We start from the raw sequence: 112391 nt of genomic DNA on the forward strand, positions 1-112391 counted from the left end.
CCGCCGGGTCTACACCGACCTCGAAAAGCGCAGGCTCTCCATCGAAGGAGAGCTGAACCCCGCCATCCGCACCGCGTTCGCGTTGCTCGCGAACCACCGGATCACCGTCTCCGTCAACGGTGTCGACGGTCTCGGAGAGGACATCGCGGTCCTCACTGTCACAGACGGCGCGCAGGCACTCGGCATCACGCAGGCCCCCGGGGACGATCTCCTGCAGTTCGCGCTCTTCGCCGACGAAGACCTGGTCCAGGTCATCGCCGGGGTCCTGCCGCGGATGCGGCCCGCGTCGACCGGCCGCCGCACCCTCGTCCAGAAGGAAGAGCGCGTGGTCTCGGCGATGACGGCGCGCCGCCAGGCCGAGGCGGAGTTCGACGAGGAAGAGACCGACGCGTTCGGCAACCTCGAACTCACCGCCGTCGTCCGTGCCCGGCCCGAGACCCCGCAGGCCCCGCGCGGCGAGGAAGCCGACGTCGCGGTGCTGGAGCGGGTGCTGTCCGGAACCCGGCTCGGTGGCGGGCACATCATCGTGAGCGGGATCGGCCGCCGCGGCGAACGGCTCCGGTCGACGCCGCTGAGCTGGCTCGACACCGAAGACGGCCGCTATCTGGTCTGGACCGAGACCGACGAGGCCTCCGGCGCGGTGATCGGGCACTACGACCCGGTGAGCCAGTCGGGCGTGGCGAACGCCGTCCGAGACGCCATCGCAGACATCTACTGAACCTCCTGAATCCGGCGAGAGGACCTCCGTTGACTGAGGAAGCACAACCGGTCCAAGCCAAGATGGCCGACGCCGTACCGTTTAAATCCGCCCGGGTCGGACTGGCGGGCGCGCAGCTGAAGAAGCTGGCCTTGCAGGGCAGCTTCGCCGTCGACGACAGCACCGGTACCGAGATGATCCGTTCGCTCCAAGGCGTGATCGACAGCCTCGAGGAGCGCTGGAGCGCGCTGACCAAGCTGCAGCGGCAGCCGCCGATGAGCGGCACCGCCACCGCGCGCTGGGTCTCCGGGCACATGCTCGGCACCGCGACCGACGGGCAGGGCCTGCTCACCCAGCTGCAGGCGGCCCGCGCCGAGTTCCCGACCTATGTCGAGGCGATCGAGCTCGCCAAGCGCAATTACAAGGAACGCGACGACGACAACCAGCGCACCCTGACGCGGATCGACACCGAGAGCTAGAGGAGAGACCCGTGACCGACCTCGCGGAGCAGACCACGAAGGTCTCCGATCCCGACTCCCCGGACTACGACCCGAACAGCCCGTTCTACGACATCACGGCCGATTCGTCGTCCAAGTACTACTTCGCGCTGGCGGACGAGGCCAAGTCCGGCGACGAGATCCGGGCGGGGGCCTCGGCCGGGACCGACCTCCTGTTCAACATCCTCGGCTGGGGCAACACTCCGCTCAACGGCTTCAAGGACATGTTCACGCAGAAGGCGTACGAAAAGCAGCTGGAGAACGCGCGCGAAGGTCTCGACAAGGACCTTGAGATCCGCAGCCCCGGCCAGCCGCCGGCCACCGTCTGGGGCAACGCCACCCACGAACAGATGCAGGCCGCCATCGTCCAGGACGCGGACCCGGCCGTGGTCGGCGAGTCGTCCGAGGAGTGGGTCCGGGTCGGCAACGACCTGGCCTCCCACCAGCGCGACCTGGCGAAGGCGATCAACGCGAGCACCTCGAACTGGCAGGGCGAGGGCGGCGACGCGGCCCGCGAACACCTCGTCGGGGTCGGCAAGTGGCTCGGCTCGACCGCGAACGGCTCGACGCTGACCGGGCGTCAGCAGCAGATCCACTCGCAGACGCTGAACGAGACGCAGAAGCAGATGGCGGCGAACCCGCCGGTGCCGTTCAACGTGCAGGAGGCCAACGCCAACCTGCAGACGATCACCAACCCGTACCAGTACATGTCGCAGCTCGGGCAGGATCTGGAGACCTTCAAGAAGCAGCAGGACGCGCGCGAGCAGGCGTCGAAGGTGATGACGCAGTTCGACACCACGGTCGGCTCGGCCATCGCCACCCCGGCGTTCCCGGCTCCGCCGAAGCTGCCGTCCGCGCAGGCGAGCCCGCGGCTGATGGGCAGCCCCGCCGGTGGTGGCGCGGGCTCGCCCGCCCATGCGCTTCAGGACCCCAACTCGCCCGTGAACGCCGACGGAACGCAGCGTCCCAGCCCCTTCAACGTGGGCGGTGTGGGAGCGGACGGTGTGGGCGCCGACGGCGTCGCCGCTTCGGCGAACGGGTCGCCCCAGGGCGGGCCCGGTTCTCCCGGCAACCTGTCGCCGTTCAACGCACCGAACGGTCCCTCGGGCGGGATCCCCGGTGGCGGTGGACCCGGTGGCGGGCCTGGTGGTGGCCCCGGCGGCGGAGGCCCCGGCTCGAACCCGAACATGCCCACCCTCCCGGACATGCCCACCGGCGGCGACGGCTACCGTCCCGCGGCGGCGTCGGCACCCAACCTGCCCAAGATCGAGGACGGCACGCATACGTCGGGCTACACCCCGCCGTCGTCGTCCCCGTCGTACCAGCCGCCGAACGTGCAGATGCCGACCATTCCCGACGGCGGCCCTCGCAGCGGCGGGACCCCGTTCACCCCGCCGAACATGCCTTTCCCGAACGGGCCGGACGGGCAGAACCGGCCGTACGGCGGGCCGTCCCCGGTCAGGCCGAACATCCCGACGATCGGCCGCACCGGCGGTATCAACGGCGACATCCTCAACAGGCTCGGCGGACCTCCCACGATCCCCGACGGCAGCACCGTCAAGGGCGGCCCGCTCGGCGGCCCAGGCTCGCCGAAGCTGCCCAACTTCCCCGGCGGCGGTAGCGGTCTCGGCGGCGGTGGTGTTGGAGGCGGCGGCGTCGGCGGTTCCGGAGCGGGCGGCTCGGGTGTCGGCGGTTCTGGCCTGGGCGGCGCTGGCAGGTCGACGGGCTCGCTCGGCATGGGCGGCGGCGTCGGCGCGGGCGCGATGGACGCCGAGGCGGCCGCGGGCCGTGGCTCGGGCTCCGGCAAGGCCGGGACACCCGGCGGGATGGGCCCGATGGGCGGCGGCATGGCGCCCGCCAACAAGGGCCAGGGCGACGAGGACAAAGAGCACAAGATCGCCGACTACGTCGAATCCGACGACCCGTCGTTCTTCTCCGCGGACGAGGTCGTCGCACCGCCGGTGATCGGCGACTGGAAGAACAAGGACTGGAAGTGACCGGCACTTTCGAGGTAGACCCGGACGACCTGACCGCGCACGCGAGCCATCTCGAAGGACTCGTGGATCGGCTGGGCACCGCGCACGCCGCGACCGGTTCGGCGATGTCGGATGACGCATACGGCCTGCTGTGCGCGTTCCTGCCGCCGATCGTCAATCCGACCGGCGAGCGTGCGGCGGAGGCGATCAAGGCCGCCTCGGAGGGCATCCAGGCAACGGCGGACAATGTCCGCACCGCCGCGAAGTCCTATACCGAGGGCGACACGGCCAACGCCGAGCCGTTCAACAAGGACTTCGCGGCACTGAACATCGGAGGGAAGAGTTGACCGGCGCGAACGGGCTCGGGGACCTGATGAGGGACCCCGACGAGGCCCAGCGACGACTGGACCAGTGGGCCGAAGGGCTGGAGAACAAGGCCCAGCGCTACGCGGCCGCGCAGGAGCGGACCGAGCAGCTGCGGCTGACCGCGTCCACCTCGGACGGTGCCGTCAAGGTCACCGTCGGCGCGGACGGCGGCGTGACCGACCTGGAGTTCAGCAACAAGGCCAGGACGTATCCGCTGGAGGAACTGTCCCGGCAGATCCTGACGACCATGCACAAGGCGCAGTCCGGGATCTCCGGCCAGGTCGCCGAGGTGATGCAGGAATCGCTCGGCGACGAGGACCAGGAGACCAGGGCGCTGATGCTCGGCACCCTGCGCAGCCGCTTCCCCGAGATCGAGGACGACGAGTCGCCTCCGCCTCCGCCGCCCGCTCCCCCGGCACCGTCCGCGGACACCCCACCGCCTCCGCCGTCGCAAGCACCTCGCGACAGACGCCACGAAGCCCCTGACGACGAAGGCAACTCGCCCTGGTGAGACCCGCCGTTCCTGATCTACGAAGAAGGTCCTCGTGGCAAACCCCCTGGTCGCCGAAGTAAAGGACTCGACGAAGGCGTACACCGGCTCCTCTCTTCTGGAGTCGGCGTTCGATCTGAAGTCGGCCATCGAAAGCGGCGACTGGGCGGCGGTGGCGCTGGGCGCAGTCGGGACCGCGCTCGACGCCCTGTCGATGGCGATGGACCCGTTCGGCGCGATCCTCGCGAACGGCGTCGGCTGGCTGATGGAGCACGTCGGCCCGCTCAAGGAGGCGCTCGACGCGCTCACCGGCAACGCCGACGAGATCGGGGCCAACGCCGAGACCTGGAAGAACATCGCGACCGAACTCGGCGGGGTCGGGGCGGATCTGGCGGACATGGTCTCCGCCGATCTCCAGAGCTGGACCGGGGTCTCCGCCGACGCCTACCGGGAGCGGGCCAAGGACACGGCCACGCTGCTGGACGCGGCGAAGCAAGGCTGTGAAGGCGCTTCCAGTGGGGTGAAGACCGCGGGCGAGGTCGTCGCGGCCGTGCGCGCGCTGGTGCGCGACATCATCGCCGAGCTGATCGGGCACATGATCAGCTGGGCGCTGCAGGTGCTGTTCACCCTTGGCATCGGGCTGACCTGGGTGGTCCCGCAGGTGGTCAACGCGGTGGCGAAGACCGCGAGCAAGATCGCGAACCTGACGAAGAAGACGGTCAAAGCGCTCCAGTCGCTGATGCCGCTGCTGAAGCGGGCGGACGACCTGTTCGCCGACGCGGCGAAGGCGCTGAAGAAGCTGCAGCCGGGCAAGGGCGGGCCCGCGCCGAAGCCGAACAAGCTGGACGAGGGCACGACACCCAAGGGCAGCCCCGACGGGAACAAGGGCGGCGAGGGTAGTACGACGCCGTCCGGTTCGCCGCCACCGAAATCCGACCCTCCGCCTCCGCCTCCGCCGCCGAAGTCGGATCCCCCGCCTCCGCCCAAGAACGACACTCCCGACGGTTCGACCACGCCGTCCGGTACTCCGCCTCCGCCGCGTGACCGGAGCGGCCCCTCACCCGCGCCGGACAACCGGATCAAGGACAAGAACACCGATCCCGGCAACAGTGTCCCGATCGACAAACGCCTCGACTGCGGCGACCCGATCGACGTCGCCACCGGCGAGATGATGCTGACGCAGGACGACGTCGAGTTCGCCGGCGTCCTGCCGCTGATCGTTTCCCGCACGCATCTTTCGTCGTACCGGCTCGGCCGGTTCTTCGGCGAGTCCTGGGCGTCCACTGTGGACCAGCGGATCGAGGTCGAGGCCGACGGCCTGCACCTCGCGCTCGCGGACGGTTCACTGCTGACGTACCCGGTCCCGATGTCCGACGCTCCGGTACTTCCCGCGCTGGGCCCGCGTCTTCCGCTGTCCCGCGTGGACGACGGCTATGTGGTATCCACTTCGGACAGTGTTCTTTTCTTTTCCGGCAACGGTGACACGCTTCCGCTGCGCGAGATCGCCGACGGCGACGGGAACCGGATCGTCCTGCACCACGACGACAACGGCGTCCCCCGCGAACTGGAGCACTCCTCGGGCTACCGGCTCCTCATCGAGTCGAACGGCGGCCTGATCACCGCGCTTCGCCTGCCCGGCAAGGAAACCGCGCTCCGGACCTACCGCTACGACGAGCGTCGCCGTCTGGTCGAGGTCTCCGATCCCACCGGCACGCCGCTGCGGTTCACCTACGACGCCGACGGCCGGATCGTCCGCTGGGAAGACGTCAACGGCCGGTGGTACCGGTACGGCTTCGACGCGGCCGGCCGCGTCGTGCGCGCGCAGGGCACCGACGGCTTCCTCGACGTCGGCATCGAGTACGACCGGGAGAACCTGGTCACCACGGTCACGGACTCGCTCGGGCACGTCCTTCGCTACCGGCTCGATGAGCAGCATCGGGTCATCGCGGAGACCGATCCGCTCGGCGGCACCACCAGCTTCGAACTCGACCGCTTCGGGAAACTGCTCAGCCGCACCGACCCGCTGGGCCGCACGACGCGCTGGGAACTCGACGAGGCGGGCAACGTCCTCGCCGTGAACCAGCCGGACGGCAGCCGGGCACTCGCGGAGTACGACGCGCGGAACCGGCCGATCGCCTACGTCGGCCCGGACGGCGCGATCTGGCGGCGCGAATACGACGAGCGCGGAAAACTCCTGCGCACCACCGATCCCACCGGCGCCGTCACCTCCTACAGCTACGACGCGGCGGGCAACGTCGCCTCGGTGACCGACGCGCTCGGCGGTGTCACGGTGATCGAGTCCGACCCCGCCGGGCTGCCGCTCTCCATCACCGATCCGCTGGGCGCGATCACGCGGTACACCTACGACGAGCTCGGCCGGACGACCTCGGTCACCGACCCGCTCGGCGGGGTGACCCGGACGGCCTGGGACGGCTTCGGCGAACTCAGCGAGCAGATCGACCCGGACGGCGCGGTATGGCGCTGGAACCGTACGGCGCAAGGGAATTCGGACGAATCCGTGGACGCCCGCGGGCTCACGGTGCGCACCGAGTACTCGCATTTCGACCTGCCCACCGCCGAGATCGGCCCCGACGGCGATCGACTGTCCTCTGTGTACGACACCGAACTGCGGCTCGTCTCGGTCACCAACGAGCAAGGACTTTCCTGGCGCTACACCTACGATCCCGCCGGGAACCTGATCGACGAGACCGACTTCAACGGCCGCACCACCCGCTACGGCTACGATGCCGCAGGGCAGCTGGTGTCGCGCGGCAACAGTCTCGGCCAGACCGTCACGATCGAACGCGACGCGCTCGGCCGGGCCGTCACCCGGCGTTCCGGTGACGACGTCGCCGTGTTCACCTACGACGCGGCCGACCGGATGACCTCCGCGCGCAACGCGCATTCCGAGGTCACCTTCACCTACGACGCCGCGGGCCGGATCGTCGCGGAGTCCCTCAACGGCCGGGTCGTGCGGTCGGAGTACGACGCGAACGGCCGCCGGATCGCCCGCCGCACGCCGTCGGGCGCGGAGTCGTTCTTCACCTACGACGCCGTGGATCACCCCATCGCGCTGCGGACCGCGGGACGGACGCTGCGCTTCGAGTACGACCAGGCGGGACGCGAGGTGCTGCGGCGCCTCGACGGCACGCCGGTGGAACTGCGGCAGGCCTGGGACGCCTCGAACCGGCTGACCGCACAGACCGTCTCGGGCGGCCGGGGCGTGGTGCAGCGCCGCGAGTACGGCTACCTGCGCGACGGGCTCGTCTCGTCGATCACGGATCTGCTTTCCGGGCCGAGGACGCTGAACGTCGACCGCGCGGGCCGCGTCGTCGACGTCCAGGGCCAGGGCTGGCGGGAAAGCTACGGCTACAACCTCGCCGGCGCGATCACGCAGGCGGGCTGGCCGGGCGCGGATCCCGCCATCGGACCGCGGCGTTATCAGGGCACCCTGGTGACCGGCGCCGGTTCGACGTCGTACCTGCACGACAGCGAGGGCCGGACGGCCGCACGGCGGAAACTCGGCGGCGATTGGACCTACCAGTGGAACGCCGACAACCGGCTGACCGGCGTCGTCACCCCCGACGGTGAGCGCTGGGTGTACCGCTACGACGCGCTCGGGCGGCGGATCTCGAAGCAGAAGATCGACGCGCAGGGCCGGGTCGCCGACCAGACCGACTTCACCTGGGACGGCACGGAACTCGCCGAAGAGGTCCGCGGCGGCACCGCCGTCGTCTGGGAGTGGGAACCGGGCGCGGACCGGCCGATCACGCAGACCGAACGGATCCCGGGACAGGACGCCAGGTTCTACGCCATCGTCACCGACCTCGTCGGCTCGCCGAGTGAACTGCTCGACGACGCCGGGAACGTGGCCTGGCATCTGCACACGACGTTGTGGGGCAAGGTGCTTTCCCCGCCGGGGCAGGCGTACACGCCGCTGCGGTTCCCGGGCCAGTACCACGACCTCGAGACCGGGCTGCACTACAACTTCAACCGCTACTACGACCCGGACACCGGGCGGTACCTCTCGCACGACCCGCTCGGCCTCGAACCGGCGTCGGACTCGCTGGCCTACGTCGGCAACCCGACCGAGTTCGTCGACCCGCTCGGCCTCGCGCCGGTGGCGCCCTGCGGCAAGAAGGGCGGGGGCGGCGGCCGCAAGAAGAAATCGCCGAGCAACAACGGGATCACCAAGCCCAAGCCCACACCCGGGCCGAAGAAACCCAAGCAGCCCAAGCAGTCCTACGCCGACGGCACGCACGGCGCGAAGAAGCGCGAGCAGGATCGGCTCACGAAGAAGTTCGACAACGACCTCAAGAACGACGGCAAGGACAAGGTCAGCGGCGACACCCACCAGTCGGAGCACCCCATCGGCTACGAGGTGCTCGGACGCGGCAGTGGCGACGGGCGCGGTACCGGCAACCAGCAGAAGAATCTGGAGAACCACGCCTGGGCCTACCAGGAGGACCTGGCGTCCCACCGCGCGCATATCGGCACCGGCACCAGCAACCGCACAGCCGATTCCGGGTTCACCGCGCAGTCGTACCGGGATTCACAACGCAACGCGATGGAATCGGGCGACCCGAACACGGCGATCCAGCTCAACCAGCTGGATTACGGGCACCAGAAGGAGTTCAAGGACTCCAAGGACACCGTGGGCGGCAACATCGCCGACGACTCGTACCGCAACATGGTCGACAAGGCGAAGGACAACGGGAAGGGCCTGGACTACGCGACCGGCCCGGACCAGAACTCGTCCACACCGTCGCTGAGCAGCCACGACGCGAAGGAACTCAACGCCGCCCGCGACGCCGCGCGGACCGGCGACTGGCCGACGCAGAAGTCGTACGACGACGAGCTCAAGGACATCCACGACTCGTATCCGGCGCCGAGCCAGGCCGACCGGGACAAGTACCAGACCGGCGAAGGCGGCTGGGGAGACCTGGACACCGGCAAGAAGGATCCCGACGCGATGGACACCGACTGACGCCCGACGCCATTAGTCCTCTACTTGCGGTGAACGCCTTCCGGCGCCTGGCCACGTCGAGGCAAGTAGAGGACTAATGGCGTCGGGTTCAGGCGAGGCTGACGACGCGGTTCCGGCCGCTGTTCTTCGCCTGATAGAGCGCGGAGTCGGCGACGTGCAAGAGCCGCTCCAGGACCGCGCCGCCGGACGGGTAGACCGCGACGCCGATCGACACCGAGAGCCCCCGAACCACCTTCGGCCCCGAAGCCGTCGGGACTTCGGCCTCGATCGCCATCACCGCCTGCCGGACCCGCTCGGCCACCGGGATCACCTCGGTCTCCGACGCCCCGGGCAGCAGCACGACGAACTCTTCGCCACCGAAGCGCCCGACGGAGTCGTAGTCGCGTACGTGGTCGGTGATGGTCGTCGCGACGACCTTGAGCACGGCGTCGCCCGCGAGGTGGCCGTACACATCGTTGACCTGCTTGAAGTGGTCGAGATCGAGCATCAGCACCCCGAGCGTCCCCTTCGCCCGCGCGGCCGACGAGAGCTCCCGTTCGCTCAGCAGATGCCACGCGGACGCGTTGAGCAATCCGGTCTTGCCGTCGATGTTCGCCGCGATCTCCAGTTGCCGCACCAGCACGCTGCGGTGCAGCACCAGCACCGGCACCAGGACGAACGGGACCAGCCCGGGCGCGTGCACCAGGCCCAGCGCGGTCGAGGCACCCAGCACCAGAGTGGTCACTTCCAGCAGGTTGTCGTCGCTGCCGCCGAACAGCGACCGCGGCGACCGGCCGCCGGTGTGCAGGTACACCGAGAGCGCCACGATGATCGCGTTGGCCGCGGTGAACACGGCCGCCGCCTCCACGATCCGCAGCGACCCGGCGAAGCCGACGGGCAGCCCGTTCCAGCCGGCGACGACGGTGCCGGACACCAGGCAGGAAAGCACGATCGCCGCCGCGCAGTACACGACGCGGTACGCCGGCCGGTGGCTCATCCCGCGCCACACCCGCAGCCAAAGGTGCAGGTAGACGAGCAGTCCGAGGGTGACGGCGAGTCCCGGCGGCAGGACGAGCACCCCAGCGAAGGTCCAGACCGACGTCATGTTGATATGCGGCGTGTCACAGATACTGCGCCGCAGCCGTTCCACCGAACGGGAAAGCTCCGCTTGCAGGAAAGCAAGCCCGAGCAGTGATCCGAATAGGACGAATTCCGTAGTCTCATAGTTCGATCGGAGCAGTGCCATTACGGCGACTGCTGCCGCAAGTGCTTCCACGACAAGGAAAATCGCGGGCACCCCCCGTGGTCCGGACCATAGCTCCCAGTGTCCGGCCCAGGTTCTCAGACGTGTACCGGCCCCTTCTCCGGCGAGTTCTGCATCCCCCATAATCATCGTCATCGGCCCCCTCCCTACACATTTCAATGTATCCGAGGTGGTACTGAGGGTGGCTCGTGGCAATTCCGGAACACACAGATGGAGCAGTGGGAGGGAGGACCATCATGAACGGTCGCGAGGACTGATCCCACCAATTCAGCCGGTCCGGCTCCCCGTCGGGAGCCATACGTCCGGCCCGGTGGCGATGGCGCGTTTCCACGCTATCGCCATCGGGCCCGCCGACGCGACGGCGACCGCCGCGGCCACCCCGACGGCCACGAACGGCCCGGTCAGCTGGGCGAGCGCACCCGCCAGCATGATCCCGATTCCTTGCACCGTCACCAAACTCGTCGAGGTCAGGCCCATCACCTGCGCCCGGACCCCGTCCGGCACCGCGCGGGCCATCAGCGCGACGGCCTGCAGGTGATAGGGCGCCGCGAAGGCTCCGCTGAGCACGATCAGCACGAGACAGACCGGTAGCGAAGGGCGAAAGAAGACAAAGACCAAGGGCACCACGGATGCCAGGGCGAGAATGCCCACTATTCGCGTTTTCCGTCGCGCCGGGACCCATTTCGTGAAGATCCACGATCCTATTACCGAACCGACCGGATCCGCCGCGAGAATGAGCCCGACCGCGAAACTCCCCGCCCTGAGTTCCCCGGCGAGCGGTGCGGCGAGCCCTTCCGGCGCGATGGCGAAGCCGGCGAGCATCTTCAGCCCGAAGAGCACCCGGATTCCCTTGACCCGCCACAGTTCCCGGGCGCCGTCACCACTGAAAGCCCGTACCAGCCTGCTTTTCACCGAAGATTCCGCGGCGGCGGCGGGTGCGCGACGACGGACCCCTGTGGACACCAGGAGCGCCGAGACCACAAAGGTCACCGCGTCGATCACCAGTCCCCACTGGGGTTTCACGAGCCCGATCACCAGACCGCCACCGCCGAATCCGGCCAGTTGTGCCGTTTGGATGGTGATCGTGCGGACGGCGAGACCGGCGACGTAGCGTTCGCCTTCGAGGACGTCCGGGAGCAACGCGAGTTGCGCCGCCCGGAACGGTCCGCCGGCCATCGTCAGGATCACCAGCAGTACGGCCAGAACGAGCAGTGGCGTACCCGGAACGGCCATCAGCGCGGCGACCACCGCGCGCAACAGGTCGCAGACGATCATCACCGTCCGCCGCGAATAGCGGTCGGCCAGCCCGGCGAACAGCGTTCCCCCGAGCAGTGTCGGCAGATACGTCAGGCCATAGGTGAGCCCGGTCAGCCCCGCCGACGCCGTTCTTTCCCAGACCAGCACCGAAAGCGCGACCCTGGCCAGCTGGTCACCGGCCTGCGAAAGCGCCTCGGCCGCCCACAGCGCACGGAACTCACCGACCGCGAAAGCGGCCTTGAAACCTGTGCCCCGTGTGGAATCCCCCTCTTCCATGAGCCCTCCCCCATGGCTCACGGTAGTCGATCACTTCCGTACTGTCAGCGGCCATCCAGCCCACGACGTACGTCTGTGTCCACTGTGGAGAGACGGCCGCACCTTGGCCGCTCTGGGGCTGATCAGCGGCCGGAGCTGTAGACGACCATCCCTTGCGCCATCTGCATCGCCATGGAGCCGGCCATCGAGGAGTTCATCATGTCCTCGAAGTCCTCGGCGATCGCCTCGGGCGGCCGGGTGGTCAGCCCGAGGTCGCTACGCGGCTGCTCCGGCGGCCGAGTCTGGGCCGGCGGCAAGGCGACGACCCGTTCCTTGGCGGCCTTCTTCTTCGGCGCGGGTGCCGGCTGCTTCACGGTGACCGGGACGAAGACCGTCACCGGGGCGGCCTGCGGCGCGGGCGGCACGGCCGGCGCCTGCGGGGCGGCCTGCTGGGTCGCCACCGCCGGCGATGGCTGCGCGGGCAGGGCGTCGTCGACCGGCGCCGGAAGCGTGAACGTGCCGGCGAGCCAGCCGATCGCGAGCAGCGCGACCCCGGCACCACCGACCAGCCAGGACCTGGCGCGGCGGTGGATGACCACGGCCTTGGGCCGCAGGTCCTGGTCGACGACCGGTTCGCAGACCGGGGTCCGGGCCGGCAGCGGCGGCGGCACGTTCTCCGGGCTCCGCCGCCGTTTCGGCAGGCTGGCCGCGATGATCCCCGTCCGGTCCAGCAACTCCACCGTTTCAACACAGGCCGTTTCGTCACGGAACACGGCATCGGTCGACGGACTGCGCTGGGCGGCGCGCGGCATGGGGACCTCCGGAAGGGGAAACACGAATCCTGAGCATTGTGGTGCATTTCCGACGCTGCCGTAAGTAACGCACCCCGATCGAGTTATGCCCAGACCATCCGGATCACGGAGGGTTACTCCGTTCAGCGGCCTCTCCTCTCATTTCCGGAGACCTCGCATCCCCCACCGCCCCAGAAGCGCGGCCGGCCGCTGGTAATAGGCCCCGAGCAGACGCGGAATCGCGTCGAAGACATAGGCGTCCGGTCCGATCAGGATGCGGGCCGTCCCCCGTTCGATACCCCTCACGATGGTCTGAGCGGCCTTCTCCGGCGTGGTCATCGCGATCTTTTCGAATCCTTCCGCGGCTTTGTCCATGTCCCGCTCCTCGACACCGCGGGCGTCGCGGGCGATATTCGTCTTGATGCCGCCAGGGTGCACGCAACTGACCTTGACCGGATGCCGGGCGATCAGCATTTCCTGGCGCAGCGCCTCGGTGAACCCGCGCACCGCGAACTTCGCCGCGTTATAGGCACTCTGCGTAGGCACGCCGATGAAGCCGAACACACTCGAAACGTTGACGATGTGACCGTCACCCGACGCGATCACCTGCGGCAGAAACGCTTTGGTGCCGTTGACCACGCCGCCGAGGTTGATCCCCATCAGCCAGTCGTAGTCCTCCCACGCCATTTCCTCGACCGTCGCGCCGAGCGCGACCCCCGCGTTGTTCACCACGATGTCGGCGCCCCCGAAATCGGCCGAGACCGCCTCGGCGTGGGCCAGAACGGCGTCCCGGTCGGCGACGTCCAGCTCGTACGGCTTCACGGTCGCTCCGGCTTTCGCGGCCGACACTGATTCACAGAGCGCGGCGGTTTCGGCGGCGCGGATGGCGTCGACGTCGGAAACCGCCAGCCTGGCCCCGCGCCCCGCCAGTTCGATCGCGAGCGCCCGGCCGATTCCCGAGCCCGCACCCGTGATCACCGCGACCTTGTCCGTGAACCGCTTCATTCCCGCTCCTGCCCGACAGACCGTTACCCGAGGTAACACATACTACGGGTATCTCCGGCGGATCGCTGTGAGCTTGCTGTGCATGGATCGATTCCGGCTGTGTTCGCGGAACACTTATGGTGATCTGTGACCAGGCTGTGGACTGCGAAGGGAAGGCGATGCACCGGAGTCGCCGCGCGTGGATGCTCGCACTGTGCGCCCTCCTGGCGGGCTGTTCCGCGCCGCAGGCCACCGAGGCCGGGGCGGCGGGGTCCACTTCGGCCAGGATCAACCCGGCGATCGGCGCCCTGTTCGTCGACGGCTCGCACTTCTGCACCGCCAGCGTCGTCCACAGTGGCCCGGGCGACCTTCTGCTCACCGCCGCCCATTGCCTTCACGACGGCGAAGGCGGCGAATACGCGGCGGGGATCTCGTTCGCCCCCGGCTATCACGACGGCGTCGCCCCTTATGGCTACTGGGATGTCGAGAATCCCGTCGTTCCCGAAGGCTGGGCCGATTCGTCCGATCCCGACTTCGATGTCGGATTCGCGACCGCGCACCAGACGGACAATCCGAACTCCCTGGAAAGCGTCACCGGCGCGAACACCTTGGAAACCGCCGGCGGTTTCGCACACCGGATCACCCTGACCGGTTATCCGGACGAACTGGAGGAGCCCGTCGTCTGCCAGGGCGCCAGCAGTCAGGCCGACGTCCACCAGATGCGCGTCGACTGCCCCGGTTTCTCGACCGGTACCAGCGGCGGCCCGTGGGTGGCCGACCCCGACCCGGCGACCGAACTCGGCACGGTCGTCGGCGTGATCGGCGGCTACCTCTACGGCGGGGACGACCCGGACACGTCCTACAGCAGCTACTTCGACACCGACGTGGCCGCGTTGTACCGGCGGATGGAGGCACGGGGATGATCTCCCCATGAGCATCCACGACGTCCCGATCACCGGCGAACCGATCCGCCTCGGCCAGTTCCTGAAACTGGCGAACCTGGCCGAGGACGGTTCGCACGCCAAGGACCTCCTCGACGCCGAAGAGGTCACGGTCAACGGCGAGGTGGAGGTCCGGCGCGGCCGTCAGCTGACGAACGGCGACGTCGTGGAGGTCGGCGGCGAAGGCGGCCGCGTCGTCCTCGCCTAGCGGCCCTGCAACGGCGGCAGCCGCAAGGCCTTGGCGAGTTCCTCGAGTTCGTGGTGCACCGGCTCGTTCAGCGGCACACCGAGCGCCTGGCACTGTTCGAGGTACTGCGCCTCGCGCCAGCCGGGGTAGCGGACCGGAGTCCCGCCCTCCCAGCCGAGCAGGCTCCCGAACAACGCGCTCGCGGCCCGGTAGAAGCCGTCCGCGCTGCGCAGGGTCGTCGGCGCGATGGCCATCACCATGAGCCCGGTGTCGTGGTCGTGATCGCCGACGCCGGAGAGCACACCGGCGAAGATCTCGACCAGCAGGGCGAAGCCCGCGACGGCCGCGCTGTCGACGTCCGAGAACGCGTCCAGGTCGAGGACGAATTCGGGGTACGCGCCCGCGGGAGCGGCCATCCCGAGCGGGTTCGCGGCCGTCCCGCGTTCCCCGCCCGCCGCCATGACCAGGCCGATCATGGTGTGCGGCAACGCCCTCGCGGCGTGATGCCCGGCCCGGCCGAACGGCCCGACGCCGCGGACCGACATCAGCCCCACGCCGTACCGGCCGGCGCGGGAGACCGCCCTGTCCATCGCGTCGCCGACGGCCCACAGACCGGGCGCGCGGCGGTAGTCGATCAGGGCGGCGGCGCCCCGGTCGGCGATCATCAGCGGTTCCGCGCGCGGCCGCACCATGCCGTTGGCCAGCATCGGCAGGTGGAGGCGGGTGAGTTCGGCGACCCCGGTCTCGGGGGCGCCGGTGAGGTCGCCGTGGCACAGGGCCTCGGCGGCCATCCGCGCCCGCGACCACGGCAGGTCGTGGGCGATGAAGACCTCGGTGACGAGTTCGATCAGCGCGTCGATCGGTACGCGCTGCCAGACCTGTTCCGGAATCGGAGAATGCTCAGCCGGTTCGAGAACCGGCTCGGCGGGGGCACGGCGGAGTGAGCGAGGTCTGAGGGGCACTCCGCCGAGAGTGCCCAAACGCGTTTTTCCGCGTCAACGAAGCAGGCCAGCTTCTAACCGACTGTGTGATCGAAGCGCACGAAAGCGTATGTGGGCAGAAGTACGATCGGGGTATGTGCCGGAACATCACCACACTTCGAGGCCTGGAGCCGGCGGCGACGCCGGACGAGATCGAGGCCGCCGCCCGCCAGTACGTGCGCAAGGTGACCGGGGTGCAGAGCCTCTCGGACACCACGCGCGAGCCCTTCGAGGTCGCCGTCGCCGAGATCACGGCGATCACCCGCCGGGTGCTCACCGAACTGCCCGCCCGCCGCCAGCCGCCGCCCACGGTGCCGCCGCTGCGGCGTCCGGAGGTCCAGGCCCGCATCGCCGCGAAGGCCGCGAAGAGCCAGGCGTCCTGAACCAAGTTCCGGCGGTTACGGTGAGCCGGTGACGAACCCGCAGGACCCCTACGGTCAGCAGCAACCGCCGTACGGACAGCCGCAGCAACCGCCGTATGGATCGCCGTACCCGCAGCCGGGCTACGGGTACGGACCGGCGATGCCGCCGCAGGACCAGGGCCTGGCGATCGCCGCCTTGATCGTGTCGATCGCCAGCCTCGTCGTCTGCAGCGGGCTGCCGTCGGTCATCGGCGTCATCATGGGGCATATCGCGCACTCGAAGGCCAAACGCGGCGAAGCCGGTGGTCAGGGGATGGCGCTCGCGGCGATCATCATCGGCTACATCGGCGTCGCGATCGTCCTCGGTCTCTTGGTGCTGTTCCTCATCGTGGGCATCATCACCGACTGGGACTTCGACTAGATCCGAAGCGTTCCCGGCGTCGGCCGTCAGATATCCTCGATGGCGGTAGCGTGTCCGAGCGGCCGAAGGATCATGTCTTGAAAACATGCGAGGGCTCTGTCCTCCGTGGGTTCGAATCCCACCGCTACCGCCAGTCTTGAGTCGTGAGTGATCCGGGTCGTCAGAACGACCCGGATCACTCACGACCGAGTACGGCTAGGGCGGCGGCAGGCGCGGAAGACCGTCGATCTCCGACAGGTGATCCAGCACCCGCCCGAAAGCCTCGCCCAGCACTTTCTGCTCCTCCGGGCTCATCAGGCCGATCAAGTGCTCGCGCACCCCTTCGACGTGCGTCGGCGCCGCGCCCGTCAACAACGTGGCCCCCGCTTCGGTCAGCTCCGCGACGACTCCGCGCTTGTCCGCCGGGTCCCGCGTGCGGCGGATGACCCCCTCGGCCTCCATGCGGACCATCTGGTGCGAAAGCCTGCTCTTCGTCGAGCCGAGCATGCTCGCCAGGTCGGTCATCCGGATCCGGTCGCCGGGCTGCATCGAAATGCACACCAGCACCTCGTAGTCGGCGAGCGAGACGTCGTGGCGCTCGCTCAGCTCACGGTGCAGACGCTGCCGCAGCCGCATGGTGGCGACGATGTACGAGCGCCAAGCGACCATCTCCGACTCGGTCAGCCAGCGCGTTTCTTCCTGCTCCACCGCCATCCACGCAGCGTAGAGCCTTGATCGCGGATGGCGCATACCCACCGGTCACATTCGGCCCTTGAAAAATACGGTGGAACATTCGCCCGAAGGAGGGTTACGAAAAGGTTGAGACTCGGCGAGAAAAGGCGCATTCTTCTTGTCAGCGGATGGTCGGGCAAGTATCGGGCGGACCGTGGTAGTTCGCCGGGCCTGCTCCCAGCCGGGAAAGGTCAAGGTGGTGGTATGGCGGGTGATTCTCGCGGTTGACCGCCTGCTGTGTCCCCGCGATCGGAACGGAACAGAACCGGGTCGGTCGCGACTGTGAACAGCGACGAAACGCGGGCATCTTCGGTGCGCTCGACAATTCTCGCGCATTCGGCGTCACTCGAGCCTGTTTCGAGATTGCGGCCTCTTGGACCGCCTCGGCAGTGCCGGACGCCGGCCCGATGATCGCGGCCGACCGGTGATCAGAGCAAGACAACCTCGGTAGTCCTGGGTGCGGCCATGGCGAAGTGGCCGCACCCAGGCATATCCGGGGCTATCCGGTTACGCTTCCCCCGTGCGATTCGACGAAGGCGCGGGCCTGGACACCTCCGAGGTCGAGGACCTGCGCGGCGGTGGCGGTGGCGGTATCGGCGGCCGGGTGGCACTCGGCGGCGGCGGGCTCGGTGTGGTGGGCCTCGTCATCTACTTCCTCTTGTCCCAGTTCGGCGGCGTCAGCCTGAACCCGGCTTCGGGTGGGCTCGGCGGGCTCGGCGACGTGGGTTCCGGGCAGCAGGTGGACAACTCGTCGCTGGCGCAGGAATGCAAGACCGGCGCGGACGCGAACCGGAACCACGACTGCGCCATCGTCGCCACCATCAACTCGATCCAGGACTACTGGGGCCAGGAGTTCTCGCGGTCCGGGTCGACCTACCGCAAAGCGGTCACCAACTTCTTCAACGGCGGCGTGAACACCGCCTGCGGCAACGCGACGTCCGACGTCGGGCCGTTCTACTGCCCAGGCGACTCCGAGGTCTACATCGACCTCGCGTTCTTCAACGAGCTCCGGACGCGGTTCGGCGCGCAGGGCGGGCCGTTCGCGGAGGCGTACGTGCTGGCCCACGAGTACGGCCACCACGTCCAGAATCTCACCGGTGTCTCCAAGAAGGGCACCGGAAGCGGGCCGACGTCGGGTTCCGTGCGGCTCGAACTGCAGGCCGACTGCTACGCCGGCGTCTGGGCGAACCACGCCACGACCACGCCGACCGAAACCGGGCGGCCGCTGATCAGCGAGATCAGCCAGGAAGACATCGACTCCGCGCTGGACACCGCCTCACGGATCGGTGACGACTACATCCAGTCCAAGCTCGGCGGCGGCCGGGTCGACGAGTCGAAGTTCAGCCACGGCACCTCCGCCCAGCGGAAGAAGTGGTTCACCACCGGCTTCCAGACCGGTCAGCCCGCGCGGTGCGACACCTTCGCGACCAACAGCCTGGGCTGACCGGTCCCGAACGCCATGAACGGCCCGTTACTTGCAAAATTTGCAAGTAACGGGCCGTTCATGGCACTTGAAGGAACTACTACGCGGCGACGACACCGTGGTGGTCGTCAGCGTGGACGGAAGCCGTCATGCTCCGCTGCTTCGAACGCTCGGCGGCGCGGACGGCCTTGGCCTTCGCGGCCTTGCCACCCGGCACACCGTTGATGTTCTCGGTGCTGGTCGCGTACACGCCCAGCGCCCAGGCGACGGCGTCGGAGTTGCGGTCGAGCGCGACGCGGTCGACGTTGCCCAGGTTGTCGCACTTCTGGTGGTAGCACTTGTCGTAAGGAACGTTGGCGCTACCGCCCCACTTCGCCGCCTGCGCCGCGGTCTTCACGCCTTCGGCGCCGGTGAACAGGCCACCCGCGGGGATGCCGACGGCGATGAACTGGCCGTAGTCCGAACGGCCGGAGAAGTCGGTGCCCTCGACCGGGACGCCCTTGCCCTTCTCGAGGTAGTCCACGAGGGTCTTCTCGAGCTGCGCGGAGCCGTACGGGCCGGGGCCCGCACCGGTGGCGTCGGAGTCGTCACCGTCGTAGGCGAAGTACGCCGCGTTCGGCGAACCGATCATGTCGTAGTTCAGGTACAGCGAGATGTCGAGCTGCTGCTCGAAGCTCAGCGAGTTGACGTAGTGGGTCGAGCCGACCAGGCCGAACTCCTCGGCACTCCACCAGCCGAAGCGGACGGCGTTGTTGGCCTTGGGCTTGCTGCCCAGCTGCAGCGCGGTCTCCAGCAGCGCGGCCGAACCGGTGCCGTTGTCGTTGATGCCGGGGCCCTCGGACACGCTGTCGAGGTGGGCGCCGAGCATCACGACGTTGTCCTTGCGACCGGTCTTGGTCTCGGCGAGGACGTTGTAGCTGGTCCGCGCCTCCTGAAGGGCACGCAGGTCGAGGGTGACCGAAGCTCCGGCCTTGCCCGCGAGCACCTCACCGTCGGCCTGGGTGACGCCACCGGTCGGGATCTTGCCCGCGGCCGGGTCGCCCAGGGTGCCGTTGACCGGGCCCGGGACGTTGTTGTAGATGATCGCGCCGAGGGCGCCTGCCTCGGCCGCGGTCGCCTGCTTCTGCGCGAAGGAGCAGCCACCACGCTGGATCAGCGCGATCTTGCCGGTGACGCCGCCCGCGTAGTCGGCCGCCTCGCAGCCGCTGGTCTCGTCGACCGGGACCACCGCGAGCGGGGCGGTGATTCCACCAGCGGGCGTCGACGGGCTGTAGGACATGATGATGATCGGGACGTCGGCGCCCGCGACCGTCAGCTTCTCGGCGAGGGTTTCCGCGTAGGTGAACGGGAACTCCTGCCGGGTGACCGAGTAACCGGCCTGCTCCAGCTTGGTGGCGATGTACTCCGCGGACCGCTTGTGACCCTCGGAGCTGGCCACGCGGCGGCCACCGGTCGCGTCCGAGATCCGCTGGAGCGCGATCAGGTGCCGGTTGACGTTGCTCACGTCGACCTTGTTGACGAGCTGCTTGGCCAGCGCGGGGCCGTCGAGCTTCGGGGCGGCTGTGGCGGCGGGAGCCATTCCGACCGTGAGCGCGGCGGTGGCCATCACCACGATCGAGGGAACAATGCTTCTTCGCGAATATGACATGAGCGTCACCTTTGTGCGGTTTTCCCCGGAGGTCAACCGACGTTCGGCGGACTTCCGAACACCAAGATAGGGTCGGTTGTATGTACGCGATCACCATCCGTGAGCCCGGCGATCCCGATGTTCTCGAATGGACAGAGGTGGACGATCCGGTAGCCGGCCCGGGCGAGGTCGTCATCGACGTCGCCGCGAGCGCGGTCAACCGCGCTGACCTGCTGCAACGCCAAGGTCACTATCCGCCCCCGGCGGGTGCCAGTGAAATTCTCGGCCTTGAATGTTCCGGCACGATCGCCGAAATCGGCGAAAGTGTCGAAGGATGGCGAATCGGCGACGAAGTTTGTGCTTTGCTCGCCGGTGGTGGCTATGGGGAAAAGGTCGCCGTCCCCGCCGGACAACTGCTTCCGGCGCCCGCCGAAGTCGAATTGCTCTCGGCCGCCGGGCTGCCCGAAGTCGCCTGCACGGTTTGGGCGAATGTGGTCATGCACGCCCGGTTGTCCGAGGGCGAGGTCCTGCTCGTCCACGGTGGCGCCGGCGGGATCGGCACGCACGCGATCCAGGTCGCCAAGGCGCTGGGCGCGACGGTCGCGGTGACCGCCGGTTCGGAGGAGCGGCTCGAAAGCTGCCGCCAGCTCGGCGCCGACATCGCGATCAACTACAAGGAGCAGGACTTCGTCGAGGTCCTGCGCGCCGAGACCGGTGGCGCGAACGTCATCCTCGACAACATGGGCGCGAAGTACCTCGACCGCAACATCGACGCGCTGGCCATGGACGGCAGGCTCGTCGTCATCGGCATGATGGGCGGGGTCAAGGGTGAACTCAACATCGGCAAGCTGATGGGCAAACGCGGCAGCGTCTACGGCGCGGGTCTGCGGGCGCGGCCGCTGGAGCAGAAGGCGGCGATCGTCGCCGACGTCCGGGAGCGGCTGTGGCCGCTGGTGGAACAGAATTCGGTGAAGCCGATCATCGGCCAGGTCGTGCCGATGGCCGAAGCGTCGGCCGCGCACCGGGCGCTGGAAGAAGGCAGCGTTTTCGGCAAGGTTCTGCTCGCCGCGAAGTCCTGACGACCCCGCCCCCTCGCGATTAGTCCTCTAGGTGCGGTAGTTGCACACGCAAGTACCGCGACTAGAGGACGAAACGCGGCGGGGGTCAGCGGATTTCTTCGAGCACCCTGACGAGCTGGTTGACCTCGAAGACGTTCGAGTAGTGCGCGAGGCCGATCCGCACGGCGCCACCGACCTCGGCGGCGCCCAGCGAAGCGAAGACACCGCTGGTGCCGTCGTCGGCGAAGGCGCACAACCCTTGGGACGCCAGGTATTCCGCGACCTCGGGTGACTTCTTGCCCGCGACCGCGAAGGCCAGCGCGGGGATCCGGCGCATGGCGTCGCCGATGACCATGACGTGCCGCAGCGAACGCAGCTCCGTGGACAGTTGCGCGAGAAGTCCCGCGTGGTACGACTTCGCCGAGCCGAGCGACGTCACCAGCCGCTCGCGCCGCGAGCCCATCGCCGCGTCGTCCAATCCGGCCAGATAGTCGATCGACGCGATCAGCCCGGCCAGCAACGGATACGCGTGCGGCCCGAGTTCCATCCGGGCCGGACCGCGGGCGGCCGGATCGAGCGAGACCGACGGGAGCCGTTCGAGCAGTTCGGGATCGCGGAAGACCAGCGCCCCCACCGAAGGGCCGCCCCAGGCCTGCGCCGACACGACGATCACGTCGGCGCCGAGCGCGTTGAGGTCCAGCGGGACGAACGGTGCCGCGTACGTGGCGTCGACGACGACCAGCGCGCCGACGCGCTTGGCGAACTCGATGACCGTCGGGATGTCGGGCCGGGTGCCGACCGAGCCGGACGCCAGCGTCACCGCGACGACCTTCGTGCGCGCGGATACGAGGTTCTCGTACTGCCAGGCGGGCAGCTCGCAGGTCTCGATGTCGATCTCGCCCCAGCGCACGACGGCGCCGACACGTTTGGCGGCGCGGCGCCACGGCGCGAGGTTGGCTTCTTCGTCGAGACGGGAGACGACGACCTCGTCGCCGATCGTCCAGCGATCGGCCATCGCGTCGACGAGGCGGCGGATCAGGTCGGGCGCGTTGGGCCCGAGCACGACTCCGGCCGGATCGGCGCCGACCAGGTCGGCGACCGCCCGGCGAGCGGCCGTGACAATGCTTTCCGCACGCTGTGAGGCCGGAAACGCTCCGCCCGGCCCGGACACCGGAGCGCGCATAGCCGTCGAAACGGCCGAAGCGACCTGTTCGGGTACGAGCATTCCGGCGGCGCCGTCGAAGTGAATCCAGCCGTCACCCAGCGCGGGAAACAACCCACGGATACGAGCGACGTCGAACGCCATGGGGACACCGTACGGACGTGCGGTTTGCCGCTGTACCCGGGGTTGGGTGCGTGACCACAGGGCGCGACGATTCCCGCTACGCTCGGAGACGGTGGCGAAAACCGCACTGCGCTTTCTGTCGCACGTAGGCCAGGATGGAGCACATGACCGAGCCCAATTTCCGCGAATCGAACACCCCCGGTGACGGCAGCGGAGACTCTTCACACCACGTGGTGGTCGTCGGGCCCGACGGCACCCCCGTCGGCACCGCGCGCCTCGGCTCCGCCGGCGAACTGGGCGAGGTCGAGCAGCACGACGAGTCGCTCGGAGACCTCGTCGAAGAGCCGGCCAAGGTGATGCGGATCGGCACGATGATCAAGCAGCTCCTGGAGGAGGTCCGCGCCGCGCCGCTGGACGACGCCAGCCGCAACCGCGTGCGCGAGATCCACCAGACCTCGATCCGCGAGCTGGAAAAGGCGCTGGCGCCCGAACTTCAGGACGAGCTCGAGCGGCTGGTCCGACCGTTCACAGAGGACTCGACGCCGTCCGATGCGGAGCTGCGGATCGCGCAGGCTCAGCTGGTCGGCTGGCTGGAGGGCCTCTTCAGCGGCATCCAGACCGCGTTGTTCGCGCAGCAGATGGCCGCGCGGGTGCAGCTGGAGCAGATGCGACGCGGGCTGCCGGCCGGGCCTTCGGCGGGCGGTGTCACAGGGCTGGGCGGGCCTGGCTCCGGCGAGCCGCACGGCCCCGGTCAGTACCTCTGACGCCTGGTGCACGTGTGTGTCATGAAAGGGTCTTTCAGGACGTATTTTGTCCCGAAAGACCCTTTCATGACATCCAGGGGAGCTAGCGCAGCGGCCGGAAGAACGTCCGCAGATCCTCGATGAGCAGGTCCGGCACCTCCAGCCCGGGGAAGTGCCCGCCTCGGTCCTGTGTGGACCAGTGCACGATGTTGTCGGTGCGCTCGGCGAGGTGCCGCATCGGAAGTCCCGTGTCCTTCGGGAACACGGCGACCCCGGTGGGCACGGTGGACTCAGGGGGCGGCGCGCCCCAGGCCGCCCCCAGCGCGGAGTAGATCCGTGAAGACGAGTTCGCGGTCCCGGTGAGCCAGTAGAGCATCACGTTGGTCAGCAGGTCGTCGCGATCGATCGCGTCCTCGGGCACGTCACGAGAGTCCGAATAGGACTTGAACTTCTCCACCAGCCAGCCGAGCTGCCCGGCGGGCGAGTCGGTCAGGCCGTAGGAAAGCGTTTGCGGCTTGGTCGCCTGGATCATCGCGTAGCCCAATTCGCCGTACTGGAACTCCCGCCCGCGTGCCAGCGCCGCCTCGCCCCGGGCCAGTTCGTCACCGGTGAGCCCGTCGAGATCGGCCTCCGACTCCGGCACCGCGCTCGGCAGCATCGTCAGGTGCGCCCCGATCACCCGCTCCGGGCACCGGACGCCCACCTGCCGCGAAACGATCGCGCCCCAGTCACCGCCGTGTACCCCGAACCGCTCGTACCCGAGCCGCGACATCAGCACCGGCCACGCCTCGGCGATCCGATCGGAGCCCCAGTCCGCCTCCGTCGTCGGGCCGGAGAAACCGAACCCGGGCAGCGACGGCACGACGACGTGGAACGCGTCTTCGGGATCGCCGCCGTACGCCCGCGGATCCGCCAGCGGACCGATGACGTCGAGGAACTCCACCAGGGAACCCGGCCAGCCGTGCGTGAGCACCAGCGGGATCGCGTCCGGCTCCGGCGACCGGACGTGCAGGAAGTGAATGTTCGCGCCGTCGATCTCGGTCATGAAACCCGGAAACCCGTTGAGGCGCTCCTCGTGGGCCCGCCAGTCGTAGCGAAGGCGCCAGTACTCGACGAGGTCCTGGAGATAGCCGAGCGGCGTCCCCAGCCCCCAGCCGACCCCGTCGATTTCGTCCGGCCAGCGAGTGTTCGCCAGGCGCGCTACGAGATCGTCGAGGTCCCGCTGCGGGACGGCGACGGTGAACGGCGTGATGTCCTCGGTCATGGAACGACCATAGGAAGGATCGAGGACACCTTCGGTCCTCGATCAGCCTCGGATGATTCTCGCCCACCGCCGACGGAGCGGAGTGACCTTCGCTTCCGCTGGGTGCTCAGGTTCCGGTTCCGGCCGGACGACGGGAGCGTAGATCGTCTTCGCCAGATCCTTCTTGGCCTTCTTGAAGCCCGCCAGGGCCTCCGGTGAGTACCCGCCGGCTTCCGGCCGGTCCGGGACCTGGCTGAGATCCTCCAGCAGGGTCCAGTTCGAGCCGAGCGCCGCGAGCGAGCGGTGCTTGGTCGCGTAGTAGTCGGGGTGGATCGAGACCGCTACACCCGACGCTCCGGCCGACGCGGCCAGCATGTGCAGGTGGAACCGGGTGGAGATCCAGGTCTGCCCCGGCGAGACCGGCAGCCCGTGCGCCCAGATATGCGAGAACGGATAGAACCGGGCACCAGGCAGTTCGCGCTCGAGCAGGGCGAACACCTCACGGTCGACCCGGGGCACGCCCTCGATGACGCCGATCTTCTCCGGCGGGACCTTCCACGCGCGCAGCATGGACAGCACCGCGCCCGCCAGCTTCCCGACCCCGACCTCGACCAGGTCGGACTGCAGGCACAGCATGACCTCGGGAACGTCCTCGGTCTCCCCGTACAGGTGCGGGCCGATGCCGATGAAGGCGTCGTCCAGCCCGACCGGCACGTCCAGCAATTCCGCCGAAGCGTCATCGCGGACCTCGACGACCTCGAACCGGTCGGCCAGCGCGCGCAGCAGAGGCGCGATGTCGTCGCAAGCGGGCAGCAGTCCCTGGCCCGTCATCGCGGCCCGTCCACCGGAGCGCTCGGCGGCCGCGGCCGCGCCGGCCAGCAGGCCGATCTGCTTGGGCCAGAGCTTGTTGATGTACCCGCCGCCGACGACGTGGACGACGTCCACCGAGGCCAGCAGTTCGATCCCGTGGTGAAGCCGCGGCATCATCCCGGGGTTGTTCACCGCCTCGCGAACCCACGCCGCCGCCTGCCACGGGTCTTCCGGGGCTTCCCAGCAGAGACGCCACAGCGTGTCGGTGAACTTCGCGCGGGGGTGCAGGCCGTCCAGCAGCACCGCGGCGGGACCCGGTGAATGGGTGTCCACCCACACATCCGCGTCGGGAGCCGTTTCGGCGAGATGCCGAAGCCAGCTGGCGGCGATGAGCTCATCACCGTAATTGGGGTGACCGACCGGCGCGACCAGGTAATACAGTGCGCGCCGGGGAGACTTCGCGGGCGAAGTCGTGCTGTCGGGGACCGGCATTCGTGCATCGTAACGCCGCACACACCGTTACCAGAGCGGGACTCGTTACCGGCTCCGGCCGGGGCGGCCCAGGCAACGCGCACCCCATCGGTACCCTCGTTCCCGTGCATGCCACCAGCACGGTTCACGCCCACGACGGTGCTTCGCCGACCTCGGTTCCACCGATTTCGGACAGCAAGACCTTTTCGCGGGCGTTCGCCGATATCAAGACAGGTTTCGCCGCCAAAGAGCTGTGGGGACACCTCGGCTGGCAGGACATCAAGCAGCGCTATCGCCGCTCGGTGATCGGCCCGTTCTGGATCACCATCAGCCAGGGCGTCATCGCGCTCGGCCTCGGACTGCTGTACTCACAGTTGTTCAACCTGCCGACGGCGACGTTCCTGCCCTACATCAGCACCGGCTTCATCATCTGGGGCTTCATCAGCGGCTGCCTGTCCGAGGGCATGGAGACCTTCATCTCCAACGAGGGGCTCATCAAACAGCTCCCGGCACCACTTTCGGTGTACGTCCTCCGCACGGTGTGGCGGCAGACGCTGATGCTGGCGCACAACCTGATCGTCTACGTGATCGTGGTCGCGATCTTCTTCACCAGCCTGGATCAGCCGTACGCGATGAGCGGCGAGTGCGTCGGGGGCGCACTGTGCCACCCCGGCCTCGGCTGGTACTCGCTGAGCGCGATCCCCGGCATCTTGGTGCTCGCGCTGAACGCCGGCTGGGTCACCCTGCTGCTGGGCATCATCTCGACCCGCTACCGCGACATCCCGCAGGTGATCAACTCGCTCATCCAGCTGTTGTTCTACATGACGCCGATCGTCTGGCCGATCGACCAGCTGATGGCGGGCGGCGCCCGCGACGGTGTTTCGTGGGCCTTGCCGTACGTCTACGGCAACCCGCTCTTCCACTTCATCCAGATCGTGCGTGCCCCGATGATCGGGCAGGCCGTCAGCATCAACAGTTGGTACGTGGTGCTCGGCATCACCGTCGTCGGCTGGGGCCTCGCCCTGGTCGCGATGCGCAATTACCGTTCCCGCGTCTCTTATTGGGTGTGACAGATGGTCAGCATTGATGTGCACAACGCCTACGTCGACTTCCCGATCTTCGACGCGAAGACCCGCTCCATGAAGAAGAAGGTGCTCGGCAAGGTCGGCGGCAAGATCGGCACCGCGACCAAGGTGCCGATCATCGAAGCCCTCCACGACGTGACGCTCTCGCTGAAACAAGGCGACCGCGTCGGCCTGGTCGGCCACAACGGCGCCGGGAAGTCGACCCTGCTGCGGCTGCTGTCCGGGATCTACGAGCCCACCCGCGGCTCGGCGAGGATCTCGGGCAAGATCGCGCCGGTCTTCGATCTCGGGATCGGCATGGACCCGGAGATCTCCGGGCTGGAGAACATCATCGTCCGCGGCCTGTTCCTCGGGATGACCGCGAAGCAGATGGAAGCCCGCATTGACGACATCGCGGAGTTCACCGAACTCGGCGACTACCTGCAGATGCCGCTGCGGACGTATTCGACGGGTATGCGCGTGCGGCTGGCCCTGGGCGTGGTCACCTCGATCGACCCGGAGATCCTGATCCTCGACGAGGGCATCGGCGCGGTCGACGCGGCGTTCCTCAACAAGGCCAAGGACCGGCTGAAGGACCTGGTGAAGCGGTCGGGCATCCTGGTGTTCGCCAGCCACTCCGACGAATTCCTCTTCGAGCTCTGCGATACCGCGATCTGGATGGACGAGGGACACGTCAAGCAGCGCGGTTCGCTGCGGGATGTGCTCACCGGTTACAAGGGCCGCGACCCGTTCGAGAACATGAGCCAGGAGACACTGCAGCGGTTCGGCGTCGAACCCGAGCCGGTGGCGACTACGAACGGCGGTCAAGGATGACCAGCGAGACCCGGCAGTTGCCCGAAGGCGCCGTCGTCGGCGTCGTCGTCACGCGCCATCGGCGGGAACTGCTCTCGGAATCGCTCAAGGTCATCGCCGCCCAGACGCGGCCTGTCGACCACCTCGTCGTGGTCGACAACGGCCCGGACCAGTCGGCGCGGGACATCGTCGAGGACTACCCGCTTCCCTTCACGTACCTGCCTTCGCACCGCAACCTCGGTGGCGCGGGCGGGTTCGCGCTCGGGATGCTGCATGCGCTTTCGCTGGGCGCCGACTGGGTCTGGCTGGCCGACGACGACGGCCGCCCGGCCGACGAGAACGTGCTGGCGATCCTGCTGGACGAAGCCGAAAAGCGGAATCTGGCGGAGATTTCCCCGGTGGTGTCCAACATCGACGCGCCGGACAAGCTCGCGTTCCCGTTGCGGCGCGGGCTGACCTGGAAGCGTTCGTCGGCGGAACTGGGCGTCGACTTCCTGCCCGGTATCGCCTCGCTGATGAACGGCGCGCTGTTCCGTGCGTCCACTTTGGACGTCGTGGGCGTGCCGGACCTTCGGCTGTTCTTCCGCGGTGACGAGGTCGAACTGCACCGGCGCCTGGTGCGCTCGGGCCTGCCGTTCGGCACCTCGCTCAAGACCGCGTACCTGCACCCGGACGGCTCGGACGAGTTCAAGCCGATGCTGGGCGGCCGGTTCCACGCGCAGGACCCCGAGAACGAGGTCAAGCGCTACTACACCTATCGCAACCGCGGTTACCTGCTCTCGCAGCCGGGTATGCGCAAGATCGGCGCGCTCGAAGTCGTGCGGTTCGGGCTGTACTTCATCGGCGTGAAGCGGGACCCGAAGGCGTTCGTGCAGTGGCTCAAGCTGGTGCGCCAGGGCCGCAAAGAGAAGTTCTTCCGCTACTGAGTTTCCAGAAGCGCGTGAAGGCCCCCTTCCCTCGGCTGAGCCGAGGGAAGGGGGCCTTCACGCGCTTCTGCTGCTACTCGCCGATGACCGGCGGAGCGGTGCGCATGTCGGTACCGAAGACCTCGTCCGGGTCGCCCTCGACGAGGTAGGTCGGACGCTGGTGCTCGGTGTCCTCGTCCCCTTCGGAGCTCTGGCCGCGGCCGCCCATGCCGCCGCCGCCCATACCGCCGCCACGGCCGCCGCCGGCGCCACCGCCCATGCCCATACCGCGACCGGCCGCCGCTTCGGCCGCGCCGACGCCGCCGGGGCGAGCCGCGCCCGAGCCGGAGCCCGAACCGGGAGTGGAACCCGCGCCGGAGCCGGGACCGAACCCGCCGCCGGCGCCACCACGGCCCGCTCGGGAGTTGTGGTCGGAGTCGCCCATGCCGCCGCCCATCATCGGCGACATCGGCATGGGGCTCATCGGCATCCCGGTCATATTCGTGTTGGGGCCGGGTGTGGAGATCGGCCCCTGGCCGGGCTGGAACCCGGACGGCGTCGTACCCGACGGGATGCTGCCGGCGCCCGTGCTGGACCCGGGGCCGGGCAGGTGGCTCGTGCCCGGCGGGATGCCGGTGCCGCCGCCCCCACCACCGCCGCCTCCGCCGCCACCGTTTCCACTGCCACTGCCGGGCGGGATGTAGGTGTTGCCGGGCGGCGGGTTGGAGCCGGGCGGGTTCGAGCCGGGAGGCACCTCATAGGGCATCGGCTTGTTGATGCCCTCGCCGCCGCCTTCGCCGAACTTCGGCGGCTCGGCGAACGCCGGCTGCTTCGACGCGGCGTCGTACAGGGCCTTGTCGTAGTTGTGCATGGCGGAGGCCGCCTGGGTGTGCGCCTCCTGGCTGTCCTGCTGCTTCTGAATGGACTTGTCGATGTTCTCGCCCAGGTTGAACGGGTTCGACGTCATCCAGCCGCCGACCTCGTCCTTCCAGTTGAAGGCGATCGGCTCGGGCATCGTGTTCTTCACGTTGGAAGCCGCGGTGCCCTGGTCGTAGATCGTCTCGGACGCGAGCTTCGCGTTCTGAGAGTTCGCGTCCGACCATTTGCTGAGGCTCTTGAAGTACCCCTGGGCGTTGCCCGCCGCGTCGCCTTCCCACGTGCCCTGCGACGAGGTGACCGCGTCGCTCATCGTGGTCGCGAAGCTTTCGAAGGCCTTGTGGATGTCGTGATACGCGGTGGAGACCTGGGTGACCTGCTCGACGTTCAAGTCGCTGCTGACGAACTGCTTGAGCCGATCGTGGTCGTAACCCTGGTAATCCGCGTCCGACGGTTCCAGGCCCTCGACGTACTGGACGTCGCCGTTCCGGGTCAGGTTGTCGACGTTCTTGTCGCCGACCTCCTGCGACTGCTGCTGGGCCTGCCCGTTCGCGATGAACTGCTTGACCGCGCCGAACAGCCAGCCGTCACCCGGGTCGACGCCTTCGTTGGCCTTCTGCTGGAAGTAGGCGTCACGACCGGCGGGAGAGAGGTCGGCGACCTGCTGCTCGCTCAGGTTCGGTGTCTTCGTGGTCATCCTGATCCCCCTTACCCCTTCGGAAGTTTCGGTACGACGATGTCCGCGACCTTCTCGGCGATCCCGCAGGCCTTCGCCGGGTCGGTCGACACGATGACGACGTCCACCCGCGAGCCGGCGCCCGCCTCGAGCGCGATCAGGCAGTTCGTCGGCGGCGTCGGGACCTGGACCGCCTTGCGGCCCTGCACCTCGCCGGTGGTCTTGCCGTTGCCGGCGTCGGCGACGCTGTCGAGCCCCTGCGTGTCGCGGATGCCGACGCTGACGGTCAGCGATTCCTCGCTCGCGGTGGCCTTGTCCTTCGGGATCGTGCAGGTGCGGGCGCCGCCGTCGTCACCGGGCACGGGCGCCTTGAACGATCCGTACGACGCCAGGTCGGCCGCGGTGACGAGCGAACACGGGTCGAGCGACGCGGTGTCCCCTCCCCCGGTGGCGGGCGAGGAACTCGGCTGGGAACTCGACGACCCGGACTGAGCCGGTGACGAGGGCGCGGCGCTGGGTGTGCCCGGCTTCTCACTGGAGCAGGCGGCGAGCATCAGGGCGGCCGCGGCGAGCGGGAGCGCGTAAAGCTTCTTCATCGTCCTCAAGCCTGAATCGTCTTCGTGGCGTCGACGGCGCGGTTCTCGACGTCCTTGTAGAGCCCGGCGGCGCGAGCGAGCGCCTCGTCGGCGTCCTTGACCACCGTGGCGAACTGGTCGAGCACCACGGAGGCGGACCCGGCGGCCTCGGAGGCGCCCTTCTGGTCGTGCGCCGCCACGGCCTTGCCGTACGGGTGCCCGCCCAGCTGCGGGGCCTGCGAAAGGTGCACCGTCTTCGCCTTGAGCGTGTCGAGGTGTTCGGACATGTCCGCCAGCGCCTTGCGGAGCGGCTCGACGCCCTTCTCGGTGATCTTGAAGCCACCGTTCTTGGCGGCCGAGACCAGCTTCTGGGTCTCGGCACTGACCTGGGCGATCGCGGCCTGATTCAGGCCGCCCGCCTCCACGTAGTTGGCTGCCGCGCCCACCGCCGCACCGATCGAGAAGTTCGGTGCCGCCTGTCCGCCGTCCGCTTCGAAAGCCATCGCCCGCCCCACTGCATCGTCAACGTCTCGCCCGTGCGTATCCGCCTGGCAGTCTACTAGCCGAGTACTCAGTGCGACGGTGATTCACCGATCACCGAAGACTTCGCCGGAACTGTGACGAAACGGGCGTCATTTCGGTTCCGCTCGGCTCAGAACTGACCTTCGAGCTGGGCGTACAGCTGCTGCGCTATCCGGGCGTTGTCGGCCGGAGCGTAGGTCAGCCAGCTTTGCCCGTCGGCGGCCTGGCGCGAGGTCATCATGTACCGGCCCGCTTCGGTGTCGAACCACGCGAGCGGCGGGAACACCTGGCCGCGGCGGATCAGCACGCTGAACTGGCCCACCCGCGTCTTCGGTTTCTCGAAGATCCGCTCCACCTGCCGGACCTGCGGGGTCGACCCGTGCGAACGCGGCCCGCTGACCCCGGCGAAGGGGTCGTACGCGTCGTCGCTTCGAGGGCGCTTCGGCACGTTGACCGGCTTCGCGATGGTGACCGACGCGCCGGGACCCGCCGGAGTGAGCGGCAGCAGATCGACGATCGCCGCCACGATCGCGGTCGGCCTGGTCTCCTCGAACACGAGCAGGTTCTCGTCCTGGCGCACCACGACGGCGAACTGGCCGTTCGACGCCGACCGCGCGAACAACTGCTTGTCCTTGTCCATCTGCGCGACCGCCCAGACGGCGACCTGCGGATTGACGAACGTCGCGAGCGCGAGTTCGACGTCGGCGTCGAGCCGTCCGCCGCGCATCAGGCCACGGCCTTCGAGATCACGGAAGACGGCCTGGCGCACCATCGCGCGCTGGTCGATCGTGGTGCCGATATGCGGGATGTCGAACGGAACCGGAGCCGGCCCGAACCGTCCGTGTTCGAGCAGGATGTCCACCGCCGCCAACGACAGCGAGAACGAATGCGGCATCGCGATTTCCCCCTGCTGGTGTCATGTCTTCGGGATGAACGTAGTCCACTCACCCGGTACGCCCGCAGCGAACCCGCTTGCCCGGTGACGATCAACGCTGGTGCCATGGGTTCATGGCAGACCAGAAACCCGCGCTCGTACTCCACCTCGCCGCCGGAGGCGAACCTCTGCTCTTCGCGCTTTCGCCGGAGGAATCCGAGCGAGTGAGCAAGGATCTTTCCCACTTCGTCCGCACCGGTTCGGTGCAGACCGTGCAGACCACGGACGACTCCACCGTCGCGATCAACTTCTCGCACGTCGCCGCCGCCTACATCGACGACCTGAACCGCAAGAACAAGGTGTTCGGCCTCCACTAGGCCCGGGAGAAGAGCTCCAGCAGCCCGGACTTGATCTCCGGGCGGCCGGCGGCGACCAGCAGGAAGGTCGCTTCCCGGACGAGCCGCTGGGGGTGTCGTCCGGCCAGCACCGACGTGCTGCCGTTGGCCGCGACCAGGGCGCCCGCGGCGCGGAAGGCGAGTTCGGCACCCGCCGCGCGGGCACCGGGCAGGGACGGCGGATCGGCGAGGCCCGCGTCGAGGCGAGCGTGGACGGCGTCGATCTCCGTCCTCGGTGTCGCCCTCGCGAGCGCAGAGCTGGAGCAGGTCGATGATGCCCCAGCCGCTGACGAACGGGGCTTCGCCGTCGAGCAGGTAACCGCCCTCGACGCGCTCCGCGCGCAGCCTGGGCGGGGTCGGGATCACCGCGGCGAACGCGGCGCCCGCCTTGAGTTCGCCGCGGATCAGCGCCGGAAGGTACCGCTCGCGCAGGTCGGCGCGGTCGCTCATGGAGAGCCCGGCGACCAGGCCGTGATGCTGGACCCAGGTGAACATCGTGCTGAGGCAGCCGCCGGCAGGGCTTCGAGGACGCCGGTGATCGTGGGCAGGTCGATGCCGGGGCCGCCGACCTCCTGGGGAGCGGCGAGGCCGTAGAAGCCTTCGGCGGCGAGAGCGTCGAAGTGGCTCGAAGGGACTTCGCCCTTACTTCGCCTCGCCGTGGGGGACCTCCGGATGCTATGAACGGCCCGTTACTTGCAAATTTTGCAAGTAACGGGCCGTTCATAGCACTGCCTACAGCTCGTACAGGCGCTTCCAGTTGTCGCGCGAGGTGAGCTCGGGCATGGAGCGCTTGTACTGCTCCTGCACCGCGGCACCTTCCTTGCGCAGCCGCTGGATCGTCTTCGCACCCTTGCGGGCGAGCTCGAACATCTTCACGCGGTCGTACGAGCGGACCCGCACGCCTTCCTGCGAAGCGTCGGTGACGACGGCGGTGTCGAAGGTCGCGACGTGCCACCAGTGGGCCTCGTCGATCGGGATCGCGCCGAGCGAGTGACGGCTGCGGCCGAGCACCCGGTCGAGGATCCGCTTGATCAGCACCAGGCGCTGCATGCTGGGCCGCGGCGCGCTGTTGATGATGCCGATGTCGTTCGACGCGATGCCCGGGACGTCGGTGGCCTTGTGCCGCTTGGTCTCGGGGTACTCGTCGCGGATCCGGCGGATCTCCTTCATCGCGGCGACGCCGCCGTCACGCAGGACCTCCGGCCCCTCGAGGAAGTCCTCGACGGCCTTGATCAGCGTGGCGGACAGGCCGTACTGCATGCCGAGCAGGTACCGGACCAGCTGCGCGATGAGCACACGCGAGAGCAGGTTCAGGTTGAACGGCGAGTGCAGCGCGGCGGTGATGATCGAGTTCCGCAGGTTGAAGTAGCGGTGCCACTCGTCCCAGTCCTTCCAGTGGAAGTCGGCGTGCCAGACGCCGGCGCCCGGAAGGGTGACCGTGGGGAAGCCGTGCTCACGGGCGCGGTAGCTGTACTCCGCGTCGTCCCACTGGAAGAAGAACGGCAGCGGGTAGCCCGTGGCCTTGACGACCTCGTAGGGGATCAGGCACGACCACCAGCCGTTGTACCCGGCGTCGAGGCGGCGTTCCTGGCGGTTCGGCTTGAGGGTCTCCTCGTCGACGCCGAGCAGGTCGGCGGTCGAGAGCGAGTGCGTGACCGGCTGGCCGGGCTCCAGGGTGTTCAGCCGGGCGTACTCCGCGCCGACGTGCAGCTGGTTCGGGTGCAGCAGGTTCAGCATCTGCCCGCCGACGATGACCGGGTTGACCGTGCGGTTGGAGAACGCGGTCATCCGGATCACCAGGTCCGGCTCGAGCAGCACGTCGTCGTCCATGAACAGGACGTTCGCGTGCTCGGTCTCGGTGTGCCCGGCGACCTCGTACAGGCCGCGGGTGAAGCCGCCGGCGCCGCCGAGGTTCGGCTGCTTGATGTAGTGCAGCTTGTCGCCGAGGTCCTTCGCGACCTGCTCGAAGCCGTCACGCGACTCGACGAGGTCGTTGCCCTGGTCGGCGACGTAGATCGCGTCGAGGGTCTCCAGCGAGGAGACGTCGGCGGCGAGCGCCTGAAGGTTCGACAGGCAGTCGTCGGCGCGGTTCATCGTGCAGATGGTCACCGCGGTCGGGCGGATCTTCTCCGGCGCTTCGACCGTCCAGCGGACGCCCTCGACCTGCAGGTTCTGGCCGCCCTCGGTCTCGAGGTCGAGCCAGAGCCCACCGCCGTCGTAGAACTTGTCGAGCTTCGCGGTGAGCGTCACCTTCTGCTGCTTCGCACCCGCGACGACCTTGGCGGCGACGATACGGGCGTCGCCCTCGACGTCGGAGGCGCCGACGGACAGCTGGCCGTCACCGGTCACGACGGCCTCGACCGCGACCTCGGTCACGTCGGTCCAGCGCTGCCAGTAGCTGGCGGGGAAGCGCCCGAAGTAGGTGTTGCCGGAAACCTTCGACGCCGGTTCGAGGCTGATGCCCGCGCGGTCGCGCACGGCACTGCCCCATTCGAGCTCGGCGTAGAGGTCCTTGCTGACGATGGGGGCCGGGCCGGCGTAGAGCCCGCGCTGCGCGGTGAGACGGCCTTGCGGGGTGCGTTCCGCGAAGCGGGTGTCGTCGACAGTGCTCACCACGGCGCTCGGGGCCTGTCCGGTGACGGCGGCTTTACCGGGCATGAATCCTCAGTTCTCCTCTGTGCTGGTCACGGTCGGGCCGGTGACGGTGGCGCGGGGCTCACGGAAGACGACCCACTTGAGCATGACGAAATTGATCACGGTCGCGGTTGCCTGCGAAACGACCCAACCGAGTGTGGACTTCCAAGCCGACTCTGGCAGGACATGCAGCATCGTGCGATTGACGCCGACGGCGACGAGGAACGTCACGGCGTACAGGAGGATGAAGCCACCGATCTGGCGCGCGCCCTCCTGGCGTCCACCGGCGAAGGTGAACTTGCGGTTCAGGAAGAAGGCGGTGGTGGTGCCGACGATGAAGCTGAGCGCCCTGGCGATGTCCACCCACGGCGTCGCGTCCATTCCGAGAGCACGCAGCCCCTGGTAGACGCCGAAGTCGACGATGGCGCAGAAGCCACCGATGAGGCCGAAGCGGATGAGCTGTCCGAGCAGCCCAGGAGAGGACGGCGATGCTGCCGTCGCGCCGGCTTGCGGGTCGGTCGCCACCACTGCTCTACCTCATAAACTGCCGGGTCTGGTGTCCAAAGTGTAGAAGCGGCCACTTCAGGGTCACGTTCCGGGCAGTGTTCGGCGTGGTTACCCTGGTCGGCGTGACCCAAGCACCCAAGACACAGCGACAGTCGCTCATGGGCTGGGCAAGGACGTCGCCGAGTATCGCGGACGTCCTGAGCACGCCCGACGTGGAAACCATCGCCCGCGCGGTGACGCAGGCCGGGGAACGCGGGGTCATCGCGCGCGGCCTCGGCCGGTCCTACGGAGACCCCGCGCAGAACGCCGGTGGCCTGGTCGTCGACATGACCGCGCTGGACCGCATCCACTCGATCGACCCGGATTCCGGCATCGTCGACCTGGACGCCGGGGTGAGCCTCGACAAGCTGATGCGCGAGGCGCTGCCCTACGGCCTGTGGGTCCCGGTGCTGCCGGGCACGCGCCAGGTGACCATCGGCGGCGCGATCGCGAACGACATCCACGGCAAGAACCACCACTCCGCGGGCAGCTTCGGCAACCACGTGGTGTCGATGGACCTGGTCACCGCGGACGGCCAGGTGCGCACGATCACGCCGGACGGCCCCGACTCGGAGCTGTTCTGGGCGACCGTGGCGGGGATCGGCCTGACCGGCATCATCGTCCGGGCCCGGGTCCGGATGACGAAGACCGAGACGGCGTACTTCAAGGCCGACCTCGAGCGCACCTCGAACCTCGACGAGACCCTCGAGCTGGTCAGCAACGGCTCCGACGACAAGTACACCTACTCGTCGGCGTGGTTCGACACGATCTCGACCGGCCCGAAGATGGGCCGCGCCGCCTTCGGCCGCGGCTCGCTGGCGAAGCTCGACGAGCTGCCCCCGAAGCTGCGTTCCGACCCGCTGAAGTTCGACGCGCCGCAGCTGGTGACGCTGCCCGACGTGTTCCCGAACGGCCTGGCGAACAAGCTCACGTTCGGCTCGATCGGGGAGCTGTACTACCGCAAGACGCCGAAGAAGGCCCTGGACAAGATCCAGAACCTGACGGCGTTCTACCACCCGCTCGACCTGTTCGGCGAGTGGAACCGGGCCTACGGGTCCAAGGGTTTCCTGCAGTACCAGTTCAGCACGCCGCTGAACGCGCACGAGCCGCTGCGCCGCATCATCCAGAAGGTCGCCGACTCCGGGCACGTGTCGTTCCTCAACGTGTTCAAGCGGATGGGCGAGGGCAACGCGGCGGCGCTGTCGTTCCCGCACCCAGGCTGGATGATCTGCCTCGACTTCCCGATCAAGGACGGGCTGAGCCGGTTCTGCCAGGAACTCGACGAAGACGTGCTCGCGCTCGGCGGGCGCCTGTACACGGCGAAGGACTCGCGGACCTCCGCGGAGAACTTCGCGAAGATGTACCCGCGGCTCGAGGAATGGCGCAAGGTCCGCGCTTCCGTTGACCCCGAAGGCGTTTTCGCCTCTGACATGTCCCGAAGGTTGGAACTGTGATCGACGCTGTGGGCAACCCCCAGTCCCTGCTCCTGCTCGGCGGTACCTCCGACATCGCACTCGCGATCGCGGAGAAGTACCTCGCCGAGCGTCCGCTGCGAGTCGTGCTGGCCGGCCGTCAGTCGCCTCGCCTCGACGCCGCGGCCCAGCGACTGAAGGACAAAGGCGCCGAGGTGTCCACTGTGGACTTCGACGCGAAGGCCACGGACACCCATCCGGCCGTGCTGGACAAGGCCTTCGAGGGCGGCGACATCGACGTCACCGTCGTCGCGTTCGGTCTGCTCGGCGACCAGGAAGAGCTGTGGCAGGACCACGCGAAGGCCGTCGAAGCGGCGACCGTGAACTACACGGCCGCGGTGTCGGTGGGTGTCGCGCTGTCGAACAAGCTCAAGAAGCAGGGCCACGGCAAGGTCATCGCGCTGTCCTCGGTCGCCGGTGAGCGGGTCCGCCGCTCGAACTTCGTCTACGGGTCCTCCAAGGCCGGTTTCGACGGCTTCTACCTCGGCCTCGGCGAGGCCCTGTCCGAGTTCGGCGTGCAGATCACCGTCGTCCGCTCGGGCCAGGTCCGGACCAAGATGACCGAGGGCCTCAAGGACGCCCCCCTGACGGTGGACGCCGCGCAGGTCGCCGAGACCTCGATCAACGCCTCGCGCGCCGGTAAGGAACTGGTGTGGTCGCCCGCGCCGTTCCGTCTGGTGATGTCGGCCCTGCGGCACGTTCCGCGACCGATTTTCCGGAAACTGCCGATCTAGGGAACGGCCTCGCTACTCCCTTCGTCTCACCCGGCGCACGGATAGGGAAGGGTCCCCCTTCCGTCCCCGGGTTGAGAGGAATCGATGGCTGACCAGGAAGCCAGGCTCGACGCGGCCATCCGGTCGTTTCAAGAGCAGGCCGCCAAAGCCGCGGAGCTGAAGGACAAGATCGCCGGGCTGCGCGGATCCGCGCGCAACGCCGACGGCTCGGTGACGGTCAGCGTCGCCCCGTCGGGTGCGCTGCTGGGACTCCAGCTGTCCCCCAAGGCGATGAACCGCACGCATACCGCGCTGCAGCAGGAAATCCTGACCGCGATCAGAGAAGCGACGCAGCAGGCGGCCGCCGCGATGCAGCAGACCGTCGAGCCGATTCTCGGCGACCGCGCGGAACAGTTCAAAGAGGCGTTCAACGCCCACGTCGAACCGCTCGGGCCGAGCGCTCCCCCGCCCGCGGAATCCCTCGCCGCCCCGGTTTCGGCCGTCCAGCAGCCCGTCCGGACTCAGCGTCCGGCACGTCCGGCCGACACCGAAGAAGAGGACTTCGGCGGCCCGATCCTGCGGAGGGACTCGTGACCGGCTTCGGCGTCCAGACGGACGCGCTCACCGCGCACGCGACAGGGTCCAAAGAGGCCTCGGGGAACTTCGGCAGCCTCGCGAGCCTGCTGGAGCAGGCCAGGGTCTCCGACGACTGCTTCGGCCCGCTCGGCGAGCTGATGGCGTTCAAGTACTTCGACGGTCTGCAGGAATGCCAGGACCTCGCCGAGCAGGCGAAGTCCTTCATGGACCAGATCGCCGACAAGACCACCACCGCGGCGAAGACCTACCTCGAGCACAACCAGGGCACCGCCGAGGCCATCACCGGCCTCGGCACCGGGCTGGACGACGGCGGCGGCGGCCCCGGCAGCCTCAATGACCTCAACAGCGCGGGTGACGCGGGCCGCAAGGGGTTCTGGGAGCAGAACGGCGGCTACGGCAGCTCGTGGATCAGCACGTCGTCCGACGTCTCCCGGGCGACCAGCCCGCCGGACGTCGCCATCGCGGCCGTGCACGCGCGGATGGACCAGCTCCAGCTCGTGATGAGCCCCGGACAGTCCTTTTTGGACAACGGACTCGGCTTCCTGATCGGGATCGTGATCAGCCCGCTGGTCGAACTGGTGCTGGAACCGGCGATCGGCGACCCCGAGCAGATGCGCAGCACCGCCAAGGGCTGGGAACAGACGGCGAAGTGGCTCGACGGTGTCGCCGAGCACGAACAGAAGCGGGCCGACGCCACCAAGGAGCCCTGGAAGGGCGACGCCGGCGAGGCGTTCCGCACCCAGATGACCGACTTTTCGGGCGGGGCCAAGGCCTTCGCGAACGACGTGCGCGGGCTGCAGCAGATCCTGGAGATCGCCGCGGACCTGTTCGACGCGTTCGTCGAGATCGTCATCGACATCATTCAGGAACTGGTGATGGGCCTGATCATCGAGTGGCTGGCCGCGCTGGCCGCCTCGTGGATCACGGCGGGCGCCTCGGTCGGCGCGGCGGGCGCGGCGACGGCCGGCCAGGTCGCGGTGACCGGCGGTCGGCTCGGGATGAAGGTCAAGCAGCTGCTGGGCAAGCTCAAGCCGCTGATCGACAAACTCGAAGATATCCTGAAGATGCTCCGCAACGGCCCGCTGAAGAAGGTCGTCGAGCGCGCCGAGGGCCTGCGTGACGGCAACTGGCTGCAGAAGCGGCTCGCCGACCAGATCGACAAGAACCCGCTGGCCAAGATCGTCACGAAGGCCAACCCGGTGACGGGTGCCTCCAAGACCGCCAACAAGTTCGCGGACCGGTACGGCGTCGGCGGCGAAGGCTCGGACGCGCTCACCACGAACCTCACCGAAGCCGGGCTGCGGGCGATGGGCATGAGCGGGACGACCAGCGTCGGCAAGGCCGCCTTCCGCGGCAGTGCCGGTAACCTGGCCGAACTGGGCGTCGAGCAGGGCGTCAAGGCGGGCTACAACGAGTCGCAGGATTCGTCGTCCGAAGAAGAGCGCCGCGCGGCGACCGACAGAGGGTTCACGATCGAAGAATGAATCTCGGCTACCCGCTCGGGGCCGCGTCGCAGGCCCTGCCCTCGCTGCACCCGGGCGAACGGTTGCTGTGGGCCGCGTACGGCCGGACGGTGAACTACGACGTACGCGGCCTCGATCCGTGGGGTGTGCCGAAGAAGAGCGTCCTGGGCAAACTCGGCTCGGGCGCGGCGAACTTCGCCGGCGACGTGGTCGGCGCGGCACTGGGCGGGGGCGACGACAGCGGGTCGTCGAATCCGCTGTCACCGCAGGTCATCGTGCTCGGCGAGCAGGGCGGCCTGGCGCATACGGCGGTGCGCGAACTGCCGGCGAGCGGCTCGCCGTCCCGGCTGTGGGCACTGACCAGCACGCGGCTTCTGGTGCTGGAGAGATTCGTCCCGCCTGAGCCGGAGAACGCCTCGGAGAAGTCGTTCATGGCGAAGGCGATCGGCTTCGGCAAGGGCGTGGTGAAAACCGGCAAGGACATAGCCGCGATCATGACCACGAAGACCTATGGCGAGAACACCGAAGGCGTCCCGATCGCGACGCATCGGATGGTCGTGGCCGTCGAGGTGGCGCGCGAGCGGATCGGCGGGTTCGCGGTGGCGGAACACGGCAAGAAGCGGGTCCCCCGCCTTCGAGCGTCCTTTGTGGACGGATCGGGACTGGACTTTCTGTTCGACTGCGACGATCCCCAGCAGTTCGCTTGGCTGCATTCGAAGACGGTGAGCTGATGGAGAACACGCTGCCGATGGCGAAATCCGTCGACGAGGTCGTCGAACGGGAACTCCACCAGTTCTGGCTCGCGCCCGGCGAACGCCTGATCATCGGCTGCCCGCCCGCGCACGGACACACGGCGCTTTCACTGGACGGCAAGCTCTCGCTGCCCTATGTGGCTTCCCGGGAAACCCCTGTCGTAACAGGGAAACCACGCTGGCCCTTGCCTGCCGACGATGTTCTCGAGGACGACTGGACCGACGACCCGACGATCGCCCACCTGGTCGTCGCGCGGTCTCCGGACCAGATCGCCGTACGGATCGCGGACCACCTCGCCGGCGGTCGCGGCGAGGCCAGGCTGACGCTGTCCGACCGGCGGCTGGCCGTCGTGTACCCGGCTCGCCTGCTGGAAGGCGAGGATCCCGCCCAGCCTTTCCGGACGTTCGACGAGATGCCGTCGGCGGTGGTGCGTTCGGTGTCCGCGCTCTACCTGGGCCGCAGTTTCCCGCCGCGACCGGTCCTTCAGTTCGCCTTCGCCGACGGCTCTTTCGTCTTCCAACGCGACATGCTGGCCGTCACCAAGGCCGCCCGCGCCCACTCGCGACTCTGACCCCCGCGATTAGTCCTCTAGTTGCGGGGGTTCACTAAGCTGAGGGCATGGGGAGGCGGCTCGAAACGCATCAGGGCAGGCATCTCTTCGGCCAGGACCCCGAGTCGTACGACGCCGGAAGACCCGGCTACCCCGAGCGCGTCTACGAGATCCTCACGAAAGACTGCGGCCTCAAGCCCGGCGCGCGAGTCGTCGAGATCGGGCCGGCGACCGGCCTCGTCACGGCACGCCTGGTCGCCGCGAAGGCGGTGGTCACCGCCGTCGAACCCAGCGCACCCCTCGCCGGCTTCCTCCGGGACGCGCACCCGAGCCGGTCCCTCGAAGTCGTCACGGCACCCTTCGAAGAAGCCGAGCTTCCGGACGCCGCCTTCGATCTCGCCGTCGCCGCCACGTCGTTCCACTGGGTCGATCCCGCCATCGGGACCGCGAAGCTGAGGCGAATCGTCGAACCGGGCGGGTCCGTGGCGCTCTGGTGGATGATGTTCGAGGACCCCGCCCGGCCGCACGAGTTCGACACGGCCGCCGAGGAGATCCTCGGGATGTCGCCGGGGACCGTGATGGATCCCGGCGGACCGCCGTTCCAGCTCGACGTCGACGCGCACCGCGAATACCTGACCGCGGCGGGTTTCACCGGGTTCGGCAGTGAGGTGATCCGTTCCGAACTGCGGATGGACGCCGCGCGGCTGCGCACCTTGTACGCCTCGATGGCGCTCGTGCTGAGCCAGCCGCCCGAAGAACGGTCGCGGCTGCTCGACGCGATCGAAAACCTGGTCCACCAACGGTTCGGCGGCGAAGTGGTCCGCCCGTTCGTGACGGGGTTCTATCGCGCCCGAAACCCTTAACGGGCGGGTAGCAGGTAGAGGTTCTGCTTGCCCATGCCCATCCACGGCGTGCTGATCGTCCAGGCGGCGAGCGCGTTCGCCGGCGGCACCTTTCCGCCGGCAGTGAGGATCAAATCCGGTGTCGCGGGCGGGACGCTGTGGTCGAAGAACCGGAAGTTGGCTTCCAGCAAGGCCTTCCCGAGGTCGCTGCTGCGGCTCTTCGTCTCCAGGATCGCCGGGTCGACCGAGCCGCGGTCGGAGAACTGGTCGACGATGTCGCAATCGCAGGCATAGGCGAGCGCGCCGACCTCGCCGGCGCTTTCCACCTTGCGTCCCTGGGTCAGCGCGGCCAGTTGCGCGCCGATCTGGCGGTACTCGTCGGTCGAGGCGTGGTTGCTGGTGATCGGCGCGAACCGGCGCGGGAGCTCGGGGGCCGCGTAGGCGACGATGCCCACGACGAGGAAGACACCGGCGAGCGCGCCGGCACCGAGGCGGGCGCGGCCGGGAATGGCGCAGACTCCGGCGGCCAGGAAGACCGTCGCGCCGATGATGCTCGGGGCGTAATACCAGTGATACGGCGGGACGTTGAGCCAGCAGTACGCCAGATAGTGCGCCGCACCGGCGATCGCCAGCGTCGCGAACGGCAGCAAACGCTTCGCCAGATCCGAATCGCGGCGGTAATGAAATGTCCACAGTAGACCGGCCAGCCCGCCGATCACCAGTGGCAGAAAGGAAAGCGTTGCCGCGACGGGGAAGTTCTGCAGGTACAGCAGCGGCCCGTTGGTGAAACTGAACGTCCCCCACGAGCGCTGCATGATCTTGACGACCAGTGTGTCCGGCACCGCCGACCCGAGCACCAGCCAGCTGAACACGAACCACGGCAGCATCACCGCGAGCGCGGCGAACGTCATGCGCCAGATGCCGGCCCAGAACTCGCGGCGGGCGAGGAACAGGACGAACGCGATGAGCAGCAGGTCGATCCGGATCAGCGCGATCAGGCCGATCACCGCACCCGCCGCGGCGGGACGTCGCTCGCGCAGGAAGACCATCAGCCAGATGACGGCCGCTCCGCCGAGCGCGACTTCGAGCCCGACCGACGAGAGCAGCAGCGGGTTCACCAGCAGCAGGCCGACGGCGAGCGGGGCGAATCCGGCGGAGAGACCGGTCGCGGCGCCGAGTCTGCGGAGACCGAGCGCGAAGGCCACCTGACTCGCGACGAAGACGATTCCGGCGGCGAAGATGGCGTCGCGGACGATGAAGGTGACGAACCCCAGCAGGAGGACGTTCAGCGGTGACGTCGCGGTGTTGGCGGTGCCGTCCTCGATGAGGCCCCAATGGCCGTGGAAGGCGAGGTTCTTCGCATACGACAGCGTGATGTAGGTGTCGTCGATCAAATGCCCACTGACCAGCGTGAACACCAGTGCCGAAGCCACCGCCGCCCCGGCGGGCACCAGCCAGGGGCGGGCCAGGAAGGCGGTCACCGGCAGCGCACCGGGGGCCTTGGGCAGTTCAGCGGAGGCGCTTCGCATCACGAACACCGTACACGGTGCCGTGATGATTCCGTTATCTACCGTCCGTGGGACTGATCACGGAAGTCGCGATGCGGGCCACGCGCGTCCGGGCCGCCTCGGTGTTCACGGGAGATCCCGGGCCGGTCGCCGTGCCTGTCGCCGTCCCGCGAGGCCAGGCCGACGGCGGTGCCGATGACCCCGCCGCCGAGGATGAACCCGATCAGGCCGACCCCGACCAGGTGCGTCGCGCGGTGCCCGGCGAAGCGGCGGAATCCGCCCTTCCTGGGCGGCGCCTGCTGCACGGGTGCGGCCGCCGCCGGAGGAGGCGCGGCTTCGTTCTGCACGGTCTCGTTCTGCACGGTCTCGTTCTTCGCGGTCTCGTCGGCGGCCACCGCGGGCTGCTCGACCGTTTTGTCCTCATCGCCGGACGGCCGCTGCGGGTCAGTCATCTGTCGCTCCTAGGTAGAGGGAAGCGGGTGCATTACCCGCTCCCCTCACCGAGGATGCGTGTCCAACCTGTGGATCCGCTGTGCCGGACCTGTCGAAATCAGAGATAGAACGACAGGAACAGCGTGATGACCCAGCTCGCGCCGAGCACCTGGAGCACGCGGTCCTTGAGCGCGATCTCCTCCGGCTCGCCCGCGTTGCCGCCGTCGACGTCGACGGCGTAGCGCAGCACGGCGACCACGAACGGGACCATCGAGACGACCGCCCAGACCGAGTTGTGCTCGATCTGACGGATCTCGAACGCCCACAGGCAGTACGACATGATCAGGATCGCCGCGGACGTCGCCCAGACGAAGCGCAGGTAGCTCGCCGAGTACTTCTTCAGCGAAGACCGGATCTTCGCCCCTGTCCGCTCGAAGAGCATGATCTCGGCGTAGCGCTTGCCCGCCACCATGAACAGCGAGCCGAACGCGGTGACCAGCAGGAACCACTGCGACATCGCGATACCGGCGGCCACACCACCGGCGATCGACCGCATCAGGAAGCCCGAGCCGACGATGGCCAGGTCGACCACCGGCTGGTGCTTGAGCCCGAAGCAGTAGCCGAGCTGGACTGCCTCGTACACCGCCAGCACGACAGCGAGCTGCCAGCTGGCGAAGAACGAGATGCCGAGGCCGACGGCGAAGAACACCACCGCCGAGACGTAGGCCACCGGGACCGGCACGATCCCGGCCGCGATCGGCCGGTTCCGCTTGGTCGGGTGCGCCTTGTCCGCCTCGACGTCGACAGCGTCGTTGATGAGATAGACCGAGGAGGCCACCAGTGAGAACGCCGCGAAGGCGATCAGTGCGGCGATCAGCAGGCCGGACCGGTCCGTCGACTTGGAGAAAGCGAAGAACGGTGCGGCGAACACCAGCACGTTCTTCACCCACTGGCGTGGGCGTGCCGTCTTGATGATGCCGCCGACGAGACCGCCGGCGATCTTCTTCGGTGCGGCGGCCCCGGCCGAGGGATCTGCGTCGTCAGGCTTGGAATCGGCCTTCTCGGTCGTTTCACTCATCGTCGCTTCAGCTTCCTACGTATCAGACCGCCGACGAGGCCCCCCAGGGCTGCTCCGGCCAGAACGTCAGTCGGGTAATGGACGCCGAGCACGAGCCTCGAAGCCAGCATCGGCGGTACCAGTGCCGGGACCAGGTTACGCCCGGTCAATCCGGAGTAGAGCACCGCCGCCGCCGTCGTGGAGGTCGCGTGCGAGGACGGGAAGCTGAGCTTGCTCGGTGTCCCGACCAGGACCTCGACGCTCGGGTGGTCCGGTCGCGGCCGCCTGACCACGCGTTTCACCGCGATCGACGCGGCGTGCGCGCCGACCACCCCGACCGCCGCGATCAGCCAGTCCTTGCGGCGCTTCTTGTCCACCGCGGCCCCGACGAGACCCAGCGCGAACCATCCCGCGCTGTGCTCGCCGAAATGCGAAAGACCCCGTGCCGCCTTGACCGTGACGTCGCTCTTCAGGACGCCCTGTGCCTTCGCGAGTACAGCCACCTCACCGGTGGGAGCGCCCTTCTCAAGCATCGATGGACCCGTCGAGAGGCGCGCCATCGGTCAGGTGCGGCGCGATCTTGTTGTCGAACGCCGTAAGCGCCGCGCCGATCGCCATGTGCATGTCGAGGTACTTGTAGGTACCGAGACGGCCGCCGAACAGGACGTTCTTTTCCTTCGCCTCGGCCTTCGCCAGCTCGCGGTAGCGCTCGAGCTTCTCGCGGTTCTCCGGGGTGTTGATCGGGTAGTACGGCTCGTCGTCTTCCTTCGCGAACCGCGAGAACTCGCGGACGATGACCGTCTTGTCCTTCGGGTAGTCCCGCTCCGGGTGGAAGTGGCGGAACTCGAGGATGCGGGTGTACGGGACCTCTTCGTCGTTGTAGTTCACGACGGGGGCACCCTGGTAGTCGCTGGTGGCGACGACTTCCTGCTCGAAGTCCAGCGTGCGCCAGCCCAGACGGCCTTCGGAGTAGTCGAAGTAGTGGTCGAGCGGTCCGGTGTAGACCGTCGGCGTGCCGGCGGGGATGTGCTCGCGGACGTCGAAGTAGTCGACGTTCAGGCGGACATCGATGTTCTCGTGGTCGGCCATCTTCTTCAGCCACGCGGTGTAGCCGTCGACCGGCAGGCCCTCGAAGCTGTCGTTGAAGTACCGGTTGTCGAAGGTGTAGCGCACCGGCAGGCGGCTGATGATCGACTCGTCCAATTCCTTGGGGTCGGTCTGCCACTGCTTGGCGGTGTAGCCCTTGACGAACGCCTCGTACAGCGGGCGCCCGATCAGGGAGATGCCCTTGTCCTCGAGGTTCTGCACGTCCGCGCTGTCGACCTCGGCCGACTGCTCGGCGATGAGCGCACGCGCCTCGTCGGGGGTGTGGGACTTGCCGAAGAACTGGTTGATCAGCGCCAGGTTCATCGGGAACGAGTAGACCTGGTCCTTGACCCGCGCGAACACGCGGTGCTGGTAGCCGGTGAACTCGGTGAAGCGGTTGACGTACTCCCACACCCGCTTGTTCGAGGTGTGGAACAGGTGCGCACCGTAACGGTGCACCTCGATCCCGGTCTCGGGCTCGGCCTCGGAGTAGGCGTTGCCACCGATGTGGTGCCGCCGTTCCAGCACGAGGACCTTCTTGTTGAGCTGCTCAGCGGCCCTTTCGGCCACGGTCAGCCCGTAGAACCCGGACCCGACCACGATGAGGTCGTAGCCCGCGAAATCGGCATCAGTAATCTTGTCGGGGTTCGTGTGCGCGCTCACGGGCGTCGAGGGTACGCACGTCACCTCCGTGCCCTGCATCGAGCACCGGTTTTCACCTTCGACACACTTAGGAACGAGTGCCTACTCCGGACACCTTCTGGTCGTACCTCGGTGCGACCGTCACCTACCTGGCCGTGCTGGCGATCCCCGGCGGCGTCGTCGGCCGGGCCGCCGGCCTGCGCGGCTGGGCCTTGGCGGGGCTGGCCCCGCTGTTGTCCTACACGGTAACCGGACTGGCCGGTCCGTGGCTGGCGCTCGCGGGCGTGTCGTACAACCCCCTGACCGTGGCGGCCGTCACGGCCGTGCTCGCCGGAGTGGGCTTCGGCCTCAGAAGGCTCGGCAAGAGCCGCGGCTGGATCAAATCGGGCGCCGAGGAGCCGCCGACGAAGTGGCACCCGCGCGCGCACTACGCCGTCGCGGGCTGTGTGGCGCTGGCCGTCGGGATCTCGATCCTCGTGGTGCTCTCGGCCCGAGGCGGGACGACGGCGGTGTTCCAGCGCTGGGACACCGTGTTCCACGCGAACGGCATCCGCTACATCGCCGAGTCCGGCGACGGCTCGCTGACCGGCATGGGCACCATCAACTGGTACCCGGACGGCTCGTTCTACCCGAACGCGTACCACCTGGTCGGCTCGCTCGTGTACTCGATCTCGGGCACGACCATCCCGGTCACGCTGAACGCGATCACGATGCCGGTCGCCGGGATCTTCGCGCTGTCGATGGTCGCCATGATCCGCCAGCTCGGCGGGCGGGCGGTGTTCGCCGGCTGCACCGCCTTGGTGGCCGCCGCGGCCACCACCGGCGCGTACGAGTCGGTGTCCAGCGGGCTGCTGCCGTTCGCGCTGGGGATCGTGCTGACGCCGCTGGCCGTGGTCGCGCTGGCCAGGTTCCTCGCGCGGCCGGGCCTCGACACCGGGTTCGTGCTCGCGCTGAGCGCGGTCGGGCTGCTCGCGGCGCATTCGTCCGCGTTGTTCGGCGCGCTGCTGTTCGCCTTCCCGCTGGTGATCCAGCGCTGGTACCGCGCGCTGCGGCGCAAACCGCTCGACGGCGTCCCGGAGGGCCGCGGCGCGCTGTGGATCATCGGCGGCGACGTGGTCAAGATGGTGCCGGTGATGGTCGCCAGCGCGGTGCTCGCGGCACCGCACATCCTGGGCGCGCTGAAGTTCACGTCCGGCTCGTACCCGTACTACGCCTGGGGCTCACAGCTGCCGATAGAGAAGTCGCTGGCGCTGCTGGTGACCTTCCGGCAGGTGCTGAGCGCGCCGCAGGTGTGGCTGACGGTGCTGCTGGCCATCGGCGTGCTGAGCCTGTTCAAACTCGGCCGGATGCGCTGGATCGGGCTCGCGGCGCTGGGCTTCTCCGCGCTGTTCGTGATGGTCGCCTCGTTCGGCGCCGAGCCGTGGGTGATCGCGCTGTCGCGGCCGTGGTGGAACGACCGGTACCGGCTGATGGCGCTCGCCGCGATCCCGCTGTGCCTGCTGGCCGGGCACGGGATGGCGGAACTGCAGCGCTGGTTCGCGAAGTGGGCGAGCGGGCGGTCCTGGGTGAAGAGCCGCCCCGCGCTGCCCGCCCGGCTGGGCCTCGCGACGGCGGTGTTCGTCGTGGCCGCGTCGGCCATCCTGACCAAGGGCTTCTACACCGAGTCGAACGCGCACGCGGTGTCGTTCCTGTACTACAACGGCCCCGAGGGCGAAGTCGTCCCGCCGGTCAGCGCCGACGAGCTCACCGCGATGAACGAACTGGCCAAGATGAACGTCGGACCGGACGAGAAGGTGCTCAACGAGCGGTTCGACGGGACCGCCTGGCTGTACGCGCTCACCGGCATCCACCCGGTCGCCGGGCACTACGACCCGGGCGTGCCGCCCCCGGACGCGAAGTACCTGGCGCTGCACTTCCGGGACTACGACACCGACCCCGAGGTCCAGGCGGCGGTTCAGCGGCTGAACATCAAGCACGTGCTGATCGGGAGCACGCCGATCAAGATCGGCGAGCAGCCGGCGCCGGGACTGCGGAACCTGGACGGGCTGAACTTCCTGCGCAAGGACTACAGCAATCCGGGCGCGACGATCTACACCCTGACGCGCTGAACTTCGAGAGTGTCATGAAAGGGTCTTTCAGGACGTTTTTCGTCCTGAAAGACCCTTTCATGACATCCGGAACACTCAACGAGCCGCAACCAGCGCGCGACAAAAATAAAGGCTCGCGTGGTCGCGGACTGCCCCTGCCGCGACCACGCGAGCCTTAGTCCCCCATTCACCCCCGGGGTGACCCATGAGGGGCAGCCGTCGAACGGCCACACCCACTCGCTGTACTCATCCCTCAGACGAAGATTAGGCGGATCCGGTTTACCGGACCGCCCAACGTCACCCGTTCGGACTAAGAGTTTCTTCCCTGAAGTACCGGGAGTACGTCCGTGGCGACCTCTTCGAGCGTCGACTCGCGGCCGACGTACCAGTCGCTGGAGCGCGGCCAGTGCGTGACGATGTCGGTGAAGCCGAGTTCCCCGGCCCGTCCGGCGGCGTCGGTGAAGGCGCCGACGCTGGACAGGGAGAAGACCGGCGCCGCGTCGAGGCTCAGGTAGCGCTGCACGCTCGTCTTGTCCCGGCCGACGGCTTCCATCCGCTCTTCGAAGGTCTTCACGAGTTCCGCGACGCCCTTCCACCACTCGTCCTGGGTGTCGGCCTTCTTGCCGGTGGTGGCCCAGCCCGCGCCGAACCGCGCGGCGAGCGTCATCGTGCGCGGGCCGTTCGCGGCGACCACGAACGGCAGCCGCGGCCGCTGGACGCAGCCGGGCAGGTTCCGGGCGCCCTTGGCCCGGTAGTGCTCGCCCTCGAAGTCGAAGCCGTCGGTCATCAGCAGGCCGTCCAGCGCTTCGACGAACTCGGCGAACCGGTCCGTGCGCTGCTTGAGCGACAGTTCGGGGCCGTCGAGGACGGCGGCGTCGTAGTTGGTCTGCGGCACACCGGCGCCGACGCCGAGGATGAACCGGCCGTCGGAGACGTCGTCGAGGGTGATCAGCTCACGGGTGAACGGCACGGGGTGCCGGGCGACCGGCGACGCGACGAAGGTGCCGAGCCTGATCCGCGACGTGACCATGGCGGCCGCCGTCAACGTGGGCATCGCGCTGAACCACGGGCCGTCGACCAGCGTCCGCCAGCCGAGATGGTCGTACGTCCAAGCGTGGTCGAAGCCGTATTCCTCGGCGGCCCGCCATTTCGGCTCGGCCGCCCACCAACGATCTTCCGGAAGGATCACGATGCCTACGCGCACCCCCGGAAGGTATCGGTGCTCGACGACACTTCGCCCGATGGGCGGATGTTCGGGGACAATGTCACGGTGGAGAAACCCCTACTGATCGCCTCCGACGTCGACGGCACTCTGCTCGGCCCGATGGAGGCCCTGTCCGAACGCACGATCGGCGTAGTCCGGCGTGTCAGGGAGGACGGGGTGCCCTTCGTGCTGGTCAGCGGCCGTCCGCCGCGCTGGATCGCCCCGATCGCGGAGCCGCTCGACCTGACCGGCTACGCGGTCTGCGCGAACGGCGCGGTGCTTTACGAGATCGGCACCGACCGGATCGTGGCCGTTCACGGGCTGCTGGAACCCATGCTGCTGCACGACACGGTGAGTGCTCTTGATCACGCCCTTCCCGGTTGCCGGTACGCCGCGGAGCGGATCGGCGAGTCCGCGCGCGACCCGGAAATGCGCAACTTCGTGATCGAGCCGGACTACCACAACCCCTGGGGCAACCACGAGGGCACGGAAGCGCCGAGGGCCGAGGTGCTCGGGCATCCGGCGATCAAGCTGATGATCAGCAGGCGCGGGATGAACTCCGACGAGATGGCGCGGGCGGCGCGCGAGGTGCTCGACGGTTCGGTCGACATCACCTACTCGACGAACTCCGGCCTGATCGAGGTCGCCGCGCACGGCATCACGAAGGCCTCGGGGCTGGCCGAGGTCGCCGAGCGGCTGGGCGTGCCCGCCGAGCGGGTGATCGCGTTCGGCGACATGCCCAACGACCTCGAGATGCTCAGCTGGGTCGGGCACGGTGTGGCCATGGCCAACGGGCACCGCCAGGTGCTGGACATCGCCGACGAGGTGACCGCGCCCAACTCCGAAGACGGCGTCGCGCAGGTGCTGGAACGCTGGTTCTAGCGGTCTGGACTCAGCGGCGCTCGCGGTCCAGGGCCGCGGCCTCTTCGGGGGTCGGCGCGGTGCCGCCGAGGTGCGCGGGCAGCCACCAGCGCTCGTCGTCGGACGGCTTGTCGGGGTACTCCGCCTGGACCCGGTCGACCAGCGCGGTCATCCGCACGCGAAGGTCCTTCGAGAGCACTTCGGCGTCCTCTTCGACCTTCGGGTGCAGCGGCTCGCCCACGAGGATCGAGATCGGGACGTGGCGCTTGGTGAGGTCCTTCGGGTGGCCCTTGGTCCACAGCCGCTGCGTGCCCCAGAGCGCCATCGGCACGATCGGGACGCCGGCTTCGGCGGCCATCCGGACGGCGCCGGACTTGATGTTCTTCACGGTGAAGGAACGGCTGATCGTGGCCTCGGGGAACACTCCGACGACCTCGCCGGCCTTGAGCCGCTCGACCGCTTCCTTGTACGAGGCGAGGCCCGCGCCGCGGTCGACGGAGATGTGGTGCATCCCGCGCATGAGCGGACCGGCGATGCGGTTGTCGAAGATCTCTTTCTTCGCCATGAACCTGACCAGGCGTTTCGCCGGCTGCGCGCCGAGCCCGCAGAAGATGAAGTCGAGGTAGCTCACGTGGTTGCAGGCGATGACCGCGCCACCGGTGGCCGGGATGTGCTCGGTCCCCTCCACGCGGATGCGGTTGTCCAGCACCCGGAACATGGTCTTCGCCGCGAGGATGACGGGCGGGTAAACGAGATCGGCCATTCGTTCAGGTTACGCTACCGTAGGGTAACCAACCTACGGTAGCGTAGGTCACATCACTCAGAGCGCTCTCGCCTGGCGAAAGTCACCAGTGCGAGCACGACGCCGAGCAGCGTGCAGTAGAGCGCGATCACCTGGTGCTTGACGTTCTCCAGGCCGTCGCCCAGCGCCGCCAGCGCGAACTGGCCGGCGGCCACGACGAACAGGAAGCCGAGTACGACGCCCAGTGCGTCGCGCCGGGTCTTCCAGCCACGCCAGGCGAGCAGGAACCAGATCGGTAGCAACGCGAAGAAACCCAGTGGCGCCAACAGCTTGGTGATCGTCGACGCCACGGGAACGCGGAATTCCTGTGCCTCCGGGGCGAAACCGGCCGCTTGGTCGAAGCTCCCGAGATAGGGCGGCCGCGCGGTGAGCAGGTCGCCCGCCGCGCGGTGCAGGATCCCGGTCGTGCGCCAGGGATGCGTCGCGAGGTACTCGATGACGTTGCGCCTGCTGATCTGCTCGCGGTATTTCGGGTACTCGGGATCCCTCGTGGCCGGCCGCGGATGCCACCAGCCGTTGCCCGCGTACTGGCCGAACGAGGCGGGCAGACCCAGATCGGCGAGGTCGGCGGCGGTGTCGTGCCGACCGTCCACAATGGTCAGGAAGATCGTGTTGAACATGTTGATCTCACGCGAATCGTCGCCAGGACGTTCGGCGAGCGAGCCGTCGGGCAGCTTCGCCGGTTCAACGGTCTGCTGCGCGTACGCCGTTCCTCCGGCCAGCGCGGCGACGGCGAGCACCGCGGGAAGCCACCGCTTCAGGCCGCGGACCCCGGCCGGGCGGACGAGCAGCACGGCGAGTGCGAGCAGCGGCAGGATCATCAGGGTCTGGACCTTGGCGTTGACCGCGATGACGCCGCCGAAGAGCACCGCGGCGAGGCCCGCGTAGCGCCACCAGCCCGGACGCGCGGCCACCAGCAGGCCGCCGACGGCGATCAGGAGACCGAGGAACGCGGCACCTTCGCCGAGCACGGAGGCGAAGTAGCCGAAGAACGCGGAGTCCGCGACGACCAGCAGGAGACCGACGGCAGCGAAGACACGTACGCGCCTCGAGTACGGCAGGCCGACGACGATCAGCGCGATCGCGGCGGCGGCGAGGACGCTGGTGAGCACACCGAGCACGACCAGGCTGAGCGTCGACTCCAGGCCGAGCAGCCCGCCCACGGAGCGCGCGATCCGGGCGAACCAGCTCTGGGTCAGCAGGTACGTCGCGTCGCATTCGCCCGCCGGGCTTTCGTACGCGAGGCGGACGAATCCCTCCGGCTTGCCCTTCCAGGGGATCCCGGCGCCGCAGAGCACGCGGAAGCCGTCGCCGTTGTCGGAGATCGCGACCGGGCGCGGCACGAGGAAGCGGACGAGCAGCACGGTGAGCGCGGCGGCGAACACGCCGAGGCCGAACAGACGCGCGCGAGGCGAGGCTTCGAGCGCCGGGCCGAAGGGAACGCGTTCGTCAACACTCACGAAGGGCACGGTACGTGGCGGAATTCGGGTGAGAAGTCGAGGGCCGGTACGACCGACCGTTCGACATCCGCGCGCAGGAACACGGTGAGCCACGACGTCGTGCCTTCGCGCATGAAGGTCGCGACGCGGTATTTCTCGGCGTACGCCGGGTCGATCACGCAGGACTGTGACGCCGAATATCCGGTGTAGGTGACCACGGCGAGCGTCGGGCGCCGCTGGGAGATGACGGCCTCGACGACTTCTTCGGTCTGCCCGCGGACGCCGACGATCTGCAGTTGCGTCCCGGCGTGATAGGACAGCGCGCCGGGCGCGGACGTGCTCACGATCGAACCGGGCGGCAGGTAGGCGCCGAGCCAGCGGCCGATCTCCTCCATCTGCGCGCCGTGCTCGTGCCAGGCACGTACGCGGGCCAGCATGTCCGGGCTGAACACCGAGACCAGCACCGCGAGCCCGGACAGCGCCACCGCCGCGGCCGGCATCAGCCGCTGGACGGACGGCCGTGGCCTAGGGCTCGGCTTCGTGACCGCGGTGAGCACGCCGTAGACCGACACCGCGGCCACCGCCAGCAACGGCGGGATCGGGACGAGCAGACGCCACGCTGGCCCCGCGTCGCCGCCGAAGAAGACCACGAACCCGGTCAGCGCGACAGCGGTGACGAACATCAGCCAGATCAAGGACCTGGCCTCGGCCTCCTGCGGCGTCCGTCCGTTGCGGCGCAGCGCCAAGGCCACCATCGCGACCAGGCCGAGCAGCAGGAATCCCTGGTGCGTCACCGAGAAGCCCGACAGGTACTGCCAGCCCCGAGAGATCCTTGCGCCGACATCGATGTCGAAAGGGATGAGGGCCGAGGTCGGCAAGACGTGGTCGTAGTAGGTCACCCGCCACGCCGTCCACGGCACGGCGAAGACGAGCCCGCCGAGCAGCCAGCCCGCGGGCGACCACCAGGTGTACCGGCCGCGCACCGCGGAGACGACCAGCCAGAGCCCGACCAGCACCGCGAGCAGCATCCCCGCCGGTCGCGTCATCATCGTGAAGGCCACGAGTACCCCGGCGACGACCGGGCGCCGGGCCGCGAGCGAGGCGAAGACGCCGAACATGAGCAGGACGAACAACGGCGTCTCGGTGCCGGAGCCGCCGTACGCGGCAAGACCGCCGACGCCCGCGACGAGCACCGCGGCGGCCACGCCGTACGCCGGGCGCGGATCGCCCGCCGCGCGCGCGATCACGCGGTTCACCGTGACGTACGCGAGCAGGACGCCGCCGAGCGTGGCGAGGATGCCGAGCACGATCGCGGACGTCTCGATATCCGCCCCGAAAGCGGCCTTGGGTAAGGCGATGGCGATCATCCAGAGGAAATTCGCGTAACCCTCGACCCGTTCGCCGGTATTGAACACCGGACCGATGCCGTCGGCGATGTTCAGCGCGTAGCGGAAAGTGATGTAGGCGTCTTCGGCAATGGTCGAAAACAACAGCTGGTGCACCAGGGAGAAACCGAGAGTCAGCACGAGCGCGGCCGCGCGCCACTTCTTGTCGGCACCGATCTTGGACCAGGCACCGAGGACGAAGACCGCCACCATGAACCAGGCGACGGCGACCGCGAACACCACCTGATCCCCACCCTTCCGGGCCGAGCCTCTCCCCTGATGAAAGACTACGGTCAAGTATCGATTTCCGGGCCAAGGTGTTTCTTTTGGCGCAGTGACTTGACACGAATGGGTGAATGGGATGCGGTCGGAGTAGGCGTAGTTCCGCCATTTTCCCCATCGGGATGCGCCCCGATCGGGTAACCGGACCGGCCCGTTAATCTGGCGTTCCCTTCCGTTCCGCGCCTCGGGGGCTTCGTGCGGATTCCCATCACGAGGATGTCCCGTGCCCACCGAGACCTCTGCGCTGACCGACGTCTTCACGGTCTGCGTCGCACTGCTCGTCATCGGCCTCCCAGGCTTGCTCACCGGCCTCGCCGCGGGGCTGCGCGGCTGGGTGCTCGCGGGGATGACGCCGTTGCTGAGCTACGCCATCGGCGGCCTCGCCGGGCCGTGGTCGGCCGCGCTCGGACTCCCGTTCAACCCCGTGACGTACGGGGTGGCGACGGCCCTGTTCGCCGGGGCCGCGTACGGCTTGCGACGGCTGAGCGCGCGCCGGTGGCCGCCCGTCCCCGAGGAACCACTGTGGGGCCGCGCCGGGCACCTCGCCGTCGGCGCGTGCCTGCTGATCGCGGCCGCCGTCGGGATGTACACGGTCGTGCGAGGCATGGGCAGCCTGAACGCCATCCCGCAGGGCTTCGACGCGGTTTATCACGCGAACGGCGTCCGGCAGATCGCGGAAACCGGCGACGGCAGCCTGTTCGGCACCGGCAAGGTCAACTGGTACGGCGACGCGGCGCCGGTGTTCTATCCCAACGCCTACCACCTGCTCGCGTCGGTGCTGTACCTGCTCAGCCCGGCGAGTATCCCGATGACCCTCGACGTGAACACGGCACTGCTGCCGGGTCTTCTCGCCCTGTCCCTGATCACCCTGGTGCGCGCGTTCCGCGGGCGGGCGGTGTTCGCGGGCTCGGCCGCGCTCGTCGGCATCGCGCCGGTGATCGGCCTGTACGAGTCGATGAACCGCGGCCCGCTGCTGCCGTTCCTGCTCGGCCTCGCGCTGACACCGCTGGCGGCGGTCGCGGTGAAGCGCTACCTCGACCGGCCCGCGCCGGACACCGGGTTCGTCCTGCTGCTCGGCTCGGTGGGTTTGCTGTGCGTGCACTCGTCGACGCTGTTCGGTGCGATCCTGTTCGCCGGTCCGCTGCTGCTGCAGCGCTGGGTCGCGCCCGGTGGCCGGTGGCGGCGGATCGGGCGGGATCTGCGGGGACTGGCGATCATCGGCGTCGTCGCGATCCCGGTGGTCTGGCTGCAGCTGTTCGGCGCGATCGGGCTGGCGAACAGCGACGTGCCCTATTCGAGCTGGCCGGTCGAATGGCGGGCCACGACGGCGCTCGGCGCGCTGCTGGGCTTCCAGCACTACTCGCCGTACCCGCAGGTCTGGCTTTCCGCGGCGCTCCTGCTGGGGTTCATCTTCTTCGCGAGAGCGGGCGGGCTGCGGTGGATCGGCGTGACGGCGTTGCTCACCGGCCTGGCCTACATCGCCGTGACGTCGTCGGAGCGGCCGCTCGTCCTGGCGCTGTCGCGGCCGTGGTGGAACGACCCGTACCGGTTCATGTCGATGGCGGCCGTCCCGCTGAGCATCGTCGCGGCGCACGGTCTCGCCGAGCTGCAGGCCTGGCTGCGGGACACCGTGCTGAACCGGAAGGTCCCGGCGTTCCTCGTGGCCGTGGTCGTGTTCGGCGGGTTCATCGTGCTGAGCAACGGGCTCTACTCGCCGTCCAACTCCGCCAAGATCGCCGGCGGCTACGGAAACGCCCCCGGTACCAACCCGCACCGGCTCACGGTCTCTCCCGACGAAGCGGTGGCGATGCTGAAGCTCACCGAGTTCGTGAAGCCCGGGGAGAGGGTGCTGAACGACCGGCTGGACGGGACGGCCTGGACGTTCGCGCTTTCGGGTGTCCGTACGACTTCAGGGCATTTCGACCAGACGCTTCCGCCGCCGGACGCCTGGCTGCTCGAATGGCGCTTTCGTGAGTACCCGTCGAATCCGGAGGTCCAGGCGGCGGTGCGACGGCTGAACGTGCGGTGGGTGATCCTCGGCCAGTACGGGCCGCTGGACCTCACGCGCGAGGCAGGGCTGGTCGACCTCGAAGGCCTCTCGTTCGTGACCGAGGTCTACCGCAACGCCGACGCCGTGATCTACCGCGTCAATCCCTAGCGCAAGGACCGCGACCAGAGGACTGGTTGCATGCTGTACCGGTGACAAAATGGATCCGCTACGACTGGGCCGACGACGACACCGTGAACTACCTGGAGATCGGCGACGACGGCCGGCCAAGTCGCCAAGTAACCCTCGAAGGTCCCCTTCGCCTGCCTGTGTCGGCGGCCTCCCTGGAGGAGGTCCTGCATATCCGCGACCAGGGCACCCCTGCGGAGATGGCCACCTACGAACGTCGCTACGGAGTCATGGTCGAAGGCGACGTCCACGACCGGCAGGACACCGAGATCACGCAAGCGGAGTTCGACCGGAGGTGGGCGGCGGCTCGCCAAGCTCTCTTCGGCCGCGGCTGATCAGCGGGAAACGAGGCGGGCGGAGAGGGCTGCGCCGCCGGCGGTGATCAGGTCGGCGAGGGTGAACATGACGCGCGAAGCGATGGCGAAGGCCGTCGCCTGGCCGACGGTGAGCCCCGACGCGGTGAGCACGGCGACCTGAGCGACCTCGCGGACACCGACCCCGCTGGGCAGGATGAACGCGAACGTCCCGACGGTCATCGCGACGGCCATCGCCCCGACGCACAGCACGAAACCGCTGAAGCCGGGCGTGCCGACCGAGTTCGCCAGCAGCCACAGGTGCACGCCCTGCAGCGCCCACGCCGCCGTCGACGAACCGAACACCTTCCCGATGACCGACCAGCTCAGCCGGTGGTCCAGCGGCGGGCGGCGCAGGATCCGCAGCACCAGCGAGGTACCCCAGGTCAGCACCTTCGGGTGCAGCATCGCGAGGCCGACCGGGATGAGCACGAACAGCCACATCGCGCGCGGGCTGTTGCTGAACACCGCGGGAGCCGCGAGCAGCGAGACGACCAGCGCGGAGACCACGCCGACGCCGAGCTGGATCAGGGAACCGGTGAAGATCCGTGCCCGAGCGAGCCCGGCTTTGCGGCCGAGTTCCATCTGCAGCAGGTACGCCCACACCGAACCCGGCACGTACTTGCCGAGCGAACCGACGAGGCAGATCTGCGCGCCCCGCGCGTAGCCGATCGGCTTGCCGAGGTCGTCGACCATGACCTGCCAGCCATAGGTCGACACCATGATCGCGGCGATCAGCGCCACCAGGCTCAGCGTGGAGGATTCCCAGGCGACGTCGGACAACGTCCGCCAGAATTCACCCCAATTGTCGACCAGGGTTTTCGCGGCGAAACCGACCACCGCGAGGATCGCGATCCAGCGGACGACGTCGAGGATCTTCGCCTTGGTGGATTTCGGCTGCTTTACCGCAACCGGAGACTCACCTTCCGGCATTTCGACCGTCGTCACTGAACCTCCTCGCTGAGACGTCTGTCGCCGCTGGTCAGGCTTGTACGGTGACCAAGCGGCTGAACTCGGTCAGCAGATCGTAGCCGTCCCAAATCGCGGAGAACGTCAGGGCCGATCCGAAGGGAACAACGCGGTCGACACCGCGGCCCGCCAATTCCGTCACGAATTCGGTCAATTCGTCCTTGGTGAAGCCGAATTGCCCGACGGTTTGATCTTTGCGGAGCACGATCGGCACCAGGTCGGAAAGCGTGTCGACCCGCGCGTTGGCGAACGTGCCGGCGCCGAGCCATTCGCGCGGCAGAACGGCCGGGTCGGCCAATTCGAGCGTCGCCAGTCCGTTGCCCTGGAATTCGATGCCGGTGACGAGACCGTCGGCGGCGGCACCGTACGCGGAAACCCGCTTCTGGACGGCCATCGCGGGCTCGGTGACGTGCTGTTTCGTCGCCAGCACCTCGGCGAGCAGCTTCCGGAACTCCTGCCCGGCTTCCCGGGCACCGGCCTCTTCGCCGACCCAGAACACCGCGCGCGGCGACGAGCAGGCGGCCTGGTCGAACCAGTACGAGTCGTTGTAGAAGCCTTCGGCCGCACCGCGCCGCTCGGCCTCGGACGCGTTCTGCCAGCCGCGAACCGACGCGACCGCGAACGACGACCGGTCCGGGAAGGTCAGGTCGCGGGCGTGCGGCGCCAGCGGGTACTTGCGCAGGGCAGCGACGGAGGTGTCGCCGCCCCAGATGACCCGCAGGTCCGCGGCGACCGACAGCGCGCCACTGATCGCGTCGCTGCGGTCGTAGGTGACCATGCGCTGCGTCGAGGTGATCGCGGCGGCGGTGTCGGGGTCCACTTCGGACAGTGCGGCGTTCAGCGCCTCCAGCACCGTCTCGGCGGCACCGGCCGAACGCGACGACACGCGGACGACGTTGTGGTTGCCCGCCAGCGCCGAAAGCGCCCACGAGTACACGAAGATCGTGTCGACGTTGGCCGGCGGCACGTGGAAGACCAGCCCGCGCGGGAAGCGAAGCGCGTCGCCGGAAGTCTCCAAAGTGGACAGTGTCTTCAGCGCCTTGGCGATCTCTCCCTTGCGCAGGAAGAAACCGAGGGACGCCAGTTCCGGGAACCGGCGCGCGGTCGCGGGCGCGAGGAGCTTGCGCGCGAACTTCGTCAGGAACTCGACGACACGCGGGTCGCCGACGCGAAGCCGTCCGCCGACGGGCTCGGCACGCAGCTCTTCGACCAACGAGGAGACCTCGATGCCGTCCGCGAGCGGGAAACGCTGGTTGAGGGTGGTCATGCCGCCGCTCCCTGGAAGGTGTCGGAGCAACCGCGGGCTTCGGCCTTGGGCAGCCTGCCCAGGACGGAGAAGTGCTTGCCCGGCCAGTCGCCGTCGTCGATTCCGTTGTAGACGCCCAGGTCTTCGGTGAGCAGGACGTGGCCCGGGTACGAATGCGGCAGCGTGCTGACGACCTCGATGACACCGGGCTCGCCGACGGGCTGCTCTTCCCAGGTTTCCGGGTTCCGGATCACGACGTCCGCGAAATCGGGGCAGTACAACGAGTTCCCGGACGGTCCTTCGAGGAACACCGTGCCGATCTGCTCGATCATCCCGTAGTAGTTGTGGATCTGGGTGAGGCCGGTGTCCTCTTTGAAGCGGCGGCGGAACTCGCTGTTGTCGACCGCGCGGTCGATCAGCTTCTTCCAGCCGCCGGAGTGGATCAGGACCCCGTTGGACAGATCCAGCTTGTGCTCGCGGGCCACTTCGTAGAGGTACTGCCACACCATGAAGGTGAAGCCGAAGATCAGGAACGGCTTGTCGCCGTAGGTCGCGAGGAACTGCTTGACGGCCTCGACGTCCGGCTCGTCGTTCTCGTCGAGCACGTAGGTGTGCTTGCGGCCGAAGTTGGCCATGCCCAGCACGCCCGCGCCGCGCGCGGAGAACGAGCGGCGGTTCTTGATGATGCCGATGGTGTCGACCATCAGCATCGGCAGCCGCTCACCGCCGAGGACCTCCTGCAGGGTCGCGCCGAGCTGCTTGGTCTGCGCGCCGGCGGCGGCCTTGTCCAGGTAGATCCGCGACGCGCCCGCGCCGGTGGTGCCCGACGACGTCAGCGTCTTGAAGACCTCGGACTCCGGGATGCTCCGGAGGTCGTGCGTCTTGAACATCCGCACCGGCAGCCAGGGCAGGTCCGCGATGGAGTCGAACTTCGCGTCCCGCTCGATGCCCAGCGACGCGAGGATGCGGTCGTAACCCTCGGAGTTCTCGCGGTGGTGCGCGGTCAGCTCGGCCAGCTGCGGAAGCAGGTGCTTCTCGCGCTCGGCTTGAGACAACGTAAAGACGCTCATACCTGGGCCTCCAGCGACCGGTAGTCGATCTTGCCGCTGGCGAGCAGCGGCACGGTGTCGATGGGGCGGACGTCGAACCCGCTGGTGTGCAGGTGCAGCCGCTCGGACAGCGCCTTCGACGCGTCCTTGCAGATATCTTTGTCGGCCCCTTCGGCGAACAGGACGACCTTGTCCCCGGCCGGGACGGCGGCCACGACGTCGATCCCCACCGAGGCAGAACGCACGGCGTGCTCGAGATCATCCAGGCTGACCCGGTTGCCGAAGATCTTGCCGATCCGCTTGAGGCGTCCGGTGATGTAGAGGAACCCGTCTTCGTCGAGGTAACCGAGGTCGCCGGTGGCCAGCACGCCACCCCATTCGTCGCCCGCGGCCAGCCCGGCCTCGTCGTCGGCGTAGCCCATCATCACGTTGGGCCCGCGGTAGACGACCTCGCCGACGATCTTCGGATGCTTGGTCTCGGAACCGTCCTCGCGCCGAATCGAGAACGAGCCGCCGGGCAGCGCGGGCCCGGCCGAACCGAGCTTCTCGGCGAGCCGTTCCGACGGCACGGTGGTCATCCGCGGCGCGGCCTCGGTCTGCCCGTACATGACGAACATCCGGCCGCCGACCTCGCGGATCTTGTCGTTGAACTGGGCGACGAGGTCGTCGCGGAGCTTGCCGCCCGCTTGGGTCAGCGTGCGCAGCGTCGGGTACTTCGCCGGGTCGAACTTGAGGCGCCGCAGCATTTCGTAGTGGTAGGGCACGCCGGCGAGCGACGTCACCTTGTGCTCGTTGACCGCGTCCCAGAACCCGCGCCCGAGCACCCCCGACGGCTCGATGACCACGGTCGCGCCGCGGACGAGGTGGGAGTTCAGCACGGACAGGCCGTAGCTGTAGTGCAGCGGCAGGCTGGTCGGCGCGACCTCGTGGCGGTCGATTCCGAGCACCTCGGCGATCGCGTCGGCGTTGGCGAAGACCGCGCCGCGAGAGAGCCGGACCAGCTTGGGATTGCCGGTGGACCCGCTGGTCGGCAGCAGCACGGCCAGGTGAGGATGCGGCTCGACACCCTCGGCGGACTTCCGGACCCAGTGCCTGTCGGAGACGCCGTAACCCTCGGGTGCGGGCGCGTCCGGCGCGGACAGCACGGCCGCCGGGCGGAAACGCTCGATGAGCCCCGCCAGGACGTCGGCGTCCAGCGCCGGGTCGATCAGCGCGATCGCCCGGCCCGCCTCGAACGCGCCGAGATAGTTCAGCACGCTGTCGAGGTCCACGGACATCCGCGCGAACAGCGCACCCGGCGGCAGCAGCGACAACGCGGCCCCCACGCGGGTGACCTCGGTGTCGAGTTCCTCGCCCGCGAGCGTCTTGCCGCTCGTGACGTCGATGAGTCGTGCACCCACACCCAAAAGGGTCATCAGAGAACTAATCCTCCATCGATACCCAGCACCTGCCCGGTGATGAACGAAGCGTCATCACTGACCAGGAACCGGATCGCGTTCGCCACGTCTTCGGGCGTTCCGAGCCGCCCGAGCGGGGTCTTGCCGATGTTCTCGGCCTTGGCGTCTTCGGTCAGCCCCGAGGTCAGGTCGGTTTCGATGACGCCGGGCGCCACCGCGTTGACCCGGATCCCGGACCGGCCGAGTTCCTTCGCGGCCGAACGCGCGATGTTCGCCACCGCCGCCTTCGAGGCCGCGTACACGGTCTGACCAGCGCTTCCGTGCTCGCCGACGATCGAAGCCAGCACCACGATGGCGCCGGTCTTCTTGCGCATCATCGCCCGGGCCGCGGCCTGGACGGTGTGCAGCGTGCCGGCGACGTTCGTGCTCAGCGTGGTGTCGACGAGCTCTTCGCGGATCATGCCGAGAAGAGCGTCTTCCATGATCCCGGCGTTGGCGACCACGATGTCGAGCTTGCCGTGCTCCTTGGCCACGCCGCGGACCAGCGTCGACACGGCCTTGGCGTCGGTGACGTCCAGGGCGAGCCCGCTCGCGGCACCCGCCGCGGCCGCCGCTTCCTTGGCCTTGGCCTCGTCGCGGCCGGTCAGCACCACGGTGGCGCCCGCGTCCGCGAGCGCCCGCGCGGTGGCCAGCCCGATACCCCGGGTACCGCCGGTGACCAGGGCGACTCGGCCTTCCAAGCTGCCTTCGAGCATCACTTGGACTGGAGGTCGGTCACCATGTCGACGGCGACCTTGAAGCTGGACATGTCGATCACCTGGTCGGTGTCGAATTCCACGTCGAACTCGTCCTCGATGGCCGCGACCAGCGCCATGTGACCCACCGAGTCCCAGGCCTCGATGTCGCGGTACTTCAGGTTTTCGACGTCGACCTCGCCATCGAGGTCCAGCGCCTCGACGAAGACCTCGCGCAGCTTGCCGGCGATTTCCGCCATTTGTGACTCCTAGTGCTCCTCGCGCGGACGGGCGTCCCACGCCTTCACCAAGGTAGAGAGGTCGCCGGGCAGCCGGTCGGCCAGCCCGTCCTCAGGGAGACCGCCCTTACCCTTCAGCCACGGTCCCAGTGCCTCGATGGTGGCGTCGTCCAGCCCTCGACGGGACAGCCCCACCGTATTGACGCCTGTCACCCGTGCGGGGTTGCCGACGGCGATGGTGAACGCGCCCACCTCCTTGCGGACCGCGGAGCTCATCCCGACCATCGCCCCGGGGCCGATGACGACCCGCTGGTGCAGGATCGCGCCCATGCCCAGGTTCGCCCCGGTCCAGATGTGGCAATGGCCACCGGTGATGACGTTCGAAGCGACCGTGACGGCGTCCTCGACGAGGCAGTCGTGCGCGATGTGGCTGCCGCGGAGGAAGTAGCCGCCGTCGCCAATGGTGGTCGTGCGCCAGGTGCCCTGGTGGACGCTGACGTACTCGCGGATGCGGTTTCCGCTGCCGATGACGACGCCGTGGCCGTCGTGATCCGGATCACCGTTCGGCGCGGATTCCCAGGCAGCGGGGTGCTCGCGGCCGCGATCCTCACCCGGGGTGCCGATGGTCACGTGCGGGCCGATCCAGTTGCCGTCACCGACGCGCGTGGGGCCCACGATGACCGTGAACGGTCCGATGACGTTGTCTTCACCGAGCTCGACACCCTCGCCGATGACTGCTGTCGGGTGGATGCGGTTCACCACGTGAGATCCGTTCGTTGCGGCTGGGAGACAGCCTGGGGTAATGGGCGCCTTGGCGCTCCCGGTAACGTGTGGCCCGCGCCAGAGAGGGCGGCCGGACGCAGAACCGGCGGCTCACTGTACCGGACGCACCACAACGCCAGACGCAAGCAATGCCCAGTCGAGAGAGACTTGCAGATGATCCCCATTACCGTGGTCGACGTCCGTGACGCGGAGGACCTCGTCGTCGAGGTGCTGCGATCCGGCGCCATCGCACAGGGACCGATGGTCAAGCGCTTCGAGGACGCGTTCGCGAGCGTATCCGGCACGAAGCACGCGATCGCCGTCAACAACGGCACCACCGCGCTGGTCGCCGCCCTCCAGGCGCTCGACCTGAAGCCGGGCGACGAGGTCATCACCTCGCCGTTCACCTTCGTGGCGACGCTGAACGCGATCCTGGAAGCCGGCGCGACCGTCCGGTTCGCCGACATCCGGCGCGACGACTTCGCGATCGACACCGACGCGGTCGCCGGCGCGATCACCGACCGCACCAAGGTCCTGATGCCGGTGCACCTCTACGGACAGACCGCGGACATGGGCAAGCTCGCGCCGCTGGCCGCCGAGCACGGCCTCAAGGTGATCGAGGACTCGGCGCAGGCCGTCGGGGCTTCGTTCGAGGGCAAGCCGGCCGGGTCCTTCGGGATCGGCTGCTTCTCCTTGTACGCCACCAAGAACATCACCACCGCCGAGGGCGGCGTCATCACCACGGATGACGACAAGCTGGCCGACGCGCTGCGCGTTCTGCGTAACCAGGGCATGCGCGCCCGCTACCAGTACGAGGTCGCCGGGCACAACTACCGGATGACCGACCTGCACGCCGCCGTCGGCATCCCGCAGCTGGAGAAGCTCGACCAGCTCACCGCTGCCCGCCAGGCCAACGCGAAGCGCCTTTCCGAGGGCCTCGCCGGCACGCCGGGTCTCGACCTCCCGCAGGTCCTGCCGGGCCGCGAGCACGTGTGGCACCAGTACACCGTGCTGGTCGGCCCGCACGCTTTCCTCTCGCGGGACGAGCTCGCCGCCGCGCTCACCGAGCGGGGCATCGGCAACGGGATCTACTACCCGAAGATCGTCTTCGACTACGACTGCTACCGGAACGACCCGCTGATCCCCGAGGCGAAGGTCTCGGACTTCCCCGTGGCCGCTTCCGTTGCCGCGCAGGCACTTTCGCTGCCGGTGCACCCGCACCTGACCGAGTCCGATCTGGACACCATCATCGAAACGGTTCGCGAGGTACTCGGCGTATGACCACGCACAAGATCGCCCTCATCGGCACCGGCAACATGGGCTCGCTGCACGCCCGTGTCCTCGCCGCGAACGAGCACGTCGACCTCGTCCGGGTGATCGACCCACGCGAAGAGGCCGGCCGCAAGGTCGCCGATAAGTACGAAACCCAGTGGACGCCCGAAATCGGCTCACTGTCCGATGTGGACGCCGTCGTGCTCGCTTCGGCCACCGAGGCGCATTACGAGCTGGCACAGGAGGTTCTGGGCCAGGGCAAGCCGATGCTGGTCGAGAAGCCGGTCTGCAACAGCCTCGAATTCTCCCAGGAGATCGTCGGGCTGTCGGCGAAGAAGGACGTCCCGCTGATGTGCGGGCTCCTGGAGCGCTACAACCCGGCCGTGATGACCGCGCGGGCGCTGGTCAACGAGCCCATCCACCTGATGGCCCGTCGCCACGGCCCGTACGCGCCGCGGATCAAGACCGGTGTGGCGTGGGACCTTCTGGTGCACGACGTCGACCTGGCGATCCAGTTCTTCGGCGGCGCGACCCCGGCGCGGGTCGCCTCCGGTGCCGGCTACTTCCACCCGAATTCGGTCGAGGGCGCCGAAGACACCATCGAGACGGTGCTGTCGTTCGAGTCCGGGCTCGCCACGGTTTCCGCGTCCCGCTTGGGGCAGCGCAAGGTCCGTTCGCTCTGGGTGTCCGAATTGGACCGCATGATCGAGATCGACCTGCTCCGCCGCGACGTCACCATCTACCGGCACATCTCGCACGACTCGGTCACCGAGGACGGCCTCGGCTACCGGCAGCAGACCGTCATCGAGATCCCGGAACTGGTCACCGCGCGCGAGCCCCTCGCGACCCAGCTGGACCGTTTCCTGGAGCTGCTCGAAGGCAAGATCGACGCCGACGCCGAGCGCGACCTGATCCTGCCGTCGCACGCCGTCGTCGACCAGGTGCTCACGCAGGCCGCTGCCTGACCCCTCCCCCTTCCGCGTTTAGTCCTCTGGTTGCGGTCCTTGCACACGCAAGTACCGCGACCAGAGGACTAATTGCGTTATTTGGTGAGGCGCTGGCCTTTGGCGTCGTAGGCGACGAGCGGGGTCAGGACGTCCGAGGACTCCACTTGGGCGTGGTCGAACCAGAAGATCACGACCGACGGGTCCTCACTCCAGGGGACGACGTTCGCCTCGACCGGCTTGCCGCGGACGGTGCTGGTGATCCGCACCGCCGGACCGGCGAAGTAGCCGAACACCGGGATGAAGTCGTTCCCGATGAGCTCGCCGCCGTCGGTGGCGTGGAAACCGAACGAACGATCCGAGACCCCGACCTCGTTGGTGGCCAGCAGCCCGTCGTAGGTGCCGTCGGCGTTGCGGTAGCCGACCTTCAGGCCGAACCGGATGCCCGGCAACGTCGGCTCGTCGATCGCGAACGCGTAGAGCACCATCTCCCGGTTGCCTTCACCCTTGACGCCGAGAGTGAGCACGTCGCCCAGCGGCGCCAACTGCGAGGGCGGTGGCGCGGTGGCGACCGTCGGGGCGGGCGACGACGGAGGCAACGAAGGCGACGAAGCGCTCGCCGCGGGCGGGAGCGGTGACTGCTGCTGCGAAGGTTCCCGCAGGGCGACCGCGCCGGCGATGACCAGCACCGTCACCGCGGCGGCCGCCACCCCGCCCACGCCGGTCGCGAGCCGGCGGCGACGGCGGATGCGCTTGCCCTTGGTCATGATCGCGCCGATGTCGGGCGCGGCGAACTCCTCGGCAGGCGTCTCCCGCAGTGCCGAGCGCAGCGTCTCGATGTCGGTCATCGTCCCAGTCCGCCGATCAGTTCCGTTCCGTCCTCCGCGGTGATCCGCAGCTTGGTCAGGGCGCGGGAGTTGGTGCTCTTCACGGTGCCCACCGAGACACCCAGCTCACCCGCCACATCGGCCTCCTTCAGGTCGAAGAAGTGCCGGAGCACGATGACGGCCCGCTCCCGGTCTGTGAGCGTACGCAACGCGTCAAGCAGCCATTTCCGCTGGACAACGGCACCGGCGAGGTCCGTGCCGCTCGGCCGCTCGGGGATCTCCTCGGTCGCGTTCTCGCGGATCGGGCGCCGCCAGCCGTCGATGATGTGGTTGACCAGGACCTGCCGCGCGTAGGCGTAGGCGTCCTTGCGGCGGACCCGCGACCAGGCCGCATACGTCTTGGCGAGCGCCGTCTGGGCGGCGTCCTCGGCCTGGTGCCTGTCGCTGGTCAGCAGGAAGGCGGCGTGCTGCAGACGGCTCGACGAGTTCCGGACGAACTCGACGAACTCGTCATCCCCGCGAGCCACCTGGAATCCCACATCCGTTTCGACGGTTGGTCGCCGGAAAGGTTGCCTCAACCTTTCCGGTCGCTCCCTCGTAGAAGTCTAGGAACGATCTTCGACTCCTGGGAGGAACACCAAATGGAATCACCCGTTCCCGCTACCGGCAAGGTCAAGGCCAGGACCCTGCTGGTGAGCGGCGGGATCCTGGTCGCCGGTGCCGCGCTCGTGCTCGCCGGCACGCTGACCGCGAACGCGACCCCCGCCCCGGCCGCACCGGTGGCGCCCGCCCCGGCCGCACCGGTCGAGGCCCCGGCCGCCGCTCCGGCCCGCTCGGTCGAGGAACCCGACAACACCCCGTGGGGCGACGTCATCGGCACCGGTGTCCGGGGGGACGCCGGTGAGCTGGTGTTCTACGGCGTCAAGGTCGACGTCGAGCAGCTTCCGGAGACCACGTTCGGCATCATGGCCGGGCACCGGTCTGCCGACGGCAAGGTGACCGCGGGAACCGTCGCCAACGAATTCAAGGGCTCCGACAAGGCGCCCGGATTCCACGCGGTGTCCGGCGGGTTGAACGGCATCCCGTCGTTCGGTTACTACGCCGGCCCGGCCGCGAAGATCACCGCGAAGATCAACGGCAAGACCGTCACCGCGCACCAGGCGGCGTGGAGCGTGGACCCGAAGATCGTCGTGTTCTGGTTCGACTCGGCCAACGATCCGGCCGGCCTGGCCGCTTTCGACGCCTCGGGCAAGAAGCTGCCCGCGGGCAACACCGGCGTCGGCCACGGCTGACGTTCCGTGAAGGCCTCCTTCCCTACCTTGAATCCAGCCTGCGCGCGTAGCGCGTCCGTTGAGGGCGGCGGCGGGGGCATGGATGGAGTAGGGAAGGAGGCCTTCACGTCAGTTCTTGCGCCGGATCAGGCGGAGCGCGGCGACCAGACCGGCGAGGACCACGGCGACCACGAGCAGGATCCAGACCCATCCCGGCAGCAGCTCGTCGACAGCGGGCTCTTGAGCCTGCGGAGCCGGCGTGGCACTGCTCACCGGAGCCGCCTGGGACGTCGGGGCCGCACTGCTGGAGGACAGCGGCGCGGGCGGGGCGACCGGCGCGCTCAGGTTGAACTTCACCGAGCCGCTCGCGGCGTGAGTGTCCTCGAACGTCACCTTGTAGCGCAGCGTGTACTCGCCCGCGGGCCCGACAGCCTGGACCGGCGCGGTGACGACGCTCCCCGCGACCTCCGCCCGCCCGATCGTCCACGAGGCGTTTTCGGGCCCGGTGATCTGGATCGGGTCGGCGGCGAGAGTGACCGGACCGGAGAAGATCAGCTTGATCTGCGTCGGCGGCGTCGCCAGCGAAGCACCCCTCGCCGGGTCACTGCTCTTCAGCTCCGAATGGGCCATTGCCGGGGCCGCGGCAATGGCCAGCGCCAACCCCACGACCAGCAACGACGCACCGAACCGCTTGAACCTCATCTGACACCCTCCACCCGGGAACTCCCCCGTCGAGCCTAGTAGTCGGAGGTGACGAACCGGTGATTCCGCGCCGTGGCCGGAATCGGCGAAAAGGCCGATTCAAAGTGAAGCGCTGTGATCAGGGGCGCCGCGTGGTCAGCGCGTCGAGATCGAACGACAGCGGGGCGCCGTCGAAGTCGAGGCTCACCTTGCCGGTGTGCTCGCCGAAATTCTCGTAATCACCGTCGACCAGACGATAGGTGATCATGCTCGCCGGATCGTCGAGGTCGACGATCCAGTAATGCTCGATCCCGACTTCGGCGTACTCGGAGAACTTGGTGACCCGGTCGGTGCGCACGGTGCCCTCGGAGAGGACCTCGATCACGAGCCGCACGTCCTCGGCAGATGCCCTGGCAGGGTTTTCATCGGCCACCACGGCGGAGATCACCAGCACATCGGGCACGCGGATCGTCAGTGGCGCGACGGTGATGACCATTTCGGCCTCTCCCATCGCGCTCATCTCCGGAGACGTCTGCTCGTCGAGCCAGTACGTCAGGCGATTGACCGCACGCTGGTGAAAGTACAACGGACGCGGCGACACGACGAGGACCCCTTCAACGACTTCGACCCGGTGCTCCGGGGTTTCCGGCATACCAGCCCAGTCGTCGAGGGTCAGGAGGCGGTGAGGCCACTGCACGACACTCATCGAACTCCTCCTTCACCGGTGATCGCCAGACCATCTTCCCATGGTTTCTTCGAAACGGTATCACTACACACCGTAGTGAACGGCCGCTCAGCGGAGTTGCCGCTACGCAAGTTTTCGCAGGTCGGATACATTGCGGAGATGAGAAGAACCTGGGGGTTCCTAGCCGTCGGCCTGCTCTTTTCGGTGACGGCCTGTTCGATCACGGTCACCGTTCCCGTCCGTTCGAGGGCGCCGGAGCCCTACCCGTACGAGACCACGGTCCCGTCGACCCCGCTGCCCGCCTCGCCGCCTTTGATCCTCGACGCGTGCCCGTTCCTCGCGGTCTCCGAGCTTGCCTGGTTCACCGGTCTCTCCGCCGAAAGCAAGCCCTTGGAGCAGGAGGCGCATGTGGGCGGGCCTACGGAAAAGCGGTACGGCTGCCTCTACGAAAGTGCCCAGCAGACGGCCGCCGCCGCGCCGCATCTGCAGATCGTCGTTCCGAAGGGCAGTACGACCAGCGTCGCGTTCGTGGACGCCACGGCGAAGGCGAACTGCCGCGAACCGATCACCGCCCTCGACGGTGTCGGCGACAAGACGGTCTACTGCGAGTCGGGCAAAGACCCGGCCAAGACGGTCCTGGTGGTCGGCAAGCTCAGTCGAGGAGAAGTCCGGCTCGCCGTTCTCGACATCGCCAAGACCCGGACCGAGTCCTACCAGGCGATCGCGAAGCTGCTCGCCGAACGCCTCTAGCTACTCCGTGAAGTCGCCTGCCGGGGCGCCCCAGGACGACGACGTCTCCCCGCGTTCCTCCGCCAGCGCCCGGCGGCGCGCGTTCTCGCCGCGCACTCGCTCCACTTCGGACTGGATGTACTCGTCGTCGTAGCGCTGGAACACCCGCGCCGGGTTGCCGGCGACCAGGGTGCGCGGCGGGACGTCCTTGGCCACCACGGAGTTCGGCTGCACGGTGGCGAAATCGCCGATCGTCACGCCGGCCATGATCACCACGAGGCCGCCGATGAAGCAGCCTTTGCCGATCTTCACCGGTTTGCGTTCGATGAGGTCGCTGCCGGAGTGGTTCTGCAGCGTCATGTTCGCGAGCCAGCTGGAATGCGTGAAGATCAGCGTGTTGAGGCCGATGCTGGTGTGCTCACCGATCTCCAGCCCGCCGCTCGCGTCGAGTGCGGCGCCTTCGCCGATCCAGCAGTGTTCGCCGATCTTCAGGTTCTCCGGGCTGATGATCTTGACCCGCTCGCGGACCCGCGTCGACTCGGGCAGTCCGTAGAACTTCGCGCGCTCGGCGTCGTTCATGTACTGCGAGACGAGTTCGGTCAGGATCTGCGGGCGCAGCCGGTTGCTGCGCTCGTCATCGAAGAACATCGGCCTCGGTCACCAGTTTGTCGAAGGTACGCAGGTGCTCGTCCGCGACGACGTCGAGGCCGAAGTTGGCCCGCACCATCGCGCTTTCGCGCTGTGCCACCAAAGCGCGCATCTGAGGGTCGTCGAGCAGTTCGATGACGGTGTTCGCCACCGCCTCGCTGTCGTCCGGCCGCACCAGCAGGATGTTCTCGCCGTTGCGCAGTTCGATGCCGGGGTAGTTGTCCTCGGTGACCGAAGCGATGGTCGCGGTGCCCGAGAGCATCGCCTCCAGCGATGCCGTGCCGCAGCCGCCGTTGAGGTCGTGCGTGACGATGTCGGCCGCGGCGAAGTACGCCGGCACGTCCGCCTTCGGCACCGCACCGGTGACGATGATGGCCTCGGCGACGCCCAGTTCTTGGGCCCGCTTCAGGAAGACGTCGTGGTAGACGCGGCCGACGACGAGCACCTTCAAGCCGGGGTGCTTGTCCAAAATGGACGGAAGCGCCTCGACGAGCGGGAGCCGGTTCCGCAGCGGGATCACGTGCCCGAGCGAGACGATCACCGGACCGTCCCCGAGACCGTGTTCCTCACGGACGTCCTTGGACAGAGGCTTTTCGAAGTTCCCGGTGTCGACGGCGATCGGGAAGTAGTCCGAGTTGTCGTCGCTGGTGCCGTAGCGCTCGACGCAGTAGTCCACCCCGAGCTTGTCGAGGATGACGTACCGCGGCTTGAGATAGCGCAGGATCGGGTTCACCAGAACCGTGTCCAGGAACCGGAAAACGCCGCCGTACAGCTTGTTGTCGCTGATCAGCAACGTGTGGATGGTCAGCAGCATCGGCAGTTTCCGCCGCCGCGCGTACAACCCGGCCAGCCACGACAGGTCGAAGAACTGCCCGTGCAGGTGGAGGGCGTCCGGTTTGAACTCGTCCAGCAGCTTCCACAGCCGCCGCCAGTTCCCCGGCCGCAGCGAGGCGAAGGTCATGTCGAAGTCGATCGACAGGCCCAGCTGCGGCATCTTCACCGCGGGCAGGCGGACGACGCGGTAGCCGTCCTTCGTCTCGTCGGCCGGGGCATCGCCGTAGGCCGCGGTGATCGCGAGCACCTCGTGCCCGCGCGCCGCGTACTGCTCGGCCAGGGACGCCGCCATGTGCGCGCTTCCGCCCACCCTCGGCGGGAAGAAGTTGTTGACGACGGCGATGCGCATGGCGCGGCTCTCCCCTGGCGCCATCACCACGCCGCCTCCGCGGAGACGAGTACGTCGGCGGGGCTCACTCCGAGGCCTTCACCAGTTCGTGCATGCCCTCTTCCACCGAGATTTTCGGCTCCCAGCCGAGGACCTCGTGGGCGCGGGTGATGTCCGCCGCGCGGCGGGAAACCAGCACGTCGCGCTCGTTGAACTGCGGCTCGACGTTGACGCCGACGGCGTCGATGAGGATCTTCGCCAGTGTCGCGATCGAGGTGTCGATCCCGGTGCCGATGTTGATCGGCACGTTGGCCTTCTCCGACGTCAGCGCCGAGACGACGGCGCGGGCGAGGTCGGTGACGTGCACGAAGTCCATCGACTGGTCGCCGCGGCCGTCGATGACCGGCGGCTGTCCGGCGCGCAGGCGCTGGATGAAGTGGTTGATCACCGACGTGTAGTAGGCCTCGATCTTCTGGCCGGGGCCGTACACGTTGAAGAACCGCAGGGCGTTCCAGGACAGGCCCTTGGTGCGCTCGTAGAAGCCGAGCATGTCCTCGCCGGCGCGCTTTGAGATGCAGTACGGCGTGAGCGGCTTGAGCTCGTCGTCCTCGTGCATCGGCAGCCGCTTCGGGTCGCCGTAGACGGACGCGGTCGAGGCGAACACGAGCCGCTCGACACCCTCGGCCGCAGCGGCGGCGAAGACGTTGTGGTTGCCGACCATGTTGATGTCGATGGACTCGTGCGGGTCCGCGACCGACTTGTTGATCGACACGGTGGCGAAGTGGATCACGTGGGTGCAGCCGCGCATGGCCTCACGCACGGCGCCGCCGTAGCGCACGTCCTGCTCGACGAGCTCGACCTTGCCGGTGGCGATGAACTCGTTCACCCGGGCACGGTCACCGCGCGTCATGTTGTCGAAGATGCGGACGGTGTAGCCGTCTTCGATCAGCATCGGGATGACGTGCGCGGCGATGAAACCGCCGCCCCCGGTGAAGAGGACCTTCTTGTCGGGCATTTCTCTCCTAGCTCGGCAGTGCGGCGCTGACGGTCCCGATGACCCGGTCGACCTGGGCCTCGGTGAGGTTGGCGTGCATCGGGATGGCGAGATGACGGGCGAAGAGGTCCGCCGAAACCGGCAAGGTCTGCTTCTTGCCGTAAATGGGCTGGAGGTGCGAGGCGTAGGTGCCGAAGTTGCACTGCACGCCCTGCTCGCGGATCCGGAGGGCGAGCGCGTCCCGGTCGATTTCCGGGGCGACGGTGAGGATGTAGGCCTGCCACGGGTGCTCGCGGTCCGGGAGCTCCACCGGGACGTCCAGGCCGGGCAGGTTCTCGAAGACCTCGTGGTAGCGCTTGGCCACCGAACGGCGGGCCGAGAGCAGGTCCGGGAGCCGGTCCAGCTGGACGTTCATGATCGCGGCCTGCACGTCCGAGAGCCGGAAGTTGTAGCCCAGCTCGTGGAACTCCGGGATCGGCAGCGCGCCGGAACCCTCACGGGTGATGGCGGGCTCGATGCCGTAGGTGTGCAGCTTGCGTGCGTGCGCGATGAGGTCTTCGCGGTCCGAGACCAGCGCGCCGCCTTCGCCCGCGGTGATGCCCTTGCGGCCGTGGAAGGAGAACGCGGCCAGATCGGCGAGGCTGCCGGCGGGCCGGGTCTTGTAGGTCGCGCCCGCGGCGCAGGCGGCGTCCTCGAAGAGCCACAGCCCGTGCTTGTCGGCGATGGCGCGGTATTCGTCGAAGTCGCCCGGCTGGCCGGCGACGTCGACGGCGAGGATGCCGACGGTGCGCGGGGTGATCAGGGCTTCGATCGAGGCCGGGTCGGCGCTCCAGATGTCCGGGCGGATGTCCGCGAACACCGGGGTCGCGCCGGCCTGGAGCACGGCGTGGCCGGTGGCGGGGAAGGTGTAGTCGCCGACGATGATCTCGTCGCCCGGCTTCACGCCGAGAACACGCAGCCCGAGGAAGAGTGCGGATCCACAGTTGCTGGTGGTCAGGGCATGCGCGGTACCGACGGTCTTCGCGAAGCGCTCTTCGAAACGGCGGCAAGCGGGGCCGGCACCGGCCAGCCAGCCGGACCGGAAGACTTCCGCCACCGCGGCGAGCTCCTCGTCGCCGACGGTCGGCTGACCGAGGACGACAGGTTCCTGGCTCTCAGACATCTCTCTCCCGTTGCGTGGGGACGCGCCGAAGTGTATAGACGCCCGTCCGCCGCGCTCGGGCGGGCTGGATCCGCCCAGGTCAACCACCACCCACGCGCGGACGCCCTAGTCTTGCCCCATGCGATTCGGCGTTCTGGGGGCGACGGCGGTGCGTCGCGAAGACGGCACCACCGTCCCGGTCGGCGGGCCCAGGGTCCGGACGTTGCTCGCGTTGCTGGCGCTGGAGGCCGGCCGGGTCGTCCCGGCCGAGCGGCTCATCGACGGTCTTTACGGCGAGCGGCCCCCGGAAGGTGTGGCGAACGCGCTGCAGTCGCAGGTCTCGCGGCTGCGGGCCGCGCTGAAGGATCTCGCGCCCGTCGAGTTCAGCCCGGCGGGGTACCGGCTGGCCGTGGAGCCCGACGACGTCGACGTGCACCGGTTCGAGCGGCTCGCGGCCGAGGGGCGCCGCACCCTCGCGGCCGGGGACGCCACCCACGCGGCCGGTCTGCTCAGCGAAGCACTCGGGCTCTGGCGGGGTCCGGCGTTCGCGGACATCACCGACGCGCCGTTCCGGGACCCGCAGGTCACCCGGCTGAACGAACTCAGGACGTCGGCGCTCGAAGACCACGCCGAGGCGGAACTCGAGCTCGGACGGCACGAGGACGTGCTCACCGCCCTGCGCGAGATCGTGGCCGGGCAGCCGCTGCGGGAACGGCCGCGGGCGTTGCTGATCCGCGCGCTGCACCAGGGCGGCCGCCACGCCGACGCGCTCACCGCGTTCGAGGACGCCCGCCGCGTCCTCGCCGAGGAACTCGGCACGGATCCGGGTCCGGAACTCGCCGCCGCGCACCTGGCCGTGCTGCGTGGCGAGACGCCGCCTCCGCCCAAGACCGCGGCGGTGTCGTTGCCCGCGCAGCTGACCAGTTTCATCGGGCGCGAAGGCGACCTCCGGCACGTACTCGACCAGCTCGACCGCTCCCGGCTGGTGACGCTGACCGGCCCCGGCGGGACGGGCAAGACCCGGCTGGCCGTCGAGGCGGCGGCCGGGTCGGACCTTCCCGCGGTGTTCGTCGAACTCGCGCCCTACACCGGGGATCCCGACGTCGCCCAGGCCGTGCTGACCGCGCTCGGCCTGCGCACGACGCCGCTCGGCGCGGCGACCGCCCGCGTCGAGAACGAGCCCGTGGAGCGGCTGATCGACGCCTTGGCCGACCGGGCGGTGCTGCTGGTGCTCGACAACTGCGAGCACCTCGTCGACGCCGCCGCGAAACTCGCCGCCCGGCTGCTCGGCTCGTCCGCGGCGCTGCGTGTGCTCGCCACCAGCCGCGAACCGCTCGGCATCACCGGCGAGATCGTCTCCCCCGTGTCGCGGCTCGCCGTGCCGCCGCCGGGGACCTCACCGGACCGGTCGCTGGAGTTCGCCGCCGTGCGGCTGTTCGCCGATCGCGCGCGGGCCAACGACCCGGGGTTCGCCGTCGACGACGCCACCGCCGGCGACGTCCAGCGGATCTGCGCCGCGCTCGACGGGCTGCCGCTGGCGATCGAACTCGCCGCCGCCCGGGTCCGGACGCTGCCGGTCGGCGAGATCGCGACCAGGCTGGACGACCGCTTCCGGCTGCTTTCCCGCGGCAGCCGGAGCGCGGAGACCCGGCACCGCACGCTGCGGGGCGTCGTCGAGTGGAGCTGGGACCTGCTCGACGAGGACGAGCGGCGGCTCGGCAGGCGGCTGACCGTGTTCGCGGGCGGCACCACCCTGGCCGACGCCGAAGTGCTCTGCGACGTACCGGACACCGCCGACCTGCTTCCGTCCCTTGTGGACAGATCGCTGGTGGAACGCTCCGGCGACCGGTACCGGATGCTCGAAACCATCCGGGCCTTCTTCGCCGAAAAGCTCGCCGAAGCCGGCGAGACCGACCGGTTGAGGAGGAGGCACGCCGAGCACTTCGTCAAGCTCACCGAAAAGGCCGACCCGCTGCTGCGCACCGGCGTCCAGCTGATCTGGCTCGACCGCCTGGACGCCGTCTACGACGACCTTCTGGCCGCGTTGCGCTGGGCGGCCGAGGCCGACGTGCGGATCGCGCTGCGGCTGGTGTCCTCACTGGTGACGTACTGGTGGATGCGCGGGCGCCGGTTCGAAGGCGCGACGCTGAGTCTCGAAGTGATCAAACGGCTCGATCCGCGACCGCCGGACGGGCTCGAAGAGGAGTACCAGCTCTGCGTGCTCAGTGCCGCCTCCGGAGTGCACGGCCATGAAGCCCTCGACCGGCACTTCCCGGCCGTGGACAACCTCACGCTGAACATGGTGCGAGCGCCGCGGAACCCGGCGCTGCTGCTGCTGTTGGGCGTCGTGACCGGCCCGCCCGGTGACGACGCCGACCTGATCAAGCGCAGCGAGGCGTTGCTGGCCCACAGCGACGCGTGGAGCCTGGCGCTCGCACCGACCGGCTACGGGCTCCGCGCGCTGATGCGAGGCGATCTCGAAGAGGCGGAAAGCTATCTGCGCACGGGGGTGGCGGCGTTTCGGAAGCTCGGGGAACGCTGGGGCCTCTCGATGGCGCTGGACCATCTTTCGCAGATCCTGATCTGGACGAACCGGCATGCCGAAGCGCTCGGAACGATGGACGAGGCGCTCGTGCTGATGCGGGAGCTCGGCGCGGCCGACGACAACTCGGATCTGCTCTGCCGACGCGGGGGCGGCAAGCTGCTCCAGGGCGACGCCGCCGGGGCGAGGGCGGATTTCGAACTCGCCATCGAGATCGCGCGCCGCGCCGGGATGCCGGAAAGCCGGGCGGCCGGGTACATCGGGCTCGCGTTCCTCGCCCGGCACGAAGGCGACCTCGCGGCCGCCCGCGCGCTGAGCGAACTCGCGCTTTCGGAATGCCCCGGCGGTTCGTTCGCCTCGGAGGGAGTCCGTGCGGGCGCCCAGATCTCGCTCGGCTGGGTCTCGGCCGCCGAGGGCGACGCCGACGAAGCCGAAGAACTGCACCGGCAGGCGCTCACGTCGGCGGGCCGGTGGAACGACAGCACCACCGTGGCCTGCGCCGTCGAGGGCCTCGCCGGTGTCGCGCTGCTGCGGAACGACCCCGAGCAGGCGGCCGTCCTGATCGGCGCGGCGGTGACCGTGCGGGGCACCCCGTTCGCCGCCGACCTGGACTCCGCCCTGCTCCGCGCGAACGTGCGGGAGCTGCTCGGTGACGACTTCGACCTGGCCTACCGCCAAGGGCTCGCCCTGCGCGGCGCCGCTCAACTGGCCCGGTTCTGAACGGAGCTCAGCTGGATCCCCCTCGGCGCGAACCGGCCGACCGCGTCCCCGAGGAGCCGTGAGTCCAGTTCGCTGTCCTGCACGGCGACGAACAGCGGCGCCGCGCCGGCCGGGATCACGCCCAGCCGGGTCATCCCGGGGCCGACCGGGTCGATGGTGAGCCGGGTGGCGTCGCGCCACGGCACGACCGTCCGCTCGACCCGGACGCCCACCGCGTCGAGTTCGAAGAGCACCCACTGCTGGTCGTGCAGCGACTTCACGTAGGCGATGGCGCCGCAGCCGCAGGCGATCAGGACGATGCGTAGCGCACCGGGCGCCTCGATCGTGCCGAGCAAGGCGGCGACCGCGAAGAAGGCTACGAGGAGCCCTGTCAGCTTCGCGGCGCCGACCAGTCCGGCGTTCGGCTTGTGCACCCGGAACCGCACGTTGCGCATCAGCTGTTTGGTGAGGACGCCGCCACCGACGGCGACGGCCAAGGCGATCATCGTCACTACCAGCGAGACCGGGGAGAAGTCCACGAGGACGTTGTAGCCCGCGATCAGCGCGACGAACCCGCCGACGACGGTCAGGGCCAGCGCGAGTTTGCCCTTGCGCACATCCCGTTCGCGGCGTTCGAGCGCGGCCTGGTCAGGGGCGGCGATAAAACCGTCGTAGCCGCTGTCGATGTTCCTCATCGGGCGTCACGCTGCGTTTCGGCGGCGGCGCGGCGCTCACGCTGACGGCGGTCGAGGACGTAGAGCACGGTTCCGGCGACGGCGCTCAACGCGGCGTAGAACAGGTCCTGCAGGCCGTCCTCCGGGTAGCCGGTGGAGAACTCGGTCATCGCGAGCGCGATGAAGAGAACGGTGAAGACGCCCCCCGCGATGATGTACACCTTGTTGCTCAGCATGGAATCCCTCGCTTCGTCGTTCCTGTGATGAGAGAACTTTCGCGCGGGGCACATGACATTCCGATGACACGGAAATCCTGTCAGCGGACCGTGCGCGGGCGGTCAGCGACGGCGGCCACGCTCCCGGCCATGACCTACATCGCGGGCTCTCCCGAAGACTTCCTCGCCGTGCGGCACCTGACCCTGCGCGGCTCCCAGACCGAGATCGGCCAGGCTCTCGGCGCCGAGATGAAGGCGCGCACGTCCTGGTCGCCGCCGCCGATCGACCCGCTCGTGGCCAGGGCGCGCCGGATCTGGTTCGACCGGAACTGGCCGCAGTACGCCGCGCGCACGGCCGGGTTCGCCGAGGCGTACGGGCTGCCCGCCGACGCGGCGGTCGCGTTCGACAACGCCACCGCGCTGCCCCCCGGGTCGGGCTGCTCGGCGCTGTGGACGGGCAGCACGCTCGGCCGGAACTACGACTTCTTCACCTTGAGCGACACCCAGCTCGGCGCGGTGCTGGCCGGTGTGGAACCGGTCGCCGACGGGACGGCGCCGATGGCGTCGCGGCCCTACGTCCTGAGCACGATCCCCGACGACGGCATCGCCTCGACGTCGCTCACCATGTCCACAGTGGACGGTGCGATGGAGGGCGTCAACGAGGCCGGGCTGGTCTTCGCGCTGCTGATGGCCGACATCGAAGCCGCCACGATGCTGGACCACGACCCCGGTCCGCAGGCAGGACTTTCGGTACCTCAGGTCGGCCGCTACCTGCTCGACACGTGCGAAACCGTCGAGGAGGCCAAGGAAGCACTGATGCTCGCCAAGCAGTACACGCACGGCGCGCCCTGCCACTACATCGTCGCCGACGCCTCCGGCAAGGGCTTCGTCTACGAGCGCGGCGCGCACGACATCGAGTACTTCGTCGAGGTCGCGGACGGGCCGCTGTGCGTCACGAACCACCTGCTGCACCGGCATCCGGACCTCGACGCGCTGCCGGAGGACACCCCGGACACCATGCTGACCTACCAGCGGCTGCGCACCATCACCAAGGAAGCGGACGCCGGCCCGCGCGAGGCGCTCGACGCGGTGTCCGTCGCGATCGAGCCGGGCGCGCCGTGGCGGACGTTGTGGCGCAGCGTCTTCGACCCGGCGGCCCGCACCATGAGCACCCGGTTCTACCTCGGCGACGGCGACAACGGCACCGCCCGTCACTCGCCGGAACTCACCTTCGGCGTGTCGAGGTGAACATCAGCAAGAGCCGCAAGATCGGCACGCTCGCGGTCTGCGTGCTGGCTCAGCTGCTGATCGCGATCGACCTGACCGTGCTGCACCTGGTGCTGCCGTCGCTGTCGGAAGAGATGCGCCCGTCGACCACGGAAATGCTGTGGATCGCCGACGCGTACGGCTTCGCGCTCGCCGGGCTGCTCATCACGATGGGCAATATCGGCGACCGCGTCGGGCGGAAGAAACTGCTGCTGATCGGGGCGTCGCTGTTCGGCGTCGCGTCGGTGATCACGGCGTACGCGCCGACGGCGGAACTCCTGATCGTCGCCCGCGTGCTGCTCGGGATCGCCGCCGCGACGCTGATGCCCTCGACGCTTTCGATCGTGCGGAACGTGTTCACCGGCAAGGAACGCGCGGCGGCGATCGGCATTTCGAGCGGGCTGACGATCCTCGGTTTCGGGATGGGACCGCTCGTCGGCGGCGTGCTGCTCGACCACTTCTGGTGGGGTTCGGTGTTCCTGGTCAACGTGCCGGTGGTGGTGATCATGGTGATCGCCGGCGCACTGATCCTCCCCGAGTCGAAGAACCCTTCGCCCGGCCGGATCGACGTGCTCAGCGTGCTGCTGTCGATCATCGGCATGGTCGGGATCGTCTACACGATCAAGGAAATCGCCTACAAGGGCTGGGGCCACTGGGACATCGCCGTCGCCGGGGTACTCGGGCTCGGCTGCCTGCTGACGTTCCTGCTGCGGCAGCCGCGACTGGCCGAACCGCTGATGGATCTGAAGCTGTTCGCGCAACGGGCGTTCTCGGCGACCATCGGCACCACCATCCTGGCGATGTTCGCGCAGCTCGCGGTCTCCGTGATGTTCGCGCAGTACCTGCAACTGGTCATCGGCTGGTCGCCACTGAAGGCCGGGCTCGCCGGGCTGCCGGGGATGGGCGCCGCGATCATCGGCGGCGTGTGCACGCCGTTGCTGATCAAGGCCTTCGGCCGGGCGGTCACCATCGCGACGGGATGTGGCCTGTCGGCGGTCGGCTTCGCGCTGTACTCCGGCATCGGGGTCACGATCGTCTACACGGATCTGCTGGCCGCGATGATCGTCTTCGGCTTCGGCCTGGCGCTGATCCTCGCTGTCGCGACGGACACCGTGCTCGGCGTGGTGCCGAAGGCCCGGGCCGGTGCGGCGTCGGCGATCTCCGAGACCGCGACCGAACTCGGCGGGGCACTGGGGATCGCGATCCTCGGCAGCGTGCTCGGCGCGCTCTACCGGAACGACCTCGTCGTCCCGGCCGGGGTGCCGCCCGAAGCGGCCGGGGCGATCGCGGACACGCTCGGCGGCGCGGTCCAGGTCGCGGCGCAGCTACCGCCGGAGCAGGGCGCGGTGATCCTGACCAACGCGAAACTGGCGTTCGTCGACGGGCTGCAGCTGACGATGCTGTGCTCGTCGGGCCTGATGGCGCTCCTGGCCATCAGCGCGCTCTTCACCTTGCGCGGGGTCCCGAAGATCCTCGAAGACACACCCACCCCCACCCCCGTCCACGCGGGGTGAGCATTGTCCGTGAAGGCCACCTTGAGGGACTCAGAGTCCCTCAAGGTGGCCTTCACGGACTTCAGGCGGGTTTGGGGCCGGCTAGGGGGACGGCGTGTTTGTCGCCGGACCGGACCATGGCCAGCAGGGGTTTCGCGGCCACGGAGAGCAAGCGGGCCGCGAAGGTGCGGCCGTTGCGGCGGGCGATGTCCGGGCCGAAGGCGTCCATCAGCGCGACGAGCCCGGGCAGCGGCCGCACGAACAACGTCGCTTCGGCGATGAGCCCGTCCTCGTTGAGCTTCAGCACCGTCGCCTCTTCGATCTTCTCGTCGCCGATCCGCGCGGTGTAGACGATGACCCGCGTCGTCTCGTCGCCGGTGTCGGTGTGGAACCGGACGTCGCGCAGGTGCGAGTACGCGACTTCCAGCAACGGTCCCAGTTCCGCGTGCCCGGTGAACCGGACGCGGTCGGTCAGCGGCGAACGCACCACGGCGTCCGGCGCGAAAGCGCTCAGCGCCAAGGCGACATCGCTCGTCTCGGCGGCACGGCGGTACCGCTCGGTGGTTTCCACGTTCATTCGTTCTCCTCCTGAAACAGGGCTCCCAGACCGCGCCACAACAGGTCCGCGGTGAGCGCGACGACCTGCTCCCGGGGAATGTCGCGGTTGCTCCACCACCAGGTGGCGATGGCGTTCAGCGCACTTTTCGCCGCTTCGGCGAGCGCCTCGTTCGCGCGTTCGCGCGGCAGGTCGGCGGTCAGCGCCAGCCCCGGGACCCGCGCGAACACCTCGGTCAGCTGACCGGTGGCCCTGGCCTGCCCGCGCCGGTGCGTTTCGGCGACGGCGGGATCCGACGGCGTTTCGGCGAAGATCATCCGCCAGCCGCGTTCGTTCGTCTCCATCCAGGCGAAGATCGCCGCCACGCGGCTGCGCAGCAGTTCCTCGACGCTGCCCGACGTCGGCAGCCCTTCCCAGCCCGCCAGCAGACTGTCCACTTCGGACTCCAGCAGCCCGGCGTACAGCCGCGCCTTGGACGGGAAGTGGTCGTAGAGCACGGGAGTGCTGATCCCGGCCGCCGTCGCGACCTCGCGCATTCCCGCCGCGTCGTACCCGGAGGCGGCGAACACCCGCGCCGCCGCGGACAGGATCCGCTCCCGCCGCTCATCCCTGCTTAACCGAGGACCTGGGCTCAACCTCTTACCTGACATTGGTTAGGTACGCTACCACCGAACCTGACAGCTGTCAGGTAGCGCTCCGGGTAACCTGGTCGATCGTGCGTACAGTCGTAGTCATCGGGGGCGGAATCGTCGGTCTCGCCGTGGCCTGGGAGCTGACCAGGCGAGGCCTGGACGTCACGGTGCTCGAAAAGGAGGACCGCTGGGCGGCCCACCAGACCGGGCACAACTCGAACGTCGTGCACGCGGGGCTCTACTACAAGCCGGGTTCCTTCAAGGCCAGGATGTCCACCGCGGGCAACCGGTCCATTGTGGACTTCGCGCGGCAGTACGGGGTGCCGGTGCAGGTCTGCGGCAAACTCGTCGTCGCCACCTCCGAAGCCGAACTCCCCGCGCTGAAGGTGCTCGCCGAACGGGCCGAAGCCAACGGCGTCCCGGCGAAGCTGATCACCCCGGCCGAGGCCCGCGAGTACGAACCCGAGGTCTCGTGCGTGGCCGCGCTGCGCGTCGAGTCCACCGGCATCATCGATTTCCCCGCCGTCTGCACCGCGCTCGTCCGCCTGCTCGACGAATCCGACGCCGACCTGCGCCTGGGCACCCCGGCGCTCGGTATCCGCGCGGGCCGCAACGGCGGCGTCGAGGTGGCGACCGGCGACGACGTGATCCACGCGGACGCGCTCGTCAACTGCGCGGGCCTGCACGCGGACCGCGTCGCGCGCCTCGCCGGGCTCACCCCCGGCGCGCGGATCGTGCCGTTCCGCGGCGAGTACTACGAACTGAAGCCCGAACGCCGCCATCTGGTGCGCGGCCTGATCTACCCGGTCCCCGACGCGTCGCTGCCGTTCCTCGGCGTGCACCTGACCCGGATGCTCGACGGCAGCGTGCACGCCGGCCCCAACGCGGTGCTCGCGCTGCGCCGCGAGGGCTACACCTGGCGCGACGTCTCCGCGAAGGACCTCGCCGAAGTGGCCCGGTTCCCCGGCGTCTGGCGGCTGGCGCGCAAATACGCCTACCCGACCGGGCTCGACGAAGTCCGCCGCTCGTTCTCGCGCCGCCGCTTCGCCGAAAGCCTCGCCCGCCTCGTCCCCGCCGTCACCGAGGACGACATCGTGCGCCACGGCTCCGGTGTCCGGGCGCAGGCGCTGCGCCCGGACGGCGCACTCGTCGACGACTTCCTCATCGAGACCGCGCGCGACCAGGTGCACGTCCTCAACGCGCCCTCGCCGGCGGCGACCAGCGCGCTGGAGATCGCCAAGTACATCGCCGACGAGGTCGCCGCCTAGCGCTTAGGCCGTCGGCAGGTTCGCGTTCATCAGCGGGACGGCCGCCTTGATCACGTCACACGCCTTCGCGGGATCGTCGAGGTTGCCCGCGATGATCGCCACGGTCGAGGTCTCGGTCATCGCGAGTCCCGCCGCGCACACCTTTTCGCCCGGCCTCGTGTAGAGCTTCCACTTACGGTCGCCCGAATCGAAGTCCGCCGGTTCGCCCTGCGAGGTCAGAATGGGGACGTCGGCGATGGCCTTCGCCGGGTAGAACCACAGGTCGAACGCCTTTTCGCCCTTCTCCCCGTCGGTGTCGCCCCATTCGCAGCCGACCACGTTCGGGTCGGACGACGACTTCATGGGCTCGCCGGTGGGACCCAGCCGCAACGTGGCCGTCTGGTCGGCCTTGAGCATCGTGCACGGGTCGGTGTTCACCAGCGGCCCGCCCGCCTCCGGCGGCTTCTGCCCCGGCGGCGGGGTGAGCTTCGGGTCCTTTTCCCCGCCGGGCAGCTTCGCCGCCACGGCCGGGGCCGCCGCCTTGGCCAGGTCGCACGCGTTGGCCTCGGTGTGGTCCGGGCTGTCGCTGGTGACCTCGACGAACGAATCCGGGCTGATCTCCGTGGTCAGCGAGCAGTAGTTCGGGCCGAGGATGGTGGCGTACCGCGTCCAGGTGAAGCCGCCGATACCGAACTTCTCACCCGGGTTGGCGCCGTTCATGTAGTCGTTCAAGGACAGGTCCTTGCTCAACGACACCTCGAGGCTCGACGCCTTGGGCGCGTCGTCCAGTTCCGTGAACCGGCAGACCGCGGGAACCTTCTGTTCCTTCCGCGCCGGCCGCTCCTTGCCCGGGTACTGGACGCCCAAGGCCCCCGCGTCCTCCTGGGTGATCAGCGCGCACGGGTCGGCCTTCGTGATCACCGGTCCCTGCCCCGGCACCGGCGAGGCCGAACCACCGACCGTCGACGTGCAGCCGCCGAGCGCCAGCACCGTCAGTCCGGCCGCGACCGAAATCCGAAACCCCATGCGTCCCCTCCTCATCGGCTCGAACCTCACTTCGATGTGGGCTCGAGCACCTCGGTTCCGCCGAGGAAGGGACGAAGCGCTTCGGGGACCCGGACCGAGCCGTCTTCGAGCTGGTGGTTCTCCAGGATCGCGACGATCCACCGGGTGGTGGCGAGCGTTCCGTTCAGCGTGGCGACGGTCTGCGGGCGGCCGTCGTCGTCGCGGTAGCGGATGCCGAGGCGGCGGGCCTGGAACGTCGTGCAGTTCGATGTCGAGGTCAGCTCGCGGTAGGCCTCCTGCGACGGCACCCACGCCTCGCAGTCGAACTTCCGGTACGCGGAGGTGCCGAGGTCGCCGGTGGCGGTGTCGATCACCCGGTACGGGACCTCGATCTTGGCGAGCATCTGCTCTTCCCAGTCCAGCAGGCGCGCGTGCTCGGCCTCGGCGTCCTCGGGACGCGTGTAGACGAACATCTCGACCTTGTCGAACTGGTGGACGCGGATGATGCCGCGGGTGTCCTTGCCGTACGAACCGGCCTCGCGGCGGTAGCAGGACGACCAGCCCGCGTAGCGCTTCGGGCCCTTGCCCAGGTCCAGGATCTCGTCGGCGTGGTAGCCGGCGAGCGGGACCTCGGACGTGCCGACGAGGTACAGGTCGTCGTCGCGCAGGCGGTAGACCTCCGACGAGTGCGCGCCGAGGAAACCGGTGCCCGCCATGATCTCCGGCCGCACCAGGGTCGGCGTGATCATCGGGGTGAAGCCGTTCGCGGTCGCCTGCGCGATGGCCATGTTCAGCAGGCCGAGCTGCAGCTGAGCGCCGATTCCGGTGAGGAAGTAGAACCGCGAGCCCGAGACCTTCGCGCCACGCTCCATGTCGAGCGCGCCGAGGCCCTCGCACAGTTCGAGGTGGTCCTTCGGCTTGAAGTCGAACTTCACCGGCTCACCGACGTGCTTGAGCACGACATAGTCGTCCTCGCCGCCTTCGGGCGCGTCGGGGTGGACCAGGTTCGGCACCAGACGGTGCAGCTGCTCGAACTCCTCCGACGCCTCGGTCTGCTCGACCTCGGCGGCCTTCACCTGGGCGGCGAGGTCCTTCCCCTTGGCGAGCAGCGCGGCCCGTTCGTCGCCCTGCGCCTTCGGGACGAGCTTGCCCAGCGACTTCTGCTCGGCGCGCAGCGTGTTGGCGGCGGCGATCGAAGACCGGCGGCGGGAGTCGAGAGAGAGCAGCTTGTCGACCGCTCCTTCGTCCTCGCCACGGGCGCGCTGCGAAGCGCGCACAACGTCCGGGTCATCGCGCAGAGTCCTGGGGTCAATCACGGAGAGAAGGGTAGTCCCCGGACTTCGCGCACTTCGAGGCAGTTTCCCCGTAACTCCCGCGTACACACTGTGCGGGCCCGCGCGGAGAACCCGACAGTCTGATCGTTGTCGCCCGTTTCGGGCCGTCCCCATACTGAGATCTCCCTGCTGCGGACGGAGAAACCCGATGACCGATGCGGAGCTGCTGGCGCGGCACAAGGCGGTACTCCCGTCGTGGCTGGCGCTGTACTACGACGAGCCGATCGAGATCGTGCACGCGCAGGACCGCCGGGTCATCGACTCGACCGGGCGCAGCTACCTCGACTTCTTCGCGGGCATCCTGACGAACTCGATGGGCTACGACGTCTCGGCGATCAGCGACGCCGTGCGCAAGCAACTCGACACGGGAATCCTGCACACCTCGACGCTGTACCTGATCCGCTCGCAGGTCGAACTGGCCGAGCGCATCGCGAAGCTCTCCGGCATCCCGGACGCGAAGGTGTTCTTCACCAACTCCGGGACCGAGGCCAACGACACCGCGCTGATGCTGGCCACCCAGTACCGGCGCAGCAACCAGGTGCTGGCGATGCGGAACTCGTATCACGGGCGGTCGTTCGCGACGGTCGGCATCACCGGCAACCGCGGCTGGTCGGCGTCGTCGCTCAGCCCGGTGAAGGTGAGCTACGTCCACGGCGGCTACCGCTACCGGAGCCCGTTCCGGGAGCTTTCGGATTCGGCGTACATCGACGCGTGCGTCGCGGACCTGGTCGACGTCCTCGAGACGGGCACTTCGGGCGACGTCGCCTGCATGATCGCCGAGCCGATCCAGGGCGTCGGTGGGTTCAGCTCACCGCCGGACGGCCTGTTCAAGGCGATGAAGGAGGTCCTCGACCAGTACGGGATCTTGTTCATCTCCGACGAGGTCCAGACCGGCTGGGGCCGGACCGGGGAACACTATTGGGGCATCCAGGCGCACGACGTCGTCCCCGACGCGATGACCTTCGCGAAGGGCCTCGGCAACGGTCTCGCCATCGGCGGTCTCGTGGCCCGCGGCGACCTCGTCGACTGCCTCACCGCGAACTCGATCTCGACCTTCGGCGGCAACCCGGTCGCGATGGCGGGCGCGACCGCGGTACTCGACCACATCGCCGACCAAGACCTGCAGGCCAACGCGCTCGCGCGGGGCAACGAACTGCTCGCCGGCCTGCGCGCTTCGGGGCATCCGCTGATCGGCGACGTCCGCGGCAAGGGCCTGATGATCGGCGTCGAACTGGTGAAACCGGGCGGCATGGAGCCCGACCCGCAGGCCGCCACGCGGATGATGGAGGAGACCAAGGCGCGCGGGCTGCTGATCGGCAAGGGCGGGCTGCACGGCAACGTCCTGCGGATCGCGCCGCCGATGACGCTCACCGCCGACGAGGCCGCCGAAGGCCTCGGGATCATCACCGACGCCCTGGGTGCCCTCTCCTGACGAACGCTATGAACGAGTCTTTCCTTGCGAATTTTGCAAGGAAAGACTCGTTCATAGCACTCAGGACTTGACGAAACGGGCGATGACGTCGCCCAGCCGGCCGCCGGCGTCCTCCTGGAGGAAGTGACCGGCGCCGGTGATCGTCGGATGCTCCAGCTCACGGGCACCGCGCATCGAGCCCCGCAGTTCGAGGCCCCACGGCGCGGTGATCGGGTCGCCGTCGGAGAACGAGACGAGGAAGGGCTTGTCCAGTTCGGCCAGCACCTTCAGCGCGGCCCGGTTGGCGGGCGTGGCCGGGTCCTCCGGGGTGACGGGCACCAGCGACGGCATCGCCCGTGGCCCGGCCTTGTACATCTCGTTCGGGAAAGGCGCGTCGTAGGCGGCGCGGACCGCCTCGGACAGCTTGGTCTGGCACCCCGACTGCACGAACCGGCCGACGTCGAGGACCTGGGCGTTCTCGACGGTCTCGCGGAACTTGTGCCACACCTCGGGCATGTCCGTGTCGCCGGTCGGGAGGCCGGTGTTGGCCGCGACGACGCGGGCGAAGCGGTCCGGGTTCTCGGCGACCAGCCGCAGGCCGATCAGGCCGCCCCAGTCCTGGCCGACCAGGGTGACGTCCCGCAGGTCCAGCACGTCGAAGGCGAAGGCTCGCATCCACTCGACGTGACGCTGGAAGGTGTGGTCGACCATGTCGCCCGGCTTGTCGGACCGGCCGAAGCCGACCAGGTCGGGCGCGATCGCGCGCAACCCGGCATCGGCGAGCGCCGGGATGACCTTGCGATAGAGGTAGGACCAGGTCGGCTCGCCGTGGAGCAGCAGGACAGGCGGGCCGTCGGCAGGCCCCGCTTCCACGTAACCCACTCTGATCACGCCGCCGTGGAGGTCCACGAGTTCCGCGTACCGCGGTTCGAAGTCGAAATCGGGCAGGTCCGAGAACCGATCGTCTGGAGTCCTCAAAAGGCGCACGGCACCCACGTTAGTGGGAACCGTGCGCCTGTGCCGCGCTCAGGAAGTCACTAATTCACGAGATGCCGACGGCCACGACAAGGCCCAACGCCAGGTGCGCGGCCGCGACGACGACGCTGACCGGGGCGAACTTCTCGCTTTCGATGGTCGAGCGGACGTCGATCCGGGTCGCCCATTCCAGCAGGCGGACCGCGAGCACCTGCACCACGATGCCGAGCAGGCCGTAGACCAGCGAGGTGATCAGGCCCTCGGTCAGGTCACTGGCGGAGTTCGCGATCGCCACGACGACGATGAACGCCATCGAGAGCAGACCGGACGCGGTCACGATGACCGCGTTGGGCAGGCCACGCGAGACAAGCTGGGACAGCTTGCCGGGCGTGGTCCAGTCGATCGCCCAGAACCCGGCGAACATCAGCAGCAGGCCGACGACGCCGTACAGCAGGATCGCGCCGATGCCCCGCACGAGGTCGGAGCCGAACGTGTCGGACAGCGCAAGGGTGGTCGTCACAGGGTTCTCCCAGAGGTACGGGCCGGTCGTAGCCGATCAAAAATGTCAGGAATGTGCGGTTCTTGTATCACGACTCGAGGATGCGGTGCGGGACGAACGCCGCACCGTCGTCCGTGACGAGTCCGGCGGTCTCGCGGATCCCGAGGCCGGCGGCCTGGTCGCCGACGATCCACGCACCGAGCGCGGGGCGGTAGCCCTGGAACTCGGGGAGCGGGTCGAACGCCTGGTAGATGTAGCCTTCGGCGCCGTAGACGCCGTCGGTCTGCGTCTCGTAGCCGGTGGCGACGATCTGCACGTTCGCGCCCTCACGACCCAGTTTCGGCTTGCGGACGTACTCGGTCAGCAGACCGGGGTCGTCGGCGAACGCCGGAAGCAGGTTCGGGTGGCCCGGGTAGTTCTCCCACAGGACCGCGAGCAGCGTCTTGTTGGAGAGCAGCATCTTCCACAGCGGCTCGACCCACAGCGTGCGAGGCATGGTTTCGATGGCGAAGCGGCCGAACTCCTCGTCGACCACCCACTCCCACGGGTAGAGCTTCACGACCGTCGCCATCTGCGCCTCTTCGAGGTCGACGAACCGCTTGAGCACCGGGTCCCAGCCGATCTCCTCGATCGACAGGCCGACGGTGTCGAGCCCGGCCTCGGCCGCGGTCTCCTGCAGGTACGCCGTCGTGACGTGGTCCTCACCGGACGGATCGGCCGAAGACCAGGTGAAGTGCAGCTCGTTCGAGGGCAGCTTGTCGGCAAGTTCACCCCAGCGCTCGACCAGCTTCTCGTGGATCGAGTTCCACTGGTCGGCCTCGGGGAAGACCGAGGTCTTCCAGTGCCACTGCAGCACCGCGGCCTCGAGCAGCGAGGTCGGCGTGTCCGCGTTGTATTCGAGCAGCTTCGCCGGGCTCTTGCCGTCGTAGCGCAGGTCGAACCGGCCGTAGACGTGCGGATCCTGCCGCTTCCACGACTCGGCGATATGCGGCCAGACCCACTCGGGGATGCCGAAGCGCTGGTACTGCTCGGTGGTCACGACGTTGTCGACGGCTTCGAGGCACATCGAGTGCAGCAGTTCCACGTCCGCCTCGACGGACAGGATCTCGTCCATCTCGAAGACGTAGTGGACCGACTCGTCCCAGTACGGCCGGGACTTTCCGGAGCCGTCGCGGGCGGGGGTGCCGAAGACCAGGCCCTGCTCTTCGACGATGTTCTGCCAGTCCCGCCGGGGCGGCTTGGAATCCCGGTACACCTACGAGCCTCCGCTCTTGCCGCTGCCGCCGCTGCCGCCGGTGCTGCCGCTCTTGCCACTGATGCCGAACCCGCCACGCTGGACGGACTTGCCCGATTTGGTGTTGACGTTCGCCCCCGACGGCGCGGTGTACGAGCCGCCGGACACGCGCTGCCCGACGGTGCCGGTGCCGCCGTAGTTGTACCGGTAGCTGTTGTAGCCGCCGCCGAAACCACCGATCGGGAGGAAGAAGAACCCGCCCTGCGAATACCCGCCGTGCGTCCTGACGTAGTTCTCGTCGCAGTTCTGGTCGTTCTCGACGATCTCCGTGTCCTTGGCGGCACAGACCGCCGTGACCTCCTCCGGCTTCGCGACCGTGTAGAACGTCGCGACCAGACCGACCAGACCGACCGTGACGCCGGTACCGATCAGCAGCTTCCGCTTGGTCGACGACTTCTTGTCGGCGGCGCGGGACGCCTCGGCGTCCAGCACCTCCTGGCGTTCCTGCTGCGCCAGCGCCTGCTGTCGTGCCCGCTGCTCGGCCAGCGATGGCTGCCGAGCCTGCGTGCTGTCGTCCTGGAATCGCATCGAACCGCGCTTCGGCGGTTCCTGGGGCGGCTGCGCCCCCTGGTTGTCATCCTGCGTCATCGAAGCTCCGTAATCGCCCACGCCACGAACCCGTGTCCAACACTAACCACCCGGTACGCGCACCTTACGTGCGGCGCGGGCATCATGGAGTGGATGTCTCAACAGGCCGAGCGGTTCCGTGATCCGCGAAACGCGCTGAGCACCCTGCGCACCCGGCTCGTCATGGCCGGTGTGTTCGTGGGCGCGATCGTCGCGCTTTCGCTGAGTGTCGCCTTTTCCTGGAACGTGGGCCCGGAGGGTGGTTCGGGCGGCGGCGCCCCCAAACTGTCCCCCGCGGCGGTCGAAGCATTCCAATCTCCCCCGGGCACCTGCCTGACCTGGAACGCCCCGGACGCCACCGACGCGCGGCGCGTGCCGTGCGCCGAGTCCCACTTGTTCGAGGTCACCAGCATCGTCGACATCGGCGCGCAGTACCCCGCCGGTGTGCCGAGCCCGAACCTCGAGGGGTGGCAGGAGATCTCGCGGTCGCGCTGCACCGTCGACGTCAAGCCGTACCTCGGCCGCGCGCTGGATCCGTACGGCAAGCTGAGCATGAACCTGCTCCGGCCGACTCCCGGGCAGTGGGCGAACGGCGACCGCCAGCTGCGCTGCGGCCTCCAGTGGGCGGGCGTCAGCGGCAAGCTGCAGGCGACCACCGGGCCGGCGAAGGAGCAGAACCAGTCGGCCGTGTGGGAGCCGGGCACCTGCCTCGCGCTGCTCAACAACAGCTACGGCGACCCGATCGACTGCGCCCAGCCGCACTCGTACGAGATCATCGCGACCCTGGACCTCAAGAAGAAGTTCGCCGAGAGCTACCCCTCGCAGGAGCAGCAGAACACCTGGCTGGACACCGAGTGCTCGACGGCGGCGCAGGACTACACCGGCAACGCCGATCTCGCCGCGAAGAAGGTCATCCTCGGCTGGGACGTGCGCGAGCAGGAGAGCTGGGACGCCGGGTCGACGCTGGTGAACTGCAAGGTGGCGGCGACCCTGGCCGACGGCAAGGGGCTCGCGCCGATCACCGGGAGCGTCAAGGTCGGCAACGGCGAGGCCCCGCCCTCGGAAGGCGGCACCCCGAGCGCGCCCCCGTCTTCGACCAAGACCGGCGGGTGAGTCCGTGCCCGTCGAGATGACCCAGCAGCGCTTCGAAGAGCTGGTGTCGGAGGCGTTGGACGAGCTGCCCGGCGAATTCGCGGACGCGATGGACAACGTCGTGGTGCTCGTCGAGGAGTTCAACGAGGAGTCGCCCACGATTCTCGGGCTCTACCACGGCGTCGCGCTGACCGAACGAACCCACGAATACGGCGGGGTACTGCCGGACCGGATCTCGATCTACCGACAGCCGTTGCTGGAGATGTGCGACACCGAGGAAGACGTCGTCGAGGAAGTGCTGATCACGGTGGTCCACGAGGTCGGCCACCACTTCGGCATCGACGACGCGCGCCTGCACGAGCTCGGCTGGGGCTGACGCGGCACCGCCTAGCCCAGCAAGACCCAGGCGAGAGCAAAGGTCCCCTGCTCCCCTCCGGCGGATTCCGCGCCGAAGGAGGCATGGTCGGTGATTTTTGTGCGTCGGGCACCAAAGGTCTTCCGGATTCTTAACTCGGTGTAACAACCCCACCACTTTGGGCGACAACCCCCGCTAAACTTTTTGGCACGTTGTCGTCGGCCGGCGCCGGCGAATGCCTGGGGAGGCGCGCATGGCCGAGGTGATGGTGCACAGAAGGGGTGACCGGCGGTTGCGCTGGCTGCTCACGTCCAGCGCGGCCTCGAATCTCGGCGACGGCATCGGCAAGGTCGCGTTCCCGCTGCTCGCGGTCACCCTGACCCGTGATCCGCTGCTCATCGCCGGTCTCTCGGCGACCCAGTTCCTGCCGTGGCTGCTGTTCGCGCTCCCGGCGGGCGCGCTGCTGGACCGGATCGACCGGCGCCGCGCGATGATCATCGCGAACAGCGCCCGCGCGGTCGTCGTCGGCGCGATGGCCGCCCTGGTCGCGGCCGACGGCGTGACGATCTGGGTGGTCTACGTCGCCGCACTGCTCCTCGGCACGGCCGAGACGGTCGCGGACAGCGCGGCCAACGTGCTCATCCCGGCGCTCGTCGACAGGGATTCGCTCGACAGCGCGAACAGCAAGCTCCAGGCCTGCGAGATCGTCGGGCAGACCTTCCTCGGCGGACCGATCGGCAGTGCCGCCTTCGCGCTCTTCGCGACTTTCCCCTTCCTGCTCAACTCGGCGGGGTTCGCGATCGCGGCCGCCGTACTGCTCGGGCTCGCGGGGAGCTACCGGGGCCGCCCGGACGACGGTGTGTCCGAGAGCGCGCCCGCCGGCTTCCGCGCCGAACTGGCCGAAGGTTTCCGCTGGTTGAAGCGCAATCCGCTGATGCTCCGGCTGGTCGTCGTGGCCGGGCTGACCAGCCTGGTCAGCGAACTCGCTCAGGCACAGTTGGTGCTGTACGCGATCGAGTACCTCGGACTCAGCGAAGCGGCCTTCGGGCTCTTCGCGTTCATCGGCGGCATCGGCGGATTGCTGGGCGCGGGCTTCGCCCCGCGGCTGGTGAAAGCGGCCGGACGTCGCACGGTGCTCATCGGCGGGTTCGCCTGCTGCGGCGCCGCGTTCACCGGGATGGGGCTGACCAGCTCGCCGGTGGCGGGCGCCGCGCTGTTCGGCCTGTTCGCGGCCGCCGTCGTCGCGGTGAACATCGTGCTGGGGACCGCGCGGCACACACTCGTGCCCGGCGCGCTGCTCGGCCGGATCCTCGGGGTGTGGCGCACCGTGGTCTGGGGCGCGATCCCGGCCGGGGCCCTGCTCGGCGGGGTCCTCACCCACGTACTCGGTTCCCCGGCCCGGACGTTTTTGACGTCCGGGCTCTTGCTGTTCGGCGTCGCCGCCTTCGCGTTCTTCTCGCTGCGAGCCGGGTCACTCGATGACAAATCGGCCACGGCGGCACAGGTACTCCACCAAGACCAGTGAAAATCGGGACCTTTGGTGCTGAAATAGCACATCACCGGAGCTGGTGAGGAGGTCCGCGATGCAGCAGACACTGGTGCCGGAGGCAGGCGTGGGGACGAAGGAACCTTCCAGACGCCCGCAAGTGGTCACCGCGGTCGCCGGATTCGTCATCGGGGCCGGCGTGATCGGCATGCTCTGGGCGCTCTCGGGCGTCAACGCGGGCGCCCTCGAAGACGCCCAGGACGCCTGCCAGGCCCTGACCAGGGTCGGCACGATCCCGGACACCACCGACTCGGCGCCCTCGGAGCGGACCGTGCCGGTGCTGGCCCCCGAGATCCTGCACAGGATGACGGCCGCACGCGAACTTTCGGCCGCGGCGGCCGCCGCCAGCGACACCTACAAACCGCTGGCCGAGCACATCGACGGCGTCAGCCGCATGGTGTTCAGCCTGCACTTCAACCAGATCTCCGGCCAGCGGCACCTGGCACAGGCCGAACAGCTCTGCACCCAGCTCTAGCGCCCTAGCCCTTGTGGACCGTCTTCACGGTCAGCTGGTTGCCGGGGATCTTGCCCGCGCAGCCGAGCCCCTGCACCGACACGAAGTTCGAGGCGGTCTCCTGCGGCAGGTACACCCGCAGCCCTCGGGTCTCGGTGGGCTTGCAGGCCTGCTCGTCGTAGTTGCGGACGTTCACGAACCCGATGTCGGTGGACGCGCTCTCGCCGTTGTTCAGCTGGATCGGCTGGCCCTTGGCTCCGTCACGGAACGCGGCTTCACCGACCTGGTGGCCGTCCGCGCCGGTCACGTAGGACACGCCCGGGAAGCCCTGGACGGTGCACGGATGCCCGCTCGCGTTGGTGATGACCAGCTTGCGGTACACCGTCCCGGCCGCCGCGTCGCCGTTCGCGATGGACAGCTTGACGTCGCCCGCCTTGCAGAGCCCGTCGGCCTTCGGCTGCGGATTCGGCGCAGGCTGCTCCGCCGGTGCCGGAGTGGACGAGCTCGCGCTCGGGGCGGCCGAGGTCTCGGCCGATGAACTGGACGGTGTCGCGGAGGAACTCTGCGCGACGGGGGTGGTCTCGGAACCGCACGCGCTGAGCAGCAGGAGCCCGACACTGCCCGCGACGAGCCCGCCGATGGAGATCATCTTCGAACGAACCATGGTCATTCGCCTCCCTGTAGCCGGGTGACCCACCGATCAGTAGACGTGTTGTCCGCGGCGGAGGTTGCGCTCCTCCGGTTAATTCCCCACAAGGTGTTAATCGATCTCGTGGGGTGTATTCCCCGGAAGGCGCGGAGGCAAACGTCCGGCTCAGCGCTCCACAGGGGCTCCCGCCCAGGTGAGACAGGTCCAGCCGACGTCGGTCGAGACGAGTTCGACGATGCCGGTGTTCGGAACTAGGCCTTGGTTGGCGACTTCGGCCGTGACGTTCCCGGCGAGCCATTCGCCGCCGAGGCGGATCGCGCCGCCATGGCTCACCAGGACCACCGTGCCGTCGGGCTCGGCCTGTTCGTGCTTGGCCCGCAGCCGGGCGACCGCGTCGAGCATCCGCGCGCGGACCTGCTCGCCGTTCTCACCGCCGGGGATCGGCGGGTCGAGCTCGCCGATCGTCCACCGGTGCACGACGCCCATGTAGGTCGCGATCGAGTCCTGGTCGGTGTTGCCTTCGAGGTCACCGGCGGCGACCTCGTGCACCCCGTCGATGACCTGGACGTCGACGCCGAGCTTGGCGGCGAGCGGCGCGGCGGTCTGCTGGGCGCGGATGGCCTGGGAGGCGTAGACCGCGACGATCGGCTCGCCGTCGAGCCGGGTCGCGAGGTCGCGGGCCTGTTCCCGGCCCAGTTCGGTCAGCGGCGGGCCGGGGAGCGCGGTGTCGAGCGCGCCCCGCACGTTGCCGGGGGTCTGGCCGTGGCGGACGAGGAGGAGTTTCACGCCTGGTCTCCCTTCCGGATCGCGTCGACCCAGGCGATCGCGTCGGTGAAGTCGTCGTTGGCGGCGCCGGGCTCGATCTCGGTCGTGCCCCCGTCCGCCCGGGGGTGGGAACCGAGGAAGCGCACGTTGCGGCACCGGCGGCGCAACGCGGCCAGCGCGTCGCCGATCCGGGGCTCGGCGACGTGCCCCTCGAAGTCGATGAAGAAGCGGTACTCGCCGAAGTTGTTCCTGGTCGGGCGGGCGTCCAGCTTGGTCAGGTTGATCCCGCGGACGGCCAGTTCGGTGAGCAGTTCGGCCAGCGTGCCGGTGCGGTTCGTCGCGGCGGCGACGATCGACGTGCGGTCCGCCCCGGTCGGCGCCGGGAGGTCGCCCGGGGCCTGGACCAGCAGGAACCGGGTCTGCGCGTCGCGGACATCGGCGACCTCGGTGGCCAGTACGTCCAGCGGGTAGTGCTCGACGGCGACCGGCGCGGTGATGGCGGCGTCGAACTCGCCCGCGGCGACCGCGACCGCGGCCGCGGCGGTGGACGACGTCGCGACCGGATGAGCGCCGGGGAAGTTCGCCTCCACCCAGTGGCGGACCTGCGCGAGCGCGTGCGGGTGGCTCGCCACGGAGCGGATCTCGCTGGTGCCCGGCCGGGTCAGCACGCTGAAGTGGACCGGCAGCAGCACCTCCGCCACCGCCACGAGCGGCGCGGCGTCGCTCAGGCTGTCGAGGGTCGCGGTGACCGCGCCCTCGACGGAGTTCTCGATCGGGACGCAGGCCGCGTCGGCTCGGCCCTCGCGGACCGCCGCCAGCGCCGCCGGGATGGTCTCCGCGGGGATCAGTTCCTCCCCGGGGGCGAGCCGGCGCGCGGCCTGTTCGGTGAACGTTCCCTGGGGGCCGAAGTAGGCGATCCGTGACACCCCGCCAGGTTACGCACGTCGACGGTCGCGACTTTCACTCGGACAGCCGGTACGCGAACCGGTTACGCCCAGTGGCTTTTTTTGCCATGCTAAGGGTGTGACCGCCGAATCGGGCACGCACACCGGGGATGTCGGCTCCTCTCCCGTACCCATATCGGGCAGCCCGACGCCGGAGCTGGTGTTGTGCGCCGTCGATGACCTGCTCGCCCAAGCCTGGACCACCGTCGCGGACACTGTGGACGGTCGGATCTTCGTGCACCGCGGGTCGGTGCTCGACGTCGTCGCCCAGGCCGTCGTGAGCCCCGCGAACTCCTACGGCTGGATGCGCGGCGGTATCGACGCGGTCTACGCCCGCGCCTATCCCGGCGTCGAGCAGAACGTGCGCAGCGCCGTCCTCGCCTACCACGGCGGGGAACTCCCGATCGGCGAATCGGTGATCGTGCCCACCGGTGAGGCCGAGCCTGCCTGGCTGATCAGCGCGCCGACGATGCGGGAACCCGGCGAACGCCTCCCCCGTGACACCGTCCACCCGTATCTGGCCGCTCGCGCGGTGTTCCGGCAGTGGCGGGACGGGTGGCTCGACCAAGGCCGGATCCGTGACCTCGTGCACACGATCGCGATGCCCGGTCTCGGCACCGGCGTCGGCGGGCTCGCGCCCGCCACCTGCGCCCGGCAGGTCGCCGCCGCGTGGGAAGAGGTCTTCTCCTCCCGATCTACCCGTAACGGACGGTAACCCCCCGAAGCGGGCTACATCACATCGCAGCGCGTTCACGAGCCGTAAGCCCTACCGTTAAAGCGGCTTCATCCGGTTCGAGGCACGCTTCCCCGCCGAGAACTCGTCAACACGGCTTTTGTACGGCGCCAGCGCAGGCGACGGGCGAGGAGTGTGCGATGCCGCGGGTCCGTGAGCTCAGCCCCTACGTGGAGCTGCACCGTGAGCAATGGCGTGAACTACGCAGGTCGACCCCTCTCCCTCTGACCGCCGCGGAACTGCTCCGCCTGCGCGGTCTCGGTGAGCAGGTCGACCTGGCCGAGGTCGCCGAGGTCTACCTGCCGCTTTCCCGGCTGATCAATCTCCAGGTCGCCGCGAGGCAACGGTTGTACGAAGCCACCACCACCTTCCTCGGTGAGGACAGTCGGGGCACCAAGGTGCCCTACGTCATCGGTATCGCCGGAAGCGTCGCGGTCGGCAAGTCGACCACCGCGCGCATCCTGCGCACCCTGCTCGCCCGCTGGCCGGATCACCCCAGGGTCGACCTGGTGACCACCGACGGGTTCCTCTACCCGCGTGCCGAACTGGTCCGGCGCGGGATCATGCACCGCAAGGGCTTCCCGGAGAGCTACGACCGGCGGGCCCTGCTGCGGTTCGTCACCGACGTGAAGTCCGGGGCGGAGCGGGTCAGCGCGCCGGTGTACTCGCACCTCGCCTACGACATCCTTCCCGGCGAGGAACAGATCGTTCAGCGGCCCGACATCCTGATCATCGAAGGGTTGAACGTCCTTCAGCCCGGCCCCCGGCTCACCGTCTCGGATCTGTTCGACTTCTCGATCTACGTGGACGCGCCGACCACCGACATCGAGCGCTGGTACGTCGAGCGCTTCCTCAAGCTGCGTCACACCGCGTTCGCGGACCCTGCGTCACACTTCCACCACTTCGCCGGCCTCCCGGACGACGAGGCGCGGGCCGAGGCGCGCCATCTGTGGCGCACGATCAACGAGCCGAACCTGATGGAGAACATCAAGCCGACGCGGCCCAGGGCGACCCTCGTCCTCCGCAAGGACGCCGACCACGCCATCAACCGGGTCCGGTTGCGCAAGCTTTGATCATGCACTCTGCGTGATCGGACGCGCACGGATCTTCTACTCACGGCGAGCATTCACGACGGCTTCCAAGATCACTTCGCCGGAAGGCGATCACTGCGGCCTTTTCCGGCCGTTCCCTCACAAGCAGCAGCCTTCGCACCCCTGGCGAGGTGTTCGTGCCATCCGGTCGCGTTGTGCGACGGAAGACGCCGTTTCCTCGGCCGATCGGCCGATCCACGCTCAGTACGTGTAACCGGTTGGCCGATACCGGCTACAGGCCCCCGAGGCGACCCTTGTGACAGGGCCCAAGAGGCTTCGAAGAAGACCTTGAGCAGGGAGGAGGCCCACGATGTTCTCGATCATTCTGACCTGGGTCGGCTCGATTCTCGGACTCGCGCTCCTCGTGGCCATGGCCGCTGGAGCGTTCGTCGTCGACTTCGATGACGCCCGTGGGGACCGGCGCCGCAAGAAGCCGGAAGTCACGGAGAGCAAGGGCACTCCGGCGGCACCCCTGAGCTGAGCCGACCGGCTCGGTACCGGCTTATTCGAACGGGTTGTGGACCTGCGCTCCCAGCCCGGCCATGTCGGCGAGGTTGCGGGTGACCAGGGTCAGCCCGTGGACGCGGGCGGTCGCGGCGATCAGTCCGTCGATCGACGGGACCTTTCGCGGGGCGCACTGCCTTCCCCATTCGGCCGCGACATCGGCGGTCACCGGAAGGATCCGATCCGAGAACTGCGCGCTGAGCCCGGTCAGCCAGTCGGCCAGCACATCCGCTCGTTCCCGGTCTTGATCTCCTCGGTGCCTGAGTTTGTGTATCCCCCTCTCGATCTCTCCGACGGTCAGCGCGCTCAAGTAGAGCCTGCTCGACGACACATCGCCCCACCATCGGGCGAAGCCCGCGTTCTGGGTGCGCCGACGGGCCTCGGACACGATGTTCGTGTCCAGCAGAAAGCTCACCCGCTCACCTCCGAGACGTCCCTCGGCAGGTCTTCCGCACGTTCGGCGGCGACCTCCTCCAGCACGTCGGCCAGTGCCTCCGCGTGCTCGGGATGGTGCTGCTCACCGGACAGCACGAGTTTGAAATCGGCGGGCCAGCCGCTGCCGGTCAGCCTGCGGTAGTCCGCGATGTCGAGCACCACGGCCACCTCCTCCCCATGTTTGGTGACGAACTGCGGCCCCTCGGCCGCGGCCCGGCGCAACAGCTCGCTCAGCCGCTGCTTGGCGTCCTGCACTTGCCAGGTCACTGCTTCCATCTAGACAGACTAGACAGATTCGGCGGGATTGACAAGGGGGATGTCACCGAAAAGGACCGCCGGGGTCACCCGTGGTGATTCTTCCCGTTCACGACCAGTGATAAGCCAGGTTCGCGGCCAGCGCGGCCAGCGCGGTGGCGAAGAATCCGCCCCAGGCCACGAGCTTGCGGGAGCCCACCCGCAGATGTGCGAGGAGGGCGCCGACGAAGTACAGCGAGAGGCCGGCGGCGGCGAGTGTCCCCAGCATCGGCACCGCGAGGCCGCCCAGCAACCCCAGGGAGCCCACCGCCAGCATCGTGCCCAGCACCGGTACCCACGACCGTGGCAGGCCCTTCATATCCGCCTGGGCCTTGGGGAATTCGTGACCGATCAGGTAGACGACAGCGGCGCTGCCGTGCAGTACCGAGGCGAAGATGGTGACCGTCAGATAAGCGACGAACACGAGACCTCACTTTGCGATTGCCGAGCCCGGGACCCGGTGTCCCGACAGTCCGACGAAACGACCGCCGGGAATGTCAGGCGACGCGCCGGCCTCACAATCCGGTGCGCCGTCTCGTCGTACAAGGTGAAGACAGCCTCGACTCAGGAAGCCTGGCGATACCATGACCAACCGACCCGAGCCGGACCTCGGCGCGATCATGAGCGAGCGACGTCAGGTGATCAACGTCGCCTACCGGCTGCTCGGCTCCCTGGCCGATGCCGAGGACGTCGTCCAAGAGACCTACGCGCGCTGGTACGCCATGTCGCCGCAGCAGCGGGAAGCCATCGCTTCACCCGGCGCCTGGCTGACCAAGGTCGCCGGCCGGATCTGCCTCGACCTGCTCGGCTCGGCACGAGCCCGGCGGGAGCGCTACGTGGGCGAGTGGATCCCCGAACCGCTGCCCGAACCGGCGGAGTGGATCAACGGGCGCAGCGCCGACCCGGCCGACCGAGTCACCCTCGACGAGTCGATCGGCATGGCCTTCCTCGTCGTACTGGACTCGATGACCCCGGCCGAGCGCGTCGCGTTCGTCCTGCACGACGTCTTTCGGTATCCGTTCGCCGAAGTCGCCGAGATCGTCGGCCGCACCCCCGCGGCCTGCCGCCAGCTCTCCTCCTCCGCCCGCCGCCGCATTCGCGCGTCGCGGTCTCCCGAGGCCCCCGCGGCTCAGCGCGCCGTCGTCAGAGCCTTCAAAGAAGCCTGGGAGGCCAAGGACATCGACGCCCTCGTCGGCCTTCTCGACCCCGCCGCCATCGTGATCGCCGATGGCGGCGGCCTGGTCAACGCCGTGCTCCGCCCGATCGAAGGCGGCGGCCAGGTCGCCCGCTACCTCGTCGGCATCGGCGACCGGGCACCCGGCCTGACGATCTTGGAACGGACGGTCAACGGTCAGCCCGGACTGGTGGCCCAGCACGACGGCGTCACCGTGACGGTGGCGGCGTTCGCCGTGGCAGGCGACCGGATCGAGCGGATCTGGGCGGTGCGCAACCCCGAGAAGCTCCGGCCGTGGACGGCGGGCACCCCGTGAGTACCGGTCAGGCGAGGCCGCCGAGAGCCGCCCGGTAGTCGTCGAGGTCGTAGTCCATCTCGTTCTCGCCGGCTTCGCTCAGCTGCCCGGCCAGCGCGTCGATCAGCCTGTCGAAGATCTCGTCGCGCTCCCGCCCCGTCTCGCTCAGCCGCCGCACCGCCTGCCAGACCTCGGCGGGCTCGTCGACCCAGAGCTGGTCGACGATGGTGGTCTTCAGCGCGAGACGCATCCGCGGCTCGCCGTCGAAGGTGTCCTCGGCCAGCGCCTCGTGGTACTCGGGGTGCTCGCCGATCACCAGCAGGCGGCGCTGTTCAGGGTCGGCGGGCTCGAGCTCCAGCTCCTCGTCGCCGATCTCCGTGTAGACCGAAGGCACGGCGAACATCCGGCGCTCCAGGGCCTCCGCGAGTTCGGCCGGGTCTTCGATCCCCTCGGAACCGTCGAAGTAGACGTCGAGCGTGGAGTCCTCTTCCTGCGAGAACTCCTCCAGGAACTCCGCCGTGCTCTCCAGCAGCGCCGTGCGGGCGGCCTCGGGCAGCCCGGCGCGTCCGGCGGCCCAGGTGACCCAGCCGAGCAGGGCGGGCTCGAGTGCGCCTTCGTGCGCCTCGTCCACCTCGAACTCGCCGTCGAGCAGGGCTTCGAGGAACCGTGCGAGCTTCTCGGGGCCGACCCGCAACGGGCTGCCGGGCTCGGTCTCGCAGCCGTAGTCGACGAGCAGCCGCGCGTAGAACCGCGTCGACTCGTTGTCCTCCACGAGCCCGGAGCCGAGGAAGTCGGCGACGACCTCCTGGCGGACCTGCTCGGGCCATTCCGTGTACTCGGGCGACGGCTCGGCGGCCGGCAGCGCCCGGATCCAAGCCATCGCGAGCGCGTGGAACCGCGCGTAGTCCTCACTGACGTCCGGCTCCTCGACGACGTCCGTCGCGGCCAGCCCGTCCGCGAGAAGCTGGTGGGCGCGCTCGGGCAGGACCCGCTCCAGCGTGACCAGCTCCGGGTCTTCGGAGGCCTGCTGCCGCATCTCGGCCAGCACGTCGTGCGGCTTGTCCACCACGACGACGTCGCGGATCCGGCCGCTCTCGGCGAAATCGACGAGGGCCAGCAGGCCGTGCTCGACCCCGCCGCGGGAGAAGAGACAGAGAAGGGAGGACTCGTCACCGAAGACGTCGCCGGTCCGCCAGCAGTCCCCGACGGTCACCGCGGCCAGGTCGGCCATCCATTCCGGCTCCGGGATACCCCGGCTGAGGACGGTGTTCAACGCCGAGGCGGCCGCTTCGCGCTCTTCTTCGGTCTCGGCGAACACGCGCAAGCCGGCGAGCAGCGCGGCCGCGGCGGGCGTGATCTTCCGCTCGGCGAACGCGATGAGCTCCAGGCCCAGCGGCTGCTCGCCCTCTTCGACCTCGATCTCCCACCACTGGCCGAGGACTTCGGAGGTCAGCAGCTCGACGTCGAGCACCTCCGGCTCGGCACCGAGGGTCGAGAAGTCCCGGAGGACGTCCTTGAAGAGGCCCGTCACACTCGGCGTGGCGGGCTGGGCTGCCTTCTTGCGGGCACGACTGACCGGACTCATGAAGACATGTTTTCACGGAACGCCGAACCGGCTCGTCGCGGTGGTCCTGGGCGCGTAACACGGGTCCCGTCGCGGGGAGGTCGCGGGCGGACACCGGTTCAGGACCACCGCGACTTCGACGGCCACGATGACGATCGTCATCGAGTACGACCCTCTTCGCCGGGTTTCCTCGGTTCGCTACGAATAACGACCGAAGCCCCGGGCGGTTACGCCCGGACCGGTTTCGGAATCGCGATTCTCGCCGCCTTGACCTCGGCGATCAACCGCGTCTTCCGTTTGTGTATTTCCACCAATGTACCCAGGTACGAGCTGAATTCCTCAGCCGTACCAGCCTTTTTGTGCACTGTGCGCAGTTTGCGCAGTTGCCGGGCCGCCGCGCGGTAGGAATTCGGATCTTTATGCGTGATCAATTCTTCGACGTGGTCCCGGTATATGGGAATGGTCTCGGCCGGATGGGCTATGGAACGCGAATCCGCGAGTTCCACCCGTACCGCCAAAGACGCCTCAAAACGGACGGCCGCCCGCCACGCCTCGTCCGCGCGATCTTCGCCGAGCAGCGCGCGGACGAGTTCGTCGGCGGCGTCGGTGCCTTCGGCGGCGAGTTCACGAAGCCGGGCCAGCGCGGTCTTGCGCTGGGCGAGCCAGCGGCCGGCTTCCAGCGACTCCTCGCGCAGCACGAGATAGGTCGCGCAGCCCGGATTCTCGTCGAATTCCTTGCGCGACAAGGGAACCGGCGGCTCTTCGACCGGCGGCACTGAAATCGGTGGCACTGGGACCGGCCGAGTTTCTTCCCGCTCGTTCTTCTTGTCGTGCGTGAGCGCCCGCGCGGCATGCGCGATGGCCTCGCTGTGCCGCCCCGCCGCCCGCAGCACGCGCACGATCTTGAGGCTGACGTCGACCCGCGGCGGCTTGGCGGCGAGGATCGCGACGAGCGCGTCGACGTCGCCGGACACCTCCGCCAGTTCCTCGCGCAGCCGCTCGGCGGTCTCGCGTTTCACCCCGGACGGGTTCTCCGCGAGCACGTCGTCCACAGTGGACTTGATCCGGGCGAGTCCCTTGTCCCCCAGCGCGGAGGCGAAGTCGGCGAGTTCGATGACCGGCCAGCCCGGCCCGTCGAACTCGACTTCGAGGATCCAGCCGGCGAGGCCGTCCGGGTCCGGCGGCCGCGCGACGCAGGCCCGCGCGTACAGCTCGACGGCCCGGTCCAGCCGGTCGGCGACCTCTCCCGAAGCGTCGTCGATCTGCTCCAGCATCTCGCTGATGTCGTCCACCGTCCGGCGGGCCAGCGGGGCGAGATCGGCCCGGCTTCCGGCGTCGAGGAGCCGCTGGAGCGTGTCGAGGACAGACCCGACCTTCGCGGCGTATTCGACGTTGCCGGCCATGACGGCGGTGTCGAGCAGACGGTGCGCCTCGGCGAGGTCACTCCCCTGGGTGACGAACCGGCTCTCCAGGATCTGGCGTAACGCAGGGTCACGCTCGGCCTGGGCGTGCAGCAGGTCCGCCAGCGTCTCCGCGTCCAAGGTGCGCAGGTAGGGGCGCAGATCCGTCGTGGAACTCACCCGGACAAGTGTGCCTGACCGGTTCGCCCGCGCGTGTGGGCCAACCGCGTGCTCTTTCCGGCGTAACCGTGTACGCCCTGTGACCAGCTCAGAGCCGCCGGATGCCTTCGAGCACGGCCTGCATCCGGCGTACGTCGGCGGGCTCGATCGGTCGGCGAAGGTGGATTCTCGGCGACACGGTTTCGAGCCGGGATGGGCAGCGGATGATCGGCACCGGGAGGCGACGGGCGATCAGCATCACGACCGCCATCACCAGCCCCGCGAGCAGGCAGATCGCCGTCGCGGCGGCGAGTGCGCCGCTCAGCACCCGGCGGCCGGCGTCGACGGCGAGCTGCGCGGAGTACTCGATCTGACGAGTGGCGAGCACGCCGAGGGACCGGCCGACGGCGGCGGCCGCCGCCCGCCAGGCGTCCTGGGTGACCGGCGGCGGCGTGGCCGCGCTCAACGCGGTTTCGACCGCGCCGAACCGGCTCCAGTCCTCGCTGCCGATGAGATCGCGATAGACCTGGCGACTACTTTCCGTCAGTTTCCCGGCGACGGCGTCGAGCCTGGACCGGTAGGCGCCGACGGTCGCCGCGTAGTCACGCCGCCCTTCGTCGTCGATCCCGGCCGCCGCGAGGGAATCGCTGCGGTCCATGCCCTCCACCACGGCGAGCAGTTCGACGGCGAGCGTCTGCTGGTAGCCGACTTCGGCGTCGGGCGCGGCGCGCGCGATGTCGCGCAGGGACGAAAGAGAGGTGTCGATGCTGTCCGCGTACGCGGTGTAAGTGGCGGAGCGGCTGCCTGGTTCCTTCAACGCGGCGGACCGGTCGCGCTGCAGCACCGAGATGCCCCGGCTCGCCTCGGTCATGGTGACGGCTCCGCTTTCGGCGACGTTGCGGGTCTGGACGGCCTGGTGGATGAGGAATCCGCCGATGAACAACGCGACGAGCACCAAGGTCGCGCTCGGAACGAACGCGATGGAGAGCATGCGAGAGCGAACGCTTCGCTGGTACGTCAAGGCTTTCCTTCCGGATCGGTTCCCCGACGTCGGCCGGCGCTATGCAATTTGCAAATTGCACGTCAACGCTCGTCCGCCATACGGCCGTTAGCGCACCGTGACGATCTGGTAGGCACGGCACGTGACATTCGACGACCTCCACCAGCGCCTCCGCGACTTCGCCGCGGCACGGGACTGGGAACCGTTCCACACCCCGAAGAACCTGGTCATGGCGCTGTCCGGCGAGGTCGGTGAGCTGACCTCGCTGTTCCAGTGGCTCACCCCGGAGGAGTCCGCCGCGTGGCGATCAGACCCGGATCTCGAGGCCAACGTGGTCGACGAAATCGCCGACGTGACGCTGTACCTGTTGCAGCTGGCGAACAGCCTCGGCGTCGACCTGATCGAGGCCGCCAACGCCAAGATCGACCGGAACGAGCACCGCTTCCCCGCGCCCGAGCGCTAGGCCCGCTCGGCGACCTGCCAGCCGCCGAGCAGTCCCCCGACACCCAAGACGCCGACGAAGAGACCGGCGGCGAACCCCGCGCCGCCGAACAGGGCGAGCACCGTGACGAACATGAGCAGCAGGCCGAGCCCCATCAGCACCCTGCCGACCCAGAGCTTCACGGGCGGCGGGGACGCTGCGGCCGCCCTCATCGGAGGCGGAGGCGGATACGCGTGCGGCACCGGCCGCTGCGGCACGGGGACGGGCACCGAAGCAGGCCTGGTCTGCGGAGTGAGGCCGAGCGCTTCGCGCGCTTCGGCGACACCGAGCACCATGGCGCCGAGTTCCCCGGCCCGGGCGATCCTCGGCTCGGTCGACGGCACTTCCTCGCCCACGACCAGATGGGTCACCGACGCGGTGAGCTTCTTCGCGAGCGGGAGGCCCGCGTCGAGGACCGCGGCGCGCAAGCCGTCCACCGCCAGTCCGTCGCCGAGGACGAGGACCCGGCGGCGCACGCCGGACGACGTCGAAGTGGCCCGAAGCCCATGCAGCACCTCAGGCACCCGCAGTGCGGCCGCGGCGGTTCGCAGATCCCGTTCTTCCTCGGTGGTGATGACGCCGTCGCTTTCGGCGAGCTTGCGCATCGCCGAGACGAAGCCGGTGTGCACGCGGTGCAGGTCCGCCTCCGCCATCCCCGCCGCCGAGGCCGCCGCGCCGAGAGCCCTCGCTTCGGTATCCGAGATATGGCGGTCGGCGAGGGCGTTCCCGAGCAGTTCGACGTAGGCGTCCTGCAGGGAACCCCGCATCCCGAAGGCGGATTCGGGGACGCGGTCGACGACGTCCGCCATCCACGTGCCGCCGCTCGGCACCACCGCGCGACGGGGCGACAGTCGCGTAGCAGGCGCGAAGCGCGGTAGCTCCGGAAAGACCGGACGGGTAGTGAAGCGGAGCCCGTGCCTGTTCACCAGGGTCGTCACGAGGTGGGCACAGACGTAGGCGTCGGCAAGGGCCGTGTGCGCCGCGAACTCGCCGGCACCCACCGCCTCGGCGACGGTGGCCAGGCGGTAGTTCGGCAGCCGGAGCGCCCCTCTCGCCGCGGCCAGCGTGCACACTCCCGGCATGCTCGGGACGCGTGCGCCGAGCCTGCCGAATTCCGCGGCGAGGAACTCCGCTTCGAACGGGAGGTTGTGCGCGACCAGGACGCTGCCCTGGCAGAGATCGAGGAAATCGCCCAGCACCTCACCGAAGAACGGCGCGTTGTCGAGGTCGCGGCGGGTGATCCGGTGGACGTGAGCGGGCCCGGGATCCACCCCGCTCCCGGGATTGACCAGCGTCGAGAACTCGCGCAGGACCGTGCCGTCGGCCCGGACGCGCACGGCCGCCACCTCGACCACGTGTCCTGGGCGCAGACCGGTGGTCACGAAATCGATGGCGGTGAATTCGGTGGCCCCCACGGCGAATCGGCCGTCTCCGGTCAATTCGAGGGCTTCGACTGTCTCCGCCATTTTGATTTCCTTTTCTCGGGTCGTCACCCGGATCATCGCGACCACGCCGGTCGCGTAACACCCCGGTGCGGACGGAGACCCGTTCGTAGCCGCTTTGTGACGGAAAAGACGGTTCTTGTAACAACATTCGGCAAGGGAACGACAAAAACTGTCGAGGTCACCTGAGACCCAGAATTCCGAGGACGCCCATGTACACCGATCCCACGGTCCAGCCTGCCAGGAAGAAACGAATGCCGCGCTGGATGATGATCGTTCTCGCCGCGTTTTCGGTGCTCTTCGTCCTCGGCGCCGTCTTCGGAAAATCCCCGCAGGAGTACGAGGATCAGCAGCTCGCGGCCACGGGTACGACGTCCACTCAGCCGACATCGACCTCGCAATCCCCTACTTCCGCCGCCACTCCGGACAGATATCGGGTCGTCGACGTGATGGATGCCGGAACGGTCAAAGTGACCGGCCCCGGTGGGGAGAAAATCATCCACGTTCTCGGCCTTGTCCCTCCGCTGAACGGAACCGGATGTTTCGTCTCGGAATCGCTCGCGTGGGCAAAGAACGCACTGTCCGGACAAGAGGTCGTCATTCAAGCGGTATCCGGTGACGCCGGTATCGTGCTGGCTTCGGTCGGCATGGTGAACGGCGGCGACTACTCGACCACCGCACTCACCGCGGGATACGCGAAATATGCGAGCCAGGCGGTCGGCTCGGCCGTCGGCACCGCGTTGCAGGCCGCCGAAGAAGTCGCGAAATCGGCCAAGAACGGGCTCTGGGGGCCGCCCTGTCTCGGCAAGATCGACGCGCCGCCCACCACCGTCGCGGCGCCACAGCCCGCCGCGGAACCGCCGGCCGCCCCGGCGCCGCAGCCCAAACCGACGCCGAAGAAGCCCACCCCGCCGCCCGCGCCCGAACCGGATCCTCCGGCGGCCGCGTACTACCCGAACTGCACCGCCGCGCGAGCGGCGGGCGTGACTCCGCTGTACGCCGGCCAACCCGGGTACAGCCGGAAACTCGACCGGGACGGCGATGGGGTCGCCTGCGAGTAGCCGCCTTTCGGGTCTTGTGACGGCTTCGGCGAGCGGAAAAACTATGCCGACGTCTCTGGAGGTGGCCCTTGTCGCGTTCGGCTCGCACCGTGGTCCTGACCCTGATGCTCTCCCTGAGCGCGGTCGCCGCGCCCGCGTACGCCGCGCCGCCACCGACGGCACAGCACCGGGATCCCGGCAACGGGCCGGAGCGCAACGAGGTCGCCGCGACCGATCCGCCGGTGAGTGCCGCGCGTGCCGCGGCGGGCGAGAACGTCGCGGGCGACCACTCCGGGTATCCGCGCAAGACGAAGCTGCGGGTCTACCCGGAGAACGCGGCCGACAAGTCGATCAAACTCGCGCTCGCGCCGTACCACTCGATCGCGCCGAAGCTGAACGCGTTGCAGGCGCGCGGCAACCGCGTCTCCGTCGAGGTCGCCGGGCAGTCCGGTCTCGGCCGGGACCTCTACCTGGTCACGCTGACCGCGCCGGAAAGCCCGGGCGAGACGCGGCGGCAGGACGCGTGGCGGTCGCTGATCGAGAACGACCCCGCCCGCGCCGCGCGTGACCCGTTCCTGCGCCACGCGTACAAGGCGCCGGTGTGGATCAACAGCAACATCCACGGCAACGAATGGGAAGGCACCGACGGCGCCCTTCGCGTGATCGAGCGGCTGGCGACGTCGAACGATCCCAAGACCCTCGATCTGCTGAAGCGGAACCGCTTCTACTTCACCGTGACGGCCAATCCGGACGGTCGCGTCGCGGGCACGCGGCAGACGTCGCAGGGCTTCGACCCCAACCGCGACTTCGTCACCGCGTCGCAGCCGGAAGTGAAGGCCATGCGCGGGATCTCCATCGGCAAGCAGCCGCTGATGATGCTGGACGAACACGGGTACGTCGAGAACACGCTCATCGAGCCGACCACCCCGCCGCACGGCCAGAACTACGACTTCGACCTCTACCTCAAGCACGGGTACGCCAACGGCCTCGGCATGGAGCAGGCGGTCAAGGCGATCGGCCGCCCGGAGACGGCGAAGCCAGAGATCCCGTTCCGCGACTACGAGCCCGGCAGCTGGGACGGCTGGGCGCCGATCTACACAGCCCAGTACTCGATGTACCACGGCGCGGTGTCGTTCACGATCGAGATCCCGATGCGGGTCAACAACGCGGACTACGACGCGCTGCCGGTGCCGGAGCTCCAGCGTCGTTCGGTGATCAACACCGAGGTCGTCGAAGCCACCATCGGCAGCACGCTGACCTACGTCGACCGCAATCGCGACGAGCTGATCGCGAACCAGATCGAGATGTTCCGCCGCGGCACCGCGGGCGAGGCGCAGCGCGAGATCCCCGACGGGTTCGTGCCCGGCTTCGGCCCGGAAGACCGCTACCGCACGGAATTCCCGCGCGCCTACGTCATCCCCGCCGGCTCGGACCAGCGTTCGGCCGTCGCCGCTTCCCGGCTCGTCGACCATCTGGTGGCGAACGACGTCCGGGTGCGTCAGGCCGATCGTCTGTTCTCCCTGGCCGGACGGCGGTATGCGGCGGGCTCCTACGTCGTCGACATGCACCAGCCGAAACGCGGCCTGGCGAACGTGATGCTGGAGCAGGGCAGCGACATCTCGGCGAAGGTACCGGTGATGTACGACATCTCCGGCTGGAGCCACCGCCTGCTGTGGGGCGCGTCGGTCGACATCGTCAAGCAGGGACGGCTCGACGTCCGGACGCACGACGTCACCGCGGCTTCGCCCACCGGCGGTATCGACGCCGCTCCCGGCCGCGACCTCGCGCTGAAGCTCGTCGATGGCAAGGACGTCAGTGCCGCCAACGCTCTGCTGAACCGGGGCTTCGCGCTGAGCCGCACGGCCGACGGCTCGGTCGTCGTCCCCGCGTCGGCTCGTCCGGCCGCCGCCGAAATGGCGGACCGCTACGGCGTCCGCTTCACCGAAGCGCGCGGCACTTCGACCCCGTTGAGCCGCAAGGTGATCGCGGGAGCCGTCGGAGCCGACGAGCTGAAGGCGTTGCGGGACATGGGTTTCGACGTCCGTCCGGTGTCGGCGGCGGTGCTCAACGCGGGCTTCGACTGGTCTCGGGTGGACCTGCTGTTCGTGTCTTCGGGGCTGCGGTACGCCGATCTGAACCCTGCCGCGAAGGACGCTTTACGCGCCTTCCTCGCCCGCGGAGGCGTGGTCACCCGCGGCGCCACGGGCGCACGTTTCAACACTGACGTGGGACTTCTCGAAGCGCGTCCGGTGGCCGGCTGGGAGGACGGGAACGGCGTCGTTTCGGTCGTCAACGGAAGCGGTCCGGTGGGCGCCGGCGCCCTGTCGGACTCGTTCGTCTACGGGCCGTTCTGGTTCGCCGATCTCGGTGCTTCGGTGAGCGTGGAGCAGCGCTACGCGAGCGGGAATCCGCTGGTGGCGGGGCATTGGCGGACCCGCGACGACGGCACCGGCGGACCGCTGCAGGCGGCGGGTCAGGCCGCTGTCGTGTCGGGTACTTCGGGGCTCGGCGGACGGGCGGTGCTGTTCGGCACCGAACCCCTGTTCCGCGATCACCCGAAGGGCTTGTACTCGCAGGTGGCCAAGGCGATTTACTGGGCAGCCTCGAAGTAACGTGGGGGTATGCCGATCCAGGTGCTGCTCATCGACGACCACGAGGTGGTGCGACGAGGTCTGCGCGACCTCCTCACCGACGAGCCCGATATCGAGGTCGTCGCCGAAGCGAGCGGCGTCGACGAGGCCCTCGCCGTGGCGATGCACGTCGAACCGGACGTCGCGGTGGTCGACGTCCGGCTCGGCGACGGTGACGGCATCGCGCTCTGCCGTGAGCTGCGCTCGAAACCGAACCCGCCGCAGTGCCTGATGCTGACCGCGTTCGACGACGACGAGGCCATGGTCGGCGCGATCATGGCCGGCGCGGCGGGCTACCTGCTGAAACAGGTGCGCGGGCAGGACGTCGTCAACGCCGTGCGCGAGGTCGCGGCCGGGCGCTCGCTGCTGGATCCGCTGTCGACGGCGCGGGTGCTGGACAAGCTGCGGCACCCGCCCGAGGACGAACTCGGCGCGCTCACCGAGCGCGAACGCGAGGTGCTGGACCTGATCGGGCAGGGCATGTCCAACCGCGAGATCGCGGAACGCCTGTTCCTCGCGGAGAAGACGGTGAAGAACTACGTGACGTCCGTCCTCGCGAAACTGGGCATGCAGCGCCGCACGCAGGCCGCGGCGTGGATCGCACGCCGCGACCGCTAGCGACCCCTCAAGGATGCACCGTGTCGCGCTGGTCGGGGATGACCGTCCCGTCGTCGCGCAGCACCGGGCCGTGCGTGCCGTCGGCGTTCTCGTACGCCGTCGCCGAGCACGGGTAGGTGCGGTTCAGGGCCGGGAAGGGCTCGAGGAACATCGGGTTCACCGCCCACTTGCCGTCGGCGTTGTCGTAGGCGCGGCACATCAACTCGTCCTTGTTGCGGTTGAGCGTGACCCGTACTCCGGTGGCGTCTCGGAGCATGGTGACGTCGGTGGTCGCGTCGCCGCCGGCGAGTGCCTGCCGCTTACCCTCCGGTGCCGCTTCCATCGCCTTCGCGCCGCGAATCCCGAGGATCCGCTCGTTGATGTAGCACCGCTTTCCGTCGATGTAGGTCATGATCTCGTCGGCGCCGTCGGCATGCCCGCCGCAGCCTTCGAGGTGCCCGTTGATCCGGCCGTTCGTGGTGAGCGAGTAGATCCCGAGGGTGCGGCTGGGCGGGATGCCGATCGCGGAGCCCCAGACGTCCGCGAACTCCTTGGGTGAGGCGGAGACCACCCAGGTCGAGAAGCCCGCCTTGGTCAGCGTCGCGACCAGGTCCTTGATCTCCGGGTAGTAGCGGATCCACGCGACCTGGGTGCTCGACCCGACCTTCTGCGTCGCCCCGATCGGCGCCGACAGCGCGGCTGCCCTGGCCTGCCGGGCGATCGCGCGGACCTCGTCGGGGCGGTACCCCGCGTTGATCTGCGCGACCCAGGCGTAGGCCGCCTCCATGTAGCGCCGGTTGTTCCCGGCGAAGACCTCTTCGCCGGTGCTCGTCTTCGCGGTCTTCCGCACCGAGAGGAGTTCGTCGGCGCAGGTGATGTTCTTGGTCGTCGGCAGCGGTTTCCCGGCCGGGGTGGCGGTGCCGCAAGCCTTGCTGAGCGCGTTCGCCCCGGCGTCGGTCATGAACCGGCTGGTCGTGCGCCAGTCCTTGTTCCGCGGCTGCAGGACCTTGTCGTGCCCGATCATCCAGAACACGGTCTGGTCCGAAATGTCGTTCTTGATGACCGTGTTGTCCCAGTCGAACACCGCCACCGGCCGCTCGCCGTGCTTCCCGCCGCAGCGGCCGCGCTCGTCGATGACCTTCTGGATCTTCGCGGCGTTGTCGCCGTACCAGTTGTCGGCCGGCCGCAGCTGCGGGCAG

112 protein-coding genes and 1 tRNA gene (2 of these 113 only partly in view) are annotated in these 112391 nt (G+C 68.7%); 50 read left to right on the forward strand and 63 right to left on the reverse strand.

From position 1 onward, the window contains the following. The 6 genes in view from ACLJRL_RS23840 to ACLJRL_RS23865 are tightly spaced (at most 34 nt apart) and all read left to right on the forward strand, a layout consistent with a single transcriptional unit that may run on beyond the window. Window positions 1–718, forward strand: the 3' portion of a protein-coding gene (locus tag ACLJRL_RS23840; RefSeq protein ID WP_410658468.1) for an ESX secretion-associated protein EspG. The gene continues 137 nt to the left of window position 1, outside the view; only the last 718 of its 855 coding nucleotides appear in the window; its start codon lies beyond the left edge, outside the window; it ends in the stop codon at window positions 716–718. A gap of 29 nt (window positions 719–747) precedes the next feature. Continuing rightward, window positions 748–1176: a hypothetical protein gene (locus tag ACLJRL_RS23845; RefSeq protein ID WP_410658469.1), complete on the forward strand. Its 429-nt coding sequence runs from the start codon at window positions 748–750 to the stop codon at window positions 1174–1176. An 11-nt stretch (window positions 1177–1187) separates the two neighbouring features. Further along, a complete protein-coding gene (locus tag ACLJRL_RS23850; protein WP_410658470.1) occupies window positions 1188–3191 on the forward strand; it encodes a hypothetical protein in 2004 nt (667 codons plus the stop codon). Further along, the gene (locus tag ACLJRL_RS23855; RefSeq protein ID WP_410658471.1) at window positions 3188–3517 is read left to right on the forward strand and encodes a type VII secretion target; all 330 of its coding nucleotides are present in this window, start codon (window positions 3188–3190) and stop codon (window positions 3515–3517) included. Before ACLJRL_RS23850 ends, ACLJRL_RS23855 begins: the two co-directional genes overlap by 4 nt. Next, window positions 3514–4047 carry a YbaB/EbfC family nucleoid-associated protein gene (locus tag ACLJRL_RS23860; protein ID WP_410658472.1) on the forward strand — a complete coding sequence of 178 codons (534 nt, stop codon included), beginning with the start codon at window positions 3514–3516 and terminating at the stop codon, window positions 4045–4047. The genes ACLJRL_RS23855 and ACLJRL_RS23860 overlap by 4 nt, the downstream gene beginning before the upstream one ends. Window positions 4048–4081: 34 nt before the next feature. Next, a complete protein-coding gene (locus tag ACLJRL_RS23865; protein ID WP_410658473.1) occupies window positions 4082–9013 on the forward strand; it encodes an RHS repeat-associated core domain-containing protein in 4932 nt (1643 codons plus the stop codon). An 88-nt stretch (window positions 9014–9101) separates the two neighbouring features. On the opposite strand, the gene ACLJRL_RS23870 is transcribed toward ACLJRL_RS23865, so the two are convergent. The 4 genes from ACLJRL_RS23870 to ACLJRL_RS23885 all read right to left on the reverse strand — a co-directional run bounded on the left by ACLJRL_RS23870 (window position 9102) and on the right by ACLJRL_RS23885 (window position 13564). Beyond that, window positions 9102–10142 (reverse strand): GGDEF domain-containing protein, encoded by a 1041-nt coding sequence (locus ACLJRL_RS23870; RefSeq protein ID WP_410658474.1) that lies wholly within the window; start codon window positions 10140–10142, stop codon window positions 9102–9104. 381 nt (window positions 10143–10523) lie between these two features. Then, on the reverse strand, window positions 10524–11789 hold the full coding sequence (locus ACLJRL_RS23875) for an MFS transporter (protein ID WP_410658475.1): 1266 nt from the start codon (window positions 11787–11789) through the stop codon (window positions 10524–10526). 122 nt (window positions 11790–11911) lie between these two features. Then, window positions 11912–12580 (reverse strand): hypothetical protein, encoded by a 669-nt coding sequence (locus ACLJRL_RS23880; RefSeq protein ID WP_410658476.1) that lies wholly within the window; start codon window positions 12578–12580, stop codon window positions 11912–11914. A 138-nt stretch (window positions 12581–12718) separates the two neighbouring features. Beyond that, the gene (locus ACLJRL_RS23885) at window positions 12719–13564 is read right to left on the reverse strand and encodes an SDR family NAD(P)-dependent oxidoreductase (protein ID WP_410658477.1); all 846 of its coding nucleotides are present in this window, start codon (window positions 13562–13564) and stop codon (window positions 12719–12721) included. A gap of 158 nt (window positions 13565–13722) precedes the next feature. Here ACLJRL_RS23885 and ACLJRL_RS23890 point away from each other — a divergent pair, with 158 nt between their 5' ends. Beyond that, window positions 13723–14466, forward strand: a complete 744-nt coding sequence (locus ACLJRL_RS23890) for a trypsin-like serine peptidase (protein WP_410658478.1) — start codon at window positions 13723–13725, stop codon at window positions 14464–14466. A 7-nt stretch (window positions 14467–14473) separates the two neighbouring features. Further along, window positions 14474–14692: an RNA-binding S4 domain-containing protein gene (locus ACLJRL_RS23895; protein WP_005149665.1), complete on the forward strand. Its 219-nt coding sequence runs from the start codon at window positions 14474–14476 to the stop codon at window positions 14690–14692. Here the strand turns inward: ACLJRL_RS23895 and ACLJRL_RS23900 are convergent. Next, window positions 14689–15633, reverse strand: a complete 945-nt coding sequence (locus ACLJRL_RS23900) for an Ldh family oxidoreductase (RefSeq protein ID WP_410658479.1) — start codon at window positions 15631–15633, stop codon at window positions 14689–14691. The genes ACLJRL_RS23895 and ACLJRL_RS23900 overlap by 4 nt on opposite strands. 113 nt (window positions 15634–15746) lie before the next feature. Here ACLJRL_RS23900 and ACLJRL_RS23905 point away from each other — a divergent pair, with 113 nt between their 5' ends. The 3 genes from ACLJRL_RS23905 to ACLJRL_RS23915 all read left to right on the forward strand — a co-directional run bounded on the left by ACLJRL_RS23905 (window position 15747) and on the right by ACLJRL_RS23915 (window position 16567). Further along, window positions 15747–16034, forward strand: a complete 288-nt coding sequence (locus ACLJRL_RS23905) for a DUF2277 domain-containing protein (RefSeq protein ID WP_410658480.1) — start codon at window positions 15747–15749, stop codon at window positions 16032–16034. A gap of 28 nt (window positions 16035–16062) precedes the next feature. Further along, the gene (locus tag ACLJRL_RS23910) at window positions 16063–16434 is read left to right on the forward strand and encodes a DUF4190 domain-containing protein (RefSeq protein WP_410658481.1); all 372 of its coding nucleotides are present in this window, start codon (window positions 16063–16065) and stop codon (window positions 16432–16434) included. 44 nt (window positions 16435–16478) lie between these two features. Beyond that, a tRNA-Ser gene (locus tag ACLJRL_RS23915) sits at window positions 16479–16567 on the forward strand. Window positions 16568–16629: 62 nt separating this feature from the next. Here ACLJRL_RS23915 and ACLJRL_RS23920 read toward each other — a convergent pair. Then, the gene (locus ACLJRL_RS23920) at window positions 16630–17127 is read right to left on the reverse strand and encodes a MarR family winged helix-turn-helix transcriptional regulator (protein WP_410658482.1); all 498 of its coding nucleotides are present in this window, start codon (window positions 17125–17127) and stop codon (window positions 16630–16632) included. Between the two features lie 538 nt (window positions 17128–17665). Between ACLJRL_RS23920 and ACLJRL_RS23925 the strand changes: the two genes are divergently transcribed. Further along, complete coding sequence (locus ACLJRL_RS23925) at window positions 17666–18589, forward strand: neutral zinc metallopeptidase (protein ID WP_410658483.1); 924 nt, start codon at window positions 17666–17668, stop codon at window positions 18587–18589. Between the two features lie 79 nt (window positions 18590–18668). On the opposite strand, the gene ACLJRL_RS23930 is transcribed toward ACLJRL_RS23925, so the two are convergent. Further along, window positions 18669–20216, reverse strand: coding sequence for a M28 family metallopeptidase (locus ACLJRL_RS23930; RefSeq protein WP_410658484.1), 1548 nt, complete (start codon window positions 20214–20216; stop codon window positions 18669–18671). An 80-nt stretch (window positions 20217–20296) separates the two neighbouring features. On the opposite strand from ACLJRL_RS23930, the gene ACLJRL_RS23935 reads away from it, so the two are divergent. After that, complete coding sequence (locus ACLJRL_RS23935; protein ID WP_410658485.1) at window positions 20297–21274, forward strand: NAD(P)H-quinone oxidoreductase; 978 nt, start codon at window positions 20297–20299, stop codon at window positions 21272–21274. 85 nt (window positions 21275–21359) lie between these two features. Here ACLJRL_RS23935 and ACLJRL_RS23940 read toward each other — a convergent pair whose 3' ends face one another. Further along, on the reverse strand, window positions 21360–22559 hold the full coding sequence (locus ACLJRL_RS23940) for a cysteine desulfurase-like protein (protein ID WP_410658486.1): 1200 nt from the start codon (window positions 22557–22559) through the stop codon (window positions 21360–21362). A gap of 134 nt (window positions 22560–22693) precedes the next feature. On the opposite strand from ACLJRL_RS23940, the gene ACLJRL_RS23945 reads away from it, so the two are divergent. Further along, window positions 22694–23302, forward strand: coding sequence for a bacterial proteasome activator family protein (locus ACLJRL_RS23945; RefSeq protein WP_410658487.1), 609 nt, complete (start codon window positions 22694–22696; stop codon window positions 23300–23302). Window positions 23303–23384: 82 nt separating this feature from the next. On the opposite strand, the gene ACLJRL_RS23950 is transcribed toward ACLJRL_RS23945, so the two are convergent. Both ACLJRL_RS23950 and ACLJRL_RS23955 read right to left on the reverse strand, forming a co-directional pair. Further along, window positions 23385–24545: an epoxide hydrolase family protein gene (locus ACLJRL_RS23950; protein ID WP_410658488.1), complete on the reverse strand. Its 1161-nt coding sequence runs from the start codon at window positions 24543–24545 to the stop codon at window positions 23385–23387. Between the two features lie 42 nt (window positions 24546–24587). Then, entirely contained in the window at window positions 24588–25826 is a 1239-nt protein-coding gene (locus ACLJRL_RS23955) for a polysaccharide pyruvyl transferase family protein (RefSeq protein ID WP_410658489.1), read from the reverse strand. A 104-nt stretch (window positions 25827–25930) separates the two neighbouring features. Here ACLJRL_RS23955 and ACLJRL_RS23960 point away from each other — a divergent pair, with 104 nt between their 5' ends. From ACLJRL_RS23960 to ACLJRL_RS23970, 3 genes are read left to right on the forward strand one after another with little or no spacing between them, the layout of a single operon-like run. Continuing rightward, on the forward strand, window positions 25931–26875 hold the full coding sequence (locus ACLJRL_RS23960; RefSeq protein WP_410658490.1) for an ABC transporter permease: 945 nt from the start codon (window positions 25931–25933) through the stop codon (window positions 26873–26875). A gap of 3 nt (window positions 26876–26878) precedes the next feature. Continuing rightward, a complete protein-coding gene (locus ACLJRL_RS23965) occupies window positions 26879–27703 on the forward strand; it encodes an ABC transporter ATP-binding protein (RefSeq protein WP_410658491.1) in 825 nt (274 codons plus the stop codon). Next, window positions 27700–28608, forward strand: a complete 909-nt coding sequence (locus tag ACLJRL_RS23970; protein WP_410658492.1) for a glycosyltransferase — start codon at window positions 27700–27702, stop codon at window positions 28606–28608. The genes ACLJRL_RS23965 and ACLJRL_RS23970 overlap by 4 nt, the downstream gene beginning before the upstream one ends. A 73-nt stretch (window positions 28609–28681) precedes the next feature. Here the strand turns inward: ACLJRL_RS23970 and ACLJRL_RS23975 are convergent, their stop codons facing one another. The 4 genes from ACLJRL_RS23975 to ACLJRL_RS23990 all read right to left on the reverse strand — a co-directional run bounded on the left by ACLJRL_RS23975 (window position 28682) and on the right by ACLJRL_RS23990 (window position 32131). Next, window positions 28682–30160 carry a hypothetical protein gene (locus tag ACLJRL_RS23975; RefSeq protein WP_410658493.1) on the reverse strand — a complete coding sequence of 493 codons (1479 nt, stop codon included), beginning with the start codon at window positions 30158–30160 and terminating at the stop codon, window positions 28682–28684. An 11-nt stretch (window positions 30161–30171) separates the two neighbouring features. Then, on the reverse strand, window positions 30172–30735 hold the full coding sequence (locus ACLJRL_RS23980) for a DUF3558 family protein (protein WP_410658494.1): 564 nt from the start codon (window positions 30733–30735) through the stop codon (window positions 30172–30174). A 5-nt stretch (window positions 30736–30740) separates the two neighbouring features. Continuing rightward, window positions 30741–31217 (reverse strand): hypothetical protein, encoded by a 477-nt coding sequence (locus ACLJRL_RS23985; RefSeq protein WP_410658495.1) that lies wholly within the window; start codon window positions 31215–31217, stop codon window positions 30741–30743. A gap of 149 nt (window positions 31218–31366) precedes the next feature. Then, window positions 31367–32131 carry an ESX secretion-associated protein EspG gene (locus ACLJRL_RS23990; protein WP_410658496.1) on the reverse strand — a complete coding sequence of 255 codons (765 nt, stop codon included), beginning with the start codon at window positions 32129–32131 and terminating at the stop codon, window positions 31367–31369. Window positions 32132–32244: 113 nt separating this feature from the next. Here ACLJRL_RS23990 and ACLJRL_RS23995 point away from each other — a divergent pair, with 113 nt between their 5' ends. Then, window positions 32245–32487 (forward strand): hypothetical protein, encoded by a 243-nt coding sequence (locus ACLJRL_RS23995; protein ID WP_410658497.1) that lies wholly within the window; start codon window positions 32245–32247, stop codon window positions 32485–32487. A gap of 464 nt (window positions 32488–32951) precedes the next feature. On the opposite strand, the gene ACLJRL_RS24000 is transcribed toward ACLJRL_RS23995, so the two are convergent. The 3 genes from ACLJRL_RS24000 to ACLJRL_RS24010 are packed head-to-tail and all read right to left on the reverse strand — an operon-like array spanning window position 32952 to window position 35667. Continuing rightward, complete coding sequence (locus ACLJRL_RS24000; protein ID WP_410658700.1) at window positions 32952–33179, reverse strand: acyl-CoA dehydrogenase family protein; 228 nt, start codon at window positions 33177–33179, stop codon at window positions 32952–32954. 58 nt (window positions 33180–33237) lie between these two features. Continuing rightward, entirely contained in the window at window positions 33238–35163 is a 1926-nt protein-coding gene (locus tag ACLJRL_RS24005; RefSeq protein ID WP_410658498.1) for a glycosyltransferase, read from the reverse strand. 6 nt (window positions 35164–35169) lie between these two features. Continuing rightward, window positions 35170–35667, reverse strand: a complete 498-nt coding sequence (locus ACLJRL_RS24010) for a GtrA family protein (protein ID WP_410658499.1) — start codon at window positions 35665–35667, stop codon at window positions 35170–35172. Window positions 35668–35768: 101 nt separating this feature from the next. Here ACLJRL_RS24010 and ACLJRL_RS24015 point away from each other — a divergent pair, with 101 nt between their 5' ends. From ACLJRL_RS24015 to ACLJRL_RS24045, 7 genes are all read left to right on the forward strand, one after another. Next, window positions 35769–37139 carry an FAD-binding protein gene (locus ACLJRL_RS24015; RefSeq protein WP_410658500.1) on the forward strand — a complete coding sequence of 457 codons (1371 nt, stop codon included), beginning with the start codon at window positions 35769–35771 and terminating at the stop codon, window positions 37137–37139. Beyond that, window positions 37136–37891 (forward strand): decaprenylphospho-beta-D-erythro-pentofuranosid-2-ulose 2-reductase, encoded by a 756-nt coding sequence (locus ACLJRL_RS24020; RefSeq protein ID WP_410658501.1) that lies wholly within the window; start codon window positions 37136–37138, stop codon window positions 37889–37891. Before ACLJRL_RS24015 ends, ACLJRL_RS24020 begins: the two co-directional genes overlap by 4 nt. 84 nt (window positions 37892–37975) lie before the next feature. After that, complete coding sequence (locus ACLJRL_RS24025; RefSeq protein WP_410658502.1) at window positions 37976–38464, forward strand: YbaB/EbfC family nucleoid-associated protein; 489 nt, start codon at window positions 37976–37978, stop codon at window positions 38462–38464. Beyond that, a complete protein-coding gene (locus ACLJRL_RS24030) occupies window positions 38461–39951 on the forward strand; it encodes a WXG100 family type VII secretion target (RefSeq protein ID WP_410658503.1) in 1491 nt (496 codons plus the stop codon). The genes ACLJRL_RS24025 and ACLJRL_RS24030 overlap by 4 nt, the downstream gene beginning before the upstream one ends. Further along, the gene (locus tag ACLJRL_RS24035; protein WP_410658504.1) at window positions 39948–40661 is read left to right on the forward strand and encodes a hypothetical protein; all 714 of its coding nucleotides are present in this window, start codon (window positions 39948–39950) and stop codon (window positions 40659–40661) included. The genes ACLJRL_RS24030 and ACLJRL_RS24035 overlap by 4 nt, the downstream gene beginning before the upstream one ends. Beyond that, window positions 40634–41254 (forward strand): hypothetical protein, encoded by a 621-nt coding sequence (locus ACLJRL_RS24040; protein WP_410658505.1) that lies wholly within the window; start codon window positions 40634–40636, stop codon window positions 41252–41254. The genes ACLJRL_RS24035 and ACLJRL_RS24040 overlap by 28 nt, the downstream gene beginning before the upstream one ends. 47 nt (window positions 41255–41301) lie before the next feature. Continuing rightward, window positions 41302–42096: a class I SAM-dependent methyltransferase gene (locus ACLJRL_RS24045; protein ID WP_410658506.1), complete on the forward strand. Its 795-nt coding sequence runs from the start codon at window positions 41302–41304 to the stop codon at window positions 42094–42096. Here the strand turns inward: ACLJRL_RS24045 and ACLJRL_RS24050 are convergent. From ACLJRL_RS24050 to glf, 5 genes are all read right to left on the reverse strand, one after another. Next, window positions 42093–43604, reverse strand: coding sequence for a hypothetical protein (locus tag ACLJRL_RS24050; protein WP_410658507.1), 1512 nt, complete (start codon window positions 43602–43604; stop codon window positions 42093–42095). The two genes, ACLJRL_RS24045 and ACLJRL_RS24050, sit on opposite strands and share 4 nt — an antisense overlap. 38 nt (window positions 43605–43642) lie before the next feature. Beyond that, entirely contained in the window at window positions 43643–44035 is a 393-nt protein-coding gene (locus tag ACLJRL_RS24055) for a hypothetical protein (protein ID WP_410658508.1), read from the reverse strand. Window positions 44036–44133: 98 nt separating this feature from the next. Beyond that, window positions 44134–45093 (reverse strand): decaprenyl-phosphate phosphoribosyltransferase, encoded by a 960-nt coding sequence (locus tag ACLJRL_RS24060; protein ID WP_410658509.1) that lies wholly within the window; start codon window positions 45091–45093, stop codon window positions 44134–44136. After that, complete coding sequence (locus ACLJRL_RS24065) at window positions 45090–45605, reverse strand: phosphatase PAP2 family protein (RefSeq protein ID WP_410658510.1); 516 nt, start codon at window positions 45603–45605, stop codon at window positions 45090–45092. The genes ACLJRL_RS24060 and ACLJRL_RS24065 overlap by 4 nt, the downstream gene beginning before the upstream one ends. Next, window positions 45598–46821, reverse strand: a complete 1224-nt coding sequence (glf, locus tag ACLJRL_RS24070; protein ID WP_410658511.1) for a UDP-galactopyranose mutase — start codon at window positions 46819–46821, stop codon at window positions 45598–45600. Before glf ends, ACLJRL_RS24065 begins: the two co-directional genes overlap by 8 nt. 77 nt (window positions 46822–46898) lie before the next feature. Here glf and ACLJRL_RS24075 point away from each other — a divergent pair, with 77 nt between their 5' ends. After that, on the forward strand, window positions 46899–48908 hold the full coding sequence (locus ACLJRL_RS24075) for a DUF6541 family protein (RefSeq protein WP_410658512.1): 2010 nt from the start codon (window positions 46899–46901) through the stop codon (window positions 48906–48908). A gap of 289 nt (window positions 48909–49197) precedes the next feature. Here ACLJRL_RS24075 and ACLJRL_RS24080 read toward each other — a convergent pair whose 3' ends face one another. Beyond that, entirely contained in the window at window positions 49198–50091 is an 894-nt protein-coding gene (locus tag ACLJRL_RS24080) for an LLM class flavin-dependent oxidoreductase (RefSeq protein ID WP_410658513.1), read from the reverse strand. An 81-nt stretch (window positions 50092–50172) separates the two neighbouring features. Here ACLJRL_RS24080 and ACLJRL_RS24085 point away from each other — a divergent pair, with 81 nt between their 5' ends. Continuing rightward, window positions 50173–50973 (forward strand): HAD family hydrolase, encoded by an 801-nt coding sequence (locus ACLJRL_RS24085; RefSeq protein WP_410658701.1) that lies wholly within the window; start codon window positions 50173–50175, stop codon window positions 50971–50973. A gap of 10 nt (window positions 50974–50983) precedes the next feature. Here ACLJRL_RS24085 and ACLJRL_RS24090 read toward each other — a convergent pair whose 3' ends face one another. Genes ACLJRL_RS24090 through ACLJRL_RS24100 form a run of 3 tightly spaced genes read right to left on the reverse strand, consistent with a single transcriptional unit; the run spans window position 50984 to window position 54821 of the window. Further along, window positions 50984–51715, reverse strand: coding sequence for a lysophospholipid acyltransferase family protein (locus ACLJRL_RS24090; RefSeq protein ID WP_410658514.1), 732 nt, complete (start codon window positions 51713–51715; stop codon window positions 50984–50986). A 53-nt stretch (window positions 51716–51768) separates the two neighbouring features. Further along, window positions 51769–53214, reverse strand: coding sequence for a hypothetical protein (locus tag ACLJRL_RS24095; RefSeq protein ID WP_410658515.1), 1446 nt, complete (start codon window positions 53212–53214; stop codon window positions 51769–51771). Further along, entirely contained in the window at window positions 53211–54821 is a 1611-nt protein-coding gene (locus ACLJRL_RS24100) for a hypothetical protein (protein WP_410658516.1), read from the reverse strand. Before ACLJRL_RS24100 ends, ACLJRL_RS24095 begins: the two co-directional genes overlap by 4 nt. Window positions 54822–55083: 262 nt before the next feature. Here ACLJRL_RS24100 and ACLJRL_RS24105 point away from each other — a divergent pair, with 262 nt between their 5' ends. Together ACLJRL_RS24105 and ACLJRL_RS24110 are read left to right on the forward strand one after the other, a co-directional pair. Next, window positions 55084–57018 carry a DUF6541 family protein gene (locus ACLJRL_RS24105; RefSeq protein ID WP_410658517.1) on the forward strand — a complete coding sequence of 645 codons (1935 nt, stop codon included), beginning with the start codon at window positions 55084–55086 and terminating at the stop codon, window positions 57016–57018. A gap of 41 nt (window positions 57019–57059) precedes the next feature. Continuing rightward, window positions 57060–57371, forward strand: coding sequence for a hypothetical protein (locus ACLJRL_RS24110; RefSeq protein ID WP_410658518.1), 312 nt, complete (start codon window positions 57060–57062; stop codon window positions 57369–57371). Here the strand turns inward: ACLJRL_RS24110 and ACLJRL_RS24115 are convergent, their stop codons facing one another. The 7 genes from ACLJRL_RS24115 to ACLJRL_RS24145 are packed head-to-tail and all read right to left on the reverse strand — an operon-like array spanning window position 57372 to window position 63785. Then, on the reverse strand, window positions 57372–58337 hold the full coding sequence (locus tag ACLJRL_RS24115; protein WP_410658519.1) for a lysylphosphatidylglycerol synthase transmembrane domain-containing protein: 966 nt from the start codon (window positions 58335–58337) through the stop codon (window positions 57372–57374). A 34-nt stretch (window positions 58338–58371) separates the two neighbouring features. Then, a complete protein-coding gene (locus ACLJRL_RS24120; RefSeq protein ID WP_410658520.1) occupies window positions 58372–59625 on the reverse strand; it encodes an acyl-CoA reductase in 1254 nt (417 codons plus the stop codon). Then, complete coding sequence (locus tag ACLJRL_RS24125) at window positions 59622–60674, reverse strand: acyl-protein synthetase (protein WP_410658521.1); 1053 nt, start codon at window positions 60672–60674, stop codon at window positions 59622–59624. The genes ACLJRL_RS24120 and ACLJRL_RS24125 overlap by 4 nt, the downstream gene beginning before the upstream one ends. After that, window positions 60671–62068, reverse strand: a complete 1398-nt coding sequence (locus ACLJRL_RS24130; protein WP_410658522.1) for an AMP-binding protein — start codon at window positions 62066–62068, stop codon at window positions 60671–60673. Before ACLJRL_RS24130 ends, ACLJRL_RS24125 begins: the two co-directional genes overlap by 4 nt. Further along, entirely contained in the window at window positions 62068–62805 is a 738-nt protein-coding gene (locus ACLJRL_RS24135) for an SDR family NAD(P)-dependent oxidoreductase (protein ID WP_410658523.1), read from the reverse strand. Before ACLJRL_RS24135 ends, ACLJRL_RS24130 begins: the two co-directional genes overlap by 1 nt. Next, on the reverse strand, window positions 62805–63044 hold the full coding sequence (locus ACLJRL_RS24140; protein ID WP_410658524.1) for an acyl carrier protein: 240 nt from the start codon (window positions 63042–63044) through the stop codon (window positions 62805–62807). The genes ACLJRL_RS24135 and ACLJRL_RS24140 overlap by 1 nt, the downstream gene beginning before the upstream one ends. A 9-nt stretch (window positions 63045–63053) precedes the next feature. Next, a complete protein-coding gene (locus tag ACLJRL_RS24145; protein WP_410658525.1) occupies window positions 63054–63785 on the reverse strand; it encodes a UDP-N-acetylglucosamine acyltransferase in 732 nt (243 codons plus the stop codon). A 174-nt stretch (window positions 63786–63959) separates the two neighbouring features. On the opposite strand from ACLJRL_RS24145, the gene ACLJRL_RS24150 reads away from it, so the two are divergent. Together ACLJRL_RS24150 and ACLJRL_RS24155 are read left to right on the forward strand one after the other, a co-directional pair. Further along, window positions 63960–65066, forward strand: a complete 1107-nt coding sequence (locus tag ACLJRL_RS24150) for a DegT/DnrJ/EryC1/StrS family aminotransferase (RefSeq protein ID WP_410658526.1) — start codon at window positions 63960–63962, stop codon at window positions 65064–65066. Beyond that, entirely contained in the window at window positions 65063–66022 is a 960-nt protein-coding gene (locus tag ACLJRL_RS24155) for a Gfo/Idh/MocA family protein (protein ID WP_410658527.1), read from the forward strand. Before ACLJRL_RS24150 ends, ACLJRL_RS24155 begins: the two co-directional genes overlap by 4 nt. A 77-nt stretch (window positions 66023–66099) precedes the next feature. On the opposite strand, the gene ACLJRL_RS24160 is transcribed toward ACLJRL_RS24155, so the two are convergent. Continuing rightward, entirely contained in the window at window positions 66100–66849 is a 750-nt protein-coding gene (locus tag ACLJRL_RS24160; protein WP_410658528.1) for a hypothetical protein, read from the reverse strand. Next, complete coding sequence (locus ACLJRL_RS24165) at window positions 66846–67355, reverse strand: SigE family RNA polymerase sigma factor (RefSeq protein WP_410658529.1); 510 nt, start codon at window positions 67353–67355, stop codon at window positions 66846–66848. Before ACLJRL_RS24165 ends, ACLJRL_RS24160 begins: the two co-directional genes overlap by 4 nt. A 114-nt stretch (window positions 67356–67469) precedes the next feature. Between ACLJRL_RS24165 and ACLJRL_RS24170 the strand changes: the two genes are divergently transcribed. After that, window positions 67470–68120 (forward strand): hypothetical protein, encoded by a 651-nt coding sequence (locus ACLJRL_RS24170; protein ID WP_410658530.1) that lies wholly within the window; start codon window positions 67470–67472, stop codon window positions 68118–68120. A gap of 108 nt (window positions 68121–68228) precedes the next feature. Here ACLJRL_RS24170 and ACLJRL_RS24175 read toward each other — a convergent pair whose 3' ends face one another. Then, a complete protein-coding gene (locus tag ACLJRL_RS24175; protein WP_410658531.1) occupies window positions 68229–68801 on the reverse strand; it encodes a copper resistance protein CopC in 573 nt (190 codons plus the stop codon). Window positions 68802–68919: 118 nt separating this feature from the next. After that, window positions 68920–69486 carry a Uma2 family endonuclease gene (locus tag ACLJRL_RS24180; protein WP_410658532.1) on the reverse strand — a complete coding sequence of 189 codons (567 nt, stop codon included), beginning with the start codon at window positions 69484–69486 and terminating at the stop codon, window positions 68920–68922. 138 nt (window positions 69487–69624) lie between these two features. Between ACLJRL_RS24180 and ACLJRL_RS24185 the strand changes: the two genes are divergently transcribed. Next, window positions 69625–70215, forward strand: coding sequence for a hypothetical protein (locus tag ACLJRL_RS24185; RefSeq protein WP_410658533.1), 591 nt, complete (start codon window positions 69625–69627; stop codon window positions 70213–70215). Here the strand turns inward: ACLJRL_RS24185 and ACLJRL_RS24190 are convergent, their stop codons facing one another. The 4 genes from ACLJRL_RS24190 to ACLJRL_RS24205 form a co-directional block, all read right to left on the reverse strand. Further along, window positions 70216–70842: an acyltransferase gene (locus ACLJRL_RS24190; RefSeq protein ID WP_410658534.1), complete on the reverse strand. Its 627-nt coding sequence runs from the start codon at window positions 70840–70842 to the stop codon at window positions 70216–70218. Next, window positions 70829–72025 carry a glycosyltransferase family 4 protein gene (locus ACLJRL_RS24195; RefSeq protein WP_410658702.1) on the reverse strand — a complete coding sequence of 399 codons (1197 nt, stop codon included), beginning with the start codon at window positions 72023–72025 and terminating at the stop codon, window positions 70829–70831. Before ACLJRL_RS24195 ends, ACLJRL_RS24190 begins: the two co-directional genes overlap by 14 nt. Before the next feature lie 64 nt (window positions 72026–72089). Further along, window positions 72090–73019: an NAD-dependent epimerase/dehydratase family protein gene (locus ACLJRL_RS24200; protein ID WP_410658535.1), complete on the reverse strand. Its 930-nt coding sequence runs from the start codon at window positions 73017–73019 to the stop codon at window positions 72090–72092. 7 nt (window positions 73020–73026) lie between these two features. Further along, the gene (locus ACLJRL_RS24205) at window positions 73027–74160 is read right to left on the reverse strand and encodes a DegT/DnrJ/EryC1/StrS family aminotransferase (RefSeq protein ID WP_410658536.1); all 1134 of its coding nucleotides are present in this window, start codon (window positions 74158–74160) and stop codon (window positions 73027–73029) included. 118 nt (window positions 74161–74278) lie between these two features. On the opposite strand from ACLJRL_RS24205, the gene ACLJRL_RS24210 reads away from it, so the two are divergent. Continuing rightward, a complete protein-coding gene (locus ACLJRL_RS24210) occupies window positions 74279–77401 on the forward strand; it encodes a BTAD domain-containing putative transcriptional regulator (protein ID WP_410658537.1) in 3123 nt (1040 codons plus the stop codon). On the opposite strand, the gene ACLJRL_RS24215 is transcribed toward ACLJRL_RS24210, so the two are convergent. Then, complete coding sequence (locus ACLJRL_RS24215; RefSeq protein ID WP_410658538.1) at window positions 77383–78075, reverse strand: hypothetical protein; 693 nt, start codon at window positions 78073–78075, stop codon at window positions 77383–77385. The genes ACLJRL_RS24210 and ACLJRL_RS24215 overlap by 19 nt on opposite strands. Beyond that, a complete protein-coding gene (locus ACLJRL_RS24220) occupies window positions 78072–78290 on the reverse strand; it encodes a hypothetical protein (RefSeq protein ID WP_410658539.1) in 219 nt (72 codons plus the stop codon). The genes ACLJRL_RS24215 and ACLJRL_RS24220 overlap by 4 nt, the downstream gene beginning before the upstream one ends. A 129-nt stretch (window positions 78291–78419) precedes the next feature. On the opposite strand from ACLJRL_RS24220, the gene ACLJRL_RS24225 reads away from it, so the two are divergent. Beyond that, complete coding sequence (locus ACLJRL_RS24225; protein WP_410658540.1) at window positions 78420–79517, forward strand: C45 family autoproteolytic acyltransferase/hydolase; 1098 nt, start codon at window positions 78420–78422, stop codon at window positions 79515–79517. Beyond that, window positions 79514–81049 (forward strand): MFS transporter, encoded by a 1536-nt coding sequence (locus ACLJRL_RS24230; protein ID WP_410658541.1) that lies wholly within the window; start codon window positions 79514–79516, stop codon window positions 81047–81049. The genes ACLJRL_RS24225 and ACLJRL_RS24230 overlap by 4 nt, the downstream gene beginning before the upstream one ends. A gap of 61 nt (window positions 81050–81110) precedes the next feature. On the opposite strand, the gene ACLJRL_RS24235 is transcribed toward ACLJRL_RS24230, so the two are convergent. Beyond that, window positions 81111–81605, reverse strand: a complete 495-nt coding sequence (locus ACLJRL_RS24235; RefSeq protein ID WP_410658542.1) for a nuclear transport factor 2 family protein — start codon at window positions 81603–81605, stop codon at window positions 81111–81113. After that, complete coding sequence (locus tag ACLJRL_RS24240; RefSeq protein WP_410658543.1) at window positions 81602–82219, reverse strand: TetR/AcrR family transcriptional regulator; 618 nt, start codon at window positions 82217–82219, stop codon at window positions 81602–81604. The genes ACLJRL_RS24235 and ACLJRL_RS24240 overlap by 4 nt, the downstream gene beginning before the upstream one ends. A 14-nt stretch (window positions 82220–82233) precedes the next feature. On the opposite strand from ACLJRL_RS24240, the gene lhgO reads away from it, so the two are divergent. Beyond that, window positions 82234–83484: an L-2-hydroxyglutarate oxidase gene (lhgO, locus tag ACLJRL_RS24245; protein WP_410658544.1), complete on the forward strand. Its 1251-nt coding sequence runs from the start codon at window positions 82234–82236 to the stop codon at window positions 83482–83484. A 3-nt stretch (window positions 83485–83487) separates the two neighbouring features. On the opposite strand, the gene ACLJRL_RS24250 is transcribed toward lhgO, so the two are convergent. After that, window positions 83488–84489, reverse strand: coding sequence for a DUF3558 family protein (locus ACLJRL_RS24250; protein WP_410658545.1), 1002 nt, complete (start codon window positions 84487–84489; stop codon window positions 83488–83490). A gap of 26 nt (window positions 84490–84515) precedes the next feature. Next, entirely contained in the window at window positions 84516–85784 is a 1269-nt protein-coding gene (serS, locus tag ACLJRL_RS24255; protein WP_410658546.1) for a serine--tRNA ligase, read from the reverse strand. Window positions 85785–85950: 166 nt separating this feature from the next. Between serS and ACLJRL_RS24260 the strand changes: the two genes are divergently transcribed. Further along, complete coding sequence (locus tag ACLJRL_RS24260; RefSeq protein WP_410658547.1) at window positions 85951–87234, forward strand: aspartate aminotransferase family protein; 1284 nt, start codon at window positions 85951–85953, stop codon at window positions 87232–87234. Window positions 87235–87294: 60 nt separating this feature from the next. Here the strand turns inward: ACLJRL_RS24260 and ACLJRL_RS24265 are convergent, their stop codons facing one another. From ACLJRL_RS24265 to ACLJRL_RS24280, 4 genes are all read right to left on the reverse strand, one after another. Continuing rightward, window positions 87295–88200 (reverse strand): haloalkane dehalogenase, encoded by a 906-nt coding sequence (locus ACLJRL_RS24265; protein ID WP_410658548.1) that lies wholly within the window; start codon window positions 88198–88200, stop codon window positions 87295–87297. A 55-nt stretch (window positions 88201–88255) separates the two neighbouring features. After that, window positions 88256–88708: a DUF350 domain-containing protein gene (locus ACLJRL_RS24270; protein WP_061980368.1), complete on the reverse strand. Its 453-nt coding sequence runs from the start codon at window positions 88706–88708 to the stop codon at window positions 88256–88258. A gap of 67 nt (window positions 88709–88775) precedes the next feature. After that, window positions 88776–89942: a glutathionylspermidine synthase family protein gene (locus ACLJRL_RS24275; RefSeq protein WP_410658549.1), complete on the reverse strand. Its 1167-nt coding sequence runs from the start codon at window positions 89940–89942 to the stop codon at window positions 88776–88778. Further along, window positions 89943–90569, reverse strand: coding sequence for a hypothetical protein (locus tag ACLJRL_RS24280; RefSeq protein ID WP_410658550.1), 627 nt, complete (start codon window positions 90567–90569; stop codon window positions 89943–89945). It abuts the gene before it with no gap. A 93-nt stretch (window positions 90570–90662) separates the two neighbouring features. Here ACLJRL_RS24280 and ACLJRL_RS24285 point away from each other — a divergent pair, with 93 nt between their 5' ends. The 4 genes from ACLJRL_RS24285 to ACLJRL_RS24300 all read left to right on the forward strand — a co-directional run bounded on the left by ACLJRL_RS24285 (window position 90663) and on the right by ACLJRL_RS24300 (window position 94016). Further along, a complete protein-coding gene (locus ACLJRL_RS24285) occupies window positions 90663–91661 on the forward strand; it encodes a septum formation family protein (protein ID WP_410658551.1) in 999 nt (332 codons plus the stop codon). Window positions 91662–91665: 4 nt separating this feature from the next. Beyond that, window positions 91666–92016, forward strand: a complete 351-nt coding sequence (locus tag ACLJRL_RS24290; protein ID WP_410658552.1) for a metallopeptidase family protein — start codon at window positions 91666–91668, stop codon at window positions 92014–92016. Between the two features lie 232 nt (window positions 92017–92248). After that, window positions 92249–93520, forward strand: coding sequence for an MFS transporter (locus ACLJRL_RS24295; protein WP_410658553.1), 1272 nt, complete (start codon window positions 92249–92251; stop codon window positions 93518–93520). A gap of 58 nt (window positions 93521–93578) precedes the next feature. Beyond that, a complete protein-coding gene (locus ACLJRL_RS24300) occupies window positions 93579–94016 on the forward strand; it encodes a hypothetical protein (RefSeq protein ID WP_410658554.1) in 438 nt (145 codons plus the stop codon). Between the two features lie 4 nt (window positions 94017–94020). Here ACLJRL_RS24300 and ACLJRL_RS24305 read toward each other — a convergent pair whose 3' ends face one another. The 3 genes from ACLJRL_RS24305 to pheA form a co-directional block, all read right to left on the reverse strand. After that, the gene (locus ACLJRL_RS24305; protein ID WP_410658555.1) at window positions 94021–94665 is read right to left on the reverse strand and encodes a DUF4232 domain-containing protein; all 645 of its coding nucleotides are present in this window, start codon (window positions 94663–94665) and stop codon (window positions 94021–94023) included. A 144-nt stretch (window positions 94666–94809) separates the two neighbouring features. Continuing rightward, window positions 94810–95430, reverse strand: coding sequence for a histidine phosphatase family protein (locus tag ACLJRL_RS24310; protein WP_410658556.1), 621 nt, complete (start codon window positions 95428–95430; stop codon window positions 94810–94812). Beyond that, window positions 95427–96335, reverse strand: coding sequence for a prephenate dehydratase (gene pheA, locus ACLJRL_RS24315; protein ID WP_410658557.1), 909 nt, complete (start codon window positions 96333–96335; stop codon window positions 95427–95429). The genes ACLJRL_RS24310 and pheA overlap by 4 nt, the downstream gene beginning before the upstream one ends. A 97-nt stretch (window positions 96336–96432) precedes the next feature. Here pheA and ACLJRL_RS24320 point away from each other — a divergent pair, with 97 nt between their 5' ends. The 3 genes from ACLJRL_RS24320 to ACLJRL_RS24330 all read left to right on the forward strand — a co-directional run bounded on the left by ACLJRL_RS24320 (window position 96433) and on the right by ACLJRL_RS24330 (window position 98658). Beyond that, window positions 96433–97068 carry a macro domain-containing protein gene (locus tag ACLJRL_RS24320; protein ID WP_410658558.1) on the forward strand — a complete coding sequence of 212 codons (636 nt, stop codon included), beginning with the start codon at window positions 96433–96435 and terminating at the stop codon, window positions 97066–97068. Between the two features lie 158 nt (window positions 97069–97226). Next, window positions 97227–98159, forward strand: a complete 933-nt coding sequence (coaA, locus tag ACLJRL_RS24325; protein WP_410658559.1) for a type I pantothenate kinase — start codon at window positions 97227–97229, stop codon at window positions 98157–98159. Window positions 98160–98487: 328 nt separating this feature from the next. Continuing rightward, window positions 98488–98658: a hypothetical protein gene (locus tag ACLJRL_RS24330; RefSeq protein WP_410658560.1), complete on the forward strand. Its 171-nt coding sequence runs from the start codon at window positions 98488–98490 to the stop codon at window positions 98656–98658. 21 nt (window positions 98659–98679) lie between these two features. Here ACLJRL_RS24330 and ACLJRL_RS24335 read toward each other — a convergent pair whose 3' ends face one another. From ACLJRL_RS24335 to ACLJRL_RS24345, 3 genes are all read right to left on the reverse strand, one after another. Next, a complete protein-coding gene (locus ACLJRL_RS24335) occupies window positions 98680–99096 on the reverse strand; it encodes a type II toxin-antitoxin system VapC family toxin (protein WP_410658561.1) in 417 nt (138 codons plus the stop codon). After that, window positions 99093–99392: a type II toxin-antitoxin system Phd/YefM family antitoxin gene (locus tag ACLJRL_RS24340; RefSeq protein ID WP_410658562.1), complete on the reverse strand. Its 300-nt coding sequence runs from the start codon at window positions 99390–99392 to the stop codon at window positions 99093–99095. Before ACLJRL_RS24340 ends, ACLJRL_RS24335 begins: the two co-directional genes overlap by 4 nt. An 88-nt stretch (window positions 99393–99480) precedes the next feature. Then, complete coding sequence (locus tag ACLJRL_RS24345) at window positions 99481–99834, reverse strand: DoxX family protein (protein WP_410658563.1); 354 nt, start codon at window positions 99832–99834, stop codon at window positions 99481–99483. Between the two features lie 160 nt (window positions 99835–99994). Here ACLJRL_RS24345 and sigJ point away from each other — a divergent pair, with 160 nt between their 5' ends. Beyond that, the gene (gene sigJ, locus ACLJRL_RS24350; RefSeq protein WP_410658564.1) at window positions 99995–100900 is read left to right on the forward strand and encodes an RNA polymerase sigma factor SigJ; all 906 of its coding nucleotides are present in this window, start codon (window positions 99995–99997) and stop codon (window positions 100898–100900) included. A 7-nt stretch (window positions 100901–100907) separates the two neighbouring features. On the opposite strand, the gene ACLJRL_RS24355 is transcribed toward sigJ, so the two are convergent. From ACLJRL_RS24355 to ACLJRL_RS24370, 4 genes are all read right to left on the reverse strand, one after another. Further along, window positions 100908–102464, reverse strand: coding sequence for a DUF1841 family protein (locus tag ACLJRL_RS24355; protein WP_410658565.1), 1557 nt, complete (start codon window positions 102462–102464; stop codon window positions 100908–100910). A gap of 12 nt (window positions 102465–102476) precedes the next feature. Then, window positions 102477–102605 carry a hypothetical protein gene (locus ACLJRL_RS24360; RefSeq protein WP_410658566.1) on the reverse strand — a complete coding sequence of 43 codons (129 nt, stop codon included), beginning with the start codon at window positions 102603–102605 and terminating at the stop codon, window positions 102477–102479. Window positions 102606–102670: 65 nt separating this feature from the next. Beyond that, window positions 102671–104023 (reverse strand): hypothetical protein, encoded by a 1353-nt coding sequence (locus ACLJRL_RS24365; protein ID WP_410658567.1) that lies wholly within the window; start codon window positions 104021–104023, stop codon window positions 102671–102673. Window positions 104024–104111: 88 nt separating this feature from the next. Next, complete coding sequence (locus tag ACLJRL_RS24370) at window positions 104112–104993, reverse strand: nitrate- and nitrite sensing domain-containing protein (RefSeq protein ID WP_410658568.1); 882 nt, start codon at window positions 104991–104993, stop codon at window positions 104112–104114. A gap of 151 nt (window positions 104994–105144) precedes the next feature. Between ACLJRL_RS24370 and ACLJRL_RS24375 the strand changes: the two genes are divergently transcribed. Further along, complete coding sequence (locus ACLJRL_RS24375; protein WP_410658569.1) at window positions 105145–105465, forward strand: nucleotide pyrophosphohydrolase; 321 nt, start codon at window positions 105145–105147, stop codon at window positions 105463–105465. On the opposite strand, the gene ACLJRL_RS24380 is transcribed toward ACLJRL_RS24375, so the two are convergent. Next, the gene (locus ACLJRL_RS24380; protein ID WP_410658570.1) at window positions 105462–106949 is read right to left on the reverse strand and encodes an exonuclease domain-containing protein; all 1488 of its coding nucleotides are present in this window, start codon (window positions 106947–106949) and stop codon (window positions 105462–105464) included. The two genes, ACLJRL_RS24375 and ACLJRL_RS24380, sit on opposite strands and share 4 nt — an antisense overlap. A gap of 188 nt (window positions 106950–107137) precedes the next feature. On the opposite strand from ACLJRL_RS24380, the gene ACLJRL_RS24385 reads away from it, so the two are divergent. The 3 genes from ACLJRL_RS24385 to ACLJRL_RS24395 all read left to right on the forward strand — a co-directional run bounded on the left by ACLJRL_RS24385 (window position 107138) and on the right by ACLJRL_RS24395 (window position 111213). Continuing rightward, window positions 107138–107986, forward strand: coding sequence for an excalibur calcium-binding domain-containing protein (locus ACLJRL_RS24385; protein WP_410658571.1), 849 nt, complete (start codon window positions 107138–107140; stop codon window positions 107984–107986). Window positions 107987–108054: 68 nt separating this feature from the next. Beyond that, the gene (locus tag ACLJRL_RS24390; RefSeq protein ID WP_410658572.1) at window positions 108055–110577 is read left to right on the forward strand and encodes a M14 family zinc carboxypeptidase; all 2523 of its coding nucleotides are present in this window, start codon (window positions 108055–108057) and stop codon (window positions 110575–110577) included. A gap of 9 nt (window positions 110578–110586) precedes the next feature. After that, on the forward strand, window positions 110587–111213 hold the full coding sequence (locus tag ACLJRL_RS24395; protein WP_410658573.1) for a response regulator: 627 nt from the start codon (window positions 110587–110589) through the stop codon (window positions 111211–111213). Between the two features lie 7 nt (window positions 111214–111220). On the opposite strand, the gene ACLJRL_RS24400 is transcribed toward ACLJRL_RS24395, so the two are convergent. Beyond that, window positions 111221–112391, reverse strand: the 3' portion of a protein-coding gene (locus ACLJRL_RS24400; RefSeq protein ID WP_410658574.1) for a haloacid dehalogenase-like hydrolase. 98 nt of this gene lie beyond the right edge of the window; only the last 1171 of its 1269 coding nucleotides appear in the window; the start codon falls outside the window, past its right edge — the gene reads right to left on this strand; the stop codon is at window positions 111221–111223.

This window comes from Amycolatopsis sp. lyj-112, assembly GCF_046549055.1.
In the GTDB taxonomy this organism is placed as follows: domain Bacteria; phylum Actinomycetota; class Actinomycetes; order Mycobacteriales; family Pseudonocardiaceae; genus Amycolatopsis.

Excerpts from the sequence above, each read along its gene's own strand:
- ACLJRL_RS23920 (WP_410658482.1), bottom strand. The coding sequence starts at position 17,127 with ATGGCGGTGGAGCAGGAAGAAACGCGCTGGCTGACCGAGTCGGAGATG.
- sigJ (WP_410658564.1), top strand. The coding sequence starts at position 99,995 with ATGACCAACCGACCCGAGCCGGACCTCGGCGCGATCATGAGCGAGCGA.
- ACLJRL_RS23945 (WP_410658487.1), top strand. The coding sequence starts at position 22,694 with ATGGAGCACATGACCGAGCCCAATTTCCGCGAATCGAACACCCCCGGT.
- ACLJRL_RS24370 (WP_410658568.1), bottom strand. The coding sequence starts at position 104,993 with ATGCTCTCCATCGCGTTCGTTCCGAGCGCGACCTTGGTGCTCGTCGCG.
- ACLJRL_RS24360 (WP_410658566.1), bottom strand. The coding sequence starts at position 102,605 with ATGACGATCGTCATCGTGGCCGTCGAAGTCGCGGTGGTCCTGAACCGG.
- ACLJRL_RS23890 (WP_410658478.1), top strand. The coding sequence starts at position 13,723 with ATGCACCGGAGTCGCCGCGCGTGGATGCTCGCACTGTGCGCCCTCCTG.
- ACLJRL_RS24195 (WP_410658702.1), bottom strand. The coding sequence starts at position 72,025 with ATGCGCATCGCCGTCGTCAACAACTTCTTCCCGCCGAGGGTGGGCGGA.
- ACLJRL_RS23935 (WP_410658485.1), top strand. The coding sequence starts at position 20,297 with ATGTACGCGATCACCATCCGTGAGCCCGGCGATCCCGATGTTCTCGAA.
- ACLJRL_RS24025 (WP_410658502.1), top strand. The coding sequence starts at position 37,976 with ATGGCTGACCAGGAAGCCAGGCTCGACGCGGCCATCCGGTCGTTTCAA.
- ACLJRL_RS24205 (WP_410658536.1), bottom strand. The coding sequence starts at position 74,160 with ATGTCTGAGAGCCAGGAACCTGTCGTCCTCGGTCAGCCGACCGTCGGC.
- ACLJRL_RS23875 (WP_410658475.1), bottom strand. The coding sequence starts at position 11,789 with ATGGAAGAGGGGGATTCCACACGGGGCACAGGTTTCAAGGCCGCTTTC.
- ACLJRL_RS24090 (WP_410658514.1), bottom strand. The coding sequence starts at position 51,715 with ATGGCCGATCTCGTTTACCCGCCCGTCATCCTCGCGGCGAAGACCATG.
- ACLJRL_RS24155 (WP_410658527.1), top strand. The coding sequence starts at position 65,063 with ATGACCACGCACAAGATCGCCCTCATCGGCACCGGCAACATGGGCTCG.
- ACLJRL_RS23905 (WP_410658480.1), top strand. The coding sequence starts at position 15,747 with ATGTGCCGGAACATCACCACACTTCGAGGCCTGGAGCCGGCGGCGACG.
- ACLJRL_RS23950 (WP_410658488.1), bottom strand. The coding sequence starts at position 24,545 with ATGACCGAGGACATCACGCCGTTCACCGTCGCCGTCCCGCAGCGGGAC.
- ACLJRL_RS24380 (WP_410658570.1), bottom strand. The coding sequence starts at position 106,949 with ATGGCGGAGACAGTCGAAGCCCTCGAATTGACCGGAGACGGCCGATTC.
- ACLJRL_RS24065 (WP_410658510.1), bottom strand. The coding sequence starts at position 45,605 with ATGCTTGAGAAGGGCGCTCCCACCGGTGAGGTGGCTGTACTCGCGAAG.
- ACLJRL_RS24150 (WP_410658526.1), top strand. The coding sequence starts at position 63,960 with ATGATCCCCATTACCGTGGTCGACGTCCGTGACGCGGAGGACCTCGTC.
- ACLJRL_RS24285 (WP_410658551.1), top strand. The coding sequence starts at position 90,663 with ATGTCTCAACAGGCCGAGCGGTTCCGTGATCCGCGAAACGCGCTGAGC.
- ACLJRL_RS24190 (WP_410658534.1), bottom strand. The coding sequence starts at position 70,842 with ATGTTCTTCGATGACGAGCGCAGCAACCGGCTGCGCCCGCAGATCCTG.
- ACLJRL_RS24005 (WP_410658498.1), bottom strand. The coding sequence starts at position 35,163 with ATGCCCGGTAAAGCCGCCGTCACCGGACAGGCCCCGAGCGCCGTGGTG.
- ACLJRL_RS23930 (WP_410658484.1), bottom strand. The coding sequence starts at position 20,216 with ATGTCATATTCGCGAAGAAGCATTGTTCCCTCGATCGTGGTGATGGCC.
- ACLJRL_RS24125 (WP_410658521.1), bottom strand. The coding sequence starts at position 60,674 with ATGAGCGTCTTTACGTTGTCTCAAGCCGAGCGCGAGAAGCACCTGCTT.
- ACLJRL_RS24330 (WP_410658560.1), top strand. The coding sequence starts at position 98,488 with ATGTTCTCGATCATTCTGACCTGGGTCGGCTCGATTCTCGGACTCGCG.
- ACLJRL_RS24300 (WP_410658554.1), top strand. The coding sequence starts at position 93,579 with ATGCAGCAGACACTGGTGCCGGAGGCAGGCGTGGGGACGAAGGAACCT.
- ACLJRL_RS24340 (WP_410658562.1), bottom strand. The coding sequence starts at position 99,392 with ATGGAAGCAGTGACCTGGCAAGTGCAGGACGCCAAGCAGCGGCTGAGC.
- ACLJRL_RS24225 (WP_410658540.1), top strand. The coding sequence starts at position 78,420 with ATGACCTACATCGCGGGCTCTCCCGAAGACTTCCTCGCCGTGCGGCAC.
- ACLJRL_RS23895 (WP_005149665.1), top strand. The coding sequence starts at position 14,474 with ATGAGCATCCACGACGTCCCGATCACCGGCGAACCGATCCGCCTCGGC.
- ACLJRL_RS23975 (WP_410658493.1), bottom strand. The coding sequence starts at position 30,160 with ATGACCACGAAGACACCGAACCTGAGCGAGCAGCAGGTCGCCGACCTC.
- coaA (WP_410658559.1), top strand. The coding sequence starts at position 97,227 with ATGCCGCGGGTCCGTGAGCTCAGCCCCTACGTGGAGCTGCACCGTGAG.
- ACLJRL_RS24045 (WP_410658506.1), top strand. The coding sequence starts at position 41,302 with ATGGGGAGGCGGCTCGAAACGCATCAGGGCAGGCATCTCTTCGGCCAG.
- ACLJRL_RS24295 (WP_410658553.1), top strand. The coding sequence starts at position 92,249 with ATGGCCGAGGTGATGGTGCACAGAAGGGGTGACCGGCGGTTGCGCTGG.
- ACLJRL_RS24215 (WP_410658538.1), bottom strand. The coding sequence starts at position 78,075 with ATGAGGAACATCGACAGCGGCTACGACGGTTTTATCGCCGCCCCTGAC.
- ACLJRL_RS23955 (WP_410658489.1), bottom strand. The coding sequence starts at position 25,826 with ATGCCGGTCCCCGACAGCACGACTTCGCCCGCGAAGTCTCCCCGGCGC.
- ACLJRL_RS24250 (WP_410658545.1), bottom strand. The coding sequence starts at position 84,489 with ATGGGGTTTCGGATTTCGGTCGCGGCCGGACTGACGGTGCTGGCGCTC.
- ACLJRL_RS24235 (WP_410658542.1), bottom strand. The coding sequence starts at position 81,605 with ATGAACGTGGAAACCACCGAGCGGTACCGCCGTGCCGCCGAGACGAGC.
- ACLJRL_RS23885 (WP_410658477.1), bottom strand. The coding sequence starts at position 13,564 with ATGAAGCGGTTCACGGACAAGGTCGCGGTGATCACGGGTGCGGGCTCG.
- ACLJRL_RS24220 (WP_410658539.1), bottom strand. The coding sequence starts at position 78,290 with ATGCTGAGCAACAAGGTGTACATCATCGCGGGGGGCGTCTTCACCGTT.
- ACLJRL_RS23940 (WP_410658486.1), bottom strand. The coding sequence starts at position 22,559 with ATGGCGTTCGACGTCGCTCGTATCCGTGGGTTGTTTCCCGCGCTGGGT.
- ACLJRL_RS23880 (WP_410658476.1), bottom strand. The coding sequence starts at position 12,580 with ATGCCGCGCGCCGCCCAGCGCAGTCCGTCGACCGATGCCGTGTTCCGT.
- ACLJRL_RS24200 (WP_410658535.1), bottom strand. The coding sequence starts at position 73,019 with ATGCCCGACAAGAAGGTCCTCTTCACCGGGGGCGGCGGTTTCATCGCC.
- ACLJRL_RS23980 (WP_410658494.1), bottom strand. The coding sequence starts at position 30,735 with ATGAAGAAGCTTTACGCGCTCCCGCTCGCCGCGGCCGCCCTGATGCTC.
- ACLJRL_RS24355 (WP_410658565.1), bottom strand. The coding sequence starts at position 102,464 with ATGAGTCCGGTCAGTCGTGCCCGCAAGAAGGCAGCCCAGCCCGCCACG.
- ACLJRL_RS24120 (WP_410658520.1), bottom strand. The coding sequence starts at position 59,625 with ATGACCACCCTCAACCAGCGTTTCCCGCTCGCGGACGGCATCGAGGTC.
- ACLJRL_RS24385 (WP_410658571.1), top strand. The coding sequence starts at position 107,138 with ATGTACACCGATCCCACGGTCCAGCCTGCCAGGAAGAAACGAATGCCG.
- ACLJRL_RS24130 (WP_410658522.1), bottom strand. The coding sequence starts at position 62,068 with ATGACCCTTTTGGGTGTGGGTGCACGACTCATCGACGTCACGAGCGGC.
- ACLJRL_RS23965 (WP_410658491.1), top strand. The coding sequence starts at position 26,879 with ATGGTCAGCATTGATGTGCACAACGCCTACGTCGACTTCCCGATCTTC.
- ACLJRL_RS24180 (WP_410658532.1), bottom strand. The coding sequence starts at position 69,486 with ATGAGTGTCGTGCAGTGGCCTCACCGCCTCCTGACCCTCGACGACTGG.
- ACLJRL_RS24050 (WP_410658507.1), bottom strand. The coding sequence starts at position 43,604 with ATGCGAAGCGCCTCCGCTGAACTGCCCAAGGCCCCCGGTGCGCTGCCG.
- ACLJRL_RS24140 (WP_410658524.1), bottom strand. The coding sequence starts at position 63,044 with ATGGCGGAAATCGCCGGCAAGCTGCGCGAGGTCTTCGTCGAGGCGCTG.
- ACLJRL_RS23990 (WP_410658496.1), bottom strand. The coding sequence starts at position 32,131 with ATGCCGCATTCGTTCTCGCTGTCGTTGGCGGCGGTGGACATCCTGCTC.
- ACLJRL_RS23985 (WP_410658495.1), bottom strand. The coding sequence starts at position 31,217 with ATGGCTTTCGAAGCGGACGGCGGACAGGCGGCACCGAACTTCTCGATC.
- ACLJRL_RS24185 (WP_410658533.1), top strand. The coding sequence starts at position 69,625 with ATGAGAAGAACCTGGGGGTTCCTAGCCGTCGGCCTGCTCTTTTCGGTG.
- ACLJRL_RS24210 (WP_410658537.1), top strand. The coding sequence starts at position 74,279 with ATGCGATTCGGCGTTCTGGGGGCGACGGCGGTGCGTCGCGAAGACGGC.
- ACLJRL_RS23995 (WP_410658497.1), top strand. The coding sequence starts at position 32,245 with ATGGCAGACCAGAAACCCGCGCTCGTACTCCACCTCGCCGCCGGAGGC.
- ACLJRL_RS24060 (WP_410658509.1), bottom strand. The coding sequence starts at position 45,093 with ATGAGTGAAACGACCGAGAAGGCCGATTCCAAGCCTGACGACGCAGAT.
- ACLJRL_RS24305 (WP_410658555.1), bottom strand. The coding sequence starts at position 94,665 with ATGACCATGGTTCGTTCGAAGATGATCTCCATCGGCGGGCTCGTCGCG.
- ACLJRL_RS24160 (WP_410658528.1), bottom strand. The coding sequence starts at position 66,849 with ATGACCGACATCGAGACGCTGCGCTCGGCACTGCGGGAGACGCCTGCC.
- ACLJRL_RS24170 (WP_410658530.1), top strand. The coding sequence starts at position 67,470 with ATGGAATCACCCGTTCCCGCTACCGGCAAGGTCAAGGCCAGGACCCTG.
- ACLJRL_RS24280 (WP_410658550.1), bottom strand. The coding sequence starts at position 90,569 with ATGACGCAGGATGACAACCAGGGGGCGCAGCCGCCCCAGGAACCGCCG.
- ACLJRL_RS24175 (WP_410658531.1), bottom strand. The coding sequence starts at position 68,801 with ATGAGGTTCAAGCGGTTCGGTGCGTCGTTGCTGGTCGTGGGGTTGGCG.
- ACLJRL_RS24260 (WP_410658547.1), top strand. The coding sequence starts at position 85,951 with ATGACCGATGCGGAGCTGCTGGCGCGGCACAAGGCGGTACTCCCGTCG.
- ACLJRL_RS23970 (WP_410658492.1), top strand. The coding sequence starts at position 27,700 with ATGACCAGCGAGACCCGGCAGTTGCCCGAAGGCGCCGTCGTCGGCGTC.
- ACLJRL_RS24055 (WP_410658508.1), bottom strand. The coding sequence starts at position 44,035 with ATGACTGACCCGCAGCGGCCGTCCGGCGATGAGGACAAAACGGTCGAG.
- ACLJRL_RS24395 (WP_410658573.1), top strand. The coding sequence starts at position 110,587 with ATGCCGATCCAGGTGCTGCTCATCGACGACCACGAGGTGGTGCGACGA.
- ACLJRL_RS24135 (WP_410658523.1), bottom strand. The coding sequence starts at position 62,805 with ATGCTCGAAGGCAGCTTGGAAGGCCGAGTCGCCCTGGTCACCGGCGGT.
- ACLJRL_RS24035 (WP_410658504.1), top strand. The coding sequence starts at position 39,948 with ATGAATCTCGGCTACCCGCTCGGGGCCGCGTCGCAGGCCCTGCCCTCG.